Annotated in this window: 92 protein-coding genes, 1 pseudogene, 1 CRISPR repeat array and 2 riboswitches (1 of these 96 cut by a window edge); of the genes and pseudogenes, 42 read left to right on the top strand and 51 right to left on the bottom strand. The window is 74.2% G+C overall.

Going from position 1 to position 114553, the window contains the following annotated elements:
* On the bottom strand, window positions 1-71 hold the 5' portion of the coding sequence (locus ACZ3J7_RS28605; RefSeq protein ID WP_465625971.1) for a PP2C family protein-serine/threonine phosphatase. The gene continues 1036 nt to the left of window position 1, outside the view; only the first 71 of its 1107 coding nucleotides appear in the window; its start codon is at window positions 69-71; its stop codon lies off the left edge, out of view.
* A 99-nt stretch (window positions 72-170) separates the two neighbouring features.
* On the opposite strand from ACZ3J7_RS28605, the gene ACZ3J7_RS28600 reads away from it, so the two are divergent.
* Entirely contained in the window at window positions 171-647 is a 477-nt protein-coding gene (locus ACZ3J7_RS28600) for a PaaI family thioesterase (protein WP_465625969.1), read from the top strand.
* A 56-nt stretch (window positions 648-703) separates the two neighbouring features.
* On the opposite strand, the gene ACZ3J7_RS28595 is transcribed toward ACZ3J7_RS28600, so the two are convergent.
* Both ACZ3J7_RS28595 and ACZ3J7_RS28590 read right to left on the bottom strand, forming a co-directional pair.
* On the bottom strand, window positions 704-1126 hold the full coding sequence (locus tag ACZ3J7_RS28595; RefSeq protein ID WP_465625967.1) for a CBS domain-containing protein: 423 nt from the start codon (window positions 1124-1126) through the stop codon (window positions 704-706).
* A gap of 160 nt (window positions 1127-1286) precedes the next feature.
* Window positions 1287-2201: a slipin family protein gene (locus ACZ3J7_RS28590; protein WP_465625965.1), complete on the bottom strand. Its 915-nt coding sequence runs from the start codon at window positions 2199-2201 to the stop codon at window positions 1287-1289.
* A 108-nt stretch (window positions 2202-2309) separates the two neighbouring features.
* Here ACZ3J7_RS28590 and ACZ3J7_RS28585 point away from each other — a divergent pair, with 108 nt between their 5' ends.
* Window positions 2310-3092, top strand: a complete 783-nt coding sequence (locus ACZ3J7_RS28585) for a uracil-DNA glycosylase (protein WP_465625964.1) — start codon at window positions 2310-2312, stop codon at window positions 3090-3092.
* A 58-nt stretch (window positions 3093-3150) separates the two neighbouring features.
* Here the strand turns inward: ACZ3J7_RS28585 and ACZ3J7_RS28580 are convergent, their stop codons facing one another.
* A complete protein-coding gene (locus tag ACZ3J7_RS28580) occupies window positions 3151-4008 on the bottom strand; it encodes a CHAD domain-containing protein (RefSeq protein ID WP_465625962.1) in 858 nt (285 codons plus the stop codon).
* A 130-nt stretch (window positions 4009-4138) separates the two neighbouring features.
* Here ACZ3J7_RS28580 and ACZ3J7_RS28575 point away from each other — a divergent pair, with 130 nt between their 5' ends.
* The 3 genes from ACZ3J7_RS28575 to ACZ3J7_RS28565 all read left to right on the top strand — a co-directional run bounded on the left by ACZ3J7_RS28575 (window position 4139) and on the right by ACZ3J7_RS28565 (window position 6881).
* Window positions 4139-4822, top strand: a complete 684-nt coding sequence (locus ACZ3J7_RS28575) for an MBL fold metallo-hydrolase (protein WP_465625960.1) — start codon at window positions 4139-4141, stop codon at window positions 4820-4822.
* Between the two features lie 318 nt (window positions 4823-5140).
* Window positions 5141-5365, top strand: a complete 225-nt coding sequence (locus tag ACZ3J7_RS28570) for a hypothetical protein (protein WP_465625958.1) — start codon at window positions 5141-5143, stop codon at window positions 5363-5365.
* A gap of 145 nt (window positions 5366-5510) precedes the next feature.
* A complete protein-coding gene (locus tag ACZ3J7_RS28565) occupies window positions 5511-6881 on the top strand; it encodes a cytochrome P450 (protein ID WP_465625956.1) in 1371 nt (456 codons plus the stop codon).
* Window positions 6882-7356: 475 nt separating this feature from the next.
* Here ACZ3J7_RS28565 and ACZ3J7_RS28560 read toward each other — a convergent pair whose 3' ends face one another.
* Entirely contained in the window at window positions 7357-8091 is a 735-nt protein-coding gene (locus ACZ3J7_RS28560; RefSeq protein ID WP_465625954.1) for a TetR/AcrR family transcriptional regulator, read from the bottom strand.
* A gap of 111 nt (window positions 8092-8202) precedes the next feature.
* Here ACZ3J7_RS28560 and ACZ3J7_RS28555 point away from each other — a divergent pair, with 111 nt between their 5' ends.
* Window positions 8203-9693: an MFS transporter gene (locus ACZ3J7_RS28555; RefSeq protein ID WP_465625952.1), complete on the top strand. Its 1491-nt coding sequence runs from the start codon at window positions 8203-8205 to the stop codon at window positions 9691-9693.
* A 94-nt stretch (window positions 9694-9787) separates the two neighbouring features.
* On the opposite strand, the gene ACZ3J7_RS28550 is transcribed toward ACZ3J7_RS28555, so the two are convergent.
* The 7 genes from ACZ3J7_RS28550 to ACZ3J7_RS28520 all read right to left on the bottom strand — a co-directional run bounded on the left by ACZ3J7_RS28550 (window position 9788) and on the right by ACZ3J7_RS28520 (window position 20282).
* Window positions 9788-11974 carry a glycosyl hydrolase family 95 catalytic domain-containing protein gene (locus ACZ3J7_RS28550; RefSeq protein ID WP_465625950.1) on the bottom strand — a complete coding sequence of 729 codons (2187 nt, stop codon included), beginning with the start codon at window positions 11972-11974 and terminating at the stop codon, window positions 9788-9790.
* Window positions 11971-13992, bottom strand: coding sequence for a beta-galactosidase (locus ACZ3J7_RS28545; RefSeq protein ID WP_465625948.1), 2022 nt, complete (start codon window positions 13990-13992; stop codon window positions 11971-11973). The genes ACZ3J7_RS28550 and ACZ3J7_RS28545 overlap by 4 nt, the downstream gene beginning before the upstream one ends.
* Before the next feature lie 18 nt (window positions 13993-14010).
* Window positions 14011-15480, bottom strand: a complete 1470-nt coding sequence (locus tag ACZ3J7_RS28540; protein WP_465625946.1) for a glycoside hydrolase family 43 protein — start codon at window positions 15478-15480, stop codon at window positions 14011-14013.
* An 8-nt stretch (window positions 15481-15488) separates the two neighbouring features.
* Complete coding sequence (locus tag ACZ3J7_RS28535; RefSeq protein WP_465625944.1) at window positions 15489-16535, bottom strand: LacI family DNA-binding transcriptional regulator; 1047 nt, start codon at window positions 16533-16535, stop codon at window positions 15489-15491.
* Between the two features lie 92 nt (window positions 16536-16627).
* Window positions 16628-17623, bottom strand: a complete 996-nt coding sequence (locus ACZ3J7_RS28530) for a carbohydrate ABC transporter permease (RefSeq protein WP_465625942.1) — start codon at window positions 17621-17623, stop codon at window positions 16628-16630.
* Entirely contained in the window at window positions 17620-18480 is an 861-nt protein-coding gene (locus tag ACZ3J7_RS28525; protein ID WP_465625940.1) for an ABC transporter permease, read from the bottom strand. The genes ACZ3J7_RS28530 and ACZ3J7_RS28525 overlap by 4 nt, the downstream gene beginning before the upstream one ends.
* Before the next feature lie 119 nt (window positions 18481-18599).
* A complete protein-coding gene (locus tag ACZ3J7_RS28520) occupies window positions 18600-20282 on the bottom strand; it encodes an ABC transporter substrate-binding protein (RefSeq protein WP_465625938.1) in 1683 nt (560 codons plus the stop codon).
* Between the two features lie 300 nt (window positions 20283-20582).
* Between ACZ3J7_RS28520 and ACZ3J7_RS28515 the strand changes: the two genes are divergently transcribed.
* The 9 genes from ACZ3J7_RS28515 (at window position 20583) to ACZ3J7_RS28475 (ending at window position 36803) form a co-directional block, all read left to right on the top strand.
* Window positions 20583-23363 (top strand): glycoside hydrolase family 3 C-terminal domain-containing protein, encoded by a 2781-nt coding sequence (locus ACZ3J7_RS28515; protein ID WP_465626023.1) that lies wholly within the window; start codon window positions 20583-20585, stop codon window positions 23361-23363.
* Window positions 23364-23454: 91 nt separating this feature from the next.
* Window positions 23455-25725 (top strand): alpha-xylosidase, encoded by a 2271-nt coding sequence (gene yicI, locus ACZ3J7_RS28510; protein WP_465625936.1) that lies wholly within the window; start codon window positions 23455-23457, stop codon window positions 25723-25725.
* Between the two features lie 137 nt (window positions 25726-25862).
* Window positions 25863-26297: a CU044_2847 family protein gene (locus ACZ3J7_RS28505; RefSeq protein WP_465625934.1), complete on the top strand. Its 435-nt coding sequence runs from the start codon at window positions 25863-25865 to the stop codon at window positions 26295-26297.
* Window positions 26298-26314: 17 nt separating this feature from the next.
* Window positions 26315-28354 (top strand): VMAP-C domain-containing protein, encoded by a 2040-nt coding sequence (locus tag ACZ3J7_RS28500; RefSeq protein WP_465625932.1) that lies wholly within the window; start codon window positions 26315-26317, stop codon window positions 28352-28354.
* Window positions 28351-29379, top strand: a complete 1029-nt coding sequence (locus ACZ3J7_RS28495) for an AAA family ATPase (RefSeq protein ID WP_465625930.1) — start codon at window positions 28351-28353, stop codon at window positions 29377-29379. Before ACZ3J7_RS28500 ends, ACZ3J7_RS28495 begins: the two co-directional genes overlap by 4 nt.
* Window positions 29376-33035 (top strand): SAV_2336 N-terminal domain-related protein, encoded by a 3660-nt coding sequence (locus tag ACZ3J7_RS28490; protein WP_465625928.1) that lies wholly within the window; start codon window positions 29376-29378, stop codon window positions 33033-33035. The genes ACZ3J7_RS28495 and ACZ3J7_RS28490 overlap by 4 nt, the downstream gene beginning before the upstream one ends.
* 85 nt (window positions 33036-33120) lie before the next feature.
* Complete coding sequence (locus ACZ3J7_RS28485; protein ID WP_465625926.1) at window positions 33121-33882, top strand: isocitrate lyase/PEP mutase family protein; 762 nt, start codon at window positions 33121-33123, stop codon at window positions 33880-33882.
* A 567-nt stretch (window positions 33883-34449) separates the two neighbouring features.
* Window positions 34450-36000 (top strand): MFS transporter, encoded by a 1551-nt coding sequence (locus ACZ3J7_RS28480; protein WP_465625925.1) that lies wholly within the window; start codon window positions 34450-34452, stop codon window positions 35998-36000.
* Window positions 36001-36053: 53 nt separating this feature from the next.
* A complete protein-coding gene (locus tag ACZ3J7_RS28475; protein ID WP_465625923.1) occupies window positions 36054-36803 on the top strand; it encodes a TetR/AcrR family transcriptional regulator in 750 nt (249 codons plus the stop codon).
* Window positions 36804-36865: 62 nt separating this feature from the next.
* Here the strand turns inward: ACZ3J7_RS28475 and ACZ3J7_RS28470 are convergent, their stop codons facing one another.
* On the bottom strand, window positions 36866-37369 hold the full coding sequence (locus tag ACZ3J7_RS28470; protein ID WP_465625921.1) for a PadR family transcriptional regulator: 504 nt from the start codon (window positions 37367-37369) through the stop codon (window positions 36866-36868).
* Between the two features lie 303 nt (window positions 37370-37672).
* Between ACZ3J7_RS28470 and ACZ3J7_RS28465 the strand changes: the two genes are divergently transcribed.
* From ACZ3J7_RS28465 to ACZ3J7_RS28450, 4 genes are all read left to right on the top strand, one after another.
* Window positions 37673-39388, top strand: coding sequence for a glycoside hydrolase family 13 protein (locus ACZ3J7_RS28465; RefSeq protein ID WP_465625920.1), 1716 nt, complete (start codon window positions 37673-37675; stop codon window positions 39386-39388).
* A gap of 400 nt (window positions 39389-39788) precedes the next feature.
* Window positions 39789-41168: an NADP-specific glutamate dehydrogenase gene (gene gdhA, locus ACZ3J7_RS28460; RefSeq protein WP_465625918.1), complete on the top strand. Its 1380-nt coding sequence runs from the start codon at window positions 39789-39791 to the stop codon at window positions 41166-41168.
* A gap of 156 nt (window positions 41169-41324) precedes the next feature.
* A complete protein-coding gene (locus tag ACZ3J7_RS28455) occupies window positions 41325-41996 on the top strand; it encodes a hypothetical protein (protein WP_465625916.1) in 672 nt (223 codons plus the stop codon).
* Between the two features lie 50 nt (window positions 41997-42046).
* Complete coding sequence (locus ACZ3J7_RS28450) at window positions 42047-42766, top strand: hypothetical protein (RefSeq protein ID WP_465625914.1); 720 nt, start codon at window positions 42047-42049, stop codon at window positions 42764-42766.
* 66 nt (window positions 42767-42832) lie between these two features.
* Here ACZ3J7_RS28450 and ACZ3J7_RS28445 read toward each other — a convergent pair.
* A pseudogene (locus ACZ3J7_RS28445) lies at window positions 42833-43753 on the bottom strand (hypothetical protein); the annotation flags it as partial.
* Window positions 43754-44080: 327 nt separating this feature from the next.
* Window positions 44081-45481: a collagen-binding domain-containing protein gene (locus ACZ3J7_RS28440; protein ID WP_465625912.1), complete on the bottom strand. Its 1401-nt coding sequence runs from the start codon at window positions 45479-45481 to the stop codon at window positions 44081-44083.
* Window positions 45482-46174: 693 nt separating this feature from the next.
* Here ACZ3J7_RS28440 and ACZ3J7_RS28435 point away from each other — a divergent pair.
* Window positions 46175-47098, top strand: coding sequence for a lytic polysaccharide monooxygenase auxiliary activity family 9 protein (locus ACZ3J7_RS28435; protein ID WP_465625910.1), 924 nt, complete (start codon window positions 46175-46177; stop codon window positions 47096-47098).
* A gap of 286 nt (window positions 47099-47384) precedes the next feature.
* Window positions 47385-49004 carry a cellulose binding domain-containing protein gene (locus ACZ3J7_RS28430; protein WP_465625908.1) on the top strand — a complete coding sequence of 540 codons (1620 nt, stop codon included), beginning with the start codon at window positions 47385-47387 and terminating at the stop codon, window positions 49002-49004.
* Between the two features lie 96 nt (window positions 49005-49100).
* Here the strand turns inward: ACZ3J7_RS28430 and ACZ3J7_RS28425 are convergent, their stop codons facing one another.
* Window positions 49101-50630, bottom strand: a complete 1530-nt coding sequence (locus ACZ3J7_RS28425) for an MFS transporter (RefSeq protein ID WP_465625906.1) — start codon at window positions 50628-50630, stop codon at window positions 49101-49103.
* Window positions 50631-50941: 311 nt separating this feature from the next.
* Between ACZ3J7_RS28425 and ACZ3J7_RS28420 the strand changes: the two genes are divergently transcribed.
* Window positions 50942-51661, top strand: a complete 720-nt coding sequence (locus tag ACZ3J7_RS28420) for a TetR/AcrR family transcriptional regulator (RefSeq protein WP_465625904.1) — start codon at window positions 50942-50944, stop codon at window positions 51659-51661.
* Window positions 51662-51897: 236 nt separating this feature from the next.
* Window positions 51898-53193: a carbohydrate-binding protein gene (locus ACZ3J7_RS28415; RefSeq protein WP_465625902.1), complete on the top strand. Its 1296-nt coding sequence runs from the start codon at window positions 51898-51900 to the stop codon at window positions 53191-53193.
* 126 nt (window positions 53194-53319) lie between these two features.
* Here ACZ3J7_RS28415 and atpF read toward each other — a convergent pair whose 3' ends face one another.
* Both atpF and ACZ3J7_RS28405 read right to left on the bottom strand, forming a co-directional pair.
* Complete coding sequence (gene atpF, locus ACZ3J7_RS28410; RefSeq protein ID WP_465625900.1) at window positions 53320-53811, bottom strand: F0F1 ATP synthase subunit B; 492 nt, start codon at window positions 53809-53811, stop codon at window positions 53320-53322.
* A 100-nt stretch (window positions 53812-53911) separates the two neighbouring features.
* Window positions 53912-54427: a DinB family protein gene (locus ACZ3J7_RS28405; RefSeq protein ID WP_465625898.1), complete on the bottom strand. Its 516-nt coding sequence runs from the start codon at window positions 54425-54427 to the stop codon at window positions 53912-53914.
* A 139-nt stretch (window positions 54428-54566) separates the two neighbouring features.
* Window positions 54567-54673: riboswitch (ZMP/ZTP riboswitch) on the top strand.
* Window positions 54674-54704: 31 nt separating this feature from the next.
* Here ACZ3J7_RS28405 and ACZ3J7_RS28400 point away from each other — a divergent pair.
* The 3 genes from ACZ3J7_RS28400 (at window position 54705) to ppnP (ending at window position 57437) form a co-directional block, all read left to right on the top strand.
* Window positions 54705-56153: a glycine hydroxymethyltransferase gene (locus tag ACZ3J7_RS28400; RefSeq protein WP_465625896.1), complete on the top strand. Its 1449-nt coding sequence runs from the start codon at window positions 54705-54707 to the stop codon at window positions 56151-56153.
* 150 nt (window positions 56154-56303) lie between these two features.
* Window positions 56304-57038 (top strand): tyrosine-protein phosphatase, encoded by a 735-nt coding sequence (locus ACZ3J7_RS28395; RefSeq protein WP_465625894.1) that lies wholly within the window; start codon window positions 56304-56306, stop codon window positions 57036-57038.
* 117 nt (window positions 57039-57155) lie between these two features.
* Window positions 57156-57437 (top strand): pyrimidine/purine nucleoside phosphorylase, encoded by a 282-nt coding sequence (ppnP, locus tag ACZ3J7_RS28390; RefSeq protein ID WP_465625892.1) that lies wholly within the window; start codon window positions 57156-57158, stop codon window positions 57435-57437.
* Window positions 57438-57564: 127 nt separating this feature from the next.
* On the opposite strand, the gene ACZ3J7_RS28385 is transcribed toward ppnP, so the two are convergent.
* A complete protein-coding gene (locus ACZ3J7_RS28385; RefSeq protein WP_465625890.1) occupies window positions 57565-58875 on the bottom strand; it encodes an MFS transporter in 1311 nt (436 codons plus the stop codon).
* Window positions 58876-59335: 460 nt separating this feature from the next.
* A riboswitch (cyclic di-AMP (ydaO/yuaA leader) is annotated at window positions 59336-59503 on the top strand.
* 3 nt (window positions 59504-59506) lie between these two features.
* Between ACZ3J7_RS28385 and ACZ3J7_RS28380 the strand changes: the two genes are divergently transcribed.
* Window positions 59507-60742 (top strand): transglycosylase family protein, encoded by a 1236-nt coding sequence (locus ACZ3J7_RS28380; protein ID WP_465625888.1) that lies wholly within the window; start codon window positions 59507-59509, stop codon window positions 60740-60742.
* Window positions 60743-60764: 22 nt separating this feature from the next.
* Here ACZ3J7_RS28380 and ACZ3J7_RS28375 read toward each other — a convergent pair whose 3' ends face one another.
* From ACZ3J7_RS28375 to ACZ3J7_RS28365, 3 genes are all read right to left on the bottom strand, one after another.
* Window positions 60765-61943 (bottom strand): CapA family protein, encoded by a 1179-nt coding sequence (locus tag ACZ3J7_RS28375; RefSeq protein ID WP_465625886.1) that lies wholly within the window; start codon window positions 61941-61943, stop codon window positions 60765-60767.
* 113 nt (window positions 61944-62056) lie between these two features.
* Complete coding sequence (locus tag ACZ3J7_RS28370; protein WP_465625884.1) at window positions 62057-62956, bottom strand: AurF N-oxygenase family protein; 900 nt, start codon at window positions 62954-62956, stop codon at window positions 62057-62059.
* Window positions 62957-63083: 127 nt separating this feature from the next.
* Window positions 63084-64037 (bottom strand): pseudouridine synthase, encoded by a 954-nt coding sequence (locus ACZ3J7_RS28365; RefSeq protein WP_465625882.1) that lies wholly within the window; start codon window positions 64035-64037, stop codon window positions 63084-63086.
* A gap of 135 nt (window positions 64038-64172) precedes the next feature.
* Between ACZ3J7_RS28365 and ACZ3J7_RS28360 the strand changes: the two genes are divergently transcribed.
* Window positions 64173-67271 carry a SpoIIE family protein phosphatase gene (locus ACZ3J7_RS28360; RefSeq protein WP_465625880.1) on the top strand — a complete coding sequence of 1033 codons (3099 nt, stop codon included), beginning with the start codon at window positions 64173-64175 and terminating at the stop codon, window positions 67269-67271.
* 76 nt (window positions 67272-67347) lie between these two features.
* Here ACZ3J7_RS28360 and ACZ3J7_RS28355 read toward each other — a convergent pair whose 3' ends face one another.
* The gene (locus tag ACZ3J7_RS28355) at window positions 67348-67521 is read right to left on the bottom strand and encodes a hypothetical protein (protein ID WP_465625878.1); all 174 of its coding nucleotides are present in this window, start codon (window positions 67519-67521) and stop codon (window positions 67348-67350) included.
* Between ACZ3J7_RS28355 and ACZ3J7_RS28350 the strand changes: the two genes are divergently transcribed.
* Complete coding sequence (locus tag ACZ3J7_RS28350) at window positions 67496-67915, top strand: hypothetical protein (protein WP_465625876.1); 420 nt, start codon at window positions 67496-67498, stop codon at window positions 67913-67915. The two genes, ACZ3J7_RS28355 and ACZ3J7_RS28350, sit on opposite strands and share 26 nt — an antisense overlap.
* A 72-nt stretch (window positions 67916-67987) precedes the next feature.
* On the opposite strand, the gene ACZ3J7_RS28345 is transcribed toward ACZ3J7_RS28350, so the two are convergent.
* Genes ACZ3J7_RS28345 through ACZ3J7_RS28335 form a run of 3 tightly spaced genes read right to left on the bottom strand, consistent with a single transcriptional unit; the run spans window position 67988 to window position 71537 of the window.
* Entirely contained in the window at window positions 67988-68767 is a 780-nt protein-coding gene (locus ACZ3J7_RS28345) for a 3-oxoacyl-ACP reductase (RefSeq protein WP_465625874.1), read from the bottom strand.
* Window positions 68764-70140, bottom strand: a complete 1377-nt coding sequence (locus ACZ3J7_RS28340) for an aldehyde dehydrogenase family protein (RefSeq protein ID WP_465625872.1) — start codon at window positions 70138-70140, stop codon at window positions 68764-68766. The genes ACZ3J7_RS28345 and ACZ3J7_RS28340 overlap by 4 nt, the downstream gene beginning before the upstream one ends.
* 38 nt (window positions 70141-70178) lie before the next feature.
* Entirely contained in the window at window positions 70179-71537 is a 1359-nt protein-coding gene (locus ACZ3J7_RS28335; protein WP_465625870.1) for a glutamine synthetase family protein, read from the bottom strand.
* A 278-nt stretch (window positions 71538-71815) separates the two neighbouring features.
* On the opposite strand from ACZ3J7_RS28335, the gene ACZ3J7_RS28330 reads away from it, so the two are divergent.
* Window positions 71816-72694 carry a GNAT family N-acetyltransferase gene (locus ACZ3J7_RS28330; RefSeq protein ID WP_465625868.1) on the top strand — a complete coding sequence of 293 codons (879 nt, stop codon included), beginning with the start codon at window positions 71816-71818 and terminating at the stop codon, window positions 72692-72694.
* 98 nt (window positions 72695-72792) lie between these two features.
* Window positions 72793-73104, top strand: a complete 312-nt coding sequence (locus ACZ3J7_RS28325; protein WP_465625866.1) for a DUF2087 domain-containing protein — start codon at window positions 72793-72795, stop codon at window positions 73102-73104.
* On the opposite strand, the gene ACZ3J7_RS28320 is transcribed toward ACZ3J7_RS28325, so the two are convergent.
* A complete protein-coding gene (locus ACZ3J7_RS28320) occupies window positions 73086-74240 on the bottom strand; it encodes a serine hydrolase domain-containing protein (RefSeq protein WP_465625864.1) in 1155 nt (384 codons plus the stop codon). The two genes, ACZ3J7_RS28325 and ACZ3J7_RS28320, sit on opposite strands and share 19 nt — an antisense overlap.
* A gap of 81 nt (window positions 74241-74321) precedes the next feature.
* Window positions 74322-75440: a DUF6777 domain-containing protein gene (locus ACZ3J7_RS28315; RefSeq protein WP_465625862.1), complete on the bottom strand. Its 1119-nt coding sequence runs from the start codon at window positions 75438-75440 to the stop codon at window positions 74322-74324.
* A gap of 773 nt (window positions 75441-76213) precedes the next feature.
* Here ACZ3J7_RS28315 and ACZ3J7_RS28310 point away from each other — a divergent pair.
* Window positions 76214-77482 (top strand): streptophobe family protein, encoded by a 1269-nt coding sequence (locus ACZ3J7_RS28310; protein ID WP_465625860.1) that lies wholly within the window; start codon window positions 76214-76216, stop codon window positions 77480-77482.
* 40 nt (window positions 77483-77522) lie between these two features.
* On the opposite strand, the gene ACZ3J7_RS28305 is transcribed toward ACZ3J7_RS28310, so the two are convergent.
* The 4 genes from ACZ3J7_RS28305 to ACZ3J7_RS28290 form a co-directional block, all read right to left on the bottom strand.
* The gene (locus tag ACZ3J7_RS28305; RefSeq protein WP_465625858.1) at window positions 77523-79385 is read right to left on the bottom strand and encodes a M1 family metallopeptidase; all 1863 of its coding nucleotides are present in this window, start codon (window positions 79383-79385) and stop codon (window positions 77523-77525) included.
* Window positions 79386-79520: 135 nt separating this feature from the next.
* A complete protein-coding gene (locus tag ACZ3J7_RS28300) occupies window positions 79521-80513 on the bottom strand; it encodes a serine/threonine-protein kinase (protein WP_465625856.1) in 993 nt (330 codons plus the stop codon).
* A gap of 3 nt (window positions 80514-80516) precedes the next feature.
* Window positions 80517-81014: a hypothetical protein gene (locus ACZ3J7_RS28295; RefSeq protein WP_465625854.1), complete on the bottom strand. Its 498-nt coding sequence runs from the start codon at window positions 81012-81014 to the stop codon at window positions 80517-80519.
* A 3-nt stretch (window positions 81015-81017) separates the two neighbouring features.
* A complete protein-coding gene (locus ACZ3J7_RS28290) occupies window positions 81018-83411 on the bottom strand; it encodes an FHA domain-containing protein (RefSeq protein WP_465625852.1) in 2394 nt (797 codons plus the stop codon).
* A gap of 145 nt (window positions 83412-83556) precedes the next feature.
* On the opposite strand from ACZ3J7_RS28290, the gene ACZ3J7_RS28285 reads away from it, so the two are divergent.
* Window positions 83557-83835 (top strand): hypothetical protein, encoded by a 279-nt coding sequence (locus ACZ3J7_RS28285; RefSeq protein ID WP_376057634.1) that lies wholly within the window; start codon window positions 83557-83559, stop codon window positions 83833-83835.
* A gap of 79 nt (window positions 83836-83914) precedes the next feature.
* On the opposite strand, the gene ACZ3J7_RS28280 is transcribed toward ACZ3J7_RS28285, so the two are convergent.
* The 5 genes from ACZ3J7_RS28280 to ACZ3J7_RS28260 all read right to left on the bottom strand — a co-directional run bounded on the left by ACZ3J7_RS28280 (window position 83915) and on the right by ACZ3J7_RS28260 (window position 87577).
* A complete protein-coding gene (locus tag ACZ3J7_RS28280) occupies window positions 83915-84613 on the bottom strand; it encodes a hypothetical protein (RefSeq protein WP_465625850.1) in 699 nt (232 codons plus the stop codon).
* A 13-nt stretch (window positions 84614-84626) separates the two neighbouring features.
* Complete coding sequence (locus ACZ3J7_RS28275) at window positions 84627-86276, bottom strand: protein kinase domain-containing protein (protein ID WP_465625848.1); 1650 nt, start codon at window positions 86274-86276, stop codon at window positions 84627-84629.
* A gap of 254 nt (window positions 86277-86530) precedes the next feature.
* Complete coding sequence (locus ACZ3J7_RS28270) at window positions 86531-86839, bottom strand: dsRBD fold-containing protein (RefSeq protein WP_465625846.1); 309 nt, start codon at window positions 86837-86839, stop codon at window positions 86531-86533.
* Window positions 86836-87006 (bottom strand): hypothetical protein, encoded by a 171-nt coding sequence (locus tag ACZ3J7_RS28265; protein WP_465625844.1) that lies wholly within the window; start codon window positions 87004-87006, stop codon window positions 86836-86838. The genes ACZ3J7_RS28270 and ACZ3J7_RS28265 overlap by 4 nt, the downstream gene beginning before the upstream one ends.
* A 58-nt stretch (window positions 87007-87064) precedes the next feature.
* Window positions 87065-87577 (bottom strand): HD domain-containing protein, encoded by a 513-nt coding sequence (locus ACZ3J7_RS28260; protein WP_465625842.1) that lies wholly within the window; start codon window positions 87575-87577, stop codon window positions 87065-87067.
* Between the two features lie 226 nt (window positions 87578-87803).
* On the opposite strand from ACZ3J7_RS28260, the gene ACZ3J7_RS28255 reads away from it, so the two are divergent.
* Window positions 87804-88436 (top strand): nucleoside/nucleotide kinase family protein, encoded by a 633-nt coding sequence (locus tag ACZ3J7_RS28255; RefSeq protein ID WP_465625840.1) that lies wholly within the window; start codon window positions 87804-87806, stop codon window positions 88434-88436.
* Between the two features lie 39 nt (window positions 88437-88475).
* On the opposite strand, the gene ACZ3J7_RS28250 is transcribed toward ACZ3J7_RS28255, so the two are convergent.
* A complete protein-coding gene (locus ACZ3J7_RS28250) occupies window positions 88476-89267 on the bottom strand; it encodes a DNA-formamidopyrimidine glycosylase family protein (protein ID WP_465625838.1) in 792 nt (263 codons plus the stop codon).
* Between the two features lie 162 nt (window positions 89268-89429).
* Here ACZ3J7_RS28250 and ACZ3J7_RS28245 point away from each other — a divergent pair, with 162 nt between their 5' ends.
* Together ACZ3J7_RS28245 and ACZ3J7_RS28240 are read left to right on the top strand one after the other, a co-directional pair.
* Window positions 89430-90191: an alpha/beta fold hydrolase gene (locus ACZ3J7_RS28245; protein ID WP_465625836.1), complete on the top strand. Its 762-nt coding sequence runs from the start codon at window positions 89430-89432 to the stop codon at window positions 90189-90191.
* Between the two features lie 314 nt (window positions 90192-90505).
* Entirely contained in the window at window positions 90506-91414 is a 909-nt protein-coding gene (locus tag ACZ3J7_RS28240) for a GNAT family N-acetyltransferase (RefSeq protein WP_465625834.1), read from the top strand.
* A gap of 99 nt (window positions 91415-91513) precedes the next feature.
* On the opposite strand, the gene ACZ3J7_RS28235 is transcribed toward ACZ3J7_RS28240, so the two are convergent.
* Window positions 91514-91858, bottom strand: a complete 345-nt coding sequence (locus ACZ3J7_RS28235) for a hypothetical protein (RefSeq protein WP_465625832.1) — start codon at window positions 91856-91858, stop codon at window positions 91514-91516.
* 316 nt (window positions 91859-92174) lie between these two features.
* On the opposite strand from ACZ3J7_RS28235, the gene ACZ3J7_RS28230 reads away from it, so the two are divergent.
* A complete protein-coding gene (locus ACZ3J7_RS28230) occupies window positions 92175-92507 on the top strand; it encodes a hypothetical protein (RefSeq protein ID WP_465625830.1) in 333 nt (110 codons plus the stop codon).
* Window positions 92508-92622: 115 nt separating this feature from the next.
* Here ACZ3J7_RS28230 and ACZ3J7_RS28225 read toward each other — a convergent pair whose 3' ends face one another.
* Window positions 92623-93483 (bottom strand): S-methyl-5'-thioadenosine phosphorylase, encoded by an 861-nt coding sequence (locus tag ACZ3J7_RS28225; protein ID WP_465625828.1) that lies wholly within the window; start codon window positions 93481-93483, stop codon window positions 92623-92625.
* Window positions 93484-93856: 373 nt separating this feature from the next.
* Here ACZ3J7_RS28225 and ACZ3J7_RS28220 point away from each other — a divergent pair, with 373 nt between their 5' ends.
* Both ACZ3J7_RS28220 and ACZ3J7_RS28215 read left to right on the top strand, forming a co-directional pair.
* The gene (locus tag ACZ3J7_RS28220) at window positions 93857-94615 is read left to right on the top strand and encodes an alpha/beta fold hydrolase (protein ID WP_465625826.1); all 759 of its coding nucleotides are present in this window, start codon (window positions 93857-93859) and stop codon (window positions 94613-94615) included.
* 230 nt (window positions 94616-94845) lie between these two features.
* Window positions 94846-95388: a GNAT family N-acetyltransferase gene (locus ACZ3J7_RS28215; protein ID WP_465625824.1), complete on the top strand. Its 543-nt coding sequence runs from the start codon at window positions 94846-94848 to the stop codon at window positions 95386-95388.
* 10 nt (window positions 95389-95398) lie between these two features.
* Here the strand turns inward: ACZ3J7_RS28215 and ACZ3J7_RS28210 are convergent, their stop codons facing one another.
* Both ACZ3J7_RS28210 and ACZ3J7_RS28205 read right to left on the bottom strand, forming a co-directional pair.
* A complete protein-coding gene (locus ACZ3J7_RS28210) occupies window positions 95399-96619 on the bottom strand; it encodes a serine hydrolase domain-containing protein (RefSeq protein WP_465625822.1) in 1221 nt (406 codons plus the stop codon).
* Window positions 96620-96799: 180 nt separating this feature from the next.
* On the bottom strand, window positions 96800-97267 hold the full coding sequence (locus tag ACZ3J7_RS28205) for a carboxymuconolactone decarboxylase family protein (protein WP_465626021.1): 468 nt from the start codon (window positions 97265-97267) through the stop codon (window positions 96800-96802).
* A gap of 138 nt (window positions 97268-97405) precedes the next feature.
* On the opposite strand from ACZ3J7_RS28205, the gene ACZ3J7_RS28200 reads away from it, so the two are divergent.
* Entirely contained in the window at window positions 97406-98386 is a 981-nt protein-coding gene (locus ACZ3J7_RS28200; RefSeq protein WP_465625820.1) for a pirin family protein, read from the top strand.
* A 582-nt stretch (window positions 98387-98968) separates the two neighbouring features.
* Here the strand turns inward: ACZ3J7_RS28200 and ACZ3J7_RS28195 are convergent.
* The 9 genes from ACZ3J7_RS28195 to cas6 all read right to left on the bottom strand — a co-directional run bounded on the left by ACZ3J7_RS28195 (window position 98969) and on the right by cas6 (window position 111070).
* A protein-coding gene (locus ACZ3J7_RS28195) for an IS5 family transposase (protein WP_465626019.1) occupies window positions 98969-99798 on the bottom strand; the annotation gives its coding sequence in 2 pieces (ribosomal slippage) (window positions 98969-99466 and window positions 99469-99798; 828 coding nt in all).
* 696 nt (window positions 99799-100494) lie between these two features.
* Window positions 100495-103028: a CRISPR direct-repeat array (repeat unit 30 nt; unit sequence GTTCCCAACCCTCCAGGGTTGATGACGACC).
* Between the two features lie 89 nt (window positions 103029-103117).
* Window positions 103118-103381: a CRISPR-associated endonuclease Cas2 gene (gene cas2 / locus ACZ3J7_RS28190; RefSeq protein ID WP_465625818.1), complete on the bottom strand. Its 264-nt coding sequence runs from the start codon at window positions 103379-103381 to the stop codon at window positions 103118-103120.
* Between the two features lie 10 nt (window positions 103382-103391).
* Window positions 103392-104372, bottom strand: a complete 981-nt coding sequence (gene cas1b, locus ACZ3J7_RS28185; RefSeq protein ID WP_465625816.1) for a type I-B CRISPR-associated endonuclease Cas1b — start codon at window positions 104370-104372, stop codon at window positions 103392-103394.
* A complete protein-coding gene (locus ACZ3J7_RS28180; protein WP_465625815.1) occupies window positions 104372-104893 on the bottom strand; it encodes a CRISPR-associated protein Cas4 in 522 nt (173 codons plus the stop codon). The genes cas1b and ACZ3J7_RS28180 overlap by 1 nt, the downstream gene beginning before the upstream one ends.
* A complete protein-coding gene (cas3, locus tag ACZ3J7_RS28175) occupies window positions 104890-107274 on the bottom strand; it encodes a CRISPR-associated helicase Cas3' (protein ID WP_465625813.1) in 2385 nt (794 codons plus the stop codon). The genes ACZ3J7_RS28180 and cas3 overlap by 4 nt, the downstream gene beginning before the upstream one ends.
* Window positions 107256-107969 (bottom strand): CRISPR-associated protein Cas5, encoded by a 714-nt coding sequence (gene cas5 / locus ACZ3J7_RS28170; protein WP_465625811.1) that lies wholly within the window; start codon window positions 107967-107969, stop codon window positions 107256-107258. Before cas5 ends, cas3 begins: the two co-directional genes overlap by 19 nt.
* Window positions 107966-109027 carry a type I-B CRISPR-associated protein Cas7/Cst2/DevR gene (gene cas7i, locus ACZ3J7_RS28165; protein ID WP_465625809.1) on the bottom strand — a complete coding sequence of 354 codons (1062 nt, stop codon included), beginning with the start codon at window positions 109025-109027 and terminating at the stop codon, window positions 107966-107968. The genes cas5 and cas7i overlap by 4 nt, the downstream gene beginning before the upstream one ends.
* Before the next feature lies 1 nt (window position 109028).
* The gene (locus ACZ3J7_RS28160; RefSeq protein ID WP_465625807.1) at window positions 109029-110456 is read right to left on the bottom strand and encodes a hypothetical protein; all 1428 of its coding nucleotides are present in this window, start codon (window positions 110454-110456) and stop codon (window positions 109029-109031) included.
* The gene (gene cas6, locus ACZ3J7_RS28155; protein WP_465625805.1) at window positions 110453-111070 is read right to left on the bottom strand and encodes a CRISPR-associated endoribonuclease Cas6; all 618 of its coding nucleotides are present in this window, start codon (window positions 111068-111070) and stop codon (window positions 110453-110455) included. Before cas6 ends, ACZ3J7_RS28160 begins: the two co-directional genes overlap by 4 nt.
* A 1671-nt stretch (window positions 111071-112741) precedes the next feature.
* Here cas6 and ACZ3J7_RS28150 point away from each other — a divergent pair.
* Window positions 112742-113485: a hypothetical protein gene (locus ACZ3J7_RS28150; protein WP_465625803.1), complete on the top strand. Its 744-nt coding sequence runs from the start codon at window positions 112742-112744 to the stop codon at window positions 113483-113485.
* A 51-nt stretch (window positions 113486-113536) separates the two neighbouring features.
* Window positions 113537-114304 carry a transposase gene (locus tag ACZ3J7_RS28145; RefSeq protein ID WP_465625801.1) on the top strand — a complete coding sequence of 256 codons (768 nt, stop codon included), beginning with the start codon at window positions 113537-113539 and terminating at the stop codon, window positions 114302-114304.
* Window positions 114305-114553: the final 249 nt, after the last annotated feature.

The raw sequence follows: 114553 nt of genomic DNA, 5'->3' as shown, positions 1-114553 counted from the left end.
GGCAGCAGCACCATCAGGTGTCCGGTGCGCCACTCGCTCAGCAGGCCGGCCAGTCTCCGCCGCACTCCCACCCCACCACCATGCACCGCGGGCGCCGCCGCCACGACCCGTCGCACGCTGCGCGCACGGGCTATGGCGCTGCGTGATCGGCGCGTCCTACCATCGGCGGCATGACCAGCGCCAGCAGCACCGGGCCGACCGCTCCGCCCACGTCCACGTCCGCCGAGCCGTCCGGGCTCACCCCGGCCGAGGGGGACCGGATCCTCGCCGAGTACTTCGCCCCCTGGGTCCGCGACCTGGGCCTGACCGTGCTGGAGACCGGCGGGCGCCACGCGGTGCTCCGGCTGCCCTGGTCGGACCGGCTGGCCCGGGAGGGCGGCGGGCTGTGCGGGCAGGCGATGGCGGCGGCGGCCGACACGGCGACCGTGATCGCGGTGTCGGCGGCGCTCGGCGGTTTCGCGCCGATGACCACCGTCCAGCTGTCGACCAGCTTCCAGCGCCCGGCCCGGGGCACCGACCTGCTGGTGACCGCGCGGCTGACCAAGCTGGGCCGCCGGATGGCCTTCGCCGACATCGCGCTGACCGCTCCGGACGCGCCGGACGACCCGGTCGCCCACGCCACCGCCGTCTACGCCTTCCCGGGCTGACCCCGGGAGTCCCCACTCCGGCCCCGGGGGCTCCCGGGGCCGGGACGGCGGGTGGTTCAGCGGGCGGTGATCGTGGTGACGAACTCGGCGAGGCGCTCCTGCGAGAGGCCGCGGGCGATGTCGGCCTCGCTGATCATGCCGACCAGCTCGTGGTCGGGGTGGTTGATCACCGGCAGGCGGCGCACCCGGTGCTCCTCCATGAGCGCCAGGACGAGGTCCGCCTCCTCGTCCTCCTCGATCACCATCGGGCGTCCGCCGGCGAGTTCGACGCAGCGGACGGCGGCGGGGTCGCGGCCCTCGGCGACGCACTTGAGGACGATGTCGCGGTCGGTGAGGATGCCGAGCAGCTTCTGCTTCTCCCCGCAGATCGGCAGCGCGCCGACGCCCCGGTCGCGCATGATCCGGGCGGCTTCGGCGAGGGTCTGCTCGCCGGTGACGCACTCCGCTCCGGGGTGCATGATCTCTTTCGCGGTGGTCATGACCGGACCTCCCGAGGTGGCTGGCGCACGGCGGCCCCGTGCACGGTACGTCCGTCCCCTCCATGCTCGCCCCTCCCCCGGGCGGGACGCCACCGCTGGGGGCGCCGGCCCCGCCCCAGTCCCGCCCGGCCCCGCTCCGGTCCCGCCCGGGCGCGGCCGGTCAGGCCGCGTGCGGCGGGGCGACCCGCAACGGGCCCGGGCCGGCGGCGGGTTCGACCGGGAGCTCCAGTTGCTCGACGCCCCGGTCGTCCGGGTCCGCGGGCGGGCCCGGCTCCGGTTCCGGCCCGGTGGGGGCCGTCCCGGCGGCCTGCGCGGCGGCCCGGTCGGTGGCGCTCTCCAGGAAGCGCAGCAGCTCCACCGGGAACGGCAGCACCAGGGTGGAGTTCTTCTCCGCGGCGACCTCCACCACCGTCTGGAGCAGCCGCAGTTGGAGCGCGGCGGGGGTCGCGGACATCACCTGCGCGGCCTCCGAGAGCCGCGCGGACGCCTGGAACTCGCCGTCCGCGGTGATGATCCGGGCCCGCCGCTCCCGGTCGGCCTCGGCCTGCCGGGCCATCGAGCGCTTCATCGACTCGGGCAGCGCCACGTCCTTGATCTCCACCCGGTCGATCTGGATGCCCCAGCCCAACGCCGGGCTGTCCAGCATCAGTTCGAGGCCCTGGTTGATCGGCTCCCGGTTGGCCAGCAGGTCGTCCAGTTCGCTCTTGCCGATGATCGAGCGCAGCGAGGTCTGCGCGACCTGCGACATCGCGAAGCCGTAGTCCTGGACGTTGACGATCGCCTTCACCGGGTCGACCACCTTGAAGTACACCACCGCGTCCACCCGGACGGTCACGTTGTCCCGGGTGATGCCCTCCTGCGCGGGGATCGGCATGGTGATGATCTGCACGTTCACCCGCCGCAACCGGTCCGCCACCGGCACGATCCGGGCCAGCCCCGGGCCGCGCACCTCCTCCAGCACCCGGCCGAACCGGAACACCACCCCGCGCTGGGTCTGCTGGACCAGCCGCACGCTCAGCCCGGCGCACACCGCCAGCACCACCAGCAGCGCGACCAACGCGCCGACCACGATCATCGCCGTCACCTCGACCCGCCAGGTGCCCGGACCGCGCCCGGACCCGTACCTCCACGCTACTCCGCGTCCTCCCGGCCCGGGCCGGTCGCCGACCTTAGGATTCCGCCCATGGAACCGCCCACTCCGCCCACTTCGCCCTCCCCCGCCGGCTCCACCGATCCCGCCGCGCTCGCCCCGCGCACCCGCGACCTCGCCGAGCTGGACGGGCTGGTGGTCGACTGCCGGGCCTGCCCCCGGCTGGTGGCCTGGCGCGAGGAGACCGCGCGGGTCAAGCGCCGGGCGTTCCTGGGGCAGGAGTACTGGGCGCGGCCGATCCCCGGCTTCGGGCCGCGCGACGCCCGGCTGGTGCTGGTCGGCCTCGCCCCCGCCGCGCACGGCGGCAACCGCACCGGCCGGATCTTCACCGGCGACCCGTCCGGCGACCTGCTGTACGCCTCGCTGCACCGGCTCGGCCTGGCGAACCGGCCCGAGTCCACCTGGCGCGGCGACGGCCTGCGGCTGCGCGGCGTCCGGATCACCGACCCGGTGCGGTGCGCGCCGCCGGAGAACAAGCCCAGCAACGCCGAACGCGACACCTGCCGGCCGTGGATCGTCCGCGAGTTCGAGCAACTGCGGCCCACGGTACGGGCGGTGGTCGCCCTCGGCGGCTTCGCCTGGCAGGCCGTGCTGCCGGTGCTGGCCGCCGCGGGCTGGCAGGTGCCCCGCCCGAAGCCGGTGTTCGGCCACGGCGCGCACGCGGTCCTCCCGGCGGCCGACGGCGGCCCCGAGCTGCACCTGTACGGCTGCTTCCACGTCAGTCCGCGCAACACCTACACCGGGCGGCTCACCCCGGCGATGGTCGACGAGCTGCTCCGCACGGCGGCCGCGACGGCGGGGCTGGAGCCGTCCTGAGGCGGTCGGCGCCCAGCCCCTCCCCTGGCCCCGGTCCCGCCTCCCGTCCGCCGAGGGGTCAGCGGAGCTTCCGGGGGCGGCGGGCGGCCTGCTCCCAGATCTGCGGCAGCAGCTCGCGGGCGAAGGCGAGTTCGGCGCTCTGGCGGCCGTAGAGGGCGCCGTAGCCGAAGCCGCCGTCGGAGAGGGCGCGGAGGGTGTCGCGGGCGACGGCGGCGTCCTGGTGGCGGCCGAGGACGTCCTGGAGGGCCTTCATCCGGCGGGTGAAGGCGCGGGCCGGGCGGCCGGCGGTCTCGCCGGCGTAGCGGGCGCGCTTGGCGGCCTTGCGGGCGTCGTGCAGGGCGTGTTCGAGGGCGGGCCCGGCGGGGGTGTGGCGGGCGGCGGCGAGGCGTTCGGCGGTGCGGCGGTGCTCGCGGCGCAGGACGCGGGTGAGTTCGGGCCCGGCGGGCCGCTGGGCGCGGCGGTTGAGGGGCGGGTCGGCGGCGAGGGCGGCGAGGGTGGTGAGCAGGCGGCGGAAGCGCGCGTCGTCGAGGGCGGCGAGGACGCGGTCGCGGCCGTCGCGCCGCTCGCGGGCGTGCCAGGCGGTGAGTTCGGCGTGGACCCGGTCGCGGTCGGTGCCGGCGGGCAGTTCGCGGGCCTGGGCGAGCAGGCGGGCGCCGAGCACTTCGGCGTCGCGGGCGGGGCCGAGGGCGCGGCCGAGGCGGCGCAGTTCGTCCTCGGTGGCGCTGTGGTCGCCGCGCAGGTGGCGGCGGTGGGTGCGGAGGGTGGCGCGCAGGCGGCGGGCGGCGACCCGCATCCGGTGGACGGCGTCGGGGCGGTCGGCGCGGACGTCGGGTTCGAGGGCGGCGAGTTCCGCGGCCTGGGCGCGCAGGCGGGCGGTGATCAGGTCTCCCGCGGTGCCTTGGATCCGGTGGGCCACGTCCTCACGTCCTTCCGTGCCGTCCAAGGGTAGGCCGCCCGCGGACGTCCCGGGCGGTGCGGCGCGCCGGGTGTCTGCCGTGGGCTAACCGGGGGGACGGCGGCGGGGGTGGGTGCGCAGACTGGTGGGCATGGATGTCATCGAGGTGCTGCCGGGTCTGCGGATGCTGGAACTTCCGGTCGGTGCGGCCTACCTGTGGTCGGACGGACGGGAGTTGACGCTGGTGGACAGCGGCCCGGTGGGTACGGAGGAGCGGGTCGCGGCGCTGGTGGAGTCGGTGCCGGGCGGGGAGTTGGCGCGGATCGTGCTGACCCACTGGCACGAGGACCACACCGGCGGCGCGGCCTGGCTGGCGGCGCGGTTCGGGGGCGTGCCGGTGGTGGCGCACCGGCTGGAGGCGCCGGTGATCCGGGGCGAGGCGGTGGGTGCGCCGCCGGTGCTGGAGGAGTTCGAGCGTCCGATCCGGGCGTCGGTGCCGGAGCTGCCGCCCGCGCCGCCGTGCCCGGTGGACGTCGAGGTGGTGGACGGGGACGTGCTGCCGTTCGGCGGCGGGGCCCGGGTGGTGGGGGCGCCGGGGCACACGGACGGTTCGCTGGCGCTGCACCTGCCGGGCCCGGACCTGCTGTTCACGGGGGACGCGGTGGCGAACGTGGGCCGGGCGATGCTGGGCGTGTTCAACACCGACCGGGCGCGGGCGGTGGCCTCGCTGCACCGGCTGGCCGGGATCGGGGCCGCCCACGCGGTGTTCGGGCACGGGACGCCGCTGGTGGGGGACGCGGCGGCGGCGCTGCGCGCGGCGGCGGCCGAGTTCTGACGCCGCGTCCGGCCTCACCGATGCTTGGTCTGAACCAATGGCCGAAATCGGCGGGCCGCCGAGCCGGTTCGCGGGGGCGCGCGGGCCGGGCGGGGAACGGGTGCGGCACGAAGGATCCTTTCCCCGGAACCGCCCTTCGTCGGCGGAGCCGCCGCTCCCGCCCCCGGACCGACCGGCTCCGCGCGCCGCACCCGGCGACTTCCGGCCCAATTGGTCTCTACCATTGCCGGTCCGTCCCGCCCTCCAGGAAGCTGATCACCGGGCACCGGATCATCACGACCGGAGCCTCCCCCACCGGAACCGGAAGGCAGCACCCCCATGCGCAAAGCCATTTCCTCCCTCGGTCTGACCGGCCTGCTGACCGCGGCCGTCCTGCTGATCGCCCCGACCGCCCAGGCGGCCAGCTTCGTCTACGTCGGCATGTACCCGAGCGGCGCCGCCTGCGAGGCGGCCGGCAAGGCGTACGTGGCCCGGGGCGAGGCCGTCACCTACTTCTGCGACGTCGCGCCGAACACCGCCCGCCTGTCCATCGTCCGGGCCTGAGCCCCGGCGGGCGCGGCGTCAACCCGGCGCCGCGCCCGCCGCCCCCCGAACGTCCGCGCCCGCCGCCGGTGCGTGCACCGGCCGCCGAACCCGCGGCCGCCGCACGGTGGTTCGGGTCCGACCCGTCCGCGCGTACGGTGGAGGGATGTCGCCGACCGCCGCCGCTCCCGCCTTCACCGCCGCGACCGCGCCCGGCGCCCTGCCGCTGCTCGGGCACGGGCACCGGCTGCTGCGCGGGCCGGTGGACTTCCTGTCCTCGCTGCACGCCCACGGCGACCTGGTGGCGGTCCGGCTGGGGCCGACGACGGCGCAGGTGCCGTGCCACCCGGCGCTGCTGGCCCGGGTGCTGGGCGACGACCGGCTGTTCGACAAGGGCGGGGCGTTCTACGACCGGGCCCGCGACGTGGCCGGCAACGGGCTGGCCACCTGCCCCCACGGGGACCACCGCCGGCAGCGGCGGCTGGTCCAGTCGGCGTTCCGGCGTTCGCAGTCGGCGCACCACGCGGGGGCGGCGCAGACCGAGGTGGAGGCCGCCCTCGCCGCCTGGCGGCCGGGCCTGGTGGTCGACGCCTTCCCGGTGTTCCACGGCATCGCGCTGCGCGTCCTGACCCGGACGCTCTACTCGACGGCGCTCGACGCCGAGTCGGCGACCGGGGTGGAACGGGCCTTCGACACCGTGCTGAACGGGCTGTTCCGGCAGATGTTCCTGCCCGCGCCGGTGCGCCGCCTGCCGCTGCCGGCCCACCTGCGCTACCGCCGCTCGCTGGCCCACCTGCACGCCACCACCCGGCAGTTGATCGCCTCGCACCGGAGCGGCCGCACCGAGCGGCCCGCGGGCGCGGCCGACCTGCTCTCGGCGCTGCTGGACGCCGCCGACGAGGAGGGCGGCGGGTCGGGGCTGAGCGACGCCGAGGTGCACGACCAGGTGATCACGCTGCTCGCGGCCGGGACGGAGACCGTCGCCGCCACCCTGACCTGGGCGCTGTGGCGGCTGTCGCTGCACCCGGCGGCGGCCGAGCGGGTCCGGGCCGAACTGGCCGAGGTGCTGCCCGGCGGGCGGCCGCCGGGCCCGGCGGACCTGCCCCGGCTGACGGCCGTCGACCGGGTGCTGTCGGAGACGCTGCGGCTGCACCCGCCGGGCTGGCTGTTCACCCGGCTGACCACCGCGCCGACCGAGCTGGCCGGACGCGAACTCCCGTCCGGCAGCACGCTGGTGTTCTCCCCGGCGGCGGTCTCCCGGCACCCGGCCGCGTACGACTCCCCCGCCGTCTTCGACCCGGACCGCTGGCGCCCGGAGCGGGTCACCCCGGCCGCCCGGCAGGCGTTCCTGCCGTTCGGCACGGGGGCCCGCAGGTGCGTCGGCGACCTGTTCGCCCGGGCGGAGTGCGCCCTGGTGCTGGCGAACGTGCTGTCCCGCTGGCGGCTCGTCCCCGAGCCGGGCGCCGACCTGCGCCCCGTCCCGCTGGCGACGGTGCTGCGCCCGCGCCGCCTGCGGCTGCGGGTCGCCGGGCACTGAACGGGCCTGCCGCGCCCGCGCGTGCGGGTGCCCATGCCGTCCCCGCCCCGTCCCCGTGCGGCACACTCGGCCCCGGGGCCGGGCGCAGGGGCACGGAGGGGACGCGGGTCGGTGGACTCGATCGGGAGGTCGCGGGCGGCGGCGGAGCCGGTCTCGGGCGCGGCCGGGTCGCGCTGGCCCTGGTGCCGTGGGACGGCGTCCTCCCGTGCGACCGCCGGGCGGAGTGCGGCCGCCCGGGGGGGTGCCCCGCCGTTCCTCGGGACGCTCGCGCCGGTGAGTCCGCTGCTGGGCGTCCGTCCGGGGTGTCGGCGGGCTGTCAGTGGGATGACAGCGGCCTGTCGGCGCTCTGCCGGTGGGCTCCCGCAGGCTTCCGGGAGAAGGGCGGCCGCAGCTCGGCGGCCGCTCCCGATCCCGAGGAGCCGCCATGTGCGCCCAGGTCACGGCCGTCCGCGCCGCCACGGCCGTCCGCGCCGGGTCAGTCGGCCTGCCCGCCGGTCCGGCGCGCGACCTGTCGGCGCAGGCCGGTCAGGGTCAGGTCGAGGGCCGCCAGGAACTGCTCCTTGTCGTCGTGCGTCTCGAACTCGTCGACGATGTCGTGCAGGAAGGGGAACTCCCCGGCGTCCAGGCCGCGCCACGTCCGGGCGTAGCGGGCGAAGAACTCCTCGCGGCCGATCAGGCCGTCGGTCACCTCCTCGGGCGGCTCCTGCCCCAGTTCGGCGGCGCTGCTCACCACGACGCCGAGGACGGCCGAGACCGCGTGGAAGCGCTGCAGCGGGGTGAGGTCCAGGCGGAGGGCGGGCCGTCCCAGCTCCTCGTACAGCCGCAGGGAGTTGCCGGGGAGGTCCATGGTGCGCATGAAGCGCGAGCCGAGCCACGGGCGGTCGACGATCGCGTCGTAGAGGGTGACGGCCGTCGTCCGCAGGTCGTCGACCGGGTCGCCGGTGTCGGGGCGCTCGGCTGCCTCGGCGAGCACGCCGCCGAGCACGTGGTCGATCGCGCGGTCCAGCAGGTCGTCCCGGCTCGACACGTACCAGTAGATGCTGCCGACGCCGGTGCCCAGCCGGCTCGCCAGGGCCCGGAGCGTCAGGGCCGGCTCGCCCGCCTCGTCCAGCAGGGCCACGGCGGCGGTGAGGACGGCCTCGATCGAGTGCGAGCCGCGTCGGCGCTCGCGGGCGGGCCGGTCGGCGGGGCGCGGTCCCTGACGTGTCATGTCTCGCATCCAATCACGTTTGCCCAATCATCGAACTTGGTTCTATTCTAGAACACGGTTCGATAGAACACTGTTCGATAGCCCGCGACACCCACCCGAGAGGAGGCCGCCATGGCCGGCACCGCAACCACCACCAGCACCACCGCCGCCGCACCCGCGGCACCACGTACCTACCCGTCGCTGCGCGCGGCGTGGATCCCGCTGGCCGCGCTCTGCCTGGCCTTCTTCGTCGAGATGGTCGACAACACGCTGCTCTCGATCGCGCTGCCGACCATCGGCCGCGACCTCGGCAGCGGCACGACCGCGCTGCAGTGGGTCACCAGCGCGTACTCGCTGACCTTCGGCGGCCTGCTGCTGACCGCCGGGTCGATGGCGGACCGGCTCGGCCGCCGCCGCGTCCTGCTGGTCGGCCTCGCCGTCTTCGGCCTGCTGAGCCTGTGCGTGGTCGCCGTCACCGGCGCGGGGCAGCTGATAGCCCTGCGGGCCGGCCTCGGCGTCGCCGCCGCGGCGATGGCGCCCATCACCAACTCGCTGGTCTTCCGGCTCTTCGACGACCAGAAGCTGCGCATGCGGGCGATGACCGTGATGATCGTCGTCGGCATGTCCGGCTTCGTCCTCGGCCCGCTGCTCGGCGGCACCGCCCTGGCCCACGTCAAGTGGCAGTGGCTGCTGCTGGTCAACGCCCCGATCGCGCTGATCGCGGCCGTCGGGGTGCGCCTGGGCGTGCCCGCCGACCGGCCGGAGGACCTCACCCGGGACCGGCTCGACCTGCCCGGTGCCGCGCTGAGCGTCGCCGCCATCGGCCTGGCCTGCTACGCCCTCACCAGCGGCGTGGACCACGGGTGGCTCTCCGCCGCCACCGTCGCCTCCGTCCTCGGCGCCCTCGTCGCGGGCACCGTCTTCGTCTGGCACGAGCGGCGCACCCCCTCGCCCATGCTGGACCTCAAGCTCTTCACCGACGGCACCGTCCGCGGCGCCGCCGTCGCCCAGGTCGGCACCGCCATCGCGATGGCCGCCATCATGTTCGGCCTGATCCTGCACTTCCAGTACGCCTACGGCTGGAGCCCCGTCAAGGCCGGCCTGGCGAACCTCCCGATCATCCTGACCATGCTCGTCGCGACCCCGCTGTCCGAGTGGCTCGCCAAGCGCTTCGGCCACCGCGTCGCCTGCCTGATCGGCGCGGCCTGCCTCTCCGGCGCGCTGGCCGGCCTCGCCTGGGGCGTCTACCACGGGTACGCCGCCGTCGCGGTCTGCATGGTCGTGATGACGGTCGGCCTGCGCACCGTCATGACGATCTGCGCCATCGCCCTGGTCGAGGCGATGCCGAGCAACCGCACCTCCGTCGGCGCCGCCCTCAACGACACCGCGCAGGAGGTCGGCAGCAGCGTCGGCACCGCCGTCGTCGGCACCCTGATCGCCGCCCTGGTCACCACCCAGCTGCCGGCCGGCACCTGGGACAGCGGCCTGGTCGACTCGTTCTTCCATGGCGAGCGGATCACCTACGCCGTCCTGGCGGTGGTCGTCGCCCTGATCACCACGGTCGGCGCGCTCAGCCTCACCGACTCCCGCACCACCGAGGAGCACCCGGAGCCCGCCGAGTAGCCCACCCGTCGGGCGCCGACCGTCGACCCGGGCCGGGGACACCGGCCCGGGTCGGCCCGTCCCCGGGTCCCCGGGTCCTCGGGTCCCCGGGTGCTCAGGTCCGCGGGAGTGCGAGGCGCAGCGGGGTGGGGCGGCCGGCGCGCAGGTCGAGGCGGAGCGGGGGGCGGCCGGGGTCGGTGCCGAGGTGGACGGTGACGGTGCGGTCGGTGTCGGCGGTCAGGACGGCCTCGACCAGGCCCTCGGCGGTGTCCCAGCCGAGCGTGGTGAGGGTGGTCCGGCAGCGGGTGCGCAGGCCGCGGACGGTGCCGCGGGGCAGGTGCGCGGGCGGGGCGGGGAGCAGCACGATCCGGTCGGGGGTGGAGTGCAGCAGCGCCTCGATCAGGACGCCGGGGAGGGTGTGGGCGGCGTCCGCGTTGTAGACGTCGAGCCGGGGGTAGTGCGCGCTCATCAGCGAGGGGTGGAAGAAGCGTCCGCGCAGGACGGCGTCGAGGGCTTCGCCGAGCAGGTCGGCGTCGCCGAGGCGGGCGGCGACCAGGGCGCGGTGCAGGTGGCCGTGGGCGGAGTGGTTCTCGCTGCCGCGCAGCCGCAGGGCGCGGTGGGCCGCGGCGGCGAGGTCGGGGGTGTCGAGGGGGTTGATCTCGCCGAGCGGCCAGACCGGGTGCAGGTGGCTGAGGTGCCGGTGCTCCTGGTTGTCGACGGCGGCGGGCCAGGCCCATTCGGCCAGCGCGCCCAGGGAGTTGACCGGGTAGGGGGGCAGCCGTTCGGCGAGCCGGTGGTGGCCGGCGGCGGTGAGGGTGTGCCGGGCGGCGGCGAGGTCCATCGTGGCGTTGACGCTGATCGGGCTGTCGGCGCCGCGCGGGGTGTTCTCGGGCGAGTAGGAGGGGACGAGCAGCGGTCGGCCGTCGGGTCCGGTGCGGGTGAGGAAGGCGCGGTAGAAGTCGGCGGTCTCGGCGAGGGCGGGGCGGACCAGGGTCTCGGCCATCGCGGTGTCGCCGGTGGTGTCGACGTGGTCGAGCAGGGGTTGCAGCAGCCAGTGGGCGCCGGCCGTCCACAGGTGCAGCGGGTAGTCCTCGTCGTAGTGGTAGGCGTGGCCGGAGCGGCCGTCGGTATGGGCGGGGGCGACGACGCCGGGCAGGCCGAACAGGCGGCGGGCGTTGCTCCGCCAGTGGTCCAGGTGGCGGGCGACGAGGGCGGCGTGGGCGTGGCCGACTTCGGGTAGGGCGGCCGCGGCGGCGGAGGAGACCTGGAGGTTGAGGTTGGCGTCGCAGGTGAGGGCGCCGCTCCAGGCGGTGTCCCAGGAGCCGGTCCACAGGCCGGTGAGCCGGGGCGGCAGGACGCCGGCCGAGCTGAGCAGGTGGTACCGGCCGGCGTCGAACAGCCGCTCCAGCAGGGCGGGTCGGTGGGCGTCCGGGTCGGCGAGCAGGGCGGAGCCGGGCAGTGCGCGGTGCTCCTCGGGCGCGCCGAGGTCGAGGTCGACCCGGTCGTAGGCGGGGGTGTGCCGGGCCCGGTGGCGGGCCAGCAGGTCGGCGTGCGGGAGGTCGGGCAGGGCGGGCGGTTCGGGGTCCTCCCAGGGGCGGACCCGGGTGAGCAGCAGCAGTTCGGCGCAGCCCTCGGCGCGGACGGCGGCGCCGTCGGCGCGCAGCGTGCCGCCGGTGGCGCGGACGTGCGTCCACCCGGTGTAGCCGAGGCCGGAGTCGCCGGGGTAGCGGACGTCGGTGCGCAGCACGGCGCCGCCGGGTTCGGGTCGGGCGGTGGTGTGCGCGGCCAAGTCGGCCGGGGCGCCGTCGAGTTGCCAGTGGTGGGTCAACTCGACCTCGCCGGTGGCGACTTCGCGGTGGACGATCAGGTCGTCGGCGCGGGAGGCGAAGGTCTCGGCGCGGCGGCCGTCCCAGTGGGTGGTCAACAGGCCGGTGCGGTGGTCGACTTCGCGGCGGTAGCCGGTGACGGTGGTGGACGGGGTGCGGCGCAGGCGGAGCGCGAAGGCGGGGTGGAAGGGGCGCACCCACTGGAGCGGTCCGGTGACGTGCCGGGCGACGGCTTCGCGGGCCCGGCCGGTCAGGACGGCGTCCCGCAGGTCCTCCAACCCGGCGGCCAGGTCGGGGGCGAGGGCGTTCTCGCCGCCGTTGGGGAGCAGCAGCAGGTGGTGGTTGACGATGACCAGTTCGTCGCCGGTGCGGCCGTGCGCCATCGCGCCGTGGGTGCCGTTGCCGGTGAGGAAGGCGTCCTCCCAGCGGGCGGCCGGGGCGGGTTCCCAACTGCCGCGTCGGCGCTGCCCGTTCACCGGGCGACCGGGCGCAGGACGGCGACGCCGTGGCGCTCCAGGGTGACGGTGTCGGCGTCGGCCTCGGTCCCGGCCTCGGTGTCGGGGTGGCCGCCGAGCAGGTCGTCCCAGCGGCCGGGCAGGGCGCACTCGACCGGTCGGGGGCCGTGGTTGAGCAGGAAGAGCAGGTCGCCCCGGCGGACCGCCTCGACGCCGGCGGGCAGGCCCTCGACGGCGGGGCGCAGTCCGGCTTCGCGGGCGGCGCGGCCGAGCAGGTCGCGCAGGGCGTCGGGTTCGGGGCGGGTGGAGAGGTACCAGGCGGTGCCCGCGCCGTGGGCGTGGCGGGTGACGGCGGGCAGTCCGGCGAGTTCGCCGCCGCCGTAGCGGGCCACGGTCTCGGCGCCGGCGGTCTCCACCTCCTCGGACCAGAGCGTGCCGTGGAAGTCCCCGTCGGTTCCGGTGCAGGCGACCCGTTCGCCCTCGCGCAGCGGCCACCACTGGTGGACGGCGGCGAGGCCGAGCAGGTCGAGCAGTCGGGCGTCGACGCCGCCGGGGCGGATCCGGTCCTGCTGGTCGGCGACGCCGGTGAAGTAGCCGGTGACCAGGGTGCCGCCGGAGCGGACGTAGGCGGCGAGGTTGTCGAGGGCGGCGTCGCCGAGCAGGTAGAGCGAGGGGATGACGACCAGCCGGTAGCGGGTCAGGTCGGCGGCGGGGTGGGCGAGGTCGGTGGTGTGGTTGGCCTCCCACAGGGCGCGGTGCCAGGCGGTGACGTTCTCCTGGTAGTCGAGCAGTTCGGAGGGGCGGCCGGGCTGTTCGCTCGCCCACCAGGCGTCCCAGTCGTGCAGCAGGGCGGCCTCGGCGGTGACGCGGCTGCCGGAGACGGCGGGGCCGAGCCGGTCGAGGTCGGCGCCGAGCGCGGCGGTCTCGCGGAAGATCCGGTTGCCGGGTCCGGAGTGCGGGAGCATCGCGGAGTGGAACTTCTCGGCGCCCTGCCGGGACTGGCGCCACTGGAAGAAGCAGATCGCGTCGGCGCCGCGCGCGACGGCCTGCAGCGACCACAGCCGGGTCAGCCCGGCGGGCTTGGGCCGGTTGACCGGGCGCCAGTTGACGGCGCCGGCGGCCTGTTCCATCAGCATCCAGGGGCCGCCGGCCATCGAGCGGGCCAGGTCCTGGACGAGGGCGCCGTGCTGGGCGCCGAACGGGTCGTCGGGGTCGGGGTAGAGGTCGAGCGCGACGGCGTCCTGCCGCCGCGCCCAGGCCCAGCCGTCCTGGCCGCGCCAGAACGGCATGTGGTTGGTGGTGACGGGGACGGCGGGGCTGTGCCGGGCGACGATGGCGTGTTCGGCGGTGTAGCACTCCAGCAGGGCGTCGGAGGTGAAGCGGGCGAAGTCGAGCAGTTGGGCGGGGTTGCGGATGTACTGGGCCTGGCGGGGCGGCAGGACCTCCGCCCACTCGGCGTAGTGCTGGCTCCAGAAGGCGGTGCCCCAGGCCGAGTTGAGCTCCTCCAGGCTGCCGTGCCGGTCCTGCAGCCAGCGCCGGAAGTGCGCGGCGGTGGCGTCGCACCAGCAGTGCGTGCCGTACTCGTTGTTGACGTGCCACAGGGTGAGCGCGGGGTGCGCGCCGTAGCGGGCGGCGAGCTGTTCGGTGATCGCGGCGGCGTGCCGGCGGTACTCCGGGGAGGAGGCGCAGAACTGGTTGCGGGAGCCGTACCAGACGGTGGTGCCGTTCTCGGCCTGCGGCAGGGTGCCGGGGTGGCGGTGGCCGAGCCAGGGCGGCGGGGAGGCGGTGGGGGTGGCCAGCACGACGCCGATGCCGTTCTCGTGCAGCAGGTCGAGCAGGCGGTCGAGCCAGCCGAAGTCGTAGGCGCCGGGGGTGGGTTCGAGCCGGGCCCAGGAGAACACGCCGACGGTGACGCTGGTGACGCCGGCCCGCCGCATCAGGCGGACGTCCTCGGGCCAGGTCTCCTCGGGCCACTGCTCGGGGTTGTAGTCGCCGCCGTAGAGGATGCGGCCGCGGGTGGCGTCGTTCAGGTCGGGCATGCGGGTGTTCCTGTCCGTTCAGTCGCCCCGGCGGAGGGGCTGGAGTTCGAACCAGTCGAAGTGCGCGGTGCCCTCGGCGGCGTAGAGGCCGATGACGCGGCCGGTGAAGCCGCCGGCCACCTCGGTGGTGAGGTAGCGGCCGTCGAGGGTGGCGAGCGCGGCGAAGGTGCCGTCGGGCCGTTCGTGGCCGAGGGCGAGGGCGTCGGGTCCGGTGCGCGGGCCGCGCTCGGCGGCGGGGGCGGTCTCGATCCGCAGCACCACGTCCCGCTCCGGGAGCCGGTGCTCGGCGACGACGGTGCTCTGCCCGCCGAGGTGGGTGCGGACCCGGACGTGGCGGCCGTCGGCCTCGACGGCGTAGGCGTGTTCGTCGTCGAGGCGGACGGCGAGGCCGCCGGTGCCGTCGGCGGTGTCGAGCCGGGTGCGGGCGCGGACGGCGTGGTGCTGCTGGCGGCGGCCGGTGAAGGTGCCGTCGAGGTGGCCGTGGCGGGCGCGCAGGGTGAGCCGGCCGGGGCGGGCCGAGGTGGTGACGTGGGCGGCGGGGCGGTCGCGGACGGAGAGCCACTGCGGGGGCAGCGGGCCGTCGAAGTCCTCGCGGGCCGGTTCGGCCGGCCAGGGGTGCGGCTCCCAGGGGAGGGCGGGCAGGTCGACGGGCACTTCGTCGATCACCGGCCAGTCGTCGACCCAGCGGACCGGCGCCAGGTGGGTCTCGCGGCCGAGCGGGTGCCAGCCGGGGGTGCCGCCGCGCGGGCGGACGCCGAGCAGCAGGGCCCACCAGCTGCCGTCGGGGCCCTGGACCAGGTCGGCGTGGCCGGTGTTCTGGATCGGGCTGCGGCGGCCGGCGTGGGTGAGCACCGGGTTGTCGGGGCGGGGTTCGAACGGGCCGTCGGGGCGGCGGGCGCGGGCGACCGAGACGCTGTGGGCGCGTTCGGTGCCGCCCTCGGCGATCAGCAGGTACCACCAGGCGCCGATCCGGTACAGGTGGGGCGCCTCGGGTGCCTGCCGGGTGCCGGACCACAGCGGGCGGGGGGCTTCCAGCGCCTCTCCGCTCGCCGGGTCGATCCGCAGCTGGGCGACGCCGGCCACGGTGCACCAGCAGGTGCCGTCCTCGTCCCAGGCGAGGTCGGGGTCGATGCCGGGGACGTCGGGCAGCCGGACCGGCGCGGACCACGGGCCGGCCGGGTCCTCGGCGGTGACCAGCAGGTTGCCGGTGCCGACCTCGGTGGTGATCAGCCAGAACCGGCCGTCGTGGTGGCGCAGCGTGGGCGCGTAGACGCCGCCGGAGGAGGGGGTGTCGGCCGGGAGCGGCAGGTCGGCGAGGGCGTTGCCGATCTGCCGCCAGTGGACCAGGTCGCGGCTGTGCAGGATCGGCACGCCGGGGTGGTACTCGAAGCTGGAGCAGGCCAGGTAGTAGTCCTCGCCGACCCGGCAGACGCTCGGGTCGGGGTGGAAGCCGGCGATCACGGGGTTGCGCGGGCTGTCGGCCGTCACGGGCGGCGCTACCTCCTTCGGACGGGTGGGACGGGGACGAGCAGCGGCCCGCTGCTCTGCCGGGGCGTCAGGACGGGGGTGAGCAGCACGAGTTCGTCCTCGGGGTCGGTGCCGCGTTCGGCGGCGGCGATCCGGCGCATCACCTGGTCGACGGCGACCCGGCCGAGTTCCTGGGCGGGCCCGGTGACGGCGGTCAGGCCGGGGGCGTACTGCTCGGCGAGCTGTTCGGGGCAGAGCGCGACCACCGAGGCGTCCTCGGGGACGGTGCGTCCGCTGGTGGGGAGCAGTTGCAGCAGCGGGCCGATGGCGTTCTCGTTCTGGACGACGAAGCCGGTGGTGTCGGGGCGGTCGGCGAGGATCCGGGCCAGGGTGCCGGCCGTGGATTCGTAGGTGCCTTCGCAGGGGCGGTGGAGGATTCTCAGGCCGCGTTCGAGGGCGCGCTCCCGGAATCCGGTCAGCGTGCGTTCGGCGTAGCCGGCGTGGCGGTGGTAGACGGCGGGGGCGTAGCCGATGAAGGCGACGTCGCGGTGGCCGAGGTCGGCGAGGTGGTCGGCGCACAGGGCGCCCGCGGTGGTGAAGTCGTGGTCGACGCAGGACAGGCCGGCGGGGTCGGCGGGCAGGCCGATCATCGAGGCCTGGATGCCCTGTTCGCGCAGGACCGGGATCCGCTCGTCGTCGAGTTCGACGTCCATCAGGATGACCCCGTCCGCCAGGCCGCTGGCGGCGACCCGGCGGACCCCGTCGGGGCCTTCGTCGTTGGTGATCAGCAGCACGTCGTAGCCGTGCTGGCGGGCGGCCATGGTGACCGAGACGGCGATCTCCATCATGATCGGCACGTACACGTCGGTGCGCAGCGGCACGACGAGGGCGATGATGTGCGAGCGCCGTCCGGCGAGCGCGCGGGCGCCGGCGTTGGGGTGGTAGCCGAGCTCCTCGACGGCGTGCTGGACGCGGCGGCGGGTGGCCTCCGAGATCGAGCGCTTGCCGCTGAGCACGTAGCTGACGGTGCTGGGCGAGACGCCCGCGTGCCGGGCCACGTCGGCGAGAGTCACCATGGGTGCGGTTCCTGCTTTCCTGGTCGGTGGGGTGTGCGGCCCCCTGTGGCGTCAGGTTACTGACGCCGGGTCGTACGCGGTTCCCGCTCCCGCTAGCCCTTGATGGCGCCGGTGAGGACGCCGGTGCGGAAGTGCTTCTGCATGAAGGGGTAGACCAGCAGCAGCGGCACCAGGGTGAGCACCACCACGGCCATCTGCAGGGTGAGCGGGGCGGTCTGCGCGTTGGCGGCGCCGAAGCCGGAGTTGACGGACCCGGGCAGGCCGTTGCCGCGGTTGACGTAGGTGAGCAGCACGTACTGGAGCGGCCACTTCTCGGCCGAGGTCGGCATGTAGAGCATGACGTTGAAGAAGGCGTTCCAGTAGCCGACGGCGTAGAACAGCGCGATCACCGCGGTGACGGCCCGGGAGGTGGGCAGGACCACGGACCACAGGATGCGCCAGTCGCCGGCGCCGTCGAGGCGGGCGGCGTCGATCAGGTCGGCGGAGGTGGTGGAGTAGAAGGAGCGCAGGACCAGGATGTTGAACACCGAGACGGCGCTGGGCAGGATCAGCGACCACCACTGGTCGTAGCCGCCGAGTCCGGTGACCACCAGGAAGCTGGGGATCAGGCCGCCGCTGACGAACATGGTGACGATCAGCAGGGTGAGGATCGGGCGGTGCGCGAAGGACTCGGAGCGGGACAGGCCGTAGGCGGCCGTGACCGAGACGGCCATCGAGACCAGGGTGCCGACGAGGGTGATCGCGAAGCTGACCAGCAGCGCGGTGCGGACGGTGCCGTCGCCGAGCATCTGCCGGTAGGCGTCGAGGGTGACGCCGTCGGGCCGGATCACCAGTCCGCCGGCCCGGTTGACGGCGCCGGGGGTGGAGACGCTGGTGAGGCCGACGATCCAGAGCGGCACGGCGACGGCGGCGATCACGCCGGCCAGGGTGAGGCCCTTGGCGCTCTGGCCGACGACGGTGGGCGGCTCCTCCCAGGGGGCCCGCCCGGCCCGGCCGCGGGGGCGGCCGCGGCGGGCCGGGCGGGGCTCGGTCGCGGCGGTCGGCCGCGGTGCGGTGTCCGCGCGGAGGGTGGTGGGTGTCTGGCTCATCTGCGGTACAACCCGTCCTCGCCGAAGGCGTGTGCCAGTTTGTTGGCGCCCCAGATCAGCAGCAGCGAGATGACGCTCTTGAAGAGGCCGGCCGCGGCGCCGAAGCTGTAGTTGCCGGTGGCGATGCCGTAGTAGAAGGAGAAGGTGTCGAGGACGTCGGCGGCTTCGTGGCCGACCGCCTCGCGCTGGATCAGGAACTGCTCGAAGCCGACGGTCAGCGCGTTGCCCAGGCGCAGCACCAGCATCAGCACGATCACGCCGCGCAGGCCGGGCAGGGTGATGTGCCACGTCCGGCGCCAGCGTCCGGCGCCGTCGACGGCGGCGGCCTCGTACAGGTCGGTGTTGATGGCGGCCAGCGCGGCGAGGAAGACGATGATGCCCCAGCCGGCCTCCTTCCAGATCGCCTGCGAGGTGACCAGGAGGGCGAAGGTGTGCGGGTTGGTGGTGATGTCCCAGGGGGCGATGTCGTTCTGCCGCAGGAAGTGGTTGAGGATCCCGGCGCCGCCGAGCATCTGCTGGAAGACGGTGATGGCCAGCACCCAGGAGAAGAAGTGCGGCAGGTAGACCACGGACTGGATGAAGTTGCGCAGCCGTTCGCTGAGCACGGTGTTGAGCAGCAGGGCCAGCGCGATCGGGACGGGGAAGAACAGCACGAGCTGGACCAGGCTGAGCCAGAGGGTGTTCTTCAGCGCCCCCCAGAACAGCGGGTCGTTGAACAGCTGCTGGAACTGCGCCAGGCCGGCCCACTCGCTGTCGCGCACGCCGACCAGCGGGTCGTAGTACTGGAACGCGGTGACCAGGCCGAACAGCGGCGCGTAGTTGAAGACCAGCAGCAGGACCACGGCCGGTACGGTCATCAGCAGCAGCGTCCGGTCACGCCGCAGCCTGACCCGCCAGTTCGGCCGGACGGCGCCGCTCCTCCCGGTGCGGGCCCGCCGACCGGTGCCGTCGGTACCCCGCTCCGACCGCGCCGTGCTCACTGACCCGTTCCGTACTTGCTCAGGACGTTGTCGGTCATCCACTGCTTGAGGCGGTCACCACCGTTGGACTTCCAGGTGGAGACGGCGGCCTGCACGTCGGAGACCTTCTTCTTGCCGTGGTAGCAGTCCTTGACCGCGTCCTCGACGGCCTGCGCGGTGTCGATCGTCGCGATGTTCTGCGGCATCGAGACGTTCATGTTCCAGAACAGCGGCTTGTACAGGTGCTGGACGTTGGCGGCCTGGAAGGCGGCGATGTCCTTGGTGACCTGGTCGGCGCCGGGGTTGGAGATCACCGAGGAGGCGGTGGCCAGGAACGGGTAGGTCTGCGCCTGGACGTCCTTCTTGCCCTCGTCGTTGGCGGTCGGCACGCCGTTGACCCGGGTGTAGTGGGTGCCCTCGACGCCGAAGTTGACCATCGTGTACTCGGCCGAACCGTACGGCGCGGCCAGGTAGTCGGCGACCGCGAGGAGCTCCTCGATCTGCTCGGGCTTCAGCTTGGCGTTGAGGTAGCTCATCATGCTGGTGGACTGCCCCATGAACAGCTTCGGCGTGCCCCCCGCCTTCGCCGTCAGGAAGTTGAACGAGCCGCGCCGGTAGCCGGGCGTGGCGGCGGTGCCGGAGAGGTGGTCGGCGAGGTTCCAGGCTCCGGTGCCGGTGCCCTGGATCAGGGTCTTGCCCGCGTAGAAGCGGGTGTTGGCGTCGGCGTTGTTGCCGGCGATCGCGTCGGGGTGCAGGTAGCCGGCGGTGGCGAGCCGGTAGTGCCAGTCCAGTGCCTCCAGGAACTCCGGCGTCTCGTACTTGTGGACCAGCTTGCCGTCGACGAGCTTCCACTTGTTGGGGACGTCGAAGAACGGGAAGAGGTACGTCCACACGTCGTCGAAGGCCCACACGCCGCCCTTGGCGTCGGTGAGTTCCCTGCCGAGGTCCATCAGGTCGTCGAGGGTCCTGACCTGGTCGGCGGTGATGCCCCTGGCCTCCAGCAGGTCGCGCCGGTAGAAGGTGGTGCCCGCGATGGAGAAGCCGGTGGAGAAGGACGGGATGCCGTAGAGCTTGTCGCCCCAGACGCCGACCTGCCAGGCGCCGGTGGGGATGGCGGCCAGGTTCGGGTACTTCTTGATCTTGTCGCCGGCCAGGTGGGGGGTGAGGTCGGCGAACTGGCTGGCGGCGAGCTCGCCGACGTTGAAGTTCGGGTTCCACCAGGTCGGGAGCTGGATCCAGTCCGGCAGCTTCTTGGCCGCGGTCATGGTGGGGATGATGGTGGCGTAGTTGTTGCCGTCGGCCGGCTTCATCTCGATCGTGACGCCGAGGGCCTTGTTCATCGCGGCGTAGAAGGAGTTGCCGGCGGGCGGGACGGTGCCCCAGAGCGGGGTGACGGCGGTGTAGCTGCCGCCCTTGCCGGGCACGCCGGTGACGGTGGCGACCGGGTCGGCCGGGTAGGCGAGGAAGGCCGGGTCGGTCATCGCGCCGTCCGCGCCGCTCACCGAGGGGATGTCCGGGGTCACCGAGCTGCTGGCCGCGAAGGCCGGCAGGGCCGACTTGAGGCCGTCGGCGGAGTTGGCGCCGGTCTTGTGCTTCGAGCCGCCGCCCCCGCAGGCGGCCAGCAGGGGGGTCGTCACCGCGGCCCCGGCGACGGCGACGGCGGCGGTGACGAAGGATCTGCGGTTCAGCTCGGTTCTCATGGTGGGGAGGCCCTTCCGCGGCGCCCTGCACGGGGCGCTGTCGAAGCGCTTGGCTGTCGAAGCGCTTGATGTTGCGGCGACACTAACGACACGTTTCCGGTTAGACAAGTGGCTGGACAAATTCATCTCGCTTGTTGCTGCGGGCAGTTGACATGCCTGATGCTTCGTGTCAGCGTCGATCCGCTTCGACGACCGACCGCACCGCACGATCCTCCTGGGGTGAGCCCGTTGAGTTCCCCGTCCCCGTCCGCCGCCGCGACCCCGGCCGAGCGGTACCCGTTCCGTGATCCCGCGCTTCCGATGGACAAGCGCGTCGACGACCTGCTGTCCAGGCTCTCCCCCGCCGAGCGCCTGTCGATGCTCCACCAGTACGCGCCCGCCGTGCCCCGCCTGGGCGTCGGCGCCTTCCGCACCGGCGCGGAGGCCCTGCACGGCGTCTCCTGGCTGGGCACCGCCACCGTGTTCCCGCAGGCCGTCGGCCTCGGCGCGAGCTGGGACGAGGAGCTGGTCCGCGCGGTCGCCGAGGCGACCTCGACCGAACTGCGGGCCTTCCACCGCCACCGCCGGCCCGCCATCGCGCCCGACCGGGGCCCGAACAGCCTGCAGGCCTGGGCGCCGGTGCTGAACCTGCTGCGCGACCCGCGCTGGGGCCGCAACGAGGAGGGCTACTCCGAGGACCCGGTGCACACCGCCCGCCTGGGCGAGGCGTTCTGCCGCGGCCTGGCGGGCGACGACCCGGTCTACCTGCGGGCGGCCCCGGTGCTCAAGCACTTCCTCGCCTACAACAACGAGGACGACCGCTGCACCACCTCCTCCGGCCTGCGCCCGCGCGTCCTGCACGAGTACGACCTGGCCGCGTTCCGGCCCGTGATCGCCTCCGGCGCGGCGACCGGCGTGATGGCCGCCTACAACCTGGTCAACGGCCGCCCCTGCCACGTCTCCCCGCTGCTGGGGAGCGAGCTGCGGCGCTGGGCCGAGCCGACCGGCCGCGAGCTGTTCGTGGTCTCCGACGCCGAGGCCCCCTCCAACCTGGTCGACCCCGAGCACTACTTCGACGACCACGCCCAGGGCCACGCCGCCGCGCTGAAGGCCGGCATCGACTCCTTCACCGACCACGGCGAGGACAGCGGGACCGTCATCGGCCGGCTGCGCGAAGCCCTGGAGCGCGGCCTGGTCGACCAGGACGACATCGACCTCGCCGTCCGCCGCCAGTTCGAACTGCGCTTCCGGCTGGGCGAGTTCGACCCCGATCTGGACCCGTACGCGCACATCGGCCCCGAGGTGGTCGACAGCCCCGGGCACCGCGCGCTGGCCCGCCGGGCGGCCGCCGGGTCGACCGTCCTGCTGAAGAACACCGGCCTGCTGCCGCTCACCGACCCGACCCGGAAGATCGCCGTGATCGGCCCGCACGGCGACGCGCTGTTCGAGGACTGGTACTCCGGCACGCTGCCCTACGCGGTCACCGTCGCCGACGGCCTGCGCGCCCGACTCACCCCCGCCGGCGGCGAGTTGACCGTGCACGAGGGCGTCGACCGGATCCTGCTGCGGGCCGCGGGCAGCGGCGAGCCGCTGCACGGCACCGCCTTCGACCTCGGCGACTGGGGCCAGGGCGTGCTCACCCTGCGCGCCGCCGACAGCGGGAGGTTCCTCTCCGTCGAGGAGGACGGCACCCTCGCCGCCGACCAGCCGGTGATCAAGAGCTGGGACGTGCGTGAGACCTTCCGCCTGGTCGAGGCGGAGGACGGGGCCGGGGACGGCGCCGGGGGCGGCGCAGTCCTGCTGCAGTCCGTGCTGACCGGGAGGTACGCGGCCGCCGGCACGCTCACGGTCACCGCCGAGGAGCGGGCCGGCGCCGAGCGCTTCACCCGCGAACTGCTGCGCGACGGCCGGGCGGAGGCCGTCGCCGCGGCCGCCGCCGCCGACCTGGCCGTGGTGGTGCTCGGCAACCACCCGCTGATCCACGGCCGGGAGACCGTGGACCGCCGGGGCCTGGCCCTGCCGCCCGCCCAGGAGGAGCTGCTGCGCGCCGTCGCGGCCGTCCGCCCGGACACCGCGCTGGTCGTGATGAGCAGCTACCCCTACGCCGTCGACTGGGCCGACGAGCACCTGCCCGCCGTCCTGTGGACCTCCCACGCCGGCCAGGAGACCGGCCACGCCCTCGCCGACGTCCTGTTCGGCGACGCCGACCCGGCCGGCCGCCTCCCGCAGACCTGGTACCGGGGTGACGACGAACTGCCGCACCCCCTCGACTACGACATCATCCAGGCCGGCTGGACCTACCAGTACCACCAGGCCACGCCCCGCTACCCCTTCGGCCACGGCCTGTCCTACACCACCTTCCACTACGGCGAGTTGACGCTCGACCGGGCCGCCGTCGGCCGGCACGGCACCGTCCGGGCCGAGGTGACCGTCACCAACACCGGCGACCGTCCCGGCACCGAGGTGGTGCAGCTGTACGTCCGCCCGCTGGAGGCCCGCTACCAGGCGCCGCGCCGCAGGCTGGCCGACTTCCGCAAGGTCACCCTGGCGCCCGGCCGCAGCCACCGCCTGACCTTCGACCTCCCCGCCACCGCCCTCGCCCACTGGGACGTCGCCACCAGCGCGTTCACCGTCGACCCCGGCGCCTACCAGCTGCTGGCCGCCGCCTCCGCTGAGGACGTCCGTGCCACCGCGCCGCTCACCGTCGAGGGCCCGGCCCCCGCGCCGCGCGCCGTCCTCGGCCGGCGCACCGGTGCGGCGGACTTCGACGCGCACCGCGGCATCACCCTGGTGGACGCCACCCGGGAGGCCGGCGACGCCGTCACCCCGGCCGGTGCCGACGCGGAACTCCTCTTCCGTGCCGTCGAGTTGACCGGCGCGGCGACGGTCTCGGCGGAGGTCGCGCTGGACGGCACCGACCCGGCCGCGCTGGAGTTCGCGGCGGACGGCCGGGTGCTCGCCACCCTCGCCGTCCCGCCGACCGGTGGCCGGTACGCCTGGGCCGGGGTCGCGGCCGCGCTGGCCGACGTGCCGCACGGCGTGCACGACCTGCGGGTCGCCCTGCGCGGGCCGGTCCGGCTCGCCGCGTTCACCGTCGCCTGACCGGCCGCGCGTCGACCGCCCCGGGAGCGCCCCCCGCTTCCGCTCCCGGGGCATCCCCGCCCGCCCTCCCTCCCCCGCTTGGAGACCTCCGATGAAGTTCACCGACGGCTACTGGCTGACGCGCCCGGGCGTGACCAACCGCTACGCGGCCGAGGTCGCCGACGTCCGCGCCGAACCGGACCGGTTCACCCTCTGGGCCCCGCTGCGCCGGGTCACCAACCGGGCCGACACCCTCAACTCGCCGCTGCTGACCGTCGAGTGCCACGCCCCGGCCGAAGGCGTGATCGCCGTCCGGTTCACCCACCACGCCGGTTCGGTCCGTCCCGGCGGCGGCTTCGAGCTGGTCGGCCGGGCGGACGGCGCGGGCGAGGTGGTCCGGGACGGCTCGGCGGTCGAACTCCGCTCCGGCTCCCTGGTGCTGCGGGTGGACACCGAGGGCCCGTGGCGGGCCGAGTTCCGCTCCGACGGCGAACTGCTCACCTCGCTCGGCGAGCGCGGCCTCGGCTTCGCCGTCGACGCCGAGGGCCGACACCACATGGTCGCCCAACTGGCGCTCGGCATCGGCGAGTCGGTGTACGGGCTGGGCGAGCGCTTCACCCCGTTCGTCAAGAACGGCCAGAGCGTGGACATCTGGCAGGCCGACGGCGGCACCAGCAGCGAACAGGCCTACAAGAACGTGCCGTTCCACCTCAGCAGTCGCGGCTACGGCGTGTTCGTCAACCACCCCGGCAAGGTCTCCTACGAGGTCGGCTCGGAGGCCGTCGGGCAGGTGCAGTTCAGCGTCGAGGACCAGTCGCTGGAGTTCCTGGTCTTCCGGGGCCCCACCCCCAAGGAGGTGCTGGCCCGCTACACCGGCCTGCTGGGCCGGCCCGCGCTGCCGCCCGCCTGGGCGCTGGGCCTGTGGCTGTCGACGTCCTTCACCACCGACTACGACGAGGCCACCGTCACCCGCTTCACCCGGGGCATGGCCGAACGCGGCATCCCGCTGGGCGTCTTCCACTTCGACTGCTTCTGGATGCGCGGCTACCACTGGAGCGACTTCGTCTGGGACCCCGCCACCTTCCCCGACCCCGCCGGCATGCTCGCCCGCCTCAAGGAGCAGGGCCTGAAGGTGTGCGTGTGGATCAACCCCTACATCGCCCAGCGCTCCGAACTGTTCGACGAGGGCCTGCGCGAGGGCTACCTGGTGCGCCGCACCGACGGCACCCCGTGGCAGTGGGACCTGTGGCAACCCGGCATGGCCCTGGTCGACTTCACCAACCCCGCCGCCACCGCCTGGTTCACCGCACGCCTGCGCCGCCTGCTCGACCAGGGCGTGGACTGCTTCAAGACCGACTTCGGCGAACGCATCCCCACCGACGTGGCCTGGCACGACGGCAGCGACCCGGAGCAGATGCACAACCTCTACACCCAGCACTACAACCGGGCCGTCTTCGAGCTGCTGCGCGCCGAACGCGGCGAAGGCGAGGCGGTGCTCTTCGCCCGCTCCGCCACCGCGGGCGGCCAGCAGTTCCCCGTCCACTGGGGCGGCGACTGCGAGTCCACCTTCACCGCGATGGCCGAATCCCTGCGCGGCGGCCTGTCACTGGGCCTGTCCGGCTTCGGGTTCTGGAGCCACGACATCGGCGGCTTCGAAGGCACTCCCACCCCCGCCCTGTTCAAACGCTGGACGCAGTTCGGCCTGCTCTCCTCCCACAGCCGCCTGCACGGCTCCAAGTCGTACCGCGTCCCGTGGGACTACGGCGAGGAGGCCGTCGACGTCACCCGGGCCTTCACCCGCCTCAAGCACCGCCTCGCCCCCTACCTGCAGCACGCCGCCCACCAGGCCCACCTGCACGGCACCCCGGTCATGCGCGCCATGCTGCTGGAATTCCCCCACGACCCCGCCACCGCCACCCTCGACCGCCAGTACATGCTCGGCGACGACCTGCTCGTCGCCCCCGTCCTGACCGAGACCGGCGACGTCGAGTACTACGTCCCCGAGGGCACCTGGACCAACGTCCTCACCGGCCGGCAGGTCACCGGTCCGCGCTGGACCCGCGAGCAGCACGGCTTCGACACCCTCCCCCTGCTCGCCCGTCCCGACTCCGTCATCCCCCTCGCCGCCGACGACACCCGCCCCGTCTCCGACTGGACCGACGGCCTCACCCTGCTCGTGCACGCCTTCGCCGACGGCACCACCCGCGAAGTCACCGTCCCCGAGACCACCGGCACCCGCACCGCCGCCCGCTTCACCCTCCACCGGCGAGGCGACCGCCTGCACGTCACCACCGACAGCCCCGGACCCTGGAACCTCCGCCACGCCGGGCGCCTGCACGCCTTCCCCGCCGGCACCCTGGAGGCCGAACTCCCGCTCGACTGAAGGCCGTCGGCCTCTCCGCCCCGTCCCGTGCCGGCCGCGCGGGCACCGGCCGGGTTCCGGCCCGGCCGGTGGGACGGACGTTCTAGCATGAGGGTCGCCGTGGGGAGCGGCGACGCGACGAGGGGCGGGGCGGGGAGATGCAGCAGCAGCGGCTGGTCGAGTTGGAGCTGCCGGACGGTCAGACGGTCTGGGCGCTGGTGGACGGCCCGTCGGGGCCGCGCGACACCGGGTTCGGCGATCAACTGGCGACCCGGGTCGAGGGGTTGCGGGAGTCGTTGCAGGCGGTCGCGTCGAACGTGCGCGACGCGGTGGCGGCGGCCCGGCCGGACGAGGTGTCGGTCGAGTTCGGGTTGGAGCTGGCCGCCGGGCGCGGCGGCGTGGTGGCGGCGCTGACCGGGGTCGGCGGGAAGGCCACCTTCAAGGTCGCGCTGAAGTGGACCACCGAGGGCGCGCCGTCCGCCGCCGCCGGGCCCGCCGCCGGGCCCGCCGCCGAACCCGCAGCGGAGGAACCCGGGTCCGAGCAGGCCGGGTCCGAGCAGGCCGGCCCCGGCGAGGAAGCGGCCGAGGGCTGACCGGGCGCCCGCGCGCGATGCCGTACTTCGATCCGCTGCCCGCCCTCCAGGCGCTGCTGGAACGCTGCCGGGTCCTGGTGGACGGGGCCGGCAGCGGTTTCTTCGTCGCGCCCGGCGTCGTGCTGTCCTGCGCGCACGTGGCCGGCGGCACGGCGGGGGCGCGGACGTCGGTCGAGCACGAGGGCCGGGCGTACGCCGCGCGGGTGCTGGCCGCCGCCCCGGACGAGGCGGAGGCCGCCGGTCAACACCTGTACCCGTTCCCGGACCTGGCCCTGCTGGAGCTGGCCGACCCGCCGCCCGGACACCCGTGCGTCTGGCTCGACCCCGAGGCACCGTCCTTCCGGACCGAGCTGACCGCCGTCGGTTTCACCTTCGGGCTGGGCCCCCGGCTGGCCAAGCTGGAGGCCGGCGGGCGGACCGGCCCGCCGGGGCGGGCGATGCTGGAGCTGGTGGCGGGCGAGGTCAACCCGGGGCTGTCCGGCGGGCCGGTGCTCAGCAGCCGTTCGGGCGGGGTGGTCGCGGTGGTGAAGGCCACCCGGGAGGCGGACACCGCGATGGGCGGCTACGGGGTGCCGGTGTCGGCGCTGCGGCTGCTCGACCCGGCGGTGTACCGGCGGGTGCTGGCCGCGCACGACCGCTTCCACGCGGTGGACGGCCGCTGGCGGGCGCTGGCCGATCCGCTGGCCGACGCCCCCGGCCCGGGGCGGCGGCGACTCGCCGCCCGGAGTGCGGACCGGGCGTTCCTGGCCCTGCTCGCCGAACTGCCCGGGGCCCCGGGCCCGGCCGCGCCCGCCGAGCTGCGGGCCGCGTTCCTGCGCGCCGCCCCGACCGGTGCCTTCGAGCCGGACCTGCCGCTGCTCGACCGCCGTGACGTCTACCTGGAACTGGCCGCCCTGCCGCCCGCCGGCGACGGGCAGCTGCCGCCCGAACTGGCCTACTGCGCCGCCCTGGTGCGCGCCCTGCCGCCCGGCGAGCCGCTCGCCCGGGCGCTCCGCGACCGGGTGCTGATCCGGGCGGCGGAGACCGGGCTGGGCGAGGCCGCCCGCCGGTCGACCGACGACGTCCCGGACGCCCCCCGTCCGGACGCCCCCGTCCGTCCCTCGGTGATCGCCCGGGTCCGGCACTCGCTGCGCGACCGCGGCCGCTACCACGTGATGCTGTGGCGTTTCCACGGCCCGGAGGAGATCGTCCCGGCCGGGGCCGAGTCCGCCGAGCTGCCGCTGCCCCGGGCGCTCGCCCTGCTGGCGGAGGCGCTGCCCGCGCAGATCGAGACGGTGCAGGCGCTGGACGAGGCCGACCGGCCCGCCCTGGTGGAGCTGATCCTGCCGCACGAGGCGCTGGACGAGGACTACGCGGGGTGGCAGTTGTGGCCGGAGGCGTTCTGGTCGACCCTGGGCGGCGACCACCACTTGGTGGTCCGCCCGCTGGAGCGCCACGAGGAGCCGCGGCTGCACCGCCCCTGGCAGGCCCGCTGGGAGCAGCTGGCGGGCCGGCCGCTCGGCGGGGCGCTGGTCTGCGTGTGCGGGCGCGGCCGCCTGCAGCAGCCGCGGGCGCTGCACGCCGCCCTCAACACCGCCCGGGGCGTGGCCGCGCTGGCGCTGGCCGGTTCCCCGCGCGAGGGGGAGCTGGCGCAGGCGTTCCGGGTCGCGGTGGCCTCCGGCGTGCCGGTGATGCTGTGGGAGCGGGGCGGCGAGCCGCACCCGCTGGGTCCGGACGTCTGCGCCACCGGGTGCGCCGCCCCGGGCCGGGGGGACTGCGCGGGCGGCCGGTTCCTGCGCGCGGCGCGCGCGGAGCTCGCGGACACGCCCCGGGACGCCGCCCCGGACCGGGTGTGGGCGCTGCGCAACGAGGCAGAACTCCCTCCGGGGCCGGACTCCCCGCACCCCCCGGCCCCGCCGGACCCCCCAGCCCCGCCGGACCTCCCGGAGCCCCCGCTCGGTGACCGGCTGGTCCTGCTCTGGGACGACCCGGGCCGCCGCCTGCCCCGCACCCGCCTCGCCCCGGCCGGGCCGGCCGGCCCGGTGGCACCCGACCCTCTGGAAGGACTCCCGCGATGACCCTCCGGCGCATCTACCAGGGCGTGGACGAGCCCCACGACCTGATCTCCGAGCTGCCGCCCCCGCCGCCCTGGCGGGAGTTCGACGGCGGCGCGGACGGCACCCTGGCCGTGGTGGACCGCGACGCGGTCGGCGGCGGTCGCCGGCGCCTGCCGCGCCGGGCCGCGTACCGGGCCGACGAGCGCACCGTCGACGCCGTCAACACCGCGCTGTACCTGCGCCGTCCGCTGCTGGTCAGCGGCGACCCGGGGGTCGGCAAGTCGACCCTGGCCGACGCGGTCGCCCGCGAGCTGCGGCTGGGCCCGGTGCTGCGCTGGTCGGTCAACAGCCGCACCACGCTGCGCGACGGCCTGTACCGGTACGACTCGCTGGGCCGCCTGGAGGACGCCGGCCTGGCCCGCGACCGGGGACCGTTCGCCGAGACGTCCCCGTCCGACCTCGGGCGGTACGTCAGCCTGGGGCCGCTCGGCACCGCGCTCGCCCCGTACCGGCTGCCCCGGGTGCTGCTGGTCGACGAGATCGACAAGGGCGACCTGGACCTGCCCAACGACCTGCTGGACGTGTTCGAGGAGGGCGGTTTCGAGATCCCCGAGCTGACCCGGGCCGCCGACCAGCAGCCGGTGGTCGCGGTGCGCCCGCACGACGGCGGGGCGGCCGTGCGGGTGGTGCGCGGGGCGGTGCAGTGCCGGGCGTTCCCGCTGGTGGTCCTCACCAGCAACGGCGAGCGGGAGTTCCCGCCCGCGTTCCTGCGCCGCTGCGTCCGGCTGCACCTGCCGTCCGTGCACCAGGACGGCGAGCGGCTGCGGGCGATCGTCGAGGCCCACCTGCCGGGGGCGGGCGCGGCCGCCGAGGCCGCCATCGGGGCCTTCCTGGCCCGGGCCGCGACCGGGGAGCTGGCCACCGACCAACTCCTGAACGCCGTCTACCTGTTGGCGCCGGGCAGCGGTTCCGCCGGGCCGGACCGGGAGCGGCTGCTCGACCTGGTCATGCAGCACCTCAACGACTCCGCGCCCGGCCGGCCGTGACCACCGCCGCCCCCGGACCGGAACCCGACGCCGTCCGCCGGCTGGCGGCGCTGCTCGCCGCCCTGCCCGCCCTCGCGGGCGAGGACGGGCCGGCCCCGACCGGACGCGAACTCGCCGACCTGCTCTGGCTGCGCGCCCGGATGGGCGGATCGGAGCCCCGGCTCACCGAATCCGACGCGCCGTCGACCGCCCTGGCGGAGCGGCCGGTCGACCGGCCGGACGCCTCCCCCGGGCCGTACCGTCCGCCCGTCGCGCCCGGCACCCCCGCCGCCGGGCGCCGCCCGCTGCACCTGCCCGGCCCAGTGCCCGCCACGCCCCTGGCGGACCCCCGGCCGGGCGCCGCGCCGATCCGGGTCGGCACCGCCCGCGCCCTCCCGCGCCACCGCGAACTCGCCCGCGCACTGCGCCCGTTGAAGCGCGGCGTGCCCTCCGCCGACCGCACCGTGCTGGACGAGGACGCCACCGCCGAGCGGCTCGCCCGCGACCCGCGCTGGTGGCCGGTGCTGGTGCCCGCCGTCGACCGCTGGCTCGGCGTCCGGCTGGTGGTCGACGCGCACGGCGACAGTGCGGCGCTCTGGGAGCCGCTGGCCCGCGAACTGCTCACCGTGCTGGCCGGGTCGGGCCTCTTCCGGGACGTCCGGCTGCACCGCCTGACCGGTCCCGACCTGCCGGACGAGGGCGCCGACGGGCTGCCGCCCGGACGCACCGCCACCCTGGTCCTCACCGACGGCGTGCACCCCGGCTGGGCCGGGCCGGGGCTGCGCGCCGCGCTGCGCCGCTGGGCGCTGGCCGGGCCGACCGCCGTCCTGCACACGCTTCCCGAACACCTGTGGTCGCAGACCGCGTTGGCCCCCGAACCCGGCCGCTTCCGCACCGCCTCCCCCGCCGACCCGCGCCCCCGCTTCACCCCGTACGCGCTGGTGCCGCCCCCGCAGCCGCCCGGCACCCTGGCCGTGCCCGTGCTGGGCCTCACCCCCGAGTGGCTGGCCCCCTGGGCCCGGGCCACCGCCGGACCGCACGCCTACGACGCGCCCGCCGTGCTGCTCGTCCCCGACCACCGCGCCGCCGCCGTGCCGCCCGCCGCCCGGTTCCCGGCGCCGACCGGCGACTTCGAGTCCTTCCTGGCCCAGGCCCAGCCCCGGGTCTTCCGCCTCGCCGCGCTGCTGGCCGCCGTCGACCAGCTCAGCCTCGGCGTGATGCGGCTGGTGCAGTCCGCCCTGCTGCCGGACAGCCCGCCCGCCGACCTCGCCGAGATCGTCTTCAGCGGCATCCTGCACGCCGGGGAGAGCGACCCGGCCACCGAACTCCTCGGCCGCGCGTACGAGTTCGCTCCCGGCGTCCGGCAGCGCCTGCGCGCCACGCTGCGCCGCGACGAGGCCGAGCAGGTGGTCGCCGTCCTCTCCGCCCACCTGGCCACCCGCACCACCGCCCTGGCCGACCGCTTCACCGCCCTCGTCCCCGACCCCGCCGGCCCGCTCCCCCTCCCCACCGCCACCGCCCCCTGGGCCCACACCACCGTTCCCGGCCCGACCCCCGGGCCCGGCCGCCGCTTCTTCCTCGCCCTCACCGGCATCGCCGTCCCCGGCCCGGACGAACCCGACGCGGCCGCACTGGCGGAGGGCGCCGAACTGGTAGCCGAGGCGTTCGAGCGCCTCGGCTACCGGCCGACCGGCGTCGACGGCCGGGACGGCACCGTCGAAGCGCTGCACGAGTGGGCCGAGGACGCCCGGCTCGGCCCCGACGACCTGATGGCGGTCTACCTCGCCGGCCACGTGATGACCGCCTTCGGCCGGCAGGTCGAACTCCTGCTCCGCCAGGGGCCGCTGTCCGCCGGCCCGTTCCCGCCGGAGGAGTTCCGCCGCGCCTTCGGCCACCTTGGCCACCTGCTGCTGATCGTCGACCGGCCGCCCCCGCGCACCCCGCCTTCCCTGCCATCCCTGCCGCCGCTCACCCGCCCGGCCCTGACCCTGCTCACCCGCGGCGACGCGCCCGGCCGCCGGTTCCCCCGCCAGCTCGCCGCCCTGGTCACCGAGACCGCCGCCGGCACCGACCCGGCCCGGCTCCTGCGGGTCGCCCGGCTCGCCCCGCCGGCCACCGCGTCGGCGCTGCTGCCGTTCCTCACGCCCGAACGCCCACCGGTGGCGGCGCTCGCGCACCGCGAAGCGCCGTACGTGCTGGACGAGTTGGCCTCCTGGGTGAACTCCGGGCCCCCGGCGTCCCTCCTCCGGGAGCTGCACGCCCCGCAGCCGGGGCAGTTGGACCGGATCCTCGACGCCCTCCGCCTGCTGTCCCACCGGGTCCGGCCGACCGTCGTGGACGTCCCCGCCGTGGGCCTCGACCGGGCGCGGGCGGTCCTCGACGACCTGGGCGGCAGCCCGCTGCGCCGCGGACGGCAGCTGCTGGTGCTCCGGTTCGACCCGGTGGCGCCGCCGTCCCCCGCCGAGCTCACCGCCCTCCTGGCCCGCAACTCGGTCGCCGTCGCACCGGTCTTCCTCCTGCTGGTCGACGCCCTCGCCGTCCCGCACGCCGAGCGGCTCCGGCTGGACCTGCCCGAGCAGTTGCTGATCCTGGAGGTCGCCCGGATCCGGGAGCTCGAACGCGCCGCGCCACGCCGCGCCGCCGCCGACTACCGCCGGGCGCTGGAGGACTCCCCGGCCGCCACCAGCCCCGCCTGGCGGGCCGCGCTGACCCTGATGCGGGAGCGGGCCGCCACCCCGCGCGCGGTCCGGCTCGAACGCGTGCAGGCCGCCCTCACCACCCTCCCCGGCGCGGCCGACGCGGTGCTCGACCTGGCCGACCTGGTCCGCGCCGACCCGTCCGAGCCGGTGGAGCAGGTCCACGCGATCCTGCTCGCGCTGATCCGCCACCGGCGGGAGCCGGCCACCGGCGTCCACCCGGTCATCGACCCGGTCTCCCTGGACGCGCTCGACCGGGAGGACCGGGTCGTCGTCCACGACTGGATCGACAGCGGCCTGGTCGAGGTCAGCGAGACGCCCGACCGCGCGCTGGAGGTCGCGCTGATCCTGGGCGTCCCGGTGATCACCGCGGGACCGCCCCCGGCCCCCTCCGCCGTCACCCACCTCGTCGCCCGGCGCGCGGACGACCGCGGCGTGCGGCTGACCCCGTTCCTCGGCCACCCGGTCAGCGGCACGCACGCCGCCGGCCGCCACACCGACCTCGTCCTGCGGTCCTGGCGCTGCCCGGTCCGCACCTGCACCCGCTACCTGCCCCGCTTCGACGTCCCGCTCCCGCTGCCCGGCCTGGCGGACGGCATCCTCGTCTGCACCGAGCACCGCGAACCGCTGCTCGCCACCGGCCCGCGGCCCGCCGTCGCGCACTTCAAGACCGTCGCCGACGACCGGTTCTGCACCGGCCAGCACACCGTCGAGGAGGGCTCCTCGACGACCCTGGCCAACCTCTCCCCCACGGCCTACAGCGTCCCGCTGACCGTCTCCTTCCAGGACGGCGCCGTCACCGTCCAGGCCGCCGACATCGGCGCCACCTACCGCCGTCCCGGCCCGGAGGCCGCCCGCTGGCAGGACCTGGTCCCGGACGTCCCCCTCCCCTGCCCGCCCGGCACCCGGATCACCGTCGCCCCGGACACCGTCCTGGTCCGCACCGGCGCCCCCGCCCCGGGCGAGTTCCCCGCACGCTGAGCGCCCGCGCTCCGAACCGCACAACTCCTCGGGTTTCTGGCCCGGTTGCCCGCCCGCCGCGGCCGTCCGGGGTAGCGTCCTCGGCATGGACATCTCCACCACCGTCGAGCGCGCCCGCCGCCTCGCCCAGTTGCACGCCGACCACCGGCCGCTCGTGCTGCCCACCGTCTGGGACGTCTGGTCCGCCCGGACGGCCGTCGACGCCGGGTTCCCCGCGCTGACCGTCGGCAGCCACCCGCTCGCCGACTCCCGGGGCGCCGAGGACCAGGAGGGGCAGACCTTCGCGGAGGTGCTCGCCGCCGTCCGCCCGATCATCGCGGCCGTCGACGTGCCCGTCTCGGTCGACCTGGAGGCCGGCTACGGGCAGCGGCCCGCCGACCTGATCGCCGGGCTCGTCGAGGTCGGCGGCGTCGGCCTCAACGTCGAGGACACCGTCCACTCCGAGGGCGGCCGCCTGCGCAGCACCGAGGAGCACGCGCGGTACGTCGCGGACCTGCGCGCGGCGGCCGACGACGCGGGCGTCCCGGTCTGGATCAACGGGCGCACCGACCTGTTCCTGCACGCACCGGACCCCGCCGCCGTCCTCGACGAGGCGGTCGAACGCCTGCTGGCCCTGGAGCGGGCCGGCGCCGACAGCGTCTACCCGGTCCGCATCCAGGACGACGACGCCCTGCTGACGGCGGTGGTCGGCGCCGTCCGCGTCCCCGTCAACTCCACCGCCCACCCCGTCCGGCACGACCTGGAGCGCTTCCGCCGCCTCGGCGTCCGCCGGATCAGCAACGGCCCGCTGCTGCAGCTCGCGGCGGCGGACGCGGTCAAGGGCCTGCTCGGGGCCTGGAAGTCCTGAGGCCGGCCGGTCCCGCTCCCCGCCGCACACGCGACAGCGCTGGGGCAGGCACTGCCGCGACGACCGCGTGACCGCTCCCCCGTCCGCCCCCGCCGGTCCCTCCGCAGGTGCCTCAGCAGGTGCCCCGGCGCCCGCTCCGCCTGCCCCAGGACGCGGTGGGGGCGGACACCGCCCGGGTGCACGCCCGCCCGGCCTCCCACCCGGCCTCCCACCCGGCCTCCCGCCCGCCCCGTGACCGCGCCCGCCCCCGCCCTGCCCGGGGCCCGCCGGGGCCGGCCCGCCCGCTGCCGCAGCGCTCCGAACAAAGCGTCGACATCGCCTCCGTCGAGGGGCGCGACCCGGCCCCGGGGCCGACCGCCCACGCGGCTGCCCAGCACGCGCCGATCGGCTTCACCCGCGCGCCGGCCAAGGAGGTGGGGCCGGCCGTCCGGTCGACGGCGGCACGACCCCCTGACCTGCGCTTCCTCCCCCTCCCGGAAAAGCCGTTGTACACCGTAGAAGGACTCCTCTACGGTGTACAACGAACGGCCGGCCGGCCGCCCCGCCCTGTCACGTCCGGGAGCCCCCTTGTCCCAAGCCTCCGTCCCCGCGCCCGTCGCCCCGCACCCCCGGCGGTGGGTCATCCTGGCGGTGGTCTGCCTGGCCACGCTGGTGGTGCTGCTCGACAACACCGTGCTCAACGTGGCGATCCCCTCCCTGACCGAGGAGCTCGGCGCCGGCACGGCCGACATCCAGTGGATGATCAACGCGTACGCGCTGGTCCAGTCCGGCCTGCTGCTGACCGCCGGCAGCCTCTCCGACCGGTACGGGCGCAAGCGCGCGCTGCTGGTCGGCCTCGCGCTGTTCGGCCTCGGCTCGGCGGCGGCGGCCTTCGCCCAGTCCTCCGGGCAGCTGATCGCCGCCCGGGCCGGCATGGGCGTCGGCGGTGCGCTGCTGATGACCACCACGCTGGCGGTGGTGATGCAGGTCTTCCAGGGCGCCGAGGTCCCCAAGGCGATCGGCGTCTGGGGGGCGGTCAGCTCGCTCGGCTTCGCGGGCGGGCCGCTGCTCGGCGGCGTGCTGCTGGCGCACTTCTGGTGGGGCTCGATCTTCCTGATCAACGTCCCGGTGGCGCTGCTCGGCCTGTTCGCGGTGACCCGCCTGCTCCCCGAGAGCAAGGACCCGGCGGGCCGCCGGCCGGACGTCCCGGGTGCCGTGCTGTCCACCGTCGGCATGGTCGGCCTGGTGTACGCGATCATCTCCGGCCCGCTGCACGGCTGGGGCTCCGGCCCGGTGCTGCTGTCGGCGGCGGTCGGCCTGGCCGCGCTGGCCGGCTTCGTCGCCTGGGAGTTCCACACGCCCGCGCCGATGCTCGACATGGCCTTCTTCCGGAACCGGCGCTTCAACGGCGCGGTGGCGGGCGGCCTGCTGGTCGCGTTCGGCATGGCCGGCTCGCTGTTCCTGCTCACCCAGTACCTGCAACTGGTGCTCGGCTACCGGCCGCTGGAGGCCGGCCTGCGGATGTCGCCGCTGGCCCTGCTGATCGTGCTGCTCAACCTGTCCGGCGTCGGCGCCCGGCTGCTGCCGAGGATCGGCTTCGCCGGGGCGGTCGCGGTCGGCATGGGGCTGCTGGCCGGCGGGCTGGCGCTGGTCGCCGCGCTGGGCTCCGGGCACGGGTACCCGGGGCTGCTGGCCGGTCTGCTGCTGATGGGCTCCGGCATCGCGATCGCCAGTCCGGCGATGGCGGCGGCCGTGATGGGCGCGATCCCGCCGGAGCGGGCCGGGGCCGGTGCGGGCGTGCAGGGCACGGTCACCGAGTTCGGCGGCGGCCTGGGCGTCGCGGTGCTCGGCGCCGTCCTCGGCTCCCGCTTCGCGGTGGGCCTGCCGGAGAGCGTCCCCGCCGCGTCCGCGAAGTCCCTGCCGGAGGCACTGGCCGCCGCCCCCGACGACACCGCGCGCGCCGCCGTGCACGACGCCTTCGCCCACGGTCTCACCTCCAGCCAGCTGATCGGCGCCGCCGCCGTCCTGCTCGGCGGCCTGCTCTCCGCCGCCCTGCTGTACCGCGCCGACCGCCCGTCCGCCCCCGCCGACCCCGCCGCGCCCGCCGACGCCCCGGAGGCCGTCCCCGCCTCCCACTGACCCCGCCCCCGGGTCGTACGGTGGTGCCACCCCGTACGAAGCGAAGGAGCAGCGTGGCCACCAAGCGAGCCTCGCAGGTCAAGAAGAGCGTCTGGCTCACCCCCGGGCCGGTCCGCGGCCGCCGCTCGCCGCGGGCCGGCGAGGGCGGCCCGGGCAGCCTCGACCGCGAGGTGATCGTCGCGGCGGCGGTCCGCCTGCTGGACGAGCAGGGCGAGGCGCGGTTCTCGATGCGCGGCCTGGCCGCCCGGCTGGACGTCACGCCGATGTCGTTGTACTGGTACGTCGCCGACAAGGACGACCTGCTGGAGCTCGCCCTGGACGTGGTGGCCGGCGAGATGGCGCTCCCACCGGCGGGCGACGGCAGCGACTGGCAGGCCGGTCTGCGCGCGCTGGCCACGACCTGGCGGGCCGCGATGCTGGCGCACCCGTGGGCGATCCGGATCTACGGCGACTACCTGAACATCGGCCCGAACTCGGTCCGCTACTCGGCCCGGGCCCTGGAGATCGCCCGCGCCTCCCCGCTCCCGGAGGCCGACGCGATGGCGGCCCTCTCGGCGATCTTCCAGTACGCCTACGGCTTCACCGCCACCGAGATCAACTGGGCGGAGAAGGCGGCGGAGGCCGGCAGCAGCACCGAGGAGCTGATCGAGGAGATCACCGAGGCCGTCCGCGAGCTCCCGGGCGTCGCCGACTCCGGCGTCCTGGTCGACCGCCCCCGCGAGCCCGAGCGCGTCCTGCGCGAACGCGAGTTCCACCGCGCCCTCGACTGGCTGCTCACCGGCATGCGGGCCGGCCTGCCCTGACCGCGCGGCCGGTCACCGTCCGGCCGCCGGCCGGTAGCCCCGCCGGTCGCCGACCGGTCGGCTCAGGTGAACTCCTGCTGGCAGCGCTCCAGCCAGTCGAGTTCGGCCTGCAGGTGGAGCACCTCGCCCTCGATCAGCAGGCGGGAGACGCCGTGCTCGGGGGCCTGGTCGGCGGTGGCGTGCAGGCCGCGGATGGTGGCGAGGCAGTGCGAGCGCTGGAGGTCGATCAGGGCGCGCGGGTCGGCGAGGCGGGTGCGCGGGGCGAGGACGAGCTTGAGGAAGAACTCCTCGCGGACCTTGCCGCCGTCGGAGGGGCGGGCGAACCAGTCGGCGAGGGCGCGGCGGCCGTCGTCGGTGAGGACGAAGACCCGCTTGGCCGGGCGGCCGTCCTGGTCGACGTCCTGCCCCTCGATCAGGCCGGACTTCTCCAGTCGGCCGAGCGTCACGTACACCTGGCCGTCGTTGGTGCGCGAGTAGGCCGGGCCGAACGTGGATTCCAGGGCGCGCCGGAGCTGGTAGCCGTGCGCGGGGCCCGTGGCGAGCAGCGCGAGGAGCGGAAGCCGCACCCGGGTGCCTCCCTTCGAGGTGTGTGGGGGGAGTGCGCCGTGCGGCCGAACTTCGTCGGTCGTACGCGGGGCGGCTCTCCTGGGCTCTGATCTACCCCCGTTGTGCGCCCCTTATTCGCCCTGATTCGCCCCAACTGATGGCACTGGGGACCCCAGGAAGTGACATCTTCACCTCCCGTCTCCTGGACACGGTCTTTGGCCTATACCTAACATCTAGGTATCCCCGGGGAACTGACGGCTTGTCAGTCCGGGGTCCGTGCCTGTCAGCGCGACCCCCCTCGCGCGCTCCCATGAAGGTGACGCATGATCACGCCCGTCGTCCCGGCCGACCCGCCGCGCCCCGCCGAGGCCCCCGGGGCCCTGGAGGCCTCCGCCGTCCTCACCGCCGACGGCCTGCTCCCGGAGGAACGGACGGCGCCGCTCACGCCCGACCCGCTCTGGTGGCGCGAAGCGGTGATCTACCAGGTGTACGTGCGCAGCTTCCAGGACTCCAACGGCGACGGGATCGGCGACCTGCCGGGCGTGCGGGCCCGGCTGCCGTACCTGAAGCGGCTGGGGGTGGACGGGGTGTGGTTGAACCCGTTCTACCCGTCGCCGCAGCACGACCACGGCTACGACGTGGCCGACTACAAGGGCGTCGACCCGATGTTCGGCACCCTGGAGGACTTCGACCTGCTGGTCGAGGACTGCCGGAAGCTGGGCCTGCGCCTGGTGCTGGACACCGTGCCGAACCACTGCTCGGCCGAGCACCCGTGGTTCCTGGAGGCACTGGCCGCCGCCCCGGGCAGCGCGTCCCGGGCCCGGTTCCACTTCGCGGACGGCCGGGGCGCGACGGGCGAGCTGCCGCCGAACAACTGGCGGGCGATGTTCGGCGGCCCGGCGTGGTCCCGGATCACCGAGCCGGACGGCACTCCGGGCCAGTGGTACCTGCACATGTTCACCCCGGAGCAGCCGGACCTGAACTGGCGCAACCCGGAGGTGCCGGTCGAGTTCGAGAAGGTGCTGCGGTTCTGGCTGGACCGGGGCGTGGACGGTTTCCGGATCGACGTCGCGGCGGGCCTGTTCAAGCACCCGGAGCTGCCGGACTCGCCGGACCCGGAGGCGGACGAGCGGACCCGCGACTCGGTGAACCCGCTGGCCTGGAACCAGCCGGAGGTGCACGAGGTGTGGCGCTCCTGGCGGGCGATCTGCGAGGAGTACACGGCGCTGGACGGGCGGCAACGGCTGCTGGTCGGCGAGGCGTCGGTGCCGACCCCGGCCGAGCAGGCCAAGTACGTCCGGGGCGACGAGCTGCACCAGGCCTTCTTCTTCCACCTGCTGCACGCGCCGTGGGACGCCGAGCACTTCCACCAGGTGATCGACGCGGCGGTGCGGGACATCACGGCGACCGGTTCGACGGTGACCTGGGTGCTGAACAACCACGACCAGGTCCGCACCACGACGCGCTTCGGCAGCCCGGAGCGGGCCCGGGCGGCGGCGCTGCTGATGCTGTCCCTGCCGGGTGCGGCGTACCTGTACCAGGGCGAGGAGCTGGGCCTGCCGGAGGTCGACGACCTGCCGGACGAGGTGATCACCGACCCGATCTTCCACCGGACGGGCAGCCGCAAGGGCATCCGGGACGGCTGCCGCGTCCCGCTGCCGTGGTCGGGCACCCGGGCGCCGTACGGGTTCGGCCCGGAGGGGTCGGCGCCGACCTGGCTGCCGCAGCCGGCCTCGTTCGCCGGGCATACTGCGGAGCGGGCGCTGGCCGACCACACCTCGCCGTACCACCTGTACCGGGAGGCGCTGCACCTGCGCCGGCTGCTGCCGCAGTTGGGCGAGGGCACGCTGCGCTGGATCGAGACGCCGCCGAACGTGCTGGCCTTCACCCGGGGTGACGGCCTGCTGGTGGCGACGAACTTCGGCACCGTCCCGGCGCCGGCGCCGGTCACCGGCCAGCCGCTGCTGTCCTCCGGCCCGTGCCCGGCGGGGGTGCTGCCGCCCGGGACCACCGCCTGGTGGATCCAGCCGCGTCGCTGAGCGCCGTCCCGCTCCCGCGCCTCCCCGGGGGCCGGTCGGAACCATCCGACCCGCTCTCCGTCCGGTTCCCGGGGAACTCCCAGGACACGCCCGGGATTCCCACCGAATTCCCACCGCTTCCCGGGTTTGGGCGGCCCGGGCCGGAGTTGGGCGGCCGATGACCCCGGCTTTACCTTTCGGGCGACCGAAATACCCCCATTCAGGCGTTCACATCGTGGACAGTCGGTCGATGGACGCAGGTCAGCCCTGTGACAATGGTGCAGACCATCGGTCCCACCCCGTCGACCGACGCGTGTCAGGCGTGTCGTGGACGGTCCTCAACGGCGAGGAGGACCAGGGGCGGTCCCCGGGACGGGAGCGCCCCCGTGCACCATCCGATTCCACGGAAGGTTGTGCCTGAATGCCGGCCACCCCCACCTCCGCCGCGTCCACCGACGCCGGCGCCCGTCTGATCGAGCCGCTGTACCAGGAAGTCCTCCGCCGCAACCAGGGCGAGAACGAGTTCCACCAGGCGGTCCGCGAGGTCCTCGAAACCCTCGGCCCGGTGCTGCGGCAGCGACCCGAGCTGGTCGACGCGCGGATCATCGAGCGCGTCTGCGAGCCCGAGCGGCAGCTGATCTTCCGGGTGCCGTGGTCCGACGACAAGGGCGGGATCCACGTCAACCGCGGCTTCCGGGTGGAGTTCTCCAGCGCGCTCGGCCCGTACAAGGGCGGACTGCGCTTCCACCCCTCGGTCAACCTGGGCATCGTGAAGTTCCTCGGCTTCGAGCAGATCTTCAAGAACGCCCTGACCGGCATGCCGATCGGCGGCGGCAAGGGCGGCTCCGACTTCGACCCCAAGGGCCGCTCGGACGCCGAGATCATGCGCTTCTGCCAGTCCTTCATGACCGAGCTGCACCGCCACCTCGGCGAGTACACCGACGTCCCGGCCGGTGACATCGGCGTCGGCGGCCGCGAGATCGGCTACCTGTTCGGCCAGTACAAGCGGATCACCAACCGCTACGAGTCGGGCGTGCTCACCGGCAAGGGCCTGGGCTGGGGCGGCGCGCAGGCCCGCACCGAGGCCACCGGCTACGGCTGCGTGATGTTCACCGAGGAGATGCTGCGCACCCGGGGCGAGAGCCTGGCCGGGCAGCGCGTGGTGGTCTCCGGCTCCGGCAACGTGGCGATCTACGCGATCGAGAAGGCCCAGCAGCTCGGCGCGACCGTGGTCACCTGCTCCGACTCGACCGGCTACGTGGTCGACGAGAAGGGCATCGACCTGGCCCTGCTCAAGGAGGTCAAGGAGGCCCGCCGCGGCCGCGTCTCCGACTACGCCGAGGCGCGCGGCTCGCACGCCAAGTACGTGGCCGGCACCGGCGTGTGGAACGTCGCCTGCGACGTGGCGCTGCCCTGCGCCACCCAGAACGAGCTGCACGAGGCGGACGCGCTGGCGCTGGTCCGGGGCGGCGTCAAGGCCGTCGCCGAGGGCGCCAACATGCCCACCACTCCCGAGGCCGTCCGGGTCCTCCAGGAGGCCGGAGTGGCCTTCGCCCCCGGCAAGGCCGCCAACGCGGGCGGCGTCGCCACCTCGGCGCTGGAGATGCAGCAGAACGCCTCCCGCGACTCGTGGACCTTCGAGCACACCGAGGCCCGCCTCGGCGAGATCATGAAGCACATCCACGACTCCTGCCACACCACCGCGGAGAAGTACGGCAGCCCCGGCAACTACGTGGTCGGCGCGAACATCGCCGGCTTCGAGCTGGTCGCCGACGCGATGCTCGCCCAGGGCCTGATCTGACGCCCTGACACCCCCGCGACGGGGCCCGGGCCGCGGGTGCGGTCCGGGCCCCGTCCCGTCCGTCCCGTCCCCTCCCAGCTCCCGCACCGGGGCGGTAGGTTGTGCCGTCGCGCCGCGACCGGCGGACGCGCACGGGGGAAGGGTCGGGGGGCCACCATGGCCGGGAGGCCGGACCGCACCGAGGACGGGGCGACGCCCAGGCGCGGCGAGGTCCGCGGCCCGGCGCGGCGCCGCCTGCCGCCGGCCGTCCCGGCCCTGCTGGGCGCCCTGTTCGCCCTGGCTGGGCTCGCCCTCGGGACGGGGCTCGCCCTCGGCGGCGTCTCCGCGCTGGACGAGGTCCGGGCCCTGCACCACCGGCCCGAGCTGCGGATGACGGTCACCGACTGCCACACCACCGGCCGCTCCCGCAGCCTGGCCAACCACTGCCGGGGCACCGGCGACCCGGCCGGCACGGACGTCACCACCGGGCCGTGGACCTACGACGGCGCCCCGCTCGACTACCGGCCGGGCACCGTCGCCACCGTGCGGTGCGCCCGCGACGGCGCCTGCGCCCGACTCGAGGTCGGCGACCACGTCCTCGCCCTGGCCTGCACCACCGGCGGACTGCTGCTGGCGGGCGGCGCCCTGACCGCCCTGGCGAACACCCTGCTCGGCGCTCTTCGCCCCGGCCCTAGCCGCCGCCCTGCGCCGCCCGCGCACCGTCCGCGCCCTCGCGGCCGCCACCGGCGCGCTGCTGCTGCTCGCCCTCGCCGCCGCGCTGCGCCACGTGCTCGGCTGACGCCGGCCCCGTCTTGGCTTGCGCTTTACCCGTCGACTGCGGGACGGTAGGAACCCTGTGTTCCGATCGTGGATTTTCCGTGGGGGGTAGGGTCGTGACGGTGCGGACGCGCGGGGGCGCGCTGGCCTGGGGTCTCATCGTGGTGGCCGTCCTGACGGCCTGTTCGGGTCCGCCCTCCGCTCCCTCCTCCGCCACCGCCGCCGACCGCTCCGCGGAGGTCGGGCGGCTGCGCGCCGCGGTCGACGCCCCGGCCGAGCCGTTCTCGGCGGCGCTCTCGGTGGAGGCGGCGGACGGGCGGACGTCGGCGCGGGGCCGGGGCCGGGTGAGCGTGGGGGACGTCCAGACCAGCTCGATGCGGCTGACCGCGTCCTCCGGGGACGCCTCCGGGCAGGTCAGCACCACCACCACCCGGACCGAGGTGTACAGCCGGATCGACGACCAGCCCTGGACGAGGCACCCGCGCGGGGAGGAGGTGCTGCTGGCCGACCACCGTCCGATGGTGCGGACGCTGCTGGCCGCCGACCCGGCGGCGTACCGGGGGCGGGAGCCGGTCCCGGGCGGCGCCGACGGCGCGCCGGCCTACCACCTGGCGGGCCGGCTGCCGGTCGGGCAGGTGTCCGCCGCGCTCGGGGTGGCGGTCCGCCGGCAGGTCGCCGCGCACGGCATCGCGGACTGCGCAGCCGACCTGCGGGTCGACGACCTGGGGCGGCTCGCCGCCCTGTCGCTGGTCTGCGAGGGCGACGGCTACCGGGCCACCTCCGCCCTCAGGCTGCACGACTACGGCCCGCCCGCCGACATCGAGCCGCCCGCCGACCTGTGACCGGCCCCGGCCGGGTCTTCGAGCCCGTCCTCCCGCCCTCCGACGTCGCCGAGGGCTACCGGGCGGTCAGCAGGTGATGCTGCCCCTGCGCAGCGCGTGGCCGTTGGTGTTGCTGTCGTCCGCCCAGTAGACGGGCTTGCTGCCGCCGACGCACTCGTCCGCGCCGGCCGGGGTGAAGCCCTCGTTGTTGATGTTCGGCATGCCGGAGGGGCGGTTGTAGACCGAGGCGAGGGCGAACGTCCCGCTGCCGTTCACCTGGAAGGTGCGCAGCTGGCCGGAGCAGTTGTCGTCGCAGACCACCCACAAGCGGTGGGCCTGCTGCTCCCAGGTCACCTCCATCACGCCGGACATGCCGCTGCCGACGGTGGCGACCTTGGTGAAGCCGCCGGCCTCCAGCAGGACGTAGCCGTAGACCGTGCCGCTGCCCTCGACGCCGACGAAGAACACGCCGCCGGTGTGCGCGGCGTAGCGGCTCGGGTCGTACGCGGCGCCGGTCGACGCGTCCTTGAAGCCCGCGCCGGTCAGGTAGTCGTCGGGCACCCAGGTGACGCCCTCCAGGCCGGCGTTGGAGCCGGTGGCGGGCAGGTCGGCGGTCAGGTTCCACTCGCGGGTGGCGGTCAGCGTGCCGCCGGTGCCGGAGACGTCGTAGCGCAGCACGGAGAGCCGGCTGGTCGAGGAGGCCGAGGCGTTGCGCTCGCTGGAGACGTACACGCCGCCGGCCGAGCCCGCGCCGGTCAGGGTGACGCCCTCGTCGTCGGGGGTCCCGCTGCCGCCGGGGAAGCGCAGTGTCTTGCCGGAGGTCCACCCGTTCGCGGTGTCGGGCTTCCAGCCGCCGGAGCCGTTCGGGACGAGCCGCCACAGCTTGCCGGAGTTCTGCACGCCCCACATCACCCCGCCCTCCTGGTGGAGGCCGGACAGGTCGGAGCCGAACGCGTTGGACGCGTCGGCGGTGACCACGGCGGACCCGCCGGGCCAGGCCGCGGCACCGGCCGCGGCCACGGGCGTCGCGGTCAGCGCTCCGGTGCCGACGACCGGCAGCGCGACGGCGGCGAGCAGCAGGGAGAGTCGGCGACGCCACTTGGGCACGCGCAGTACGGTCACGGGTTCCGTCCCTCGTTCGGTGGGTGAGCACGGTGGCGGGCGGGCACGGCGGCGGCCGGGCACCGCTGCGAAAACGGCGCCGCCCAACCTCCCGACCCCGCCCCAACGGGGCACCACCGCCACCTGTTCCCCCCGTGAACGCCCGACGAACCCCTCCCGGTCCTCCCGACTGCTCGCCCGACTAGCTCGCCCGGCCCGGTCGGTGACCGGCCGTCAGTGCCTGCGGCGGCGGCGCAGCAGGAGGGTGCCGGTGACGAGGGCGGTGGCGGCGAGGGCCGCGGTGAGGGGGAGGTCGGGGCCGGGGCCGGTCGCGGGGAGTTCGCCGCCCGGGGTGGTGGGGGTCGGAGTGGGCGCGGGGAGGGTGCGCGAGGGGCTGGGGGTCGGGGTCGGGCTGGGTGCGGGACCGGTGCTGCCGCTCGGGCTGGGGCTGGGGCTTGGTGAGGGGCCGGTGGTACCGGTGCCGCTGGGGCTGGGGCTCGGGCTCGGTGAGGGGCTGGTGTCGGTGCAGGAGACGGCGGCGTCGAAGGGCCGGTCGTGCAGTTCGCCGGCCACGACCGACCGGCCGCCGACCAGCGGTCCGGCCTCGTAGGAGCGGGCGATGACGTCGCCTTCGATGTTGGAGGCGTTGACGTCCCGCAGGTGGGCGCCCGGTGCGTAGACGGTCCCTTCGAGGGAGTCGCCGGTGGCCATGGTGAGGTCGGTGGCGTCGGGGAAGTCCCACAGCACGTAGGGGGCTTGGGGACCGCTGATGCCGGGCGTGTTGGGGTTGTCCCAGCTGAAGACGCCGCCCTCGGCGGTGGTGTCGGTGACGATGAGGAGCGGGGTGTCCCGGGTGGGCTGGTTACGGAAGACGATCTCGCCGAGGGCGTTCATCTGTTCGCCCGTCAGGTGCAGCACGTTGGTGCGGCCGGGGGTGAGGGTGAGGTGGCCGCTGGTGCCGGGCGGGTAGGGGCCGTCGGGGAGCGGGCGGCCGGCGTCGTCGACCAGGGTGACGTTCTGCGCGCAGCCGGCCATCACCCGGGCCCGTTCGCGGAAGACCTGGAACGCGGTGGTGAAGTCGACCAGTCCGGGGGCGGGGCCGACCGAGGCGGTCGGCTGGTGCAGGGTCGTCTCGATCCGGGGCACGGTGTCGTGCGCCGTTCCGGCGGCCACCACCTGGGTGTCGACCTGGGCGCCGTTGACGTCCTGGTCGACGGGCCGCGAGCCGGTCAGGTCGCCGATCTTCGCGTAGCCGCCGCTGAGCACCTTGAGCACCCCGTCCGGGGAGCTGCCCGCCATGTCGACCCGGCCGCCGACCAGCAGTGCGGCGGGGTGGTCGTCGCCGGGTGCGGTGAAGGTGCCGGGCGTGTGCAGGCTGACGTTGTATCCGGAGCCGAAGGTGAGGTTCCCGCCGGTCGCGATCGGGCCTTCCGCTTCGGTGCTGCCCAGGGTGGTGTCGTGTTCGACGAAGGCGTTGTAGCCGAGGTTCCCGGCGACCGGGTTGCCGATCGCGGCCCGCGGGGAACCGACGGCCCCGGCGGCGACCGCGGACGGTGACAGCAGGGCCGGGACGAGCACGGGGGCGGTGGCGAGACCGAGCGAGAAGGCGGCGAGGGCCAGTGGGCGTACGGGCATAGCGGGAGGTTAGGCGGGTGGGTCGGCCGATCTCGCGCCGCCACGCGGCATCCCCCCGGACGGCGGCAGCCCTGACGGGGCGGTCGACGGCAGTCCCGTGCGGCGGCGCGCCGGGCGTTCGGCGGATTCCCGGCGAATTCGGAGCGGCCGCTCAGGAATCTCCGGAGCGGGCCGGGATTCCCGGGCCGCTCCGGGGATTCCGGACCGTTCGGGGGCGACGGGAAGGCGTCCGCATTCCGTTGGAGGTGGCGTCGACTTCCGCCGCCCGGCTCGCCCGGGCTTTGTCGGCGACTCGAACTCCCCTCGTCCTCCCGCCCGCCACCTGCGCCGCAGCGGCCCCGGGTGCCCCGGGCGCGGCGTCTCGCACCAGCGGCCGGGGGCGGCGGAGGGCGGACCCGCGCACCGTCGGAGCGCGTTCTCCCGGGCTTTTCGTACCGGGCGTCCACTGGCCGGAACCTGACGTCGCGCCAGGTCGGCTCGGCCGCACGGAGGGTGGCGGTGGCCGGATGCCGCCATCCGCCAACCACCCGGCATTGGCCGACCCTTGTCAATTGGTATAGGCCAATCGTAGCCTTCGGACGGTTCGCGGTGTGCCGGGTCCGCACCGCACCGGCCCGGGGTCGCTCCCCGTGGTCGGCGGGCAGGCGTGCCCGCTTTCCCCCACTACCGACCCGAACGTTCCCGAGGAGAACCATGTCCTGGTCCCGCCGCCTGCTCGCCGCCTCCGCGGTGGGCGCGGGCGCCCTGGTCGCCACCACCTTCGCCGCCGGCAGCGCCAGTGCGCACGGCGCTATGTTCGGCCCGCCCAGCCGCATCGCGGCCTGCTACGCGGAAGGCCCCGAGACCCCCAAGTCGCAGGTCTGCAAGGACCTCGTCGCGGACAGCGGCACCCAGCCGCTGTACGACTGGAACGAGGTCAACATCGCCAGCGCCAACGGCCAGAGCCAGCAGGTCATCCCGGACGGCCGCCTCTGCTCGGCCAACCGCGACAAGTACCGCGCCCTGGACTGGGCCCGCAGCGACTGGCCCGCCACCTCGGTGACGGCCGGCGCGAGGAACTTCGACTTCCGGGTCACCGCGCCGCACCAGGGCACCATGAAGCTGTACATCACCAAGGCCGGCTACGACCCCACCAAGCCGCTGAAGTGGTCCGACCTCGACCTGGCCGGCCCGGTCGCGGTCTACGACACCGCGCGCACCTCGGACAACGGCTACTACCACGTCAACGTCAACCTGCCGCAGCGCACCGGCCGCCAGCTGGTCTACATGGTGTGGCAGCGCGCGGACAGCCCCGAGGCGTTCTACGGCTGCTCGGACCTCGACTTCGGCGGCACCACCGCCGCGGCCGCGGCCGGCCCGCTCGCCGCCAACGCCCCGTCCGCGCCGACCCAGGCGCAGATCGACGCGGGCGCGGCCCGTTCGACCGTGTCGCACCACGGGCACGGCGGCGACCCCACCGCCGCCGAGGCCGCCGTGGCCGCGTCCGGCACCGCCGCGGTGAACCGGACCAGCCACGACGACCTGCTGCTCGGCCTGGCCGGCGCGGGCCTGCTGGCGGCCACCGCCTCAGGCGTGCACCTGGCCCGCCGGATGCGCGGCGCCGCCGTCTCCGCCTGACGGCCCACGAACGCCTGACGCGAGTCAGGCGGGTGGCGCGGCCCCATCCCCCACGTTCGGGGGCCGCGCCCTCAGTCACTCACCCGCCACCCCCTCTCCCCCGGCGACCCTACGGCCGCCTTAACGGCCTTGACCCCGCCTGCTTGAACCGTCAACTCCTTGCAAAACCACAGGACTTCGCCTTGACGGGCCGGATTGGTCTGGACCATCTTGAGTGCGCCGGTGCGCCCCCACGCACCCGAGCACGGCCCCACCCGTCCCCCACACCGCCAAGGAGGACCCGCCCATGAGGCGCGTCACCCTCTCCCTCGCCGCGGCCGCGGCCCTGATCGCGGCGCCGCTGGGCGCCACCGCCGCCGGCGCGGCCGGAGTGACCGGCCTGACCGCCGACTACGCGGTCACCCAGAGCTGGTCGAACGGCTTCCAGGCCGCGTACACCGTGACCAACCACACCAACGCCACCGTCAACAGCTGGTCGCTCTCCTTCGACCTGCCGACCGGCGAGAGCGTCTCCAGCCTGTGGAACGGCACGCTGACCTCGACCAGCACCTCCACCGGCACCCACTACACGGTGACCTCGCCGTCCTGGGCCGCCCCGCTCGCCCCCGGCGCGGCCGCCCCGGCGGTCGGCTTCGGCGTGACCACCGGCGCGGTGCAGAGCGCCCCGGTCAACTGCACGGTCAACAACCAGCCGTGCGCCGGCGCCCCCGCCGACACCGTGGCGCCGTCCGTCCCGGCCAACCCGCGTTCGACCGGCACCGGGCCCGGCAGCGTCACCCTCGGCTGGGCGGCCTCCACCGACAACACCTCGGTGGCCGGCTACCACGTCCGCGAGGGCTCGACCGTGGTCGCCACCGTGACCGGCACCTCGGCCACCGTGCGCGGCCTGCTGCAGGGCAGCAGCCACACCTTCACGGTCAGCGCCTTCGACGCGGCGGGCAACGAGTCGGCGAACTCGGCCGCCGTCACCGCCACCGCGGGCACCGGCACCAGCGCCGGCACCGCCGCCCCCTACGTGGACCTCGGCGCGTACCCGACCCCCAGCCTGCCCGCGCTCTCCGCCGCCAGCGGCATCAAGGAGTTCTCGCTGGCGTTCATCATCAACGGCAGCCAGCCGTGCACCGCCAGCTGGTTCGGCGCCTACGACCCGGCCACCGGCTGGAACAAGGCCGACATGGACGCCGTCCGGGACGCCGGCGGCGACGTCCGCCCGTCCTTCGGCGGCGCCAACGGCACCGAGCTGGCGCAGTCCTGCACCACGGTGGCCGCGCTGGCCGCCCAATACCAGAAGGTGGTCGACGTCTACGCGCTCGACCGGGTCGACTTCGACATCGAGGGCACCGCCGTCACCGACCACGCCTCGGTCGACCGCCGCTCCGCCGCCCTCGCCCAGGTCCAGGCCGCGCAGCGGGCCAAGGGCCGCGACCTGAAGGTCAGCCTGACCCTGCCGGTGCTGCCCAGCGGCCTCACCTCGGACGGCGTCTACATCCTGCGGTCCGCGAAGAACGCCGGCCTGGCCGTGGACCTGGTCAACGTGATGGCGATGGACTTCGGCGACTGGGCCGCCCCGAGCCCGGCGGGCAGGATGGGCGCCTACGCGATCCAGTCCGCGCAGTCCACCCAGGCCCAGATCCGCTCGGTGTGGACCGACCTGACGGACGCCCAGGCGTACGCCAAGGTCGGCGTCACTCCCATGCTCGGCCAGAACGACACCGCCTCCGAGGTGTTCGGCATCACCGACGCGCAGCAGCTGCTCGCCTTCGCCCAGCAGAACCACCTCGGCGAGCTGGCCTTCTGGGAGATGACCCGGGACGCCAACGCCTGCACCGGCTCGTTGCCCAAGTGCACCAACGTCCCGCAGACGCCGTACCAGTTCTCGAAGATCTTCGCGGCCTACCAGGGCTGATCCGCCCCGCACGCGAACGGGCCAGCGGCCCGGAGCACACCGCTCCGGGCCGCCGGCCCTGCCGGTTCGACCGGCGGGGCCGGTTCCGTCGGGGCGTCAGGCGGGCTGGTGCTCGCCCTCCTTGCGGAGCGTGCCCTCCTCCGCAGGGGTGCCGTCCGCGGAGTCGCCGCCCTCGCCCGTCCCGTGCTCGGGGCGGCCGTGCATCGGCAGCAGGAAGATCGCCGCGAAGACCACCACCAGCAGGCCGACCTCGGCCCACAGGGTGACCTTCTCCGCGCTGGCGAAGTCCGCGGTCTTCAGCCGCTCGAAGAAGACCGTGCCCAGGATGGCGCTGCCCAGGGCCGCGCCGAGCTGCTGCACCGAGGTCAGCGTGCCGGAGGCGGAGCCGGTCTCGTGCGTCTCGACCGAGGCCAGCACCATGCCGAAGAACGGGGCCATCACCAAGCCCATGCCCAGGCCGCTGACCGCCAGCGAGGGCACCAGCTGCCAGGGCGTGACGCCCAGGCCCTGGCTGTCCAGGGTGTAGAGCAGGCCCAGCACACCGGCCAGCATCACCACCAGGCCGACGTGCATGACCTTGCGGCCGTACTTCTGCAGCGCCTGGGAGGCGACGAAGGCGATCACCATGCCGATCGAGGACGGGATGCCGGTCAGACCGGACTTGAGGGCGCTGTAGTGCAGGCCGAGCTGGGTGTAGAGGCTGAACGTCAGCCAGAAGCCGGTCATCGCGGTGAAGAAGACCAGGCCGAGCACCATGCCGCCGCTGAAGCCGCGCTTGGCGAACAGGCTGGGCTCGACCAGCGGGTCCGCCCCGCTCGCCTTGCGCCGGGCCTCGTACCAGCCGAACAGGCCGAACACCGCGACGCCGAGCGCCAGCAGCGCGAACGCCCACAGCGGCCAGTCCTGCTCGCGGCCCTGCACCAGCGGGTAGATGACCATGGCCGCGCCGAGGGCGGCCAGCAGCGCGCCGAGCAGGTCGAGCCGGACGGTCGGGCCCTGCGCCCGGGCCGGCAGGAAGACCCGGCCGCCCACGAAGGCGAACAGGCCGAGCGGGATGTTGATCAGGAAGATCATCCGCCAGCCGGTGCCGGCCAGGTCGGCGTCCACCAGCCAGCCGGCCAGGATCGGGCCGCCGACCGTCGACAGGCCCATCACCGGGCCGAACATGCCGAACGCCGCGCCCTGCTCCTTGGGCGTGAAGATCTCCTTCATGATGCCGAGGCCCTGCGGCAGCATCACCGCGCCGAGCAGGCCCTGCAGCACCCGGGCGGCGATCAGCTGCCAGGGCTCCTGGGCGATGCCGCAGGCGAGCGAGCCGACGGTGAAGCCGGCCGCGCCGATCATGAACAGCCGGCGGCGGCCGAAGATGTCGCCGAGCCGGCCGCCGGTGATCAGGCCGATGGCCATCGCCAGCGTGTACGCCGCGCCGAGCCACTGGATGGTGGACTCGCCGCCGCCGATGTCCGCCCGGATCGCGGGCGCGGCGATGTTGGTGACCAGCGAGTCGAGCAGGTCCATCACCTCGGCGGCGAGGATGACGAACAGCGCGACCCACCGCCAGCGGTAGGGTTCGGCGGCGGCGCCGGAGGGCGGCGCCGCGGTGGTGGGGCCGACCGCGTCGGTCATGACAGCTCCTGTGGGTGCTCCCAGGCGCGGTGGACGGGGGCCGCGCGACTGAACGGTGTTTCTCTGGACGAACACTGTTCTACGAGTCGAGCACCGTTCCCGTCAAACGAATTAACCCTGACTTCTCCCCTACTCCGACCCCGCCCCGCCCCTGACCCGCCCCCGATCCGCTCCCAGCCCGGTCCCGACCCGGTCCCGACCCGCGCCGGGGACCGCCCCGGGGGAACGGCTGCTTCGCCCACCCGTCGAACGGCGTTCGCCGGGAGTACGATGATCGCGGATGGAACGTTCGGCGAAAGCAGGTGGCCCGCTTGTCCGCGCAGATGCCCGAGAACCCGTGGCACAAGCCCCGCAAGGCGGAGCCGCGGCAGCCGCTCAGCCGCTCGCTGATCGTGGAGACCGCGGTGCGGGTGCTGGACGCCGAGGGCCTGTCCGGGGTCACGATGCGCCGGGTCGCCCAGGAACTGGGCACCGGCCCGGCCTCGCTGTACGCGCACGTCTCCAACAAGGAGGAGCTGTTCGAGCTGGTGCTGGAGCGGGTGGTCTCCGAGATCCGGCTGCCCCGGCGCCCGGAGCCGGAGCGCTGGAAGGAGCAGATCACCGAGATCTGCTTCGAGGCGCAGCGGGTGCTGACCTCGCACCGGGACGTGTCGCTGGTGTCACTGGGCAGCATCCCGCTGGGCGAGAGCCAGCTGACCGTCACCGAGTTCCTGCTCGACCTGCTGCTGCGGGTCGGCATGCCGCCCCAGGTCGCGGCCTGGGCGCTGGACGGGCTGGGCCAGCTGATCGACACCGACGCGTACGAGTCCTCGGTCTACGCGGAGCGGATCGCCCGGGGGACGGACATCGACGAGTACTTCGGCCAGCTGCGCACCTTCCTGCTGGCGCTCCCGGCGGACCGCTTCCCGAACCTGCAGGAGATGGCGGACACCATGGTGACCGGCGACGGGGACGAGCGGTACGCCTTCAAGATCGAGGTGTTCCTGCGCGGGCTGGAGACCTACCTGCCGACCGATCGCCGGTCCCTCTGACCGGCCGGTCGCCTCTCCCCCGCATCCGCTTTGACCTGCGCTTTGCCGGCATTTGACCGGGCGCTGAACCGGTGCGCGCGGGTGCGGCGGCAAGGGTTGACGGGGCCCCGGCACAGGTCTATACCAGTGGGCAGTCACGTCAACCTCGGCTAGGCATCCGACCGTTGGGCCGGGCGCGCACCCCCACCTGCGCGCGCCCGGGCCGCGGTCCTCGCCGCCTCCTGGAGAGGTCCTCGATGGAACGCGCACTTCCCCCACACTCCCCCGCCCCCACCCCCGCCACCGGCCCGGTCCGGTCCCGCCGGCCGCGCCGCGCCGTCGCGGTCGCCCTGTCCGTGTTCGGCCTGCTGGCCGGCGGCGTCTGCGCGGTCGCCGCGTCCGGTTCGGCGAACGCCGCGACCGCGGACGGGATCGGCTCCAACTGGTACGCCTCCGCGCCGTACCTGATGCCGGAGGACAACAGCCCGCCGGACGCCGCCGCGGTGATGGACGCCACCGGCCAGAAGGCGTTCCAGCTGGCGTTCATCCTGGCCCAGGGCAACACCTGCAGCCCGTCCTGGGGCGGGACGTCCTCGATCGACACCGACACCACCATGCCCGCCGTCATCCAGACCGTCCGCAACAAGGGCGGCGACGTCTCGGTGTCGGTGGGCGGCTACGGCGGCACCAAGCTGGGCCAGACCTGCGGCACCCCGGAGGCGACCGCCGCCGCGTACCAGAAGGTCGTGACCAAGTACAACCTCAAGGCGATCGACTTCGACCTGGAGGAGCCCGAGTACGAGAACACCGCCGCGATCCACAACGAGATCGGCGCGGCCCGCATCCTGCAGCAGAACAACCCGGGCATCTACGTCTCCATCACCACCGCGGGCACCAACGCCGGCACCGGCTGGTTCGGCACCCAGATGCTGCTGGAGGCGAAGTCCCAGGGCTTCACGCCGAACAACTACTCCATCATGCCGTTCGACGGCGGCTTCAGCGGGGCGGCGGCGCAGACCGACGCGCTGGTGAAGTTCAACCAGATCCTGCAGAACACCTTCGGCTGGACCGAGGCCACCGCGTACGCCCACGAGGGCGTCTCGCTGATGAACGGCCGCACCGACGCCGCCGAGTACTTCCGGCAGGCGGACTTCCAGACCGTCCTGGACTTCGCCACCGCGCACAAGCTGGCCCGTTACACCTACTGGTCCGTCAACCGCGACCGCCAGTGCCCCGGCACGGTCGACCCCGGCCTGTCCGGCGCCTGCTCCAGCGTGGCGCAGAACGACTGGGACTTCACGAAGTACACGGTGAAGTTCGCCGGCGCGACCCCGCCCACCAGCTCCTCCCCCTCGCCGACCGGCAGCAGCAGCACCAGCACCCCGCCCGGCACCCCCTGCGCGCCGCCGTGGGGCGCGGGCACCGTCTACACCGGCGGCAACCCGGTCAGCTACAAGGGCCACAACTACCACGCCAAGTGGTGGACCACGAACGAGGTCCCCGGCAGCACCGGCCAGTGGGGCGTGTGGGCCGACGACGGCCCGTGCGTCTGACCCGCTGACCCGCTGACTGACCCGACCGGCCCGGCCGAACCGATTCGGCGCAACGGACGGGCCGCCCGGTCCCGAGCCTTCGAGCTCGTGGGCCGGGCGGCCCGTCCGCCTTCCCCCGTCGGGGCGTCAGACCTCCGCGCGGTTGCGGAACTCCTCCGCGATCGCACGGGTGGAGGGCAGGTCGGCGAGGGGCTCGCCGACCACTCGGGAGGCCAGCTCGGACGCCAACGTGATGACGTCCTCGCGCAGTTCGGCCTCGGCCAGCACCTTGTCGGCGGCCAGCTGGACCTGCGCCTCGGTCACCAGCCGCTCACGCTGCTGCTGGGCCTCGGCCCGCAGGGCGGCGACCAGGGCAGCGCCCTCCTCGGCGGCGGCCTGCCGGATCGCGGCGGCCTCGTGCCGGGCGGCGGCGAGCTCGGCCTGGAACTCCTGGCGGACGCGTTCCGCCTCGGCCCGGGCCGCCTCCGCGCGGGCGAGACCGCCGTCGGTCTTGTCGTGGCGCTCGGCCAGGGTGCGTTCGATGCGGGGCAGCAGCACCTTGCCGAGCGCCCAGAAGAGGGCGAAGAAGACGATCAGTCCGAGGATCAGCTCGGGCACGTTTGGTTCGAGAGGTCCCATACTCAGTATGCTATCCGGTCATCTGACGAACCGTCTGCCCCGGGTCCGCTCCAGCGCCCTTCCCCGGCACGGGACTTCACCTCCCGCCCAGCCCGACCGGCTAGCCGCCGGTCACTCCGTCGACGTGCTCGCGCAGCAGGTCGGCGTGCCCGTTGTGGCGGGCGTACTCGGTGATGACGTGCAGGTACGTCGTCCGCAGGGACTGCTCCTCGCCGTACGCCGCCAGCAGGTCGTCCAGTGCGGCCCCGGCCACCGCGAGGTCGGCGAGCCGCTGTTCCTCCAGCAGCGCCAGGTACTCGTGCTCGGCCCGCTCCGGCTCCAGCAGGTCGAAGTCGGCGTCCTTGTGGCCCTCCACGAAGTGCAGCGGCGGAACGTCCTGCCCGGCGAAGCGGATCCGGAACCACGTCCGCTCCACCTTGGCCAGGTGGCGCATCAGCCCGAGCAGCGACAGCGAGCTCGCGGGCAGCGGGCGCAGTGCGAGCTGCTCGCCGGTCAGGCCCGCGCACTTGTGCAGGAAGGTGGCGCGGTGCCAGGCGAGGTAGCCGGGCAGCAGCTCGGTCTCGGGCGCGGTGAGCGAGCCGCCGGTGCGGGCGGTGGCGGGGAGGGTCCATGTCATGGGCCCGATCATGCCCATCCCGGGTCGGGGGGCACCAGGGGATTTCCCTCCCGTCCCGCCGGGCCCCGCCCGTCCCTCGCCCACCGCGCCCACCGCGCACCGGCCCGTATCGAAACCGGTCCCGGCGGTTGGTAGCATCGCGGTGAGCCGTGACTGGCGCGCTGGGATGGAAGTCACCATCGGGAAGCGGCTCCGTGCGGTGCCCCCGGGCACCGCGTGCTGTCGCCGTGCGCCTGGGCCGTCCGAATCGTCGCCGTTCCGTACGAGGAGACCGCCCGTGGCCGAGTCCCTGCCCGCGCACACCTTCGGCAGCCCCGCCGCCGACACCGCCTTCCGTAGCGCCCTGGACGTGGTGCGCGCCGTCGAACCCCGGGTCGCCGCGGCGATCTCCGGGGAGCTGGCCGACCAGCGCGCCTCGCTGAAGCTGATCGCCAGCGAGAACTACGCCTCGCCCGCGGTGCTGCTGGCGATGGGCAACTGGCTGAGCGACAAGTACGCGGAGGGCACGCCGGGCCGCCGCTTCTACGCGGGCTGCCGCAACGTGGACACCGTGGAGGAGCTGGCCGCCGAGCACGCCCGCGAACTGTTCGGCGCGCGGCACGCGTACGTCCAGCCGCACTCCGGGATCGACGCCAACCTGGTGGCGTTCTGGGCGGTGCTGTCGCAGCGGGTGGAGAGCCCGGCGCTGCGGCGGGCCGAGGTGCGCAACGTCAACGACCTGAGCGAGCAGGACTGGGCCGAGCTGCGCCGCGAGCTGGGCAACCAGCGGATGCTGGGCATGTCGCTGGACACCGGCGGCCACCTCACCCACGGCTTCCGCCCGAACATCTCCGGCAAAATGTTCGACCAGCGCAGTTACGGCACGGACCCGGTGACCGGCCTGGTCGACTACGCCGAAGTCCGGCGGATCGCCCTGGAGTTCAAGCCGCTGATCCTGGTCGCCGGGTACTCGGCCTACCCGCGGCTGGTGAACTTCCGCAAGATGCGGGAGATCGCGGACGAGGTGGGCGCGACCCTGATGGTCGACATGGCGCACTTCGCCGGCCTGGTCGCGGGCAAGGTGCTGACCGGGGACTTCGACCCGGTGGCGCACGCGCAGATCGTCACCACCACCACGCACAAGTCGCTGCGCGGCCCGCGCGGCGGCATGGTGCTGTGCGATTCCGAACTGGCCGAGCACGTCGACCGGGGCTGCCCGCTGGTGCTCGGCGGCCCGCTGTCGCACGTGATGGCCGCGAAGGCGGTGGCCTTCGCGGAGGCCCGCCGCCCCGAGTTCCGGCTGTACGCCCAGCAGGTGGTGGACAACGCGCGGGCGCTCGCCGAGGGCCTGGCGAAGCGCGGCGCCCGGCTGGTGACCGGCGGCACCGACAACCACCTGGTGCTGGCGGACGTCACCTCCTACGGGCTGACGGGCCGCCAGGCGGAGGCGGCGCTGCTGGACTCCGGCATCGTCACCAACCGCAACGCCGTCCCGCAGGACCCGAACGGCGCCTGGTACACCTCCGGCGTCCGGCTCGGCACGCCCGCGCTGACCACCCGCGGGCTGGGCACGGCCGAGCTGGACGAGGTCGCCGAGCTGATCCACACCGTGCTGACGGCCGCCGCACCGGTCGGCTCCTCGAAGGCGCAGTACGCGCTGGACGCGGCCGTGCGCGACGCCGTCGCCAAGCGCGCGGTCGACCTGCTGGCCGGCTTCCCGCTCTACCCGGGCATCGCGCTCGACTGATCCCCCCTCCCCCGCGTCCCCGTCCGGACGCCGGCCCGGCCCGCCCCGTCGCCACCCCGACGGGCCGGGCCGGCCACTTCCCGGCCGCCCCGGTGCCGCTTCCCAAGCCACCTGCGGAGGAGGCCCGGGAGGCCGCCTAGGATGGCCGGCATGACCGCTGACGAACCGGCGTCGCTCCCGGCGGCCACGACGGACGCCTCGGCCGTCCCCGGGGTGCGCAACTTCCGGGACGCGGGCGGTGTCGGTGCGCTCCCGCGCGGGGTGCTGTACCGCTCCGGGGCACTGGACCGGTTGACGCCCGACGGCGCGCGGACGCTCCACGGCCTGGGGGTGCGCACCGTGCTGGACCTGCGGAGCGCGCCGGAGGCCACCGCCCGGCCGGACGCGCTCGGCGACAGCGGCATCCGGTACCTGCGCGTTCCGGTCTTCGCCGAGCAGCGCTGGCCGGCGGAGCAGGCCGAGCTGTACCCGCTGATGGGCGAGCGGGCCGGGCGGCCCGCGGTGGCCGCCGTCCGGCAGCTGCTGTCGGCGGAGCACCGGGCGGTGCTGGTGCACTGCGCCTCCGGCAAGGACCGCACCGGGGTGGTGGTCGCCCTGCTGCAGTCGCTGCTGGGCGTGCCGGAGGCCGAGGTCACCGCCGACTTCCTCCGCTCCAACGCGGCGCTCGGCCTGACCGCCGCCGGGGCGGGCGCGCCCGGACCGGCCGCACCCGGCCACGGCGCCCGCCCGGTCGCCGCCGTCCACCTGCGCCGGGCGCTGCTCTCGATCCGCGCCCACCACGGCACCCCGGACGGGTGCCTGCGCGCCCACGGCGCCCGGGCCGCCGAACTCGCCGCCCTGCGCGACGCGTTCCCGCCCCGGACGGGGGCCCCGGCCGACGGGTGACCAACCAGCGGACGCCCACGGCGGCCCGGCCGCCCGCGCGGATAGGCTCGCCCCCGCCGCGGCCGGGCGCGCGACGCGTCGGCCGCCGTTCCGCACACCTTCCGCAGGAGAACGCGCATGCTCAAGGTCAACGAATACTTCGACGGCACGGTCAAGTCGGTCGCCTTCACCTCGGCCGACGGCCCGGCGACCGTCGGCGTGATGGCCCCCGGCGAGTACGAGTTCGGCACCGCCGCGCCGGAGGTCATGCACGTGGTCAGCGGTGCGCTGACCGTCAAGCTCCCGGGTGCCGAGGAGTGGCGGACCTTCTCCGCCGGTGAGCGCTTCTCCGTTCCCGGTGACAGCAGGTTCCAGCTCCGGGTCTCGGTGGACACCGCCTACCTCTGCGAGTACCGCTGACCCCACCGTCCGCGCCCCGCACGCCCCGCGCGTCGAGGCGCGCGGGGCGCGGTCGGGAATCGGCCCTCGCCCGTGCCGGCCCATTCCACTCCTTCATGGATGAACGGATCGACGGACGGGCGCACGCTCACACCGTCGCTTCCGGAGCGGGCTCCCGGCGCACGGCCACCGGTCTGTCCTCCACCGGTCGGTTCGCGGGCAGTCGGCGGACGGCGGGGAACAGGAGCAGGGCGAGCGCGGCCGGGACGGCGAGCGCCGTCATCCCGAACAGGGCGGGGCGCACCCCGAGGCCCTCGACCAGCGGGCCCGCCAGCAGGAGCCCGAGCGGCATCAGGGCGACGGACACCAGGTGGTCGTAGGAGCTGACCCGGGAGAGCACCTGCTCCGGGATGTGCACCTGGAGCGAGGTCTCCCAGAGCACGAAGAACAGGGAGACGCCCACTCCGGTGACCCCCTCCAGCACCGCGATCACCCAGACCGGCGCGCCGGAGCCGATGACCACCGCCTGGCAGGAGGCGACCGCCATCGCCACGGCCGCGACGGCCATCGGACGGGCCGGCTTCAGCCGGTAGGCGCACACGTCACCGACGACCGCGCCGACACCGAAGGCGGCGACCACCACGGCCCACGCCCCGGCCCCGCCCCACTCGCGCTTCGCCAGCAGCGGCCCGACGACGAACACCGAGGGCAGCACCACCACGTGGTAGACGGCTATCGCCAGCATCCCCGACCACACCCACGTCCGGCCGCGCACGTGCCGCCAGCCGATCCGCAGTTCGGCCAGGAAGCCCAGCCGCTCGACCGGCTCCGCGCCCTCGGCGGCCCCGGCCCCGCGACCCACGCCGCCGTCACCGACCGCGCCCAGCCGGGCCAGCACGGCGGCGCTGGCCGCGAAGCTCGCCGCGTCCACCGCCAGCGCGCCGCCCGGACCGACCAGGACGATCAGCACGCTGGCCAGCGCCGGACCGGCCACCAGGCTGGCCGACTGCACGAACCCGCGCAGGGCGTTCGCCTCGCGCAGCCGGTCGGCGGGGACGAGCAGGGGCAGCAGGCCGGTGGAGGCGGGCAGGAAGAAGGCGTCCGCCACGCCGAACACCGCCGTCAGCGCCGCCAGCAGCCCGACCCGGGCGGTGCCGGTGAGCAGCAGGACGGCGATGGCCGCCTGGACGGCGCAGCGCACCAGGTCGGAGGCCAGCATGATCCGCTGTCTGGGCAGCCGGTCCGCCCAGACGCCGCCCGCGAGCGTGAACACCAGCAGCGGGAGCAGCCCCGCCGTGGCGACCAGGCCGACGTCGGTGGCCGAGTCGCTGATCGACAGCACGGCGAAGGGCAGCGCCACGAACGACACCCGGTCGCCCAGGACCGACAGCGACTGGCCGACGAACAACCTGGCGAACCGGCGCTCGACGCGGAGCACTTCGGGGACCAGCACGCGCACGGGAGTTCCTCCACGGACTCGGTGACACGCCCGCGGGGAGAGCGAGCAGGGTGATCGTAGGAAGTCCGACGACGCCCTGTCGCGCCGTTTATCCACAACACGGAAAATGCCCGCTTTGGCCCCGACTTGCGCCCGGTCGAAGGAACTTGACGCCCCGGGCCTCCCGCCCCGGCACGCCGGGATCCCGCCGGCCCCGCTCCGGTCCCGCCGCCCGCCCCGCTCCGGTCCCGCCGGTCGGCCGCACTTCTCCAGCCGACCGACCGACGATGCGCCCCACGGGGCGTCCGCCGCCCGAGAGATCGTCAACAGGTCGCCCACACACCAGGCGGACACCGCCGTGACGCAGGCGTGATCCGGGCGCGACGAGCTTGTGATTGCCACGTTCGAGTGAATAGGCTCCTCCCTGCCCGCACCGCCGGGCCCCGCAGCGCGACAACGCCGAGCCCTGTCCACCGCGCTTCCGGGTCGACCACCACAACCCTTGGACAGGGGCGGGGGAACCACGTTCGTTGCCGTTCCCCACGGCTAGGGGTGAAGCCGTCCGCGCCGGGTGACCGGGGTGCGGCGGCCGGGCCTCCCTCCCGGTCCGAACCCGACAGCTCACCTCGCAGGCGTGCGGAGAGGATCTCGCATGCTCTTCACGGGTTCGGGACGTCATCGCCGGCAGAGCCAGGCGGAGAAGACCGCCGAGCGCGCGATCGCGGCGGCCGGCGTGGCCGGCGTCGGCATCGCCCTGCCGCTGCTCGCCGTGACCGGTGCGCACGCCGCGCCCAGCGCGGTCTGGGACCGGGTCGCCGAGTGCGAGAGCGGAGGGGACTGGGACTCCAACGCGGGCAACGGCCTCTACGGCGGCCTGCAGATCAACGCCCAGCGCTGGACCGACTACGGCGGCACCCAGTACGCCCCGCTGCCGGACGGCGCCACCCGCAGCCAGCAGATCGCCGTCGCCGAGCGCATCCTGGCGACCGAGGGCCCGTCGCCCTGGTCCGGTTGCGCGGACGGGGCCGGGCTGGGCACCGCCAGCGCGCCGGGCGTCGTGGACGACAACGACTCGGCGAACGAGACGGGTTCGCTGCGCGGCGCCCGCGGCGTCGCGGCGGTCAACGCCGCCCCGGACGGCAGCACCGCCCCGGCGGACGGCACCGCGCCGGTGTTCTCCGGCCTGCCCGGCTACGACCCGGTCTCGCACGTGTACTGGTACGAGAAGAACGGCGCCTGGTTCTGGACCAGCCACCGGAGCCTGTACGAGCGCTACATGCAGTTGACGCACCCGCAGCCGCAGCCGAGCACGCCCGCCCCGGGCGCCCCGGCGACCACCCCGGTCCCCGGCACCTCGGCCACGCCCGCTCCGGACGCCTCGGCCACGCCGACCGTCCCGCCGGCCTCCCCCGGCACCCCGCTGGTGCCCACCGATCCGACCAGCGACCCGACCACCGACCCGACCGCCACGCCCACCCCGGGCACCCCGGGCACCCCCGCCGACGGCGGCACCGGCAGCGGCGGGAACGGGAACGGCAGCGGCCTGGTGCCCACCGCCCCGGCGGTCCCGAGCCCGGGCGGCTCGACCGCGCCCGCTCCGGACGCCCCGGCCACGCCGGACGCCCCCACGGCCCCGGCGACGAGCGCGACCCCGTCGGTCTCCGCGTCCACGCCCGCGGACGCGGTGGCGGACGCGACCGGCACCCCGGCGGCCCCGGCCACCGGGTCCGCGCAGCCGTACACCGTCGGCCCGGGCGACTCCCTGGCCTCGATCGCCCGCCACCACGCCGTGGACGGCGGCTGGTCCGAGCTCTACAAGTCGAACCAGCAGGTGGTCGGCGAGGACCCGGACCTGATCCGCCCGGGCCAGGTGCTGGACCTGAAGTGACGCCCGGCCGGGCCGGCCGCCGTCACTTGGGGACGGCGGCCAGCCCGGTGCAGCCGCGCAGGCCGTCGCGGCGCTGCTGGGCGGCCTTCGCGGCGTTCCCGTTCTGCGGGACGGGCACGCCCCGGCCGTCGATGTGGGCGGGGGTGAAGGCCTCGCCGGTGACGCGGCCGTCGGCGGTGACGGTGAGCGTGGTGACGCCGGTCTCGTCGGAGGCGGTGTAGTTCGAGGTGCCGTACCAGAGGAAGTTGCCGAACCCGTAGGCGACGTAGGTCTTCCCGAGCATGCCCGCGCCGAGCATGGTGTGGGCGTGGGTGCCGACCACGGCGGTCGCCCCGGCGTCGGCGAGCTTCTTGGCGAGCGAGGTCTGCGCCCGGGTCGGGCAGGCCACCCCCTCGTCGCCCCAGTGCAGGTAGACCAGGACCACGGGCGCCTGGGCCTTCGCCTCGGTGACGGCGCGCAGCAGCGCGGTCTCGTCGAGGGCGGAGGCGATGCCGGGCTTGTGCGCACCGGCCCGCCACTTCTGGTTGGTGATCTCGTTGACCTGGCTGGCTCCCAGGACGGCGACCCGCACGCCGCGCACGGTGCTGACGTGCGGGGCGTACGCCTCGGCGGCGTCCTTGCCGATGCCGACCACGGGTATCGGGGAGGCCGCCTTGGCGGCGAGGGTGTCGGCGAGGCCGTCGGGGCCGAAGTCGACGGCGTGGTTGTTGGCCTGGGAGACCACGTCGACGCCGGCGTCCTTGAGCGCGTCGAGCGCCTTGGGGGTGGTGCGGAAGGTGTAGGTCTTGGCCTCGGCCTTGCCGCGGCTGGTGATCGCGGTCTCCAGGTTGAGCACCGACAGGTCGGCGGCGGCCAGCGTCGCGGCGATCGGGCCGAGCGCGGTGTCGGCCTTGGCCGCGGCGAGCCGGGAGGCGGTCCGCCCCTCGAAGTGGACGTCCCCGGCGAAGGCCACCGTGATGGTGCCGTCCGCCCCGCCGCCCTTCGTCGCCCCCGCCGCCGGCGCCGACCCGCTCGCCGACCCGTCGGCCGGGCCCGGGGCGTCCGGCACGCCCGGCGTGCTCGGCCCGCCCGAGGCGCCGGACGCCGTCCCGCCGGTCACGGAGCGCTCCTGGGAGGGGTCCGGCCCGCCGCAGCCGGTGACGGCGGTGAGCAGAAGGACGGCGGTGGCGGCGGCTGTGGTGCCGGCCGTGGCGCGACGCATGAACGGACCCCCCGGATGCTTCGGTGACGACGCACTTTATCCGTGCCGTTCGAACACCGGAAGTCCACCCGGACACCACATGGTCACGATTCCCGTCCGCTCAGTGCGCCACGTCAGTGCACCACGCCGGCGGCGCGCAGCAGCCAGCGGTTGGTCCGGCCGACCAGCCCGGCCCGGTCGAGCACCGAGACGACCTTCTGCGCCATCTCGACCTTGGTGGCGCGCCAGTGCGGGTTGGCGCGGGCCACGGCCCGGCCGGCCTTGGGGTCGATGCCGACGGCGGCGTAGAGCCGGGGGTGGATCAGCGCGGTGGTCGCGTAGTAGACGATCAGTCCGATGAACAGCTGCTCGTACCGGCGGCGGAGCGGGCCGAGGCGCTTGCGGACGAGCTCCTCGCGGGCGTAGCTGATGTGCCGGGCCTCCTCGATGACGTGGATCCGGGAGACCTGGCGGGTGAGCGGCTGGAGGGTGTCGTCGTTCATCACCTCGCGCTGGAAGGCGTCCAGGATCTCCTCGACGTACATGGTGCCGCCGAAGGTCTGGCTGTGGGTGGAGATCGCCTTGAACAGCCGGCCGAGGTTGTGGGCGACGAATCCGGCGCCGTAGGCGGGGACGCCCATCTTGGCGATCATGCGGGCGAACATGATCGAGTGCCGGCACTCGTCGGCGATCTCGGTGAGCGCGTACTGGACGTGGTTGCTGGTGGGGTCCCGGTCGAAGGCGTGGCGCAGCAGCATCTGCATGAGGATCTCCTCGAACCAGATGCCGACGCTGGCGATGGAGGCGACCTCGTGCTTGGAGAGTTCGATCCGCTGCTCGTCGGTCATCCGCTCCCAGAGGGCGGTGCCGTAGAGCGAGAGGTGCCGGGGCGGGCAGTAGTAGGCGCCGGGGACGGGGTCGGCGTCCCAGTCGACGTCGGTGAGCGGGTTGAACGAGAGCTTCGCGGAGGAGGCGAGCAGGCGTTCGGCGGTGCGCTCCCGGTCGGGGGCGGTGCGGGTGGGCTGGGGCGGCATGCCGGGCTCCTTCGCGGTGGGGGGGCGGTGAGGGTGGAGTGGTGGCACTGCCGCGAAGGTAGAAGTTATTAGACTTTCCGTCAATACACTGCGCGCGAAGCGGTGCCGCTCCGCCCCGGACGGGTTGTCAAGCGGGCCAGCCCGCCGGGTCCCGCCAGGCGGCCAGCTCCCGCCCGCTGGTGAAGCGCAGCCGCCGGCCGTCCACCGGGTCGGTGAACTCCAGCGAGCGCGCCAGCAGTTGCAGCGGACGCCGGTAGTCCTCGGGGTCGCCCTCGCCCAGTACCTCGGGGTAGAGCGGGTCGCCCAGGATCGGCAGCCCCAGCCCGTTCATGTGCACCCGCAGCTGGTGGGTGCGCCCGGTGCGCGGGGCCAGCCGGTAGCGGCCCAGGCCGCCGCGCTCCTCCACCAGCTCGACCAGGCTCTCCGCGTTGGGCTCGCCCGGCACCTCGTACGCGTCGAGCCGGCCGCGGTCCTTGACGATCCGGCTGCGCACCACGACGGGCAGCCGGGCCGCCGCGTCCGGCTCGTGGCGGGCGACGGCCTCGTACTCCTTGACGGCCTCGCGGCGTTCGAACAGGCCCTGGTAGGCGCCGCGCAGCGCGGGGTCGGCGACGAACAGCACCACGCCGGCGGTGAGCCGGTCCAGGCGGTGGGCGGGGCTGAGCCGGGGCAGGTCGAGGTCGCGGCGCAGCCGGGCGAGGGCGGTCTCGGTGGCGTGGCTGCCGCGCGGGGTGGTGGCCAGGAAGTGCGGCTTGTCGGCGACCACGATCCGCTCGTCGCGGTGCAGCACCTCGACGGGGAAGGGCACCACGGGTTCGGGCGGTCCGGGTTCGCGGTGGAACCAGACGTGGCCGCCGGGCCGGTAGGGCGTGTCGGCGGCGACCGGGCCGTCGGCGGCGACGAACTCGCCGGCCGCGAGCATCGCGGCGACCCGCCCGTCCCCGGCGGCGGCGCCGTAGCGCTCCTCCAGGTAGGCGCGGACGGTCGGCCAGGCGCCGTCCGGCGGAAGCCTGACGTGCACGGGGTCGATTCCGTCGCGCTGCGGCAGCGGGCTGACGGGGGCGGGTTTCCTACGCACCACCGCGCGCCACCTGGGGTTCCGTCCGACGGGTGTCCATCCGGTCCACCCTAACGGCAGGTCACCCGTCTGGGCGCGGGCGCCCCGCCGTGCGACGATGGCAGGGCGGTCCCCGCCCCCGGAACGACAGGTGGCCAGATGGACACCGACAAGCAGGGCACGATCCCCCGTACCCGTCCCACCTCCCCGCTCGCGGCAGGCGGCGGGGCGGTGCCGGACGGCCTGCTGTCGATCCCGGTGGCCACGGCGCTGATCGCGGCCGACGGCCGGATCCTGCACTGGAGCCCGGACGCGGAGGCGCTGCTCGGCTTCCCGCCGACCGGCACGGTGGGCCGGCGCGCGGCGGACATCCTGGTCGGCCCGGAGCGGCGCCCGGCCGCCCTGGAGCTGTTCGGCCGGATCCTCAGCGGCCGCCCCTGGGCCGGGGTGTTCCCGGTGCGGCACCGGGACGGGCACCTGGTGCGGCTGGACTTCCGGACCTTCCCGGTGCTCGACCGCAGCGGCTCGCCGATGGTACTGGCGGTGGCCTCGGACGTCAGCGAGGTGCGCCGGCTGGCGGCGGACCTGGCGGTGCTGGACGGCTTCTTCACGCAGTCGCCGGTCGGCATGGCGGTCTTCGACCCCGAGCTGCGCTTCGTCCGGCTGAACGAGGCGCTGGCCCGGATCAACGGGCTGCCGGTGACCCGGCACCTGGGGCGGCGGCTGTCCGAGGTGCTGCCGGGCATCGACAGCCGGAAGGCCGAGGCGACGATGCGCCGGGTGCTGGCCGACGGCCGGCCGCTGGTGGACGCCCGGACGCACGGCCGGACGGCGGCCGACCCGGAGCGCGAGCACGCCTGGTCGGTGTCGAGCTTCCGGCTGGAGCAGCCGGACGGCACCGTGCTCGGGGTGAGCACCACGGTCGTCGACATCACCGACCGCTTCGAGGCGGAGACCGCCGCCGAGGCCGCCCAGCAGCGGCTGGCGCTGCTGAACGAGGCCTCCGCCCGGATCGGCACCACGCTGGACCTGGCCACCACGGCCCGGGAGCTGGCCGAGACCGCCGCGCCGCGGCTGGCCGACACCGTGGTGGTCGAGGTGCTGGACGGCCTGGTGCGGGGCGAGCCGGCCGCGCTGCCGACCGGGGCGGACCGGACCGCGGTGCTGCGCCGGCTGGCGTTCCACACCGTCCCGGACAGCGGGATGACCCCGATCGCCCCGGTGGGCACCGTGCAGCGGCTGCACCCGAGCACGCCGTACGCGTGGGCGCTGTCGCACGGCAAGCCGGTGCTGGTGCCGAGCACCGACGGGGCGGCGATGAACTGGTTCACCGACGACCCGGTGCGCGGCGGGGCGATCCGGGCGCAGGGGGTGCGCTCGCTGATGGTGGTGCCGCTGATCGCCCGGGGCGCGGCGATCGGCACGGCGACGTTCTTCCGCTCCCGGACCGGGACGCCGTACGACCGCACGGACCTGGCACTGGCCAGCGAGCTGGCGGCCCGGGCCGCGGTGTCGATCGACAACGCGCTGCTGTACACCCGGGAGCGGGACGCCGCCGAGCAGCGGCAGCGGGCCCTGGAGGCGGCGGAGGCGGCGCAGCAGCGGCTGGCGCTGCTGAACGAGGCCTCGACCCGGATCGGCACCACGCTGGACCTGGCGATCACCGCGCAGGAGCTGGTGGACGTGGTGATCCCGCGGTTCGCGGACTTCGCGACGGTGGACATCCGCGAGGCGGTGCTGACCGGCGAGGACCCGGAGCCCGTCCCGGAGTCGGGTGCGGTGCCGCTGCGGGCGGTCGCGGTGGGCGAGCGGGCCGGCGGCACGCTGCTGACCGGGGCGGCGGACCAGGTCGGGTCGACCTCGCACTCGGCGAAGCTGTACGCCCGGGCGATGCGCACCGGCAAGCCGATCCTGGTGCCGCACGTGGACGAGTACGAGCTGCGCCGGATCGTCGCGCACCCGGACCGCGTCCAGCCGGGGCTGGACGCCGGGATCCACTCGTACCTGATGGTGCCGCTGCTGGCCCGCGGCCAGGTGCTGGGCGGGGTGGAGTTCGTCCGGCTGGCCAACCCGGAGCCGTTCACCCCGGCGGACCTGGCGCTGGGCGAGGAGCTGGCGGCGCGGGCGGCGGTCTGCATCGACAACGCCCGGCTGTACCGGCGGGAGCGGGACACCGCGCTGACCCTGCAGCGCAGCCTGCTGCCGCAGGACGTGCACCGCACGCCGGGGCTGGAGATCGCGCACCGGTACCTGCCGTCGACGGTGGGTGACGAGATCGGCGGCGACTGGTTCGACGTGGTGCCGCTGACCGGCGGCCGGGTCGCGCTGATCGTCGGCGACGTGATGGGCCACGGCATCCGGGCGGCGGCGACGATGGGCCAGCTGCGGACGGTGGCGCGGACGCTGGTCACGCTCGACCTGGACCCGGCCCGGGTGCTGCGCCGGCTGGACGAGGCGACCGCGCAGCTCGGCGAGGGCCAGTTCGCGACCTGCGTGTGCGCGGTGTTCGACCCGGTGGACGAGGAGTGCATCCTGGCCTCGGCGGGCCACCTGCCGCCGGTGGTGTCGGAGCGGGACGGCCAGGCCCGGCTGGTGACGCCGCCGCCGGGCGCGCCGCTGGGCGTGGGCGGGGTGCCGTTCGAGTCGGTGCGCTTCCCGCTGCGCGCGGACGGGCTGCTGGTGCTGTACACCGACGGCCTGGTGGAGCGGCGCGGGCAGGACCTGGACGAGGGCCTGGAGCTGCTGCGCGAGACGGTGACGCACCGCCAGCCGACCCTGGAGCGCGGGTGCGACGCGGTGCTGGGGGCGCTCGGGGCGACGATGGGGCAGGACGACGTCGCGGTGATCATGGCGCACGCGGGGGCGGTCGGCGCGGACCGGCTGGCGACCCTGCCGCTGTCGGGCGACCCGGCGCTGCTGCGGCAGGCCCGGGAGTTCACCCGGCGGACGCTGGCCGACTGGGGGCTGGCCTCGCTGGTGGAGCCGGTGGTGCTGCTGACCGGGGAGCTGCTGGCCAACGCGGTCCTGCACGCCGGGTCGCCGCTGCAGCTGCGGGTGTTCCGGGGCGCGCTGCTGACGGTGGAGGTGTCGGACGCGGACAGCCGGGAGCCGCGGCTGCGGCCGGTGGGCGAGCACGACGAGGGCGGGCGGGGGATGCTGCTGATCAACGAGCTGGCGCACCGCTGGGGCAGTCGGGCGACCAAGGACGGCAAGGTGGTCTGGTTCGAGATGGAGCTGCCGGTCCGATCGTCGCACTGAGTGGGCGTCAACTCCCTTTTCCGGCAGGCCCGTCAACCGCCGGGGTCACCGCGTACGGCATCCGGCGGTACGCGGCTCACCCGTCGCGGCGGTGCGTGTGCCCCGGCCGGGTGACCGGGCGGCCCGCGGCGTGCGGTGCGGGCCCGCGGGCGCCGATGATCGTCGCGTCCGGCACCAACCCGCGCTCGACGCCCCGGCGTTCGGCGCCAAGCTTGGAGAACTCGATGCGTTCCAGCCTTGCCAAGGTCACCACCGCCACCCTCCTCACCGGGCTCGCCCTGCTCGGCGGCGCGGGCACCGCCTCCGCGCACTCGCACCACCATCACCACCACCAGGACGCGCACCCGCACGGCGCGCTGGCGGTCGGCGGCGACGCGGCGGCCCAGGGCGGCGACGCGGGCGCGGTCGGCGGCGACGCCTGGGCCGAGGGCGGGGACGCGCTCGCGGTCGGCGGGGACGCGGGCGCGCTGGGCGGCAGCGCCGGCGCGGTGGGCGGCGACGCCTGGGCCGAGGGCGGGGACGCGGGCGCCGTCGGCGGCGACGCCGAGGCGCTGTGCGGCTCCGCGCTGGCCGTCGGCGGCGACGCCCTGGGCAACGGCGGCGACGCGCTCGCGGTCGGCGGCGACGCCTTCTCCTCGCACTGACGCCCCCTCACCGGCACGGCCGGGCGGTCCCCCGCGGGCCCGCCCGGCCCCCGCGCGTCCGCCGGGGGTCCGCTAGGAGAGCGGGGTGACGTACGCGCCGGAGATGCCGCCGTCCACCAGGAAGGTGTTGGCGGTCATGAAGGAGGAGTCGTCGCTGGCCAGGAAGGCCACCGCGGCGGCGATCTCCTCCGGTTCGGCGAACCGGCCGAGCGGGATGTGCACCAGTCGGCGGGCGGCGCGCTCCGGGTCCTTGGCGAACAGCTCGCGCAGCAGCGGGGTGTTGACCGGTCCGGGGCACAGCGCGTTGACCCGGATGCCCTCGCGGGCGAACTCGACGCCCAGCTCCCGGCTCATCGCCAGCACGCCGCCCTTGGAGGCGCTGTAGGAGATCTGCGAGGTCGCGGCGCCCATCACCGCCACGAAGGACGCGGTGTTGATGATCGAGCCCTTGCCCTGCCGCCGCATGTGGCCGATCGCGTACTTGCAGCACAGGTACACCGAGGTCAGGTTGACCTCCTGGACGCGCTTCCACGCCTCCAGGCCGGTGACCAGGATCGAGTCGTCGTCCGGCGGGGAGATGCCCGCGTTGTTGAACGCCACGTCGAGGCTGCCGTAGCGCTCGACGGCGGTGTCGAACAGCGTCCGGACCTGCTCCTCGTCGGTCACGTCGGTGCGCACGAACAGGCCGCCGACCTCGTTGGCGGCCTTGGCGCCGCTCTCCTCGTCGATGTCGGCGCACACCACCTTGGCCCCCTCGGTGGCGAAGCGGCGCACCGTGGCCAGGCCGATGCCGCTGCCCGCGCCGGTGACGACCGCCACCCGGCCGTCGAGTCGCTTGCTCATGTCGCTCATTCCTCCGTGGCGATGAAGACGTTCTTGGTCTCGGTGAAGGCGTGCAGGGCGTCCGGGCCGAGTTCGCGGCCCAGGCCGGACTGTTTGAAGCCGCCGAACGGCGTCCAGTAGCGCACCGAGGAGTGCGAGTTGACGGACAGGTTGCCCGCCTCCACGGCCCGGGCGACCCGCAGCGCCCGGCCCACGTCGCGCGTCCAGATCGATCCGGACAGGCCGTACTCGGTGGCGTTGGCGATCCGCACCGCGTCGCTCTCGCCGCGGAACGGGACGACCGCGACGACCGGGCCGAACACCTCCTCGGTGAACGCCCGGTGGTCGGGGGCGATCGGCGCGAGCACCGTCGGCGGGTACCAGAAGCCCGGCCCCCCGGGCGCGCCGCCGCGGAACGCCACCTCGGTGTCGCCGTCCACGTAGGACGCCACCCGGGCCCGGTGCGCGGCCGAGATCAGCGGCCCCATCTCGGTCTTCTCGTCCGCCGGGTCGCCGACCCGGACGCCCCGCACGGCGCGCTCGAAGCGCTCCATGAACTCCTCGTACGCGCTCGCCTCGACCAGGATCCGGGAGCGGGCGCAGCAGTCCTGCCCGGCGTTGTCGAAGACGGCGTACGGGGCGGTGGCCGCGGCCTTCTCCAGGTCGGCGTCGGCGAAGACGATGTTGGCGCTCTTGCCGCCGAGTTCGAGCGTGACCGGCTTGACCTGGGCGGCGCAGCCGGCCATCACGGACCTGCCGACGGCGGTGGAGCCGGTGAACACCACCTTGCGGACGTCCGGGTGGGTGACGAAGCGCTGCCCGACCACCGGGCCGCGGCCGGGCAGCACCTGCAGCACGCCCTCGGGCAGGCCCGCGCGCAGGGCGAGTTCGGCCAGCCGGAGCGCGGTGAGCGGGGTGAGCTCGGCGGGTTTGACGATGACGGTGTTGCCGGCGGCCAGCGCGGGGGCGAGCGCCCAGGCGGCGATCGGCAGCGGGAAGTTCCACGGCACGATCACGCCGACCACGCCGAGCGGTTCGTGGAAGGTGACGTCGAGGCCGCCGGCCACCGGGATCTGCCGGCCGAACAGCCGCTCGGGCGCGCCGGCGTAGTACTCGATGACGTCGCGGGCGTTGCCGACCTCCCAGCGGGCGTTGCCGATGGTGTGCCCGGCGTTGGCGACCTCCAGGGCGGCCAGCCGCTCGCGTTCGGCGTCCACCTCGGCGGCGAAGCGGCGCAGCAGCCGGGCCCGGTCGCCGGGCGCCACGTTCCGCCAGCTCTCGAACGCCGCCGCGGCGCGGGCGATCGCCGCGTCGGCGGCGGCCGGGCCGGCGAGCTCGACGGTGGCGATCACCTCCTCGGTGGCGGGGTTGACCACCTGGTACGGGTCGGACTCCTGGGACACCTGCTCCTCCTCGCTCTCGGGTCCGGGTCGGGCTCGCCTCACAGCCGTTCGAAGCCCCGGCGGCGCTCCCAGTCGGTCACCGCGGCGTCGTAGGCGGCGAGTTCGACCCGCCCGGCGTGGGCGTAGTGCCGGACGACGTCCTTGCCGAAGGCCTCGGTGGCGGCCTCGCTGCGGTCGAAGCGCTCGACCGCCTCGCGCAGCGCCGCCGGCACCCTGGGCGCGTCGGAGGCGTAGGCGTTGCCGGTGAACTCCGCCTCCAGCGGCAGCTGCCGCTCCACCCCGTGCAGCCCGGCGGCGATCAGCGCGGCGACCGCCAGGTAGGGGTTGACGTCACCCCCGGGCACCCGGTTCTCGAACCGCAGCGACGCCCCGTGCCCGACCACCCGCAGCGCGCACGTCCGGTTGTCGCGGCCCCAGGCGATCGCGGTGGGGGCGAAGCTGCCCGGCACGTAGCGCTTGTACGAGTTGACGGTCGGGGCGAGCAGCAGCGCGAACTGGTCGAGGCAGGCGAGCTGCCCGGCCAGGAAGTGCTCCATCGTCCGGGAGAAGCCGTGCGGGCCCCCGCCCGGGAAGACCGGGCGGCCGTGCTCGTCGCGCAGGCTCAGGTGCACGTGGCAGGAGTTGCCCTCGCGCTGGTCGTACTTGGCCATGAAGGTGAGGCTGACGCCCTCCTGCGCGGCGATCTCCTTCGCGCCGGTCTTGTAGACGGCGTGGTCGTCGCAGGTGGTCAGCGCGTCGGCGTAGCGGAAGGCGATCTCGTGCTGCCCGAGGTTGCACTCGCCCTTCGCGGACTCCACCGTCAGCCCGGCCCCGGCCATGCCGGTGCGCAGGCGGCGCAGCAGCGGCTCGATCCGGGCGGTGCCGAGGATCGAGTAGTCGACGTTGTACTGGTTGACGGGCGTGAGGCCCTGGTACTGCCGCTCCCAGGCCTGCTCGTAGCTGTCCCGGAACACCATGAACTCCAGCTCGGTGCCCACGTACGCACCCCAGCCGTAGGCGGCCAGCCGCTCCAGTTGGCGGCGCAGCACCTGGCGGGGCGAGACCGCGACCGGGGAGCCGTCCTGGTGGGCGAGGTCGCACTGGACCATGGCGGTGGCCGGGTGCCAGGGCACCATCCGCAGGGTGGTGAGGTCGGGGGCGAAGACCAGGTCGCCGTAGCCGCTCTCCCAGGAGGAGACGGCGTAGCCGTCGACGGTGTTCATCTCCACGTCCACCGCGAGCAGGTAGCCGCAGCCCTCGGCGCCGCCGGTCAGCACCTCGGCGAGGAAGTGGCCGGCGTCCAGGCGCTTGCCCTGCAGGCGGCCCTGCATGTCGGTGACGGCCAGTACGACCGTCTCCACCGCGCCCTCGGCCACCAGTTCGCGCAGCCGTTCCACCGTGAGCCGTGCCCCGGTCATCCGCCCACCACCTCCGCCACCCGGCCCACCGCACGCGGGCCGGTCCGCCACAGCGACGATGATCCCGCCCCGGGCGCGAGCGCACCAGGGGCCGCGCGGGTGTCGCGATGTTCCGACGAACCGTCAGAAGATCGTCCTGTCGGGCGAGATGACTACCCGTCACCCCCTCTTTCCCGCCCCGTCATGCCGCTCGGGTGGAAATCCGATTGCCCCCGGCCCTTCCAGCTGCTTCGGTGGCGCGTGCCCGATCGTCCCCTCCGCTCCGGAGTCCACCACCCGTGACCTTCCGTCTGACCGCCCTCGCCGACCCCGCCGACAGCCCCTTCGGACGCCGCCTCGCCTGGCTGGCCGCCGCCCCCGACGGCACCCCGCTCGGCAGCGCCTTCCTGCGGCTGTTCGCCTCTCCCGGCCAGTCCCACCTGGGCGAACTGACGCTGGACGTGCACCCCGCCGAGCGGCGGCGCGGCGCCGGTTCGGCCCTGCTGGCGGCCGCGGTGGCCGCCGCCCGGGAGGACGGCCGCCGCTCGCTGCTGGCCCAGGCCGTCGAGGGCTCCCCGGGCGACGCCTTCCTCTCCGCCCGCGGCTTCGAGCGGGCCCTCGTCCTCGAGTTCGCCCGCCTGGACCTGACGGAGACCGCCACCGGTGCCACCAGCGCCGCTGACGGGCTGCCGCCCGGCTACCGGCTGGTCTCCTGGACCGGCCGCTGCCCCGAGGAGTGGCTGCCGGCCTTCACCCGCGCGCGCACCGCCATGGACGACATGCCGATGGGCGACACCGGGTTCGGGACGGTCGCCTGGGACGAAGAGCGGGTGCTGTCCGCGGCGCGGGCCGTCGCCGACCGGGGCGAGCTGCTGCACACCGTCGCCGTGGCGCGGTCCGCCGGGGGTGACCTGGTCGGGTTCAGCGAACTGGTGCTGCCCGCCGACCGGACCGGCGACGCCCAGCACTACGGCACGGCCGTGTCGCCCGCCCACCGCAGGCGCGGCCTGGCCCGGGCGATGAAGGCCGAGGCGATCCGCTGGACGCGGTCCGAGCACCCCGGGATCACCGGCCTGCTGACCGACACCGCCGACCACAACACCGGCATGCTGGCGGTCAACCGCGCCCTGGGCTACCGGCCCACCCACCGCTCCGTCGAGTTCCGCCTCCCGTTGTGAGCCCGGCGGGCCCGTCGGCGCGGGCGGTGCCCGTCCGGCCGACGCCCCTGCCGGTAATCCGGTTGTCCGCCCGCGGCCGCCCTGGCAGGCTGCCCGTCATGTCCGCTCACGAACCACCGGCCTCCCTCTCCGCGTTCTTCACCGACGGCCGTCTGACGTCGCTCCCGCGCCGGCCGGCCCGCCGCACCGCCCTGCTGGAGCACCTCGCGGGTTCCCTCTTCGACCCCGCTCGCTCCTACACCGAGCAGGAGGTCAACGCGGCACTGCTCACCGTCCACTCCGACACCTCCATGCTCCGCCGCTACCTGGTCGAGGCCCTGCTGCTCACCCGGGCCCGGGACGGGTCGAGCTACCGGCGGACCGCCGTCGACCGCGACGCCCCGGCCGACGCTCACCCGCCCGCCGCGTAGCGCCAGAACTCCCGCATCCACGGCGGCGGGGCGGGGTCCGTCATCTCCCGCTGGGTGAGCAGCACGGTCACCAGCCCGGTCGACCGCACCACGTGGGCGGCGGTGCCGGTGCCACCGACCCAGCCGTAACGGCCCGGCACGTTCCACGGCTCGCGGCGGGCCACGTCCACCGAGCCGCCGTAGCCCCAGCCCTGGCCGGCCAGGAAGAGTTCGCCGTCCGCCCGCTGGCGCTCCGTCAGGTGGTCGGTGGTCATCAGCCGCAGCGCTTCCGGGGAGAGCACCCGGTGTCCGTCCTCGGCGCGACCGCCGGAGCGCAGCATCCGCAGGAAGGCGAACACGTCGTCGAGCGTGGAGAGCAGGCCGCCGGCCCCGGACGGGAACGGGGGCGGGGAACTCCACTGGCCGTCCGGCGGGTCGGCCACCGCCAGCGTGCCGTCCGGGTTCGAGCGGTACAGCGGGCCGAGGGTGCCGGGTGGCGCGTGGAAGGCGGTGCGGGACATGCCCAGGGGGTCGAACAGCCGCTCCGCCAGCACCTGTTCGAGCGGCCGGCCGGTCGCCCGGGCGACCAGGACACCCTGGAGGTCGGAGCAGGTGTTGTACAGCCAGGCCTCGCCGGGTTGGTGGAGCATCGGAATGCCGGCCAGGGTGGCCGCCCACGCGTCGGGCGGCGCCACCCGCTGCGGTTGCGGCGGCCCCTGCCCCAGCTCCGCGACGAGCGGGACCAGCGCGGGCAGGGTGAAGTCCGACGGGAAACCGTAGCCGGCCCGCGACTCCAGGATGTCGCGCACCGTGAAGGGCCGGGCCGCCGGGACGGTGTCCGTGACCGGGGAACGCGGCGTCCGCACCACGCGCCGGTCGGCCAGCTCGGGCAGCCAGCGCTCGACCGGGTCGTCGAGCGCGAGCACCCCGTCGTCGACCAGTTGCAGGACGGCCGCGGCCGTGACGGGCTTCCCGACCGAGGCGATCCGCACCGGCGACTCCCGGTCCAACTCGCCCACGGCGGCCGTCTCGACCCGCTCCTCGCGGGCGACCAGGGCGACCGCCCCGGGCACCACACCGTCCGCGAGCCAGTGCTCCAGCACCGCCCGCAGGCCGCGCGCACCGCCCGGCGCCCCCGCCGAACGCGCCTCACCCATCGTGTTCCCCTTTCCACACCGGCGCCCGGTCCGCACCGCCCGCCCCCGCCCCGGGAAGCGACCACCGATCACCCGGCCCCGTCACGGGCTACCCGCGGACACGCCGGCTCCCCCGGCCGAGCTCGCCGGTCCCGACGCCCCGCCGGAGGGGGCCCCAGGCGCCGAGCCGGAACCCGAGCCGCCACCGGGTGACTTGGGCGACCCGGACGGGCCGGACGAACCGGAGTGGCCGGGCGAGCCCGACGAACCGGACGACGGCGCGGAGGACGCGCCGGAGGACGGTGCCGAGGAGGAGCCGCCGGACGGCGTGCCCGTCCCGGAACGGCTGCCGGACGAACCCGGGCCGGACGGGCTCGGCGAGGCCGATCCGTCGCTTCCGCCCGTTCCGCCCACGGGTCGCTCGAACTGGCCGCCGGTCGTCTGGTCCACCAGCACGATCTGGGTCACCGGCACCGCCGCGGGCTGCACCGTCACCACCCCGTCCGGGTGGAAGGAGGGCCAAGCCGTGCCCGTGTACGTGCCGCCCGTGCCGGTCGGCGGTGTCAGCGGGTTGCCGCAGGCGCAGCGCGCCCGGGGCACGCCCTGGCTGTCGACCAGCACGGCCGTCCCGGACTGCAGGACGGCCTGGTAGGGGGTGGCCTGTCCGTTCTGGTAGCCGTGGTTGGTGACCCGGGTGTCCTGGCGCAGTACCACGGGGGTCAGTTCGTGCAGGTAGCCGTCGATCTGCGAGCTGTCGATGCCTTCGACACCGGCCCAGGCGCGGGCCTTGTCGGGGTTGGCGGCGAGGTAGCCGGAGAGCTTCGGCACGTCGCAGCTGGCCGCTTCGTGGGTCCCGCCGTACAGGCCGGGCCGGCTGCCCTCCACGGTGCCGCCGGAGGCGCTGGGGCTCCCGGCGGCGGACGGGGTCGCACCGGACGAGGCGGCCCCGCCGGGCGAGGGGGAGGCGGGCGAGCCGCCGTTGGCGACCGAGTCGGTGAACGGTTCCCGCCCGGCGGCGGACACCGGCTGCATCTCGACGGCCTGGGCGCTGCCGCCGCCGGACCCGCCGGTGGCGACCACGCCGAGCGCGATGCCCAGCCCGGCGACGAGGACCGCTCCGGCGAGGACCGGTCCCCGCCGCCACCACGGCCTCCCGCCGCCCCCGTCCCCGCCGGAGGGGGCGCCGTCCCCGGCCGTCGGCCGCCCGCCTCCCGGCGGCACTGCGCCGCCACTGGCCGCCGACCCGCCGCCGCTCCCGCCGTCCCCCGGCGGCACTCCGGCACCGGACCCGTCCGACGGCCGCGTCCCCCCGGCCGACAGCGGCCCGGAGGGCGGTCCCGCCGGTCCGGCCGCGCCCTCGTCCCCGGGCGCAGCCGGTGGCGACGCCCCCGCCCCGCCCGTCCCGCTGCCGGCGGCCCCGAACGCGGCCGGGGCCGATGCCGGGTCAGGACCCGGAGCGGGCCCCGGGGCCGAGCCCGGAGCCGTCCCCGCACCAGCGGCCCGTTCCACCAGTTCGGTCGGCGGCCCTTGCGTGCCCTCCGCGCCGGTCGCCGCCGCGTCGGCCGCGCCGGGCCGGACCACCTCCGTGGGCGGTCCGGCCGTCCCGCCCACCACTTCGGTGGGGTGGTGCGGCGGGGGCTGGGCGCCGTCGTTCCCGCTGTCCGGTTCTTCGGGTTGCCGGGGTGTCGGCTGCTCGGTCACGGGACTGCCTCCCGGTCGGACTCCCCCGAGTCCACGTGCGCACCCACCATTGTCCGCCCGGCCTCCCGAACCCGCCGCCCCGCGGCGTGCTCCGGTGCCCGGTGCGCCCGTCCGTGGCGACTCGCCGTCCGCTGCGGCCTGTCGGAAGCTGGAGGGGTCGGCCGGTCCGGGTCGGCGCCCGGGGGGCCGCGCTCGAAGGGCCGGTGAGACGTGTGTCTGGTGCCGCCACCCCCGCGAACCCCCGCACACCGCCGCCGTCACCGCCCCCGCCACCACCCCGGGCTCCCGCGCCCGTGGCGGTGCTGCTCTCGGCGCTGGTGACGGTGGTGGGCGCGCTGGCGGCGATGGCCCTGGTCGGCGCGCTCGGCCTGTGGCTGGCGGGTGCGGACGAGCTGCCGGGCGGCGGTTTCGGCGCGGTGCTGGCGGCCACGCTGCTGATGGCGCTGGGTGCGCCGGCGCGGCTCGGCGGCGACGCGGCCTTCGTGGCGACGGCGCAGGGCGGGATCGCGGCGATGCCGCTGTCCGTGACGCTGGTGGGGGCGCTGGTGACGGCGTACCTGTTCGTGCGGCCGCTGCGCCGGCACGCGGTGGTGGGCGGGCGGCCGCTGCTGGCCCGGGTGCTCGCGCTGGCCGCCTGCTGGACGGTGGCGGTGCTGCTGCTGTCCGCGGCGGCACGGCACTCGTTCACGGTGTCGACGGGCGATCCGCTGCTGGACGAGCTGGGCGGGGCGTTCGGCGCGGCGCCGACGGTGGGGTTCCGGGTGGATCCGGGCCCGGCGGTGGGTTTCGGCCTGTTGTGGCTGGCGGTGGTGGTGCTACTGGCGCTGGCGGCCTCGCGCCGGGCTCCGCTGCCGACCGCCCTGGTGCGCTGGCACGGCACGCTGCGGCCGACGGTGCACGCGGTGCTGTCACTGCTGCTGGTGTACGTGGGGCTGGCGCTGGTGGGCGCTCTGGTCGCGGCGGTGGCGGGCAGCGAGCCGCGCGCGACCTTGGCGGTGGTCTTCCTCGGCCTGCCGAACCTGGCCTGGCTGGGGTTCGGCCTGGGCCTGGGCGCGTCCTGGCACGGCCACGTCACGGAGAGTCTAGGCCTGCCCTTCCCGTACCCGCTGGCGGCGGTGCTGCGTTCGGGGCGGGACGTGACGCTGGACCTGGGTTCGCTGGCGGAGCAGAGCGGTTGGGCGTGGCTGCTGCTGCCGCTGGCGGCGTTGCTGGTGTCGGCGGCGGGCGTGGCGGCGGCGCTCCGGACGCGTCCGCCGCTGCCGCTGTGGCGGACGGTGGTGCAGTCGGCGGTCGTCCTGGCGCTGGCGGTGCTGGCGATCGGGCTGGTGACCCGGGTGTCGGCGGTGTTCGGGCTGTCGCTGCTGGGCATGGGTGGCGGCGGCCGGACGGTGCTGGAGCCGAACCTGCTCACCGCCGTCCCGATCGCCGCCGGCTGGGGCGCCCTTGCCGGTCTGCTGGGCGCGCTGCCGGCCCGCGCCGGCCGCACCGCCCGCCGCACCGCCACCCGAACCCCCGGCTCCGCCTCCGGCGGGGAGGGTCCGGGGCGGCGGGCGGGGCCCTGACGGTCCGCCGCCCGCCGGGGCCCCTTCGGTTCGCCCGTGGTCAGCCGTCGATGCGGTGCTGCGTCCAGAAGGACGTCAGGTCGACGGTGGTCGCGGCCTGCGCGGCGGCCTTGAACTCGGCGGTGGTGGAGATCCCGTACCAGTGCGCCGCGGCGTAGTCGCGCAGCAGTGTGGTCATCGCGGTGTCGCCGATGGTGCGGCGCAGGTCGTGCAGGGCGCACTTGCCGTAGCCGTAGACGACCGTCGAGTAGCGGGAGGAGTTGGCGTCCCAGTAGGCCATCGGGTTGCTGATCTTCTCGGCGGAGGACGCCCAGGAGGTGCTGTTCCAGCAGTTGGTGCCGGTCTTGCCGAGGGCGAGGTCGGTGGCGTAGTCGGTGAAGGCCTCGTCGAGCCAGGGGTTGTCGTACTCGTCGTCGCCGACGATGCCGTACCACCACTGGTGGCCGATCTCATGGGTGAGCGCGGTGGTGGAGACCAGGTCGAGGACGAAGCCGGGGTACTCCATGCCGCCGAACCAGAAGTTGTTGTCGATCACGGCGTCGAGCTCGCCGTAGGGGTAGGCGCCGAACCGGCCGGCGTGCGCGTCGACGGCGCTCCTCGCGGTGCTCAGCATGGACTGCGCGTCGCTGGAGCTGATCCCGCTGACCGAGTAGACGTTGATCGCGGTGCCGGCCGCGGAGGTGCCGGAGATCCTGCTGAACGGCCCGGCGGCCCAGGCGAACTCGCGGACGTTCTTGGCGGTGGCGGTGGTGACGGTGCGCCCGCTGCCGCCGGGGGTGTCGACGGAGGTGCCGGTGGCGGGGACGAGCAGGCCGCTGGGGTGGTCGAGGGTGACCGTGTAGTCGGAGGCGAGGGTGTAGAAGGACTCGCCGTTGTTGGTGTACGGGTCGAGGTGCCAGCCGGCGGCGTCGCGCACGGCGAGGACGGGCAGCGCGTTGCCGACGAAGGCGAACGCCCCGTCGCGGCCGAACCGGTCCGCGCCGGAGGGGACGGCGATGGACAGGTCGAAGCCGAGGCTGCCGCTCTGGCCCTGGGCCAGCGGCGCGGGCAGGGTGACCTTGAGCGCGGTGCAGTCGGCGCTGAGCGCGCCCGCGGTGCCGCCGGTGAGGTTGCGGACGGTGACGGGCGTGCTGGGGCAGCTGCCGTGGGCGTTGTCCCAGAGCCGCAGGTACACCTCGGTCAGCGGGGTTGCCGAGGGGTTCCCGAAGGCGACGCTCTGGTGTCCGGTCCAGGTGGCGCCGCTCGCGTCGCTGCTGAGGCTCACGGTGTACCCGGCGGGCGCGGGGGTGCGGGTGGCGTCGGTGCCGGGCGGCGGGGTGGTGGTGCCGCCGGAGGCGTCGAGCGCGAGGTCGTCGAGCACGAAGCTGGTCTGCAGCCCGGAGTCCTCGACGCCGCCGAAGGAGAGGCTGACGGTCTGTCCGGCGTACGCCGACAGGTCGAGCGTCCTCTTCTGGTAGCCGGTGGCGGCGTCCAGGTTGGAGTAGGTGGCGAGGACGGTGCCGCCGACCTTCGCGGTCAGCTTGTCGTACGCGGTGGTCCTGCTGGTCTCGGCGGTGTCGACGTGCAGCCAGAAGGTCAGGGTGGCGCTGGTGCAGCCCGCCGGGAGGGTGACGGTCTGCGCGAGGGTGTCGGTGTGCGCCGATCCGTAGCCGTCCAGCCAGGCGTAGGAGGTCCCGCCGTGCGGGCTCTGGCTGCCGCCGCTGGTGATGACGCCGCTGGACGAGGTCCAGGGCGCGGTGCCGGACTCGAACCCGCCGTTGGCCAGGACCTGGGCCGGCGTGCAGGTGGCGGCCTGCGCGGCGGCTGCGGTCGGGCCCGCGTTCGCGGTGCCGGCGGCGACGAGCACGGTGGTGCCCAGGACGGCGGCGGCGCGGGTGGCGAGGGCGCGGAGTCTGTCGCTCATGGTGCTCCTCTCGGTCGCCAGGGTCTGTGGGGGCCCTGGCCGAGGGGCAGACTGCCAGCAAACATCCAGTTTTGAAAGGTGCATGCCACCGATCGTTACGCCCGGAAGGGCGGGGGGAACGAGGACGGCGCCCGCTCAGGGCTCGAACACCGGCCGCGCCCAGTCCGGCGGTCGCGGCGGTTCCTCCACCCGCGAGGAGCCCCCGCCCCGCGCCACCGCCCCCGCTCCCCCCGCCGCCCGCGTCGCCCCCGCCGCCCGCAGCGCCGCGACGAACTCCAGGCAGCTCCCGTACCGCGCGTCGGGCCGCTTCGCCATCGCCCGCTCCAGCGCCGCCCCCACCCCGGCGGGCAGGTCCGGGCGCTGCTCCCGGACGTCCGGCGGCGGGTCGTTGAGGTGCGCCCAGAGCAGCGCCAGGTCGTCGTCGCGCCGGTAGGGCGGGCCGCCGGTGAGCATCTCGAACACCACGCAGCCCAGGCTGTAGACGTCGCACCGCCCGTCCACCGGCTTGCCGGAGATCTGCTCGGGGGCCACGTAGTCGAGCGTGCCGACGAACTGGCCGACGGTGGTGAGGCCGGTCAGCGAGAGCGACTTCTTGGTGAGTCCGAAGTCGGTCAGGTAGGCGTGCTCGGGGTGGTCGGGGTCGGTCCCCTCGGCGATCAGCACGTTGCCGGGCTTGACGTCCCGGTGGACCAGGTCGTGGGCGTGCGCGGCGTCCAGCGCGCTGGCCACCTGGACGGCGATCCGCACGGTCTGGGCGCGGCCCAGCGGCCCCTCCCGGTCGAGCAGGGCGCGCAGGTCGCGGCCGCGCACGTACCGCATGGCCAGGTACAGCACGCCCTCCACCTCGCCCGCGTCGTAGACCGGGACGATGTTCGGGTGGTCGAGCGACGCGGCGATCCGCGACTCCCGGACGAAGCGCTGCCGGAAGGTCTCGTTGCGGGCCAGTTCGGGGGCGAGCAGCTTGACCGCGACGGTGCGGCCGAGCCGCAGGTCCTCGGCCCGGTAGACCACCGCCATGCCGCCCCGCCCGAGCACCCGCTCCAGCCGGTAGCCGGCCAGCGTCCGGCCGTCCAGCTCGCCCGGCCCGGCGGCCGCCGGGGACGGCTGCCGGGGCTGCTCGCCGGGCACGGGTCAGCTCCGGCCGTCGCGGTCGGCGGTCGCGTAGGTCTGCAGCTGGGCGGCGTCGCAGTAGTACCAGCGGCCCCGGTCGAGGTCGAGCAGCCAGGCGTCCGGGCCGTCGAGGACCGCGCCGAGCCGCAGGTCGCGGGTGCCGTCGCGGAAGGCCTCCAGGTCGATCCGGCCGGCCGCCCAGTCGTCGACCAGCCGCCGGTAGGTGGCCAGCGAGCGTTCGAGGGCGGCGAGCAGCGGGCGCGGGTCGTCGGTGGTGGCGAGCGGGCCGCCGGCGCTCGGGGGGCGTTGCGGGAGGGCGACCAGCAGCCGCCCGTCGACCCAGGCGCTCCAGCCGTTGGAGCAGACGATCCGGGCCCAGTTGCCGTGGGCCTCGGCGAGCGCGACCGGCAGCAGCGGGTCGAGCGGCACTCCGGCGGCGGCCGGGTCGGGCGCGGTCCAGGTCGGCAGGCCGTCGGCCGGGACGACGTGGGTGGGCCGGAATCCGTCGGGCGGGCCCATGCGCTACCGCCGCATCACGGCGGGTTCGTGCCGGCGCAGCAGCCGGGCGACGACCAGGCCGTAGGCGACGGCCAGCACGACCAGCATGCCCATGTCGAGCAGCCAGACGCCCTGCCGGTGGGCGAACAGCGGGTCGTCGGTGAGCGCGCCGGGCACGGTCGCGTGCAGGTCGATGGTGGCGGCCATGGCGCCGAGCGCCCAGCGGGAGGGGACCAGCCAGGACAGCTGGTTGAGCACCGGGATGTGGTCGAGCTGCAGCAGCGCCCCGCAGAACACCACCTGGACGATGGCGACCAGCACCAGCAGCGGCATGGTCACCTCCTCCTTCTTCACCAGCGCGGAGATCAGCAGGCCGAGCATCATCGCGGTGAGCGAGAGCAGCGCGACGGCCAGGGTGATCTCCAGCAGCGGTGGCAGGAAGACCCCGCTGCCGCCCTGCGGTCTGAGCCGCACGCCGATCAGCGCGACCATGGTCAGCACCACCGACTGGACGACGGTGACGGTGCCCAGCACGACGACCTTGGAGCACAGGTACGCCGATCTGGACAGGCCGACGGCGCGTTCGCGCTGGTAGATCGTCCGTTCCTTGACCAGTTCGCGGACGGCGTTGGCCGCGCCGGTGAGCACGCCGCCGACGCACAGGATCAGCAGCGCGTTCAGCGCGGTGTCCTGGTTCAACCGGCCGCCGGCCAGCGCGTGCGCCATCGCGCCCATCACGAACGGCAGCGCGATCATCACGGCGAGGAAGGTGCGGTCGGCGGCGAGCGCGCTGGCGTACCGGCGGCACAGCGTGCCGACCTGGCCCGGCCAGCTGCGGGGTTCGGGCGGCGGCGCGGGGGTGGCGTCCGCGGGCAGCGCGCGTTCGGCGGGGGCGGGCGCGCCGGGCCGGTCGCCGGGCCGGTCGCCGGGGCGGCCGGCCGGTCCGGCGACGTACGTGCGGTAGGGGGCGGAGGCCCGGAACTCGCCGGCCCAGTCGCGGTCGCTCTGGTTCTCGAACGCCTCGAACGCCTCCGGCCAGTGCGCGAACCCGAAGTGCCGCAGCGTCTCGCCGGGCGGCCCGTACCAGGCGATCCGCCCGCCGGGGGCGAGCAGCAGCAGCCGGTCGCACAGGTCGAGGCTGAGCACGCTGTGGGTGACCACGATGACGGTCCGCCCGTCGTCGGCGAGGCCGCGCAGCATCTGCATCACGGACCGGTCCATGCCGGGGTCGAGCCCGCTGGTGGGTTCGTCGAGGAACAGCAGGGACGGCTTGGTGAGCAGTTCGAGGGCCACGCTGACCCGCTTGCGCTGGCCGCCGGAGAGGCTGGAGATGACCTGGTCGGCGCGTTTGCCGAGGCCGAGCTCGTCGATCACCTCCTCGACCCGGGCGGCCCGCTCCTCGGGCGCGGTGTCGTCGGGGAAGCGCAGCTCGGCGGCGTACGACAGGGCCTTCCGGACCGGCAGCTGGGTATGCAGGATGTCGTCCTGCGGGACGAGGCCGATCCGGCGGCGCAGTTCGGCGTAGTCGCGGTAGAGGTCGCGGCCGTCGTAGCGGACGGTGCCGCGGTCGGCGGGGCGCAGGCCGGTGAGCGCGTTGAGCAGGGTGGACTTGCCGGCGCCGCTCGGCCCGGCGACCGCGAGCAGGCACTTCTGGCCGACCGGGAAGGTGACCTGGTCGAGCAGGGTGCGCCCGCCGTCGACCTGGACGGTGAGGTCCTCCACGTCGAGGTCGATGTCGCCGCTGTCGACGAACTCCTGCAGCTCGTCGCCGACCAGGCAGAACACCGAGTGGCCGATTCCGACCAGGTCGCCGGGCCCGACCGGGGCCCGGCGGACGGCCTGGCCGTTCAGGTAGGTGCCGTTGTGGCTGTCCAGGTCGGCGATCTCGTAGCGGCCGTCGGGCGTGGCGCGCAGTTCCGCGTGGTGCCGGGAGACCGACAGGTCGCCGACCACCAGGTCGTTGTCGGTCGCGCGGCCGATCCGCACCACCCTGGTCGGCAGCGGCATCACGCTGGACGGCGGCCGGCGGGAACCGGTGATCGCGGTCAGCGCGGACGGGCGGTGGCCGGGCAGCGGGTGCACGGCGGTCGGCTCGGGCAGCGCGCTGAACGTGCAGCGCGGCCCGTCGCCCGGGCTGCCCAGGCAGAGCACGGTGCCGGGCTCGACCTCCAGGTGGACGACCCGGTGGCCGTCGGCGGCGTAGGTGCCGTTGGTGGAGCCGGTGTCGTCGACGATCCAGTGGCCGTCGCCGACGTGCAGTTCCGCGTGGTGCCAGGAGACCCGCGGATCGGTCAGCACGATGTCACTGGTGGGGTCGCGTCCGAGGGCGTACCTGCGGCTCGGGGTGATGACCGTGGAGTCGCCACCGGTTTCCAGGATCAGTTTCGGCGCGGTGAGCGCACCCTCTCGCTCTCCCATACGTCGATGCTAGACCGCGCGGCGAGCACCCGCCCGGGGGGCGGTTTTCGGCCCTTCGGGTGACAGTGGGAAGCGGTCGCCACGGATCGGGTACCTGTGGGGTCGGGACCGAGCGGCCCGTTGGGCGGCGGATGGGAGCGGGCTTGTGAACACCTGGGCAACCTGGACCACTCAGGGGATCCTCTCCGGGCACGGCGGCGTGAAGACCGTCGAGATCGGCGTCATCACCGGGGACCTGACGGTGCACACCATGTGGATCGAGGGCGAGGCGCGGCTGACCGTGCAGTACAGCGGCGCGCTCGACTGGTTCACCGTCGAGGGCAGCCCCGTGGCCGCCGCGGACGAGGCGGCGGCGCGCGAGGTGCACCAGCACATGGTGGAGGCCGTGAAGACGGGCGGGGGTGCGACCGCCCCGCGGGCCTGATCCGGGCGAGCCCCCCGGGCCGCCGCCGACGCGCCGTCGGCCGCGACCCGGGTTTCGTGCGTCCTCCCGGCCGCCGGACTCACGGGCAGGAGTAGTCGAACACCGCCTCGGCCGGGCGGGCGCCCGCGGGCTCCAGCACCTCCAGCCGGGCGCTCGCGGCGAACTCGCCGCGCCCCTGGAAGGTCCACTCCAGCGTCACCCCGGTGCGCCGGTGCCCGGCCGCCACGTGCTGGACGACCGGCCCCGAGTCGGTGCCGTCGCTGCGCACCCACCGGTAGCGCACCTCGCCCCCGCCGCCGTCGGTCTCCAACGTCCCGGCGATCACGGCGGTCCCGTCGCACCCGGGCCCGGCAGCGGGGGTGGTCACCGCCACGCCGACCACCCCGACGGGGCGCCCGTACCGGTCCCACAGCAGGTAGCCGAGCAGCACGAGCAGCAGCACCAACGGGACCAGCAGCCACCTGTCCCACCGCCGCGAGGGCGCCGCCGCGACCGCCTCCCCGCGCCACACCGCCGCCGCCCCCGGCGGCACCCCGGGCCCGAACCGCCGCAACCCGCCCGCCGGCCCGGGCCCGGGAACGGGCAGCGTCTGCGCCGGATCGATCCGGACGGTCTCGGCCACGGCGCCCAGCTCCACCGTCACCTCGGCGCCGCCCAGCCGGACGGTCCGCGAATCGTCCCGCGGGGCGGCGGGCCGCAGCTCCACGGTCGGATCGGGCGGAGCCGGCCTGCGAACGGGCCCGAGCCGGAAGCCGGGGTCGGGGGGAAGGTCGGTCATCGTCGCTCTCCGCTCACCTGAGGCAGAACACGGGGTACGGACCGCCGGCGGCAGGCTTCTGGGCAGCGGGGTCGCTGGTCACCACGACCCGCGCGTCCCAGGTCCGGCAGCCGGTGGTGAGGGTGCTGGTGATCCGGGTCGTCCCGACCGGTACCGGGGCGGACGTGGTCGTGCCGACCAGCGCGCCGGACGCGTCGTCGTACCAGGAGAAGGTGAGTGTCGCCGTACCCTTCCCCCGGACGGTGACCGGAACGGTCGCCGACACCGCCGTGTTGCCGCCCCTCAGCGACGGGGTGCCCAGCACCACCACGACCGGTGGCGCGGTACTCGGCGTCGGGGTCGGTGTGGGACTGGGACTGGGCGTGGCCGTCTGGCTGGGGGTCGGTTTCGGGGTGGTGCTGGGCTTCGCCGTCGGGCTCGGACTCAGGCTCGGGCTGGACGACGCGCTCGGGCTGGTCTCCTCGGTGGGCGGGGCCGACGGCGACGGGCCGGGGCTCTCGCTGGGCGGTGCCTCGCTCGCCGGTGGGGCGGCGGGTCGGACGCTGGTGGTGGCGGGCGGGGCGGTGGCCGGGCGCGGGTCGGCGACGGTGCCGTTCTCCCCGGCGGAGGCGACCGTCGCGAGCGCGCCCGCGACGAGGACGATCGCGCCGACGGTGGCGATCAGCCTCCCCCGGAACGGGACCCGCGGCGCAGGTCGCGGCGCGGCCAGCACGGTCGTCGCGTACGAGGTCGCGCCGGGCAGCGCGCCCTCGCCGAGCGCGGACGGCAGCAGCAGCGGCAGCAGGGCGACGAGGGCGGCCAGCCGCTTGCGTCCGCGCTCCTCCCAGTCCGCGCCGTAGGCGGCGCCGGCCGCCGCCTCCAGTTCGCCGACCAGGGCTTCCGCGCCCGGGGGCCGCTGTTCGGGGGTCTTGGCGAGTCCGGCGCGGATCAGCGGACGGAGGGCCTCGGGCGCCTGGGTGTCGGGGATCTCCGCCTCGGTGTGCTGGACGGCGAGCTCCATCAGCGTGGTGCCGGCGTACGGCTTGGCGCCGGTGAGGCACTCGAAGAAGGTCGCGGTGGCGGCGTACACGTCGGTGGCCGGGGAGGCGGGACGGCCGGCCCACTGCTCGGGGGCCATGTAGGCGGGCGTGCCGGCGACGGTGCCGCCGGTGCCGTCGCGCACCGCGATCCCGAAGTCGACAAGTTTCGACTCGCCGTCGGCCGTGACCAGCACGTTCCCCGGCTTGTAGTCGCGGTGCACGACGCCGGCCCGGTGCGCGGCGGCCAGGCCCAGCAGGGAGCCCTTGAGGACGGCCAGGGCGGCCTCGGGACCGGTGCCGCCCTCGGCGCGCAGCAGGTCGCGGAGCGAGACGCCCTCGACGAGCTCCATCACGATGGCCGCGCCGTGCGGGCCCTCGACGTACTCGTACAGGCGGGTGACGTGCGGGCTGTCGAGGGCGGCGAGCAGTTCGGCCTCGACCCGGAAGGCGGCCTGGTCGGGGTGGTCACCGAGCAGGTACTTGACGGCGACGGGGGTACCGGTGGCCAGGTGGCGGGCGAGGACGACGCGGCCGGACGCTCCGGCGCCCAGTTCGCGTCCGTGCGCGTAGTCGGGGAGTTCCCAGCGGGCGTCCCGCGCGGGTCGGTCGGCCGGTCCGCCGTCCGGCTGTCGGTCGTTCGTCACCTTGTCCACCCCCGGCGTCCCCGTGCTCCGCGGGGGCGCCCCGTCCGTCGCCTGCGGGCCGGCGCGGGTGCGCGGCCACCGGGAGTGACGCGCCCCCGGCCGGGCGGGTTCCGGCGCGGGGGCGGGGGAAGGTCACGATTCGGCTGTTTCGCACACTGATCGTCGGAGTTCGCCGGAACGGGCCGTCAGCGGGCCCGACGCGGCCCGGGCGGCGGGCCGCCGCCGGTCGGTGCGCCGCCACCGGCGGCGGGTGGTCACCAGGCGCTGTCGGAGGGCGGCGCGCTGCGGCGGCGGGCGGATTCGGCGGCCTCGGCGGCGGCGGAGCCCCGGTGGATCAGCTGCTGACCGAGGGCGGTGAGGGCGCGTCCGACGGCGAGTTCGTCGCCGATCGCCGGGTCGGCCGGGTCCTGGCGGCTGCGGTGGGCCTCGGCCTCGACCTCGATCAGGTTGACGCCGGTGTCGAGGACGGCGTGCGCCTGGGTGAGGTCGCCGGCCTCGACCACCCGCAACCGGACCGACCACTCGCTGCTGTGCGGTTCGGGGACCGCCATGTGCCCGCTCACCGGCGCTCCTCCTGCTGCGGGTCGGCGACCGGGTCGCCCTCCGCCTGGGACTCCTCCCGGGCGTGCATGGTCTGGTAGGAGGTGATGCCCTCCTCCGGGTCGGCGGCGCGGACGTCGTCCTCGTCCCGCCGGGCCTTCTCGTCGAGCCTGTCGCTCATCTCGGACATCCCGGGCTCCTCGCTCTGGCCCCCGCTCTCTCCCTCCAGCGTGCCCCCGCGGGCGGTCTCAGTCGAGTTCGGCCAGCAGGTCGGGGTTGACCAGCGCGACGACCGTCCGGACGTCCGCCGCCGCGACGGCGGGCCACAGCACGGCGCGGGCCGCCCGGTAGCGCTCGGCCAGCCGCTCCCGGTCCGCCGCGGGGAGCAGCGCGGCGCGGTCGGCGCGGGAGTTGTGCGCGTTGTCGGCGATCTTGACCAGGGTGGCGGCGTGGTCGGTGGCCACGTCCAGCAGCATCGTCCGGTAGTCGGTCCCGGGCTGCCGGGTCACCCGCCGGACGGTGGCCACCACGGCGGCGGGCACGCCCGCGGCCAGCAGCTCCCCGGCGGTGAGCGGGGTGTCCTCCAGCACGTCGTGCAGCAGCGCGGCCATCCGCAGGCCCGTGCCGAACGGCGCGACCCCGGCGGCCACGGCGCGCACGTGCTCCACGTACGGGACCCCGATCCGGTCGTACTGGCCGGCGTGCGCGCGGGCGGCGAGCGCGTCGACCTCGTCGAGGGTCAGGAACGGCGCGCTGCTCATGGTGGCTCCCCTTCTCCACTCCGTCCGGAGTACTCTGCCCGAAGTGCTCTGTCCGTCGTGCTCTGTCCGTCGTGCTCTGCCCGTCGTGCCTCGTCCGTGGTGCTCCGCCCGGCAGGGCCCTCGGCCGCACCCGGAGTGTTCCACGCGACGTGCTCCTCCCGTTCGGGGGCCGGCTCCCGGGGCACCGCGACGTATAGTCCGGTTGACCGAAGGGAGGGATCGTCCGGTGCGGGTGACCCCGATCTCCCCGGAGCGGCTGGTCTCGCTGCTCGCGGGGCGGATCCACGAACTGGCCGACGACGACCGGCGGCTGCGGGTCGCGTTCGACGGCGCGGCCGCCGCCCGGCCCGGCGAGCTGGCGGACGCCCTGGTGGAGCCGCTGCGGGTGCTCGGCCGACCGGTGCTGCGGGTGTCCGCGGACGACTTCCTGCGCCCGGCGTCGGTGCGCTTCGAGTACGGCAAGCAGGACGCCGACGCCTTCCACGACCTGTGGCTGGACCAGGGCGCGCTGCTCCGCGAGGTCCTCGACCCGCTCGAACCGGGCGGTGACGGCCGCGTCCTGCCCACCTTCTGGGACCGGACGGCCGACCGCGCGACCCGGGCCCGGTACGTGCAGCTTCCGCCGCGCGGCGTGCTGCTGCTGGACGGGCCGCTCCTGCTCGGCCGCTGGCTGCCGTTCGAACTGGCCGTGCACCTCGACCAGTGCGCCGCCGCGCTGGCCCGCCGCACCCCGGAGGCCGAGCGCTGGACGCTGCCGGCGTTCGAGCGCTACCGGGCCGAGACCGATCCGGGCGCGCTGGCCGACCTGACGGTGCGGGTCGAGGACCCCCGGCATCCGGCGCTGGTCGAACGGGACTGATCCCCGGGACTGACCCCGGCCCCGGGGGGCACCGGCCCGTCAGCCGGTCGGCACCGGGCCGTGCTGGCAGCGCGGGCACCAGTAGGCGACGCGATCCCGGTCGTGCCTGGCGGTGCGGATCGGGGTGCCGCAGCGCCGACAGGGGCGGCGGGCCCGGCCGTACACCCAGTGCTGCTGGCCGGGCCGGGGGTCTCCGGTGGTGACGTGGCCGGGCCGCAGCCGGTTGGCGTCCAGCAGCTGCCGGGCGCCCTCCAGCAGTTCGTCCGGGTCGGCCAGTTCGCCGACCGGCAGCCAGGGGGTGACGCCGGCCAGGAAGGGCAGCTCGTTGGCGTACACGTTGCCGATGCCGGCCAGGGTGCGCTGGTCGAGCAGGGCCGTGCTGACCGGGCGCAGCGGGTCGGCGAGCAGGCGGCGGCGCGCCTCGGCGGTGTCCCAGTCCGGGCCGAGCAGGTCGGGTCCGAGGTGGCCGACCACCCGGTGCTCCTCGGTGGTGCGCAGTAGTTGGACCACCGGCAGCCGGTAGCCGACGGCGGTGGCGTGCTCGGTGCCGAGGACCACCCGGACCTGGAAGGCGGGGCCGCCGCTCCAGCGCTCGCCGGGCCGGAAGGTCCGCCAGCGGCCGTCCATCCGCAGGTGGGTGTGGAGCGTCACGCCGCCCTCGAACCTGGTCAGCAGGTGCTTGCCGCGCGGCACCGTCTCCAGCACCCGGCGCCCCGTCAGGTCGGCGGTGGCGTGGGCCGGGACGCGGAAGTCCGACGCCGTCAGCGGGTGACCGGTGAGCGCCCGGTTCAGCTGGGTGGCGACGAGGTAGATGCTGTCTCCTTCGGGCACGCCCTCCATCATGCCGTCCCGCGCCGACACCGCGCCGGGCGCCCCTCCCGGCTTCCTGGCCGCCCCCGCCCTGCCGCCGCCCTGCCGCCGCCCGGCCCGTCGCGCTCCGCTCGAAGCGGAAATCCCTGGTCAGCGGGCCGGTCGTGCTCTACGGTCGGCGGAATGACGATCACTCACGAGGTGGCTGGAAACGGCCCCGCGGTGGTTCTGCTGCACTCTTCCGTCTGCGACCGGCGGATGTGGGACGGGCAGTGGGACGCCCTGCGCGCGGCCGGGTACCGCGTGCTGCGGTGCGATTTCCGCGGTTTCGGGGAGACCCCCTGCGCGGACCGCCCGTACGACAACCTGACCGACCTGGCGGAGCTGCTGGACGAGCTCGGCATCGAACGCGCCGCCCTGGTCGGCTCCTCCTTCGGCGGCCGGATCGCCCTGCAGTTCGCCGCCCTGCACCCCGACCGGGTCGGCTCGCTGACCCTGCTCTGCCCCGGCAGCCCCGACCACCGGCCGAGCCCCGAGCTGGAGGCCCTGGACGAACGGGAGGTCGAGCTGGTCGAGTCCGGTCGGCTGGACGAGGCGGTCGAGCTGATGGTGGACACCTGGCTCGGTCCGGACGCGGACGAGGCGACCCGGGCGAAGGTCCGGGTGATGCAGCGCAACGCGTACGAGGTGCAGCTGGCACCCGAGACGGAGATCTCCCCGACCCGGGTCGAGGTCGACCTGCGGGCGGCCGTGGCGCCCACCCTGGTGTACTCCGGCGCGCACGACCTGGCGGACTTCCGGCGGATCGCCGCCGACCTGGCGGCCCTGCTGCCGGACGCCGAGCACCGCGAACTCCCCTGGGCCGGCCACCTGCCCGCGCTGGAGCGCCCCGCGGAGACCGCCGAGCTCCTGCTCGCCCGGCTCGCCGAGGTCGCGGGACGGTAGGCCGCCCCCGTCCCGCCCCCCGCGTTCCGCTCTTCTCCGACTCCTCCGGGGTTCACTCCCCCGGGTGAATCCCGCTGGTCGGCCGAGCTGCCACGAGGTTTTGGCACCCGGCCGACCGTGCCGTTCCGGGGCACCCGCAAGCCGCTCCGGGGCGGGGAGAAACGGTTCGCCTCCGAGGGGGCGCCGTGCGCCTCTCTTCGAACGGACGGTGCCCGGGGTTCGAAAAAGCCCGTGCACACGATCGACCGCTCTGATGTGATGCCGCCTGATCAACCTCTCCCGAGAGGCCGCACCGCACCTTCTGGACGGCACCCATGCGCGATACGAACAACGGCTCCCCCACCTCCGCGCCGGAGGCCGTCCTGGCCCGGCTGGAGACTTACTACGACGCGGTTCCCCGGTTCTCCGCGACGACCGAGGAGCACGGCCCCTTCACCCTCTTCGTCCGCACCGGGCAGGGCTGGCACTACTACGGACGCCCCGCCCTGAACGGCCCCGGCACCTTCACGGCCGAGGACGTCGAGCGCGTCCGGTCCCGCCAGCGCGAGCTCGGCGCGCCCGAGAGCTTCGAATGGGTGCACGAGACCACGCCGGGCCTGCGCGCCGCCGTCGAGGCCGCCGGGCTGGAGGTGCACGAGCACCCGCTGCTGGTGCTCCACCTCGACGCCCCGCCGGTCGGCGCCGCGACCGCGTCGGCCTCCGCTCCGGCCGCGGCGGACGGCGCACCGCCGGTGCCGGACGGCGGCCCCGAGGTCCGGGTGCTCGCCGCCGACGATCCGCTGCTGGCCGGCGCCGTCACACTGCCGCACCTGGCCTTCGCCGAGGCCGGCACCGGCATCGGCGCGGCCGGGCCCGAACAGCTCGCCGAAGCGCTGAAGGCCCCGGAGACGGACGCCGCGGTGTCCCGGATGGCCGGGCGAATAGCGGCCGGGCGCACGGTCCTCGCCGCGACCGTCGGCCCGGACGGAGCGGTCACCGCCTCCGGCTGCCACCAGCCGGTCGGCGAGGTCAGCGAGATCGTCGCGGTGGCCACCCTGCCGGCGCTGCGCCGCCAGGGCCTGGCCCGCCGGGTCACCGCGCACCTGGTCGAGCACGCCCGTTCCTCCGGGGTGCGGACGGTGTTCCTCTCCGCCAGCGACGACGCGGTGGCGCGGATCTACGAGAGCGTGGGCTTCCGTCGCACAGCCACCGCCCTGATCGCCGAGCCGCCCGCCCAGGGCTGACCGGCCAGGGCTGACCGAGCCCGTCCGGACCGGGACGGCGGTGCGGGACGCGGCGCGTCGCCCCGGTCCGGGACGGAGGGGTGCCCTCGGGGGGGAGCCTCAGGAGAAGAGGGCGGAGCGGAGCTTGAGACGGTCGGAGGCACGGCCGCCCGGGCGGAGGCTGTAGTAGTCCCCGTCGCAGTCGGGGCCGGTGAACACGGTGACGGTCGAACCGGTGAAGTTCTGCGGCGCGAAGGCGGGTTCGGTGGTGTCGGGGTCCGCGACCTCCGGGAGGGTCACGCAGGTACGGCTGTCCGGTTCGACCAGGACGCCGGCCGCCCGGTTCCCGAAGTCGTCGTAGTAGGTGTACCGGAACTCGCCCACGGCCGCACCGGCCGGAGTGGGCAGGGCGAGCAGCAGGGCGAGCGAGGCAGCGGCGGCGGCAACCGTCTGGCGCAGGTGCATGAGGTGGAACGGCCTTCCTGGTCGGGTGCGTCGACGGATCGGAACGGGGCGCCCGACCCGGCGTGCACCACCGTAGGGGCGGGCCGCGGAGCCGAATCGATTCTGTCCGGCGGGTTCGCGCGTCGCCGCTGCGGGCGATCGGACGAGGACGAAGGGACGTCAAGTGGGAGGAATGCCAACGGACATCACGGATGTCGAGCACGCGTTCGGGTGTTAGAACCGGCGTCCAGCGGGCACATGTGTTGCTACCTGGGAGCAGGGGTCGCGCCGGCGGGGAAGGCCGGGGCGTGCCTGCCTTGCGGCGCGGAGGTGGTTGATGGACGGACCCGCACTCTCCCCGCGTGAGCTACTGATCCTCCAGCAGATCGAGGCCGAGCTGGGGAGCGATCAGGAGCTGGAGCGCGAGCTGCGCACGATGCGGCCGGCGAGGCTGGCACGACTACGACGGACGCTGGTGGCGCGGCCGTGGATCGTGGTCGCGGTGATCTCGTGCTGCCTGGCCGTCTCGTTCGGGCTGCTGGCGCTGGCGGTGCTGTTGAACCAACCGGTCCTGCTCCTGGCCGTGGTGATCGGCTGGGCGGTGGTGCTGGTGATGCTGATGGTGGTCGCGACGCACCTGCGTCGGCGCGGACGAAGCCGCCGGGACTGATCCGACCGGACGGTCCCGCCACCCGCCCCGCCCGGCCGCCCCGGTCGCCAGGGAGCTGGACGGCGGACCACGTGGCGGGACGGAACGACGAGGAGAGGCGGAGGGCTCGGCGGGGTCAGACGCCGGGCAGACCGGTCTCCAGTCCGTCCAGGGCGTGGGAGCAGGGGCAGTCGCGGGTGGTGGGGAGGGATTCGAGGGTGGTGAGCAGGACGGTGCGCAGGCGGTCGAGGTTGTGGGCGAAGACTTGGAGTACTTCGGTGTGGGTGACGCCCTGGCCGGTCTCGACGCCGGCGTCGTGGTCGGTGACCAGGGCCAGGGAGGTGTAGCAGAGGGCGAGTTCGCGGGCGAGGACGGCTTCGGGGTGGCCGGTCATGCCGACGGCGGACCAGCCGTTGGCGGTGAACCAGCGGGATTCGGCGCGGGTGGAGAAGCGCGGGCCCTCGATGACGGCCAGGGTGCCGCCGTCGACGGGCTCCCAGGCCAGGGCGCGGGCGGCGGTCAGGGCGGCGGTGCGGCCGCGGGGGCAGTAGGGGTCGGCCGCCGAGACGTGGACGACCTCGGGGATGGAGCCGTCGGGCAGGACGCGGCCGTCGTAGTAGGTCTGGGCCCGTGCGCGGGTGAGGTCGACGAACTGGTCGGGGACCAGCAGGGTGCCGGGGCCGTGGGCGGGGCGCAGGCCGCCGACGGCGCAGGGGGCCAGGACCTGGCGCACGCCCAGGGCGTGCAGGGCCCACAGGTTGGCGCGGTAGTTGATGCGGTGCGGCGGCAGGTGGTGGCCGCGGCCGTGCCGGGGCAGGAAGGCGACCCGTCGGCCGGCCACCTCGCCGACCGACAGGGCGTCGGAGGGCGGCCCGTAGGGGGTCTCCACGCGCACCTCGGTGACATCGTCGAGCAGGGCGTACAGGCCGGAACCACCGATGACGCCGAGTTCGGCTTTCGAGATGCCGTCGATGCGGGGCGGGTGGACGTCGGCCATGGCTCTCCCTCGGCTCTGTCTTTCGGTCGGTCGCGGTCCCGCTCGCCCGGCTCCGGTCGGGCCGGGCCTGACCGGAGCCGCGGTGCGCGGGATCGGTGCGCGGGCGGAGCGGCCCGGCCACGCACCGCGGGCACGCTCCCACCCTACGAGCAGTCAGCTCCGGCGCCCCGCACCGGCGGTCGCGGTGCGCCGCCCCACCGGCGCCCCGCCCGGTCCGGGTCCGGGTCCGTCCCCGGGTCCCGCCCCTGGTCCCGGGCCCGGCCGCCCCGCCACGGCGTCCGCGTACAGTGGGCAGCTCCGGGCGCGGGGCCGAGCGGTCGTGGTGGACGACCGCGGTGGACGGCGGCGAACGACTACGGCGAGGGACGGTGCGATGAGCGGGCGGGTGGCGGTGCACTCCGGTGGTGCGGTGGCGGGGGCGCACCGGCCGCTGGTCTGGCGGACGCTGCCGGAGGTGCCGGACGCGGCGGTCCTGGTGCTGCACGGCGGTAAGGAGTTCGGGGCCGCGCCGCCGTCGGCGTTGAACCTGCCGGGGCTGCGGATGCTGCCGTTCGCGAAGGCGGTGCAGCGCGGGGCGGTGGCGGCGGGCGGGCGCTCGCTGGCGGTGGGCACGGTGCGTTACCGGTGCCGGGGCTGGAACGGCGACCGGGCGGACGCGGCCCGGGACGCGGAGGCCGCACTGTCCGACCTGGTCGAACGGCTGGGGCCGGTGCCGACGGTGCTGCTCGGGCACTCGATGGGCGCCCGGGCGGCGCTGCGGGCGGCCGCCCACCCGTGCGTGCGGGGCGTGGTGGCGCTGGCGCCGTGGTGCCCCCGGGACGAGCCGACCGCGCACCTGCGGGACCGCTCGGTGCTGATGCTGCACGGGGACCGGGACAAGGTCACCCCGCCCGGCGACACCGACCTGTTCGCCCTGCGGGCCCGGGGCGACGGCGCGCGGGTGGCCGGTTACCGGGTGCTGGGCGGCGGTCACACCCTGATGCGGCGGGCCGGCGACTGGCACCGCGCCGCCGCCGCCCTCTCCCTGGCCCTGCTGGGCCTGGGCCCGCTCCCCGAGGAGGTCGGCGCCGCCCTCGCCCGGCACGGCCGGGACCGGGAGGGCCTGCACATCCCTCTCTCCGGCCGCCGCTGACTCCGACCGCACCGCCGCCCCGGCTCCCGCTCCCGTCCGGAAGCCGGGGCGGCGCCCGCTCCGCGTCCGTTCTGCGTCCGTTCAGCGCGCGGGAAGACGGCAGGCGACGGGCGGGTGATCATCCGGTGACAGGTGGTGCGGATCAGGCTTCCGGCTCGCCTCGGGCGGGTAGGGAGCGCACACTCCGGTGGAGGGAGACGTCCGCCAATCGACTGAGGGAGGACCCGCCCATGGGGATCAGCCTGACCACTGATCGGCTCGTCGTCCGGGACTGGACACCGGACGACGCCGACGACGCGCTGGCCGTGTACGGCTCCACGGACGTCGCCCGCTGGCTGACGCCCGTGATGGACCAGGTCGCCGACGCCGGGGCGATGCGCGCGGTGCTGCACGGCTGGGCGCAGGAGCAGTCCGGGCTGCTGCCGCCGCGCGGGCGGTGGGCGGTGGAGCGCCGCGAGGACGGGAAGGTGGTCGGCGGTCTGGGGATCCGCCCGCTGCCGCCGTACGACGAGGACCTGGAGATCACCTGGCAACTCTCCCCGGAGGCCTGGGGGCAGGGCTACGCCACGGAGGCGGGCCTGGCGCTGCTGCGCTGGGCGTTCACGCAGGACATCGAGGAGGTCTTCGCGGTGGCCCGGCCGAAGAACGACCGGGCGCACGCGGTGGCGAAGCGGCTCGGCATGCGCTGGGTCGGCGAGACCACCAAGTACTACGGCCTGAACCTCCAGGTGTACCGGATCCGCCCGGCCGACCTGCCCGGCGACCGCCCCTGACCGGCCCGGGTCACTTCTCGGCGGGCAGCTCGTACACGTGGCCGGGGGTGGCGAGGGAGGTGACGACCTCGGCGAAGAGGGTGGAGGGTTCGCTGCCCTCGTGGATGATGTCGGTGTTCAGCAGGACGACCAGGGTGGCGTCCTGCTCGGGCAGGTAGAGGGTGACGCTCTCGTAGCCGGGCAGCGAGCCGTTGTGGCCGACCCAGCCGCCGACCCGGAACAGGCCGAGTCCGTAGCCCGCGCCGTCGCCGAAGCCGGGGACGGGCAGGAACTTCTCGCGTTCGGCCTGGGTGGCGGGACTGAGCAGGGTGCCGGTGGCGAGGGTCTTCGCCCAGCGGTGCAGGTCGTGCAGGTCGGAGATCATCGCGCCGGCCGCCCAGCCCCAGGAGGGGTTCCAGTGCGTGGCGTCGGCGGTGGAGCCGTCGAGGGTCTGGTCGGTGTAGCCGTGCGCGTAGGGGCGGGGCAGTTCGGCGGCGCGCGGGAAGAGCGTGTGCTCCAGGTGGGCGGGCCGGGTGACGTTGCGGTGGATGAAGTCGCGCAGCGGCATCCGGCCGAGCTTCTCGACCAGCAGGCCGAGCAGCACGGTGTTGGTGTTCGAGTACTGGTAGTCGGTGCCGGGCGGGAAGACGTTGTCGTGCTTGAAGGCGTACGAGAGCAGTTCCTGCGGGGTGAACGGCCGCTGCGGGTCGGTGAGCAGGGCCTGCACGAAGTCGTCGTCGAAGGTGTACGAGTAGAGTCCGCTGCGCATCTCGGCGAGTTGGCGGACGGTGATGTGCTCCCCGTCGGGGACGCCGTCGAGGTACCGGCCGATCGGGTCGTCGAGGCCGAGCAGGCCCCGGTCGACGAGTTCGAGCACGGCGGTGACGGTGAAGGTCTTGGTCTCGCTGCCGATCCGCATCCGCAGGTTGGGGGTCATCGGCTGTCCGGTGTCCCGGTCGGCGACGCCGTCGGCGTGGACGTAGGTGCCGCGTCCCGGCAGCCATAGTCCGACGATCACACCGGGCGTGCCGGTCCGTTCCCGGACGTCGGCGATCGCCGCGTCCAGCCGGGCCGCGAGTGCGGGGTCGAGCGGGCAGTCCTCGTCCCTCGGCGGGTGGACGGGGCGGTGGGCGGGCTTCAGCGCGGGGCGGGCGAACGGGGCCCCGGAGTCGGCCGCGGCCGGGGCGGCGGGGACGAGGGTGCTCAGGGCGAGCAGGGCGACGGCGAGTCGGCGGGCGCGGGGACGGCGCATGGCGGGCATCTCTCCCGGGAGGGTGCGGACGTTTCCGCACAGGTCACCACCCCGAGCGCCCCCGGCACGTCCCGCCGCCCGCCCGCGCCGCGCGATTCCACCCGTGCGGCGGGCCGCCGACCCGCCTGCTGACAGGGCGTCAGCAGTCTTCCGTCGAGCGGGTCCCCGGCCGACGGGCCCTCACCGGGCCGGGCGGACCGGGTGCTTGCTCAGGATCGACACCCGGTTGAACGCGTTGATGGCGATCGCCACCCAGATCACCGCCGAGATCTCCGGGTCTCCGAACACCTCCCGGGCCTGCGCGTACGCCGCCTCCTGGGCGGTCGCGTCGGCGGGGTGGGTGGTCGCCTCGGCCAGCGCGAGGGCGGCGCGCTCGCGCGCGTCGAACACGGCGGCGTCCCGCCAGGCGGCTAGCACGCCGAGCCGCTGCACGCTCTCGCCCTCCTTGAGCGCGGCCTTGGTGTGCACGTCCAGGCAGTAGGCGCAGCCGTTGAGCTGCGAGACCCGCAGGTTGACCAGCTCGACCAGGCGGCGGTCGAGCCCGGCGTCGGCGGCCGCCTGCCGGACGGCCTCGGCCGTGCCCACCATGGCCCGGAACGCCTGCGGGGTCTGCTTGTCGACGTAGACCCGACCGTTCGGGGTCGTCACCTCGGTCACCTGGACTCTCCTCGCACGCGCGCGTTGCGCACTGGTGTTGGTCGGACGTTCGGATCCATGATAGTTGAAGATGTAACGATCTGCTGGACGTGTTCGCCGACCGCCGGCGGGCACCGGAGGGAGCACCCGATGAGCACCACCGAGAACGGACCGGCCACCACCGGCGGCCCGGCCGTCGCGAACGGCCCGGCCCCGCGGGCCGGCGCGGCCGAAGTCCTGCCCCCGCGGGACGTCCCGCTCGGCGGCCCGCGCGCGATGACCGTCCGCCGCACCCTCCCGCAGCGCGAGCGCACCTTGATCGGCGCCTGGTGCTTCGTCGACCACTACGGCCCCGACGACGTCGCCACCACCGGCGGGATGGACGTCGCCCCGCACCCGCACATCGGCCTGCAGACCGTCAGCTGGCTGTTCAGCGGCGAGATCGAGCACCGCGACAGCCTCGGCGTGCACGCCTTCGTCCGCCCCGGCGAGCTCAACCTGATGACGGCCGGGCACGGCATCGCGCACTCCGAGACCTCCACCGCCGCCACCACCGTGCTGCACGGCGTCCAACTCTGGGTCGCCCTCCCCGACGCCCACCGGCACACCGGCCGCGACTTCCACCACCACGTCCCCTCCCCCGTCCCGCTGCCCGGCGGCGGCGAGGCCCGGGTCTTCCTCGGCACCCTGGCTGGCGACACCTCCCCCGTCCCCACCTTCACCCCGCTGCTCGGCGCCGAACTCACCCTCCCCGCCGGCGCCACCACCACCCTGGACGTCGACCCCGCCTTCGAACACGGCCTCCTCGTCGACCAGGGCGACGTCCTCTTCGCCGACACCCCCCTGCACCCCGCCGACCTCGGCCACCTCCCGCCCGGCCGCACCGCCCTCACCGTCACCAACACCTCCCCCACCCCCGCCCGCCTGGTCCTCCTCGGCGGGCCGCCCTTCGGCGAACAGATCGTCATGTGGTGGAACTTCATCAGCCGATCCAGTGAGGAGATCGTACAAGCACGGCTCGACTGGGAGAAGGGGGTCCGGTTCGGCGAAGTCCAGGGCTACCCGGGCGACCGACTGCCCGCCCCGGAGCTCCCGAACGTGACCCTCAAAGCGCGCGGAAACCGCGACTGACCTGCGGAAACTCGTGGTCGGAGCGGTCGCATTCACCGGAGCGGAACGGGCGCTCCACGGCCGCCTCCGACAAGGGCTCCAGCACTGACGAACGTTTTTGGCAAGGGCTTCAAGTACAGTCACGGCCAGCCTGTCGCTTCCCATCTATAGGCATGTTTTGCAGGGTCTGGGTGGATGAATGCTGACCTTTTGCTGACTTTACTGACTACCCGTCAGCTTCCTGCGAAGCCCTATCGGACCAGGTGGCAGACGCGCTGGAAGACCAGCTCGGCCGGCGCACGGACGATTGAGCCTGCGGCGAAGACACCCAACTTCGCCCTGCCAGGAGTGCGCACAGCCTCGGAGAGCCCGACCCATGACATTCCCGTCCCACTGCGGCGCCGCCAAGACCAACAGCAAGCTGGCACCCACCTCCTCACCAGCTGCTAGAGGACGGTCACCACCGAGACGGCATGAAACTGAGAGAACGGCCACCACACTGCCACCCCCACCCGGGCGATCTTGCTTCAAGCCAGTTATTAATGAGCACTCCTGCGGGCCGGGCCGGAAGCGGTCCGGCGCTAGGCCATGTCGTCAAAGTGATCACGCCCACATGAGGAGTGCGGCGAGGGTGACGGCCGCTTGGTAGGACTTGGCCGTCTTGTCATACCGGGTGGCGAGGCCGCGCCACTGCTTCAAGCGGTTGAAGCACCGTTCGACGACGTTGCGTTGCTTGTAGAGACGCTTGTCGAAGGCGTACGGCCGTCCGCCCCGGCGACCTCGACGCTGTCGGTTGGCGACCTGGTCGAGGCGCTCGGGGATGGTGTGGGTGATGCGATGGCGCCGCAGCCATGCGCGGATCGGCTTCGAGCTGTAGCCCTTGTCCCCGATGACGTGGTCAGGGCGGACGCGCGGTCGGCCCGGGCCGACGCGAGGTACCCGGATCGCGTCCATCACGGCGGTGAACTGCGTGCAGTCATTGGTGTTTCCGCTGGTGAGAACGAACGCCAGCGGACGGCCGAATCCGTCGACGACCAGGTGGATCTTGGTGGTCAGTCCGCCCCGGGACCGTCCGAGTGCCTGGTTGCGGGTCCCCCTTTTCGGGCCCCGGCGGCGTGCTGGTGGGCGCGGACGATGGTGGAGTCGACCGAGACGAGCCAGTCGATGGAGCCGGCAGCATCCGCCTTCGCCTGGGCCGCCCGCAGCATCCGCTCGAACGTCCCGTCGCCGGCCCAGCGACGGAAGCGGGTGTGCAGGGTTGCCCAGGACCCGTACCGCTCGGGCACATCACGCCAGGCCAGACCCGTGCGGAACTTCCACACGATGCCGTTCAGCACCGTTCGGTCGTCCAAGCGCGGGCGCCCCGTCGCCGGCCTGGGCAGCAGCGGCCGGACCAACTCCCACTCGGCATCGGACAGCTCATGGCGACGTATCACCGCACCATGATCCACTACCCAAGATCACTTTGACCACATATCCTAGGGTGGCCTCCGTGGCGGACGTCCCGACGGCAGCGGCAGCCTCCTCAAAGCCCTGGACACGGTGCTCGACCGCGCTTGCCGACCGCCCACCGGCTTCTCCCGCGCCAAGCAACTGCGCTGGGTGGCTAGTGAATTGCGCACCGCCCTGGAGCGCAGCGCGATTCCGCTGGCTGCCGGCCATTCCCTCGGCTCGCTCCTCGTCCTCGCCGCCTACCTCGCGGCCGCTGAGCAAGGGCTGCTACGACGCAAACCCGCCACCCAACCTGACCAACCCTCCCCCGCGTCCATGCGCGTGCGCGAGGACTGCCTGCGTACCCTCGCTATCCAAGCGGGCCTCACCCTCCGCGACACCGCCGAGCCCCCGGCCCCGGCGACGAGACCACCGACGCCCTGTGGGTCAGCAACGCCCCCAGCGGCCACCCCCGCCCCAGCCTGCCCCTGCACTTCTGCGGCCTCGCCCGCACCATCCACAACCTCAACACCGACATGGCCTCAGAATCCGGCTGGCACTCACTCCCCAACACACGGAATCCCTGCGCTGCGCCGTCCGACTCCAACCTGACGACACCATCGGCCTCAACAAGATGACCCTCCGCCGTGGCAGTGACAACCGCTCGCAACAGCCGAGTCGGCGCCGAAATTGAATGCGCTCCCGATCCTCCAGGGTTGATGACGGCCACGTACGCGATGTGGCAGGCGATCCGGGAGCCCGCGTTCCCAACCCTCCAAGGTTCATGGCGGCGGGCAGGTGGGGGTGCCCGGCGCGGCCCCCTCAGGTTCCCAACCCTCCAGGGTTCATGACGGCGTTGGCATTCGGGTTCGAGTTGGCCGGGTTCCCAACCCACCAGGGTTGATGACGGCTCCCGTACACCCAGCAGGACGGCACCTACGTTCCGGGTTCCCATCCCTCCAGGGTTGATGACGGCCCGAAGTACCGCCGCGGATGGTTGTCCTGGTGGCAGGTTCCCAACCCTCCAGGGTTGATGACGGCGCCGAACCCGGCGTAGCCGAGGAGCGCGGAGACGGAGTTCCCAACCCTCCAGGGTTGATGACGGCCTGCTGCCCTCGCTGCGGGAAGACCAGCCACCACCCGTTCCCAACCCTCCAGGGTTGATGACGGCTCGGTCGCTTCAAGGCACCCACGGCGGGCACCCCGGCGTTCCCAACCCTCCAGGGTTGATGACGACCCGCGCCTCCGCCGGACCCCGGCGTGACGGTGGCCCTGTTCCCAACCCTCCAGGGTTGATGACGCCCCGGCTGCTGAACACCGCCACCTACCCGCGGCAGGTGTTCCCAACCCTCCAGGGTTGATGACGACCCTTGAAGGCCTGCTCGGGTACGGACCGGGCGGTGGGTTCCCAACCCTCCAGGGTTGATGACGACCCCGGCTCGGATACCCGATCCTCACCGCCGGGACGGCGTTCCCAACCCTCCAGGGTTGATGACGACCCCCTCGGCGGTGGCACGGTTGACGTCGGTCAGCTCGCGTTCCCAACCCTCCAGGGTTGATGACGACCCTCCTTGCCGGCGGGGTAGGGCGCGGGGGCGCTGTCGTGTTCCCAACCCTCCAGGGTTGATGAGGACCCGCGTAGACGGCGGCTACGAGGCCGACGGCGGTCGCGGGTTCCCAACCCTCCAGGGTTGATGACGACCCGCGTCGGGCCACCTCCATCAGCACCACGAAGCCCTCGTTCCCAACCCTCGAGGGTTGATGACGACCCCCGGCTACACCTTCCGCGCCAGCTCCGCGCCGCGCTAGTTCCCAACCCTCCAGGGTTGATGACGACCCCGCGCCTCGGCGTCCTTCAGTTCCTGCTCGTAGCCGTGTTCCCAACCCTCCAGGGTTGATGACGCCCCCCCGGCCCCCCAGGGCAGGGCGGTGATCGCGTGGGCGTTCCCAACCCTCCAGGGTTGATGACGACCCCCAGGGAGTTGGCCGACAGGCCGTTGCGGCCCATCTTGTTCCCAACCCTCCAGGGTTGATGACGACCCCCCGCCGTCGAGCGGGCGATGCTCGACGACCACATCGTTCCCAACCCTCCAGGGTTGATGACGACCGCGCCGGTGACGTGGTAACTGCGGAAATGGGCGTCGCGTTCCCAACCCTCCAGGGTTGATGACGACCCGGACTTCCCCGACCCGTTCACGTTCCAGTACGAAAGTTCCCAACCCTCCAGGGTTGATGACGACCTTGCCAGCGTCTCCCGCGCGGCCGGGTTCACCGGGTTCCCAACCCTCCAGGGTTGATGACGACCTTCGCCTTGATCACTGCCGAGCGCGAACGGCGCCGTCGTTCCCAACCCTCCAGGGTTGATGACGACCCCGTCGTCGGGGACATCGTCGCCACCAAGCTCCCCCGGTTCCCAACCCTCCAGGGTTGATGACGACCCCGTCTCCCTCGCGCACGTCACCACCGCGGCAAAAACGTTCCCAACCCTCCAGGGTTGATGACGACCCACCCCGATTCCGCCGGAGGCCCCGCCCGGCGCCGCGTTCCCAACCCTCCAGGGTTGATGACGACCTCCGTCGGATCAGGGCGTGGCGCCGTCGTAGCGGTCGTTCCCAACCCTCCAGGGTTGATGACGACCCGGCTCCAGCACCCGCCACAAGCTCGCCTCGCTGATGTTCCCAACCCTCCAGGGTTGATGACGACCCAGGAGCCCGGAGCTGTAGCGCCTCGTCGCCCGCCGTTCCCAACCCTCCAGGGTTGATGACGACCCTGGACCTCGGGGCGGCCCGCTGTGTTACTGGGGCGGGTTCCCAACCCTCCAGGGTTGATGACGACCCCGGTTCGGGTACTCGGCGGCGGGCGGGTCGACGGAGTTCCCAACCCTCCAGGGTTGATGACGACCGGCCTGGCGGGTCGCCCGTCTGGCCCGGCGGATGAGGTTCCCAACCCTCCAGGGTTGATGACGACCCCCGATGACCGACACCCAGCCCACCCGCCCCGACCTGTTCCCAACCCTCCAGGGTTGATGACGACCGGGTGACGGTGGCGATGCCGTAGCCGGTGCGGCCGCGTTCCCAACCCTCCAGGGTTGATGACGACCGATAGCCATCGGCGTCACCATCTGGCTCGCCGCCAGGTTCCCAACCCTCCAGGGTTGATGACGACCCGGCGGCGCGTGGGAGGCGTCGTGGGCCCACACCGCGTTCCCAACCCTCCAGGGTTGATGACGACCCCGAGGGTAAAGTCGCAGGTCAAACGATACCCCTGCAAGCGGCTGGCGAGGCTTTTTGCAGGGGTTGGCCGGTAGTGCATCAGTGCTGGTCAGAGGATATCTCCGGGACCGCCCAGTGTGACGCCGATGGTAGCGGTCTCGATGTAGTCCGGGGAGCGAGTGGTGTAGGTGACAATGTTGTCGTAGGTGGGGTCGATGACGGCTTCGAGGGCGTTGGTGAGGGCGCGGTATTGGGCGGGGGTGAGTTCGCCCTGGAAGACGCTGCGTTGGGTCCAGTGAAGGTATTTGCGGCAGGTCTTGAGGACTTTGGGGTTGCGTTCGGCGGCAGTGTCGTAGACGAGGATGACGAACATGGGCCGGAGGTCACCACCAGGGGCGGAAGGGCTTGTAAGGGGTGTCTTCGAGGCAGAGGCGGACGAGTTTGAGGGCTTCGAGGTGGATGAGTTCCTCGTAGCTGACCTTCCGCTTGAGACCGCGGTGGTGGACGGTGGTGGCGAGTTCGTCGCGGACGAGGGCGGCGATCTTCTTGCGGCCGGCGGTGCTGAGGGAGGCCCGGTCGACCCCGGTCTCGAAGTCGCTGGGTTTCAGGACCTTCTGGTGGGCGCAGCGCAGGAGTAGGCGTTCGGCGAGGAGGGGTTTGAAGGGTTCGGCGAGGTCGAGGGCGAGGGTGTTGCGGCGGCGGTCGGTGTCGGCGTGGAGGAAGGCGATGGCGGGGTGGAGGGGGGTGGAGCGTAGGGCGGTGAGGAGGCGGGCGTAGGTGATGGAGTTGAGGTAGCTGATGAAGGCGTTGCCGGCGTTGGTGGGTGGGCGGCGGGTGCGGCCGTTGAGGCGTAGCCAGGTGGGGAGTTGGGTGTCGAGGGCGGCCCAGGCGGTGCGGCGGAAGTTGCCTTCTTGGCCCATGAGTTGGTTGGTGTCGTGGCAGTGGGGGAGGTTGTCGCGGAGGGTGGTGAGGGCGGGGTCGAGGTGGTCGTTGTCGAGGACCCAGCGGAGGTTTTCGGCGGTGGCGAGCAGGAGGGAGCGGGCGATGGGGAGTTGGTGGTCTGGGTCGGTGGCGAGGTGGATTTGGCGGCGCAGGACGGGGGCGGAGGACATGCTTTCGGTGGGGGCGAAGTGTCCGGTGTGGTTGCCGTAGTGGTCGAGGACGTGGAGGGTGACGTTGTGCCGGCCGAGGAGGGAGAGGGCGGAGGTGTTGACGTCGATGTGGTCGAAGGCGACGAGGTCGCGGATGTCGGTGATGGGGAGGTGGACGGGGTCGCCGTCGGGGCGTTCGATGCGGATGCTGTTGTCTTCGCGGCGGATGCGGCAGGGTTCGGTGAGCCAGTAGGTGCGGCCGACGGCGGGCATCAGGTTCCCCAGCAGTAGTCGAGGTAGGAGCAGCCGCGGCAGGCTGCGCGGGCGAGGCGTTCGGGCGGTGTGGTGGTGGCGATGATGGTGCGGGCTTCGGCTTCGGTGTCCTCTGCCTGGTCGCGAGCGTCGTCGTTCCAAGGGACGTCGACGGTGCGCCGGGTGAGGGGGTAGTGGATGACGCCGCCGCGCACGTTCACCCCTCGCCGTTCCAACAGGAGGCAGTAGTGGCGGACTTGGGCGTCGTGGGCGGGTGAGTGGGCGCGGGAGGATTTGGTCTCGTGGACGACGGCTCCGGTGGTGACCCAGTCGATGCGGGCTTCGCCGAGGTCGATGTCGCGGCGGCGGGTGAAGGTGGTGCCGTCGACGGCTTCGCCGAAGGCGACGAGATCGCTGTCGGCTTCGGGACGGTATCCGCTCATGTAGAGCCAGAGTTGGCGGGGGCAGTGGCGCAGGTACTTGATGTGGACGCCGCCGAGGCCGTGTTCGTCCTGGACGGGGTCAGTGGGAATTGGCCTCACAGGATGGTGTTCCTCTCGATCGGCGGGCGCAGCCCCAGGACGGTGTCGTACTCGCCGTCGATCACGAACAGGTGCAGGCTGCGGTCGTAGGCTGCCTTGTGGGTCTTCAACTGCCCGTAGCGGAGAGGTATGAGCAGCCCGGCCGCCAGCAGCGGATCGCCGTTCTTGCCGCGGATGAGGTCGTGGTACTCCTGCTGGTCGTCACGGTGCAGGACTTCGAGGGTGTCGAAGCGTTCACCGAGCTTCAGCTCGGAGCGGTCGAGGAAGGGTTCGTCGAAGGTGAGGAACTCGTCGGTGAAGCCGTCGCGGGCGGCGCGGGCGCGTTTCTCCCACTCGCGTCCCCAGTCGGTGTCGTAGGCGAGGTGGAGGAGGCGGTCGATGTCCTGTTCGCTGAGCGTGGTGGCGCCTTCGGCGGCGAGGGTGGTCAGGGCCGTCCAGGCGGCTTCGACGGCGGGCTGTTCGTAGGGGCGGTGGTTGTCGGGGCGGTGGACGCGGAACTCCACGGCGCCTTCGGGGTGCAGTCCGCGGCGGTTGACCCGGCCGGCGCGTTGAGCGACGGCCTCGACGGGGGCGTTCTCTACTGCGCCGCGGTCGAAGTCGAGTTGGAGGGACACCTCGACGGTCTGGGTGGCCACAACTAGTCCGCCCGGGTGTCGCGGCAGGCCGGGCTTGCGCTCGGGGTGGCGTGTCAGCAGGCGGTTTTCGAGGGCGTCGCGGTCGCGGTTCTTGAAGCGGGAGTGCAGCAGGATCGCTGCGTCCTCGTCGTCCGGGCAGGCGGCCCGGACCTCGTCCAGGAGCTCTTCGAACAGCCTCTGCGCGGTGGCGACGGTATTGACCACCACCAGGACGCTGTGGCCGTCGGCGAGCCAATCGCGGAGGCGCTCGATGCTCGCGGGGTCGGTGAGGGGGAGGTCGTCGACGACCAGGCGGTGCCGGACGGGTGCGGTGCCCGGCTCGGCCTGGCAGGAGGTCACCTCGTCGTGGAGGGTGTCGTCGATGAGTGCGCGTAGCGGTTGGGCGAGGGTGGCGGACAGGATAGCGATGCGGCTGCCGAGCTGCTCCCACAGGCGCATCGCGGCGCACAGGCGGCCGAAGGTCTCCGGGTCGTAGGCGTGCAACTCGTCCAGGATGAAGAGGGAGTTGGCCTGTTCGAGCAGCAGGGAGGAGTGGACTGGTCCGGCCAGCGCACCGGCGAGGAGCTGCTGCGGGGTGGCGACGCGCAGGCGCTGGGTGAACAGGCGCATCACGTTGGCGCGGGCGCGAGCCTTGCGGGCGTCCTCCTTGGTGGGGGCGCAGTCGTCGGCGAGGGCCTCGGTGAGCAGGGTGCGGGCGACGGCGCCGTGGAGCAGGCCGATGTCGGGGGTCACGCCGTAGGCCAGGTCGCGTTCCAGGCGGTGGCGGGCCGCGTTCAGGGAGGCCCGGTACGGGAGGGTCCAGACGATCCTGGGCAGCCCGGGCATCGTCTTCAACTGCCTTGCCGCCCAGGCGAGTCCGCTCTCGGTCTTGCCGCTGCCGGTGTAGGCGGTGAGCACCAGGTGGCCGTCGGTGGCGGCGGCCTCGCGCTGGTGGCGGTGCGGGGTGAAGGGGAGGCGCTCCAGGTAGTCGGCGGGCAGCGGGACGTGGGTCTGCAGGCGGGCGTGGGCGGAGCCGGCGTGGTCGGCGAGGGTGAGGGCGCCCTGGGCGAGGACGGCGAGCAGCCCGCGGTCCGGGTCCCGCTCGCCGCGCCAGGCGGTGAAGACCTCGTCCAGCAGCCGACCGGCCCGGTCGGCGAGGGGGAGGGCACCGGGGGCGGGCAGCGGCGGGTCGGTGGCGAGGAATCCGGCCAGCCAGGCGAGGAGTTCCTGGTGGAGCCCGCGCGGGACCTGCGGGCCCGTCTCCGGTGCCGGGAGGACCCCGAACGCCCGCCGCCAGTCGGTCCGCCGGTTGTAGAGGTGGTTCAGTGCCGGTTTGGCGCCAGCGGCGGTGTTCTGGGTGAACAGGGGCCGGTGGTGGCTGGCTACAAGCGTCGCCACCAGCAGCCGCTCCTCGTCCGTCCATCCGGCGGCCGGTGCGAGCAGGTCGACGTAGGCGAGGGAGAGCACTTCGTGGCGCTCGCCCCACGGCTCGCCGCCAGGCAGTACCTGGCGTTGGAAGCCCTCGGCGACCTTCCCCGCGTCGTGCAGCAGTGCAGCGGCGCGGACCAGGTTCCAGAAGGCCGGGTCGGTGGCGATGACGCCTGCGTGTGCGATGCGTACTTCCAGTTGGGCGACCGTCTGGTGGACGGTGCGCAGGTGGGCGGTGAGGCGTTCGGGATCGTGGACGGGGCGGGATTTGGCGCGCAGGTCGGTCAGGGCGCGCCGTCGCGGCCGGGCGGTGGTGGAGGTCAGGGGGTCAGGAGCCATACGGCTTGGGTGTCCTCGGGGCGCTGGTCGTGGGCGGGTGCCTCGTGGTGGGCGCCGCGTACCGGTGTCGGCCGGGTGGTGGGTTCGTCGCACCACAGGTGGTCGGCCCAGACGGTAGTGAGGCGGTCGGTGGAGGTGGTGCACGCGAGGCGGTGGACGTGGGCCTGCGGTAGGTCGTGTCCGTCGGGCGGGGCCAGTGCGTGGCCGACGAGCGCGGTCGTGGCGGGCAGCAGGGTCACCTCGGTGGCGGCGACGGGATGGACGAGGTCCTGGGAGCGGCCCAGGCGCAGTGCGTGCATGGGCCGGCGCAGGGCGGCGGCGAGGCGGGTGCCGTCGGGTCCGGGCAGCCACAGGGTGAGGTGGACGCCGGCGAGGAAGGGCCGGTCCTTGGCGGTGGCGCCGCCTTTGCCGAAGCGTACGCGTCCGCCGATCGCGGGCTGGCTGCCGTCGGCGGCCACCGGGTGGTAGGTCTCGGTGTCGATGCCGTGGCCCTCGGCCCACGCCGCCATTCCGAACACCGTTGGTTCGGCGGGCTCGCCGGTCGCCGCGGCGAGCATGCCGCGGACGGTGGACGGCGGCGGGACGGGCAGGCAGCGGGTCAGGCCGGGGAACAGGGGGTCGCGGAACGAGGCGATCGGCGCGTACAACTCGACACGCACGGCCTGCACCGGCTGCGGCGGTGCGGTGGCGGTCACGGGCGGGCCGGGTCGTCGAACCAGCCGTCCAGGCGGCCCTCGTTCAGGTCCGCGGCCAGCTGCAGCAGGATCGTCCGGGGGTGATCGACGACGATGGTGCCTTCCGCGATCTCCTCCTCGCACTGCTTCTCGAAGTCCTCGCGCGCCTGGTCCTGGAATCCGGGCCGCCAGCCGACCCGCACGGGCGGCGTCCACTCCCCCGCCCAGGCAGCGAGCTCCTGACGCAGCACGTCACCGCGGATCCGCACGCCCGTGTCGGGGTCGCTGTCGATGACGTGGCCGAACGGGTTGACGCCGCCCGCGAACGGGGCCATCACCATCAGCGCCGGCACCCGGTCGCCGTAGTGCAGGGCCTGCTTCGCACCGCCGCTCAGGTTCGCGATCGCCCCCGGCAGCAGCGAGGCCCGTCGCCGCCGCTCCTCGATCGGCAGCCGCACCGCCGCCTGTCCGCGGAACTGCGTGGTGGTGGCACCCACGGCGAGGGCATCGGCGAACTGCAACGCCTGCTCCTGCGTCAGGTAGTTCGGCCGTCCCACCCCGTCCGCGGTCGGCATCGTGAACGTCCCGATCCGCGGGACGTCCAGCAGGAACGGTGCCACCAGGTCCGCGGAGTAGAACTCGTGCCCGTGCAGCACCGGCTCCGGCACGCCGCGCGACATCACGCCGAAGTCCGAGGTGATCCGCACCGGTTCCGCCGACAGCAGCGTCCCGAGCATGAACGGGCTGTCGCGCAGCGTCGTGGCCGCGTCGTCCTTCTTCGCGCCCGCCTTCATGTAGCCGAACAGGTCGTCGTCGACGAACTGGATCGGGTCGGCCGCCGTGTTCGCCTTCTGCGCCTTGTTCTGGGCCTTGCCGACCCGGGTCACCGGTGAGGGCACCGTCCCCAGCTCGACCATCGTCTCCCGAATCCAGCGGCGCGCGGCCTGCGCCGACACGTACGGGTGCCGGCCGTTGCGCATCTGCGCGAACTTCACCCGCGCCGTCGTGTCCTCACCACGCCCGTTGTTCGGCGCACCGGCGCGCACCGCCAGCACCATCGTCCCTGCCAGGTAAGCCATCTCAGACCCCTTCCATGTCGTACGCGTCGTAGCCGTCGAACTCGTCGTCCGTCGCGGCGAAGACCGGACGGTCCTCCTCCGCACTGCCTTCTTCCGTATCCGTGTCCGCCGGGTCGGCGCTGACGGCCACCCCGCGTTCCTGCAGCAGCTCGCACACCCGCGCAAACAGCAGCATCCGCAGCTCCCAGGCCCTCGGCCGACGCCCGATCAGGGGCTTCCATGCCTCCGGCCCAGCCATCTGCGTCCCCACGCCGTCGAGTTGGAGCCGGAAGTGCGCCTGCACCAGCAGCGTCCCGAGCTGGTAGTCGTTCAACGCGGCGGTGCGGTACTCGGCCAAGCGGCCGCGCGGGCTGCTGCCCCGGGCGATCCACTCGGCCAGGACCCGCGCCACGGGTTCCACGTCCACGTCCATTCCGAATGCCTCTTTCGCGTATGCGGTGGCGAGTGCCCCCAGCGCCCGGCGGTCGCTCAGCGACCACGCTTTGTCGGTGTCTGACAGGAGACGGTGGACCTGCCCCAGCAGGGGGCGGCTCCGGCCGTCCTCCGCCTCGAACAGAAGCCGTGCCGCCGCGCCCTGACCACCGACGACCCGCCCTGTTTCCGGGTCGTACTGGTCCAGCGAGCGGCACAGCAGCCGCCAGCCGCGTCGCAGCGGTGCGTTGCCGTCCACCCTCTCCAGGAACAGCGGCACGGCCCGCCGGGTACGGGTCACCCGCAGCCACGGCTCCTGGTTGTCGTTCTTGAAACTCCACAGCGTGCTCGCGCACAACCCACTGCCCGCTCCCCGCAGCGCGGCCAGCACCACGGCTTCGGGCTTCGCCCCGGCCTGCAAACCGTTGAAGCCGGCCTGCATCACCTTCCGGGCCCGGCGGACGTTGCGCCGAGCGAACTCCCGCTCCGCATCCGGTGATTCACACGACAGCACGCTCGCGGACCCCGCCGTCACCCAGGCCCCGTAGGGCAGCGCCCACATCGCAACCCGGCACCCCCGGCACACCGGCCACCCGGCCAGCTTGGGCGGCAGGTTGTTCAGCGCTTTGCTGGTGTCGAACAGCGGCAGGTTCGTCTTCGACCACACCACTGCGGATGGCGCGGCGCAGAACGTGCACGGCCACGAGAGCCCCGCGTCCCGGGCGTCCGGAGCGAACAGCTCCTCGATCGCGGGCCTGAGCACCTGCGCGTCGGACGAGCGTCTGCTATGGGTGGCCTTCGAGTTGGGGTAGAGCGCGAACAGCACCTTCCACCAGTCGTAGCGACTCGTGTCCTTCGGTGCCGTCGCCGCAGCAACCACGTCCGCCACCAGCATCGCCGCAACAACGTCCAGGTTGCTCGGGCCCACCTCTTCGGGGGTCCGGCAATCGGCGAGAACCGCCACCGCCCACGCACCCGCCCTCTGCAGGGGGTGGCCCGAGACGGTCAGCACGCTCACTTGATCCACCCGAAACCCTGGATGGTATCCAGCCCCATCCCCCACGACCTGAGCGCTTCCACGAACCGCGCATCCGCCTCCAACTCGATCCGCACCTTCGCACCGATCCGCGGCGCCCCCCGCACCGCGAACCGCCGCCGCGGCCCCGCCTCCAGCACCCGTAACCCTCGCGGCGCCGGCAGGCCCAACAGGTCCGCCTTGTGCGCGAGATTATGGAAAAGCCGCTCCGTGAAGTACTCGTCACCGGGCAGCAGGTTACGGCTCTCGTGCTTGATCACCACCGGAGTCAGCGTCTCCAGCTCCACTCTGCTCTCCCCTGCCAGCCCTGGAAAACCACTCTCCAGAGCAATCCCGCGTACCGACAACCGCGTTGCGCCCCAGTCGAGTTCGCTGCTCGAGGCGAGCGACCTCACCAGCACGGAGGCGATCTCCGGCACCGGCGAGCCGAACCACACCGATCCATCCTTCGACGTCGTGAACACTCCCTTGCGCGGCGGCGCCCCCATGAACAGCGGCCCCGCCACACCCACCGGCTTCAACGACTTCCCGCGCCACCCCTTGTCGTGCAACTCCCTTGCCAACGAAGCATCCTGCGCCTCGATCAGGCGGTACACCACACCTCGTGCCGCGCCGTGTACGTCCTCCCACCTCACCGTCGGCGAATCCGGCACCACATCAACCCTTACCCGCAAAACACCCTCCAGTTACGCAGACAACCCGAACTGCGAGCGACCATCGACGACTTGCCTGCGGCGAACCATAGACGCCCCGGGAAGGTCATCTCCTCAGTTCCTCACAGCCGCCTCCACCACCCAGCGTTACGTGCTATAGCCGCATGGACAGAAACCCGACGTTTGACTGCCGAGCAACCCGAGAATCTCGAGCTGGCAGCATGAGCAGCCTCCCGCGCACCGGCAACACATCCCAAAAGCTCCTGACCAGGGGCGGCACACTACCGACCGGTCGCTGCAGAGCACCCTTTCCCCCATCCCAGGGGCGCCGGCCGAACCCGATGGACCGCCTCACGCTGCCGCTATGCTCAGATGAGTCGGTCATCCGCTCTATCGGGTTCGCAAAAAGTGGGTCGTTCTCCGACTCGGCACCTCATCAGCCCTCGAGGGCTTGCACCATGCGGCCGTGTTCCCCTGCCTTGTCAGGGAAACACGGCCGCATCGACTTCGCCCGTCAACGGCGCAACCCCGCGCTTCAGGCTTCCGGGTGCTCCGACACACGACCACTCCTGCGAGTGATTCGAGTCCCACCCCGCTGGTCAGTCGCAAGGGCACCGATCCACCCAATGAACTGGGCATTTCCTCCCGAGTGGCCCAGCCTGCAGGTGCGCGGCTTCGAAGTGAGTTGTTCTTGAGACGACCTTCCACTCTGAGCCTCACGCTTGGAGTCGCCTCAGGCCGCGCGCAGATCCGAGCTGTCGCACGTAAGCTCCGGCACAGCAGAGGAACGGATGGGTGAGTGGATGTTGCGAGTGCGCGGGCCATCCGTCTTGGCTCCTGTGCGCTCCCTCCTGATCGGCCCCTTGGGGCCTCTCGGGGTCCGGCGGCGCCCTGCTGTCGGCATCCTTGCCCCGCTGGGGCAGGAAACACAAGGGAGGGAGCTGGAATGAGCGGATCCGAGCAGAAGGCGCTACCACCGGAGGGGCCGTTAGCCCCAGAGGTTGAGGCAGCCTCTACGGACCGTGAGGTCCAGCACCACGACCGCCCGGCCAAGCTCGTAAGCGTATTGCGGAGGTGCGGAGTCGTTCTTGACTTCGTCTCCAAGCTCGCAGCGGCCTTAGCTGGGACGGTGGCGGCCCTAAAGGCATTTGGCCTGTTCTAGTCCGCCTCGGCGGCGGTCGGCCCCTGGCAGGGAGCCGACCGCCACTCGCCGCACGTGGTGACGGCATTTCCGGATGGACAGCGGATCGGGTTCGGCCACAGGCAATGCGAGTGCCTGCGAACCCGATCCGCCCTCTCAGCCAATCGAACTGATGGATCAGTCCGAGCACACCTAGGAACGTTCCTAGGTGGAGCACTTCCACACGCTACCTTGGCAGCGAGCGAGAGAAACAACGATTCGCCAGTTCATCGATGTGCTGGTCTCCATCCGAGCAATAGGCGCCCAGGCACGTGCCAAGCCCAGGTTCCAACGCTCTGGTGCGGATGACGGTCCGTACCCTCGACAGCGTGGCCTGGCCCGAGAGGACGTTCCCAATCCCCTAAGGGTTGTCCCGCTACTCCAGGCGGCCCGGCGGTGGAGACGTATCGGTGGGGCCTGAGACACTCTGGTGCGTGCTGATCAAGGGATACGACTACGGGCCGCTGGTCGCGGGCGAGCGGCTGCTTGAGCGCGCCGGGTTCTGGTCCAATCACCTGCTGGCCATGTGCGGGTTCACCTCGGGTGAGGCCCGGCCGGACCCCGAGTGGTTCGGTGGCGACGGCGCGGACACGGACGCCCTGTCCGAAGTCCTCCTGGACGATCAGGCCTGGCCGGCGTTTCGCATCCCGTTCCAAGGCGGTCACAGCGCCGTTGTCGTCTACCGGAACCTCATCGGTGACTTCGGGGTGGACTACCTGCTGACCCAACCGGAATGGTCTCGGGCAGAGGACCTGTCCAGCTATGACGGCGACTGGTACGGCCCGGGCCTGTCCTGGCGCGACATTGTGCACATCGCCGAGACGCCGGACCTGACCGGACCCGGCGTGCACGACACCGCGGCCCGCCTCCTGCTTCTGCTGCCGGTGCTCGCCGACGACTATTTGCCGCCCGGAGCGCAAGCTCGGGTGAACGCCGCTCTCACGGCCATCGGAGCACCCAAGGCCTCCGCCCAGAAGACGGCTGACCACCTCCTTCGGAACCGGCGGCCCGCAGTCAGGGGCCGTGGTGGTGCTAACTCCCCTCTGAGTGGTGGCAGCCACCGGCACACTGAGCCCGACTCAGATGAGTCGGCGGTGCTGTGGGCACTCAACCTCACTCAAACCGAAAGTGATGCCCTCGCCGACGCCCTGGGAAGCAGGCCTCTGCCAGCGTCCTGAGGGTCGCTCCCTGGCTCCCGGAGCAGTGATCATGGCTGGGATGATCTCGCCATGGCTGGTGTGATCACGGCGTCGGAAGCGTCCTGGATAGCCCCCTTCACCGGGCTGAGCCCGCGGGACTTCCGCAAGGTGACGACGTCGCTCAGGCGAGAGGGCGCCGACACCGTACGGCGGGGCCGGCCTTGGAGCCTTCCGATGGAGGACCGGGTCCTGCTGGTCGCGGCCTACTGGCGGACCAACCTGACACTGCGGCAGCTCGCGCCGCTGTTCGGGGTCTCCAAGTCGGCGGCCAGCCGGATCATCGACCACATCGGCCCGCTCCTGGCGCTCAAGCCCCGGCGCCGGTTCCGCAAGGACTCTGTGCTGATCGTGGACGGCACCCTGGTCCCCACCCGCGACCACACCATCGCCGAGCAGTCCAAGAACTACAGGTACTCCACCAACCACCAGGTGGTCATCGATGCGCACTCCCGCCTGGTCGTGGCGATCGGCAGACCCCTGCCGGGCAACCGAAACGATTGCAAGGCCTGGGAGGAGTCCGGCGCCAAAGCGGCCGTCGGCCGGACAACTACGATCGCCGACGGCGGCTACCCGGGCACCGGCCTGGTCATCCCGCATCGGCGCCCCAAGGGCGGCGAACTCACCGAATGGCAGGCTGAGCACAACCGTGAGCACAAGCAGGTCCGAGCCCGCGTCGAGCACGTCTTCGCCCGGATGAAGACCTGGAAGATCCTGCGCGACTGCCGTCTCAAGGGCGACGGCGTCCACCACGCCGTGCTCGGCATCGCCCGTCTGCACAACCTGATCCAGGCTGCATAAGTCATCGCACTCGCGGTCGACCGACCGCGCCTCGAACCACTCAAAGATCAATTATGGGACAGCCCTTAGGGTTGATGACGGCCAGGCTCAGGATGCCTCCCAGATCGCTCCGCCGATGTTCCCAACCCTCCAGGGTTGATGACGACGCTCCCGGCTAGATGTACTGACCACGGAGGTTGGTGACGGGGTTCACGGTCTGGCGATCTTGAAATGAGTGAGGGCCTTCTGGCTCGGTGTGGATTGCGACAT

The sequence above is a fragment of the Kitasatospora sp. NPDC015121 genome, assembly GCF_055562955.1.
The sequence above is the reverse complement of the archived record's forward strand: the minus strand, read 5'-3'. Positions and strand labels throughout refer to the sequence as shown.

What these genes read in the sequence shown, in the direction of transcription:
- ACZ3J7_RS28600 (WP_465625969.1), top strand. Translation starts at nt 171, where the DNA reads ATGACCAGCGCCAGCAGCACCGGGCCGACCGCTCCGCCCACGTCCACG.
- ACZ3J7_RS28595 (WP_465625967.1), bottom strand. Translation starts at nt 1,126, where the DNA reads ATGACCACCGCGAAAGAGATCATGCACCCCGGAGCGGAGTGCGTCACC.
- ACZ3J7_RS28590 (WP_465625965.1), bottom strand. Translation starts at nt 2,201, where the DNA reads ATGATCGTGGTCGGCGCGTTGGTCGCGCTGCTGGTGGTGCTGGCGGTG.
- ACZ3J7_RS28585 (WP_465625964.1), top strand. Translation starts at nt 2,310, where the DNA reads ATGGAACCGCCCACTCCGCCCACTTCGCCCTCCCCCGCCGGCTCCACC.
- ACZ3J7_RS28575 (WP_465625960.1), top strand. Translation starts at nt 4,139, where the DNA reads ATGGATGTCATCGAGGTGCTGCCGGGTCTGCGGATGCTGGAACTTCCG.
- ACZ3J7_RS28570 (WP_465625958.1), top strand. Translation starts at nt 5,141, where the DNA reads ATGCGCAAAGCCATTTCCTCCCTCGGTCTGACCGGCCTGCTGACCGCG.
- ACZ3J7_RS28565 (WP_465625956.1), top strand. Translation starts at nt 5,511, where the DNA reads ATGTCGCCGACCGCCGCCGCTCCCGCCTTCACCGCCGCGACCGCGCCC.
- ACZ3J7_RS28560 (WP_465625954.1), bottom strand. Translation starts at nt 8,091, where the DNA reads ATGACACGTCAGGGACCGCGCCCCGCCGACCGGCCCGCCCGCGAGCGC.
- ACZ3J7_RS28555 (WP_465625952.1), top strand. Translation starts at nt 8,203, where the DNA reads ATGGCCGGCACCGCAACCACCACCAGCACCACCGCCGCCGCACCCGCG.
- ACZ3J7_RS28545 (WP_465625948.1), bottom strand. Translation starts at nt 13,992, where the DNA reads ATGCCCGACCTGAACGACGCCACCCGCGGCCGCATCCTCTACGGCGGC.
- ACZ3J7_RS28535 (WP_465625944.1), bottom strand. Translation starts at nt 16,535, where the DNA reads ATGGTGACTCTCGCCGACGTGGCCCGGCACGCGGGCGTCTCGCCCAGC.
- ACZ3J7_RS28530 (WP_465625942.1), bottom strand. Translation starts at nt 17,623, where the DNA reads ATGAGCCAGACACCCACCACCCTCCGCGCGGACACCGCACCGCGGCCG.
- ACZ3J7_RS28525 (WP_465625940.1), bottom strand. Translation starts at nt 18,480, where the DNA reads ATGACCGTACCGGCCGTGGTCCTGCTGCTGGTCTTCAACTACGCGCCG.
- ACZ3J7_RS28520 (WP_465625938.1), bottom strand. Translation starts at nt 20,282, where the DNA reads ATGAGAACCGAGCTGAACCGCAGATCCTTCGTCACCGCCGCCGTCGCC.
- ACZ3J7_RS28515 (WP_465626023.1), top strand. Translation starts at nt 20,583, where the DNA reads ATGGACAAGCGCGTCGACGACCTGCTGTCCAGGCTCTCCCCCGCCGAG.
- yicI (WP_465625936.1), top strand. Translation starts at nt 23,455, where the DNA reads ATGAAGTTCACCGACGGCTACTGGCTGACGCGCCCGGGCGTGACCAAC.
- ACZ3J7_RS28505 (WP_465625934.1), top strand. Translation starts at nt 25,863, where the DNA reads ATGCAGCAGCAGCGGCTGGTCGAGTTGGAGCTGCCGGACGGTCAGACG.
- ACZ3J7_RS28500 (WP_465625932.1), top strand. Translation starts at nt 26,315, where the DNA reads ATGCCGTACTTCGATCCGCTGCCCGCCCTCCAGGCGCTGCTGGAACGC.
- ACZ3J7_RS28495 (WP_465625930.1), top strand. Translation starts at nt 28,351, where the DNA reads ATGACCCTCCGGCGCATCTACCAGGGCGTGGACGAGCCCCACGACCTG.
- ACZ3J7_RS28485 (WP_465625926.1), top strand. Translation starts at nt 33,121, where the DNA reads ATGGACATCTCCACCACCGTCGAGCGCGCCCGCCGCCTCGCCCAGTTG.
- ACZ3J7_RS28465 (WP_465625920.1), top strand. Translation starts at nt 37,673, where the DNA reads ATGATCACGCCCGTCGTCCCGGCCGACCCGCCGCGCCCCGCCGAGGCC.
- gdhA (WP_465625918.1), top strand. Translation starts at nt 39,789, where the DNA reads ATGCCGGCCACCCCCACCTCCGCCGCGTCCACCGACGCCGGCGCCCGT.
- ACZ3J7_RS28455 (WP_465625916.1), top strand. Translation starts at nt 41,325, where the DNA reads ATGGCCGGGAGGCCGGACCGCACCGAGGACGGGGCGACGCCCAGGCGC.
- ACZ3J7_RS28440 (WP_465625912.1), bottom strand. Translation starts at nt 45,481, where the DNA reads ATGCCCGTACGCCCACTGGCCCTCGCCGCCTTCTCGCTCGGTCTCGCC.
- ACZ3J7_RS28435 (WP_465625910.1), top strand. Translation starts at nt 46,175, where the DNA reads ATGTCCTGGTCCCGCCGCCTGCTCGCCGCCTCCGCGGTGGGCGCGGGC.
- ACZ3J7_RS28430 (WP_465625908.1), top strand. Translation starts at nt 47,385, where the DNA reads ATGAGGCGCGTCACCCTCTCCCTCGCCGCGGCCGCGGCCCTGATCGCG.
- ACZ3J7_RS28425 (WP_465625906.1), bottom strand. Translation starts at nt 50,630, where the DNA reads ATGACCGACGCGGTCGGCCCCACCACCGCGGCGCCGCCCTCCGGCGCC.
- ACZ3J7_RS28415 (WP_465625902.1), top strand. Translation starts at nt 51,898, where the DNA reads ATGGAACGCGCACTTCCCCCACACTCCCCCGCCCCCACCCCCGCCACC.
- atpF (WP_465625900.1), bottom strand. Translation starts at nt 53,811, where the DNA reads ATGGGACCTCTCGAACCAAACGTGCCCGAGCTGATCCTCGGACTGATC.
- ACZ3J7_RS28405 (WP_465625898.1), bottom strand. Translation starts at nt 54,427, where the DNA reads ATGACATGGACCCTCCCCGCCACCGCCCGCACCGGCGGCTCGCTCACC.
- ACZ3J7_RS28395 (WP_465625894.1), top strand. Translation starts at nt 56,304, where the DNA reads ATGACCGCTGACGAACCGGCGTCGCTCCCGGCGGCCACGACGGACGCC.
- ppnP (WP_465625892.1), top strand. Translation starts at nt 57,156, where the DNA reads ATGCTCAAGGTCAACGAATACTTCGACGGCACGGTCAAGTCGGTCGCC.
- ACZ3J7_RS28380 (WP_465625888.1), top strand. Translation starts at nt 59,507, where the DNA reads ATGCTCTTCACGGGTTCGGGACGTCATCGCCGGCAGAGCCAGGCGGAG.
- ACZ3J7_RS28375 (WP_465625886.1), bottom strand. Translation starts at nt 61,943, where the DNA reads ATGCGTCGCGCCACGGCCGGCACCACAGCCGCCGCCACCGCCGTCCTT.
- ACZ3J7_RS28370 (WP_465625884.1), bottom strand. Translation starts at nt 62,956, where the DNA reads ATGCCGCCCCAGCCCACCCGCACCGCCCCCGACCGGGAGCGCACCGCC.
- ACZ3J7_RS28360 (WP_465625880.1), top strand. Translation starts at nt 64,173, where the DNA reads ATGGACACCGACAAGCAGGGCACGATCCCCCGTACCCGTCCCACCTCC.
- ACZ3J7_RS28350 (WP_465625876.1), top strand. Translation starts at nt 67,496, where the DNA reads ATGCGTTCCAGCCTTGCCAAGGTCACCACCGCCACCCTCCTCACCGGG.
- ACZ3J7_RS28345 (WP_465625874.1), bottom strand. Translation starts at nt 68,767, where the DNA reads ATGAGCGACATGAGCAAGCGACTCGACGGCCGGGTGGCGGTCGTCACC.
- ACZ3J7_RS28335 (WP_465625870.1), bottom strand. Translation starts at nt 71,537, where the DNA reads ATGACCGGGGCACGGCTCACGGTGGAACGGCTGCGCGAACTGGTGGCC.
- ACZ3J7_RS28325 (WP_465625866.1), top strand. Translation starts at nt 72,793, where the DNA reads ATGTCCGCTCACGAACCACCGGCCTCCCTCTCCGCGTTCTTCACCGAC.
- ACZ3J7_RS28320 (WP_465625864.1), bottom strand. Translation starts at nt 74,240, where the DNA reads ATGGGTGAGGCGCGTTCGGCGGGGGCGCCGGGCGGTGCGCGCGGCCTG.
- ACZ3J7_RS28305 (WP_465625858.1), bottom strand. Translation starts at nt 79,385, where the DNA reads ATGAGCGACAGACTCCGCGCCCTCGCCACCCGCGCCGCCGCCGTCCTG.
- ACZ3J7_RS28295 (WP_465625854.1), bottom strand. Translation starts at nt 81,014, where the DNA reads ATGGGCCCGCCCGACGGATTCCGGCCCACCCACGTCGTCCCGGCCGAC.
- ACZ3J7_RS28290 (WP_465625852.1), bottom strand. Translation starts at nt 83,411, where the DNA reads ATGGGAGAGCGAGAGGGTGCGCTCACCGCGCCGAAACTGATCCTGGAA.
- ACZ3J7_RS28280 (WP_465625850.1), bottom strand. Translation starts at nt 84,613, where the DNA reads ATGACCGACCTTCCCCCCGACCCCGGCTTCCGGCTCGGGCCCGTTCGC.
- ACZ3J7_RS28265 (WP_465625844.1), bottom strand. Translation starts at nt 87,006, where the DNA reads ATGTCCGAGATGAGCGACAGGCTCGACGAGAAGGCCCGGCGGGACGAG.
- ACZ3J7_RS28260 (WP_465625842.1), bottom strand. Translation starts at nt 87,577, where the DNA reads ATGAGCAGCGCGCCGTTCCTGACCCTCGACGAGGTCGACGCGCTCGCC.
- ACZ3J7_RS28245 (WP_465625836.1), top strand. Translation starts at nt 89,430, where the DNA reads ATGACGATCACTCACGAGGTGGCTGGAAACGGCCCCGCGGTGGTTCTG.
- ACZ3J7_RS28240 (WP_465625834.1), top strand. Translation starts at nt 90,506, where the DNA reads ATGCGCGATACGAACAACGGCTCCCCCACCTCCGCGCCGGAGGCCGTC.
- ACZ3J7_RS28235 (WP_465625832.1), bottom strand. Translation starts at nt 91,858, where the DNA reads ATGCACCTGCGCCAGACGGTTGCCGCCGCCGCTGCCTCGCTCGCCCTG.
- ACZ3J7_RS28230 (WP_465625830.1), top strand. Translation starts at nt 92,175, where the DNA reads ATGGACGGACCCGCACTCTCCCCGCGTGAGCTACTGATCCTCCAGCAG.
- ACZ3J7_RS28225 (WP_465625828.1), bottom strand. Translation starts at nt 93,483, where the DNA reads ATGGCCGACGTCCACCCGCCCCGCATCGACGGCATCTCGAAAGCCGAA.
- ACZ3J7_RS28220 (WP_465625826.1), top strand. Translation starts at nt 93,857, where the DNA reads ATGAGCGGGCGGGTGGCGGTGCACTCCGGTGGTGCGGTGGCGGGGGCG.
- ACZ3J7_RS28215 (WP_465625824.1), top strand. Translation starts at nt 94,846, where the DNA reads ATGGGGATCAGCCTGACCACTGATCGGCTCGTCGTCCGGGACTGGACA.
- ACZ3J7_RS28210 (WP_465625822.1), bottom strand. Translation starts at nt 96,619, where the DNA reads ATGCGCCGTCCCCGCGCCCGCCGACTCGCCGTCGCCCTGCTCGCCCTG.
- ACZ3J7_RS28200 (WP_465625820.1), top strand. Translation starts at nt 97,406, where the DNA reads ATGAGCACCACCGAGAACGGACCGGCCACCACCGGCGGCCCGGCCGTC.
- cas2 (WP_465625818.1), bottom strand. Translation starts at nt 103,381, where the DNA reads ATGTTCGTCATCCTCGTCTACGACACTGCCGCCGAACGCAACCCCAAA.
- cas1b (WP_465625816.1), bottom strand. Translation starts at nt 104,372, where the DNA reads ATGCCCGCCGTCGGCCGCACCTACTGGCTCACCGAACCCTGCCGCATC.
- cas3 (WP_465625813.1), bottom strand. Translation starts at nt 107,274, where the DNA reads ATGGCTCCTGACCCCCTGACCTCCACCACCGCCCGGCCGCGACGGCGC.
- cas7i (WP_465625809.1), bottom strand. Translation starts at nt 109,027, where the DNA reads ATGGCTTACCTGGCAGGGACGATGGTGCTGGCGGTGCGCGCCGGTGCG.
- ACZ3J7_RS28145 (WP_465625801.1), top strand. Translation starts at nt 113,537, where the DNA reads ATGGCTGGTGTGATCACGGCGTCGGAAGCGTCCTGGATAGCCCCCTTC.